Here is a 112,394-nt window from a genome sequence, read left to right as displayed (position 1 = left end):
GCTGGCCCCGTCCGCGCCGGGCGCGTCGTGCGCGGTGGGGGGCGGTGGGGCGGTCAGGTGGTGGAGGTCGCCGGGCAGCCGTCCGCCGCCGGCGTACCGGGCGGCCTGGTCGTGGACCAGGGCCTCCAGTACGGCGCGGGGCACGGCGGGCCGCGGCCGCATCCGGATCCAGTCGATGCCCACCGTCGGCTCCTTGGGCGCCCGTTCCCCGACAACGCGAGTGGCCAGCGTAGCCGGAGCGGGTCCGGGGCGCGGCTCACCATTCCGACAGGACGAGCGCCTGGACGGCGAGCGCGGTGAGCGCCTGCGCGGCGAGCCAGGTCCGGGCGGGCGGGCGGTGGGGGGCGGCGGCCACGACGATCCACATCGCGTACGGGATCCAGATCCGTTCGACCTCGCCGCGTGTCACCCCTGAGGCGTCCAGGACGAGCGTGCCCAGCAGCGCCGCCGCGGCGAGCAGCGTCCCGGCGGGGATCGCGGACGGTGCGCGGGCGCCGCGCCGCAGGGTGCGCAGCAGGTCGGGCAGCGCGTGGGCGACCGCGGGCCCGGTGAGCAGCCCCAGCACGGCCAGGTCGCCGAACAGGAAGTAGGCGTAGGACCGCTGCGCCGAGCCGCGGCTGACCAGGTAGGTGTCGAGCGTGGCGCGCACACCGTCCGGCCACCAGAACCCGGTGAGGGTGAACGCCGCCGGGACGACGGCCAGCCCGCACGCCAGCAGCGCCAGCGTCCGCCATCGGGGCCGTGCCATCAGCAGCACCGCCAGGGGAACGGCCCCGAACGGCAGCATCCCGTAGTTGAGGTAGGGCAGCGCCCCGAGCAGCAGCCCGCCCCCGAGGGCCGCGCCCCCGGCCGCGACCGCGGGAAGCCGACCGGAGGCGGGACCGGCCGCGGCGAAGGACCTGTCGGCGCGGCGTCGGGGGCGGGCGGTGAGGGCGAGGAGGGCGGTGCCCAGGCGGCGACGCCGAGGAAGAACGCGTCCATCGTGGTCGCGATCCACAGGGCGGCCGGGGCCAGCACCAGGTACGGGAGGGCGCGGCGGGCGGTGTCCTCGCCGGCGAGGCGCCGCAGGGTGATCGTGATCGCGGCGACCGACGAGGTCCCGGCGGCGATCACGAACGCGGCGGCCCAGCCGGTGCCGCCGAACCCGGCGGCTTCCAGCGCCCACACGACCAGAGTGGGGAGCGGGGGGTGGCCGCGCACGTGGGTGGGGTAGCCGCCGAGGCGTTCGGTGAACGTGCGGAGCCATTCGGCGGGGTCGGGCCGTACGGCGGGCAGGCCGGCGGCGTACTCGGTGGGGGCGTCGAACGGACGGGCGAGGGCGCCGAGCCCGTCGGCGGCGGCCAGCGCGACCGCCCACGCGGCCGAGCACGCCCATCCGGCGGCCGGGAGGAGCCTCCAGGGCAGCCGTGCCGCCAGCGGGGGCAGCGCGGCCACGGCGAGGGCGGCGGTGCAGGCGGCGGGCAGGATCCGCCAGGTGGGTGCGCGGAGTTCGGCGTGCAGGGGCGGGAGCCGGTCCTCGGTGGCGATTCCTGCGCGGCGCAGCCACCAGCCGACCGCGAACACCGCGGCGATCCCCGCGGCCCACACCGCGACGGCGATCCATCCGCCGCGCCCGCGCGTCCCGGTACGGCCGCGGTCTGGTGCGCGGCGCCCGTCGGAGCGTCCGCCCTCCCGGTCCCGGCGGTCTCGGGGCCGGGGCCCCGTTCGGCTCGCCGGGGTGGGTTTCGGGCGCGGGTTCGGGCGGAGGTTCGGGTGCGGGTTCGCGCAGGGCGTGGTCGGGGTCGTTGGGGTCGGGGTGGGGGGCCGTCATCGCCGGGTGCCTCCCTTCGCCGTCGCGCGGCGGGCGGCGCGGCGGTGGGTGCGGCGGCGGGTGGTGTGGTGGCGGGCGAGGGCGTGGGCGGCGGCGGTCAGCGCGGCGATGGTGGTGACGGCGGCGAGGATGATCAGCAGGTTGCGGCCGTACGGGAGGGGGAGGCGGGAGGGGGTGTCGGCGCGGCGTCCGTATCCGAGGACGAGCGGGAGGGAGACCAGGGTGAGGGTTCCGCCGGTCAGGAGGGCGGCCTGGACGATCCGCCGGTACGGGGGGCGCAGGCGGGTGGTGGCGAGTCCGGCGGCGAGGACGGCCGGGGCCAGGACGCCGTCGTGGGCGATGGCGGCGCCGGCGAACCAGACGGCCCATCCGGGCAGGTCCAGGTGCGTGGCGAGGCCGTGCGCGCCGAAGCCCATCAGGGCGAGGCCGGCGAGGGCGACGGTCAGGCGGCCTTTCGCGGCGGCGGCCCTCTCCCCCGCGGCGCGGACGCGCCCCGCCGCGCGGCCCGCGCCGTGCCGCCCGCCGCGGGTGCGGGTGGTGGGGCGGGTCATGGCAGGACCACCAGGCGGTGCACCCATTTGGTCTGCATGACGCCGGGGCGGTTGGGGGCGATGAGGCGGCAGGGGTGGCCGTGGTCGGGGTGGAGCGGCGCGCCGTTCACCCCGTAGGCGAGCAGGGTCAGCGGGTCGTGCCAGTGGGGCGGCGCGACGAGGGAGGTGCGGTACGGGCCGGCGGGTTCCAGGGACTCGACCCGTACGCGGGCGTCGTCGGGGGTCCCGGCGAGCCGCAGGACGTCGCGGAGCCGTACGCCGTGCCAGGTCGCCTCGGCGCTCCAGCCTTCGACGCAGGCGATCGGGAGCCGGGCCCGGTGGGCGGGCATGGCGTGCAGGTCCGCGAGGGTGAGGGCCACCTCGTGGTCGACGTCGCCGGTGACGGTGAGGCGCCAGCGGGGGTCGCGGGCGGCGGCGGTGACGCCGGCGGCGACGGCGGACTTGTTGACGGGCAGCCGCTGCGGTCCGTTGCCGGGGCGGCGGGGCGCGAGGACCGCGAGCCGCGCCAGGGGGGTGAACGTCTCGCCGGCGGTGGTGAGGGTGACGGCGCCGGCGGCCGCGGTGACCGTCGCGAGGAACGCCCGCCGGGCGGTGGTGTCGGCGGGGGGTTCGGCGGGGACGGCGTCGCGGGGGCGGGTCATCACGGTGCGGCGCGCTTTCGGCCATTGGTGGGCGAGGTGGACGAGCATCGCGCCGGCCAGCACGTAGGAGGTCCAGTAGTGCGCGGTGGGGAAGAAGAACGGGAACGGGTACCAGTAGGCGATGTTCAGCACGCCGGTGAGGACCTGGAACAGCGCGCCGGCGACCAGCGCGAACGTCAGCGCGCGGGTGAGGGCGTGCCCGGCGGACCGTACGGGGGGCCAGCGCAGCAGCTCGGGGTAGACGGTCCAGAGTTTGGCGAGCAGCGGCGGCACGGCCGCCAGCCCGCCGATCACGTGCAGGCCCTGCGTGACCCGGTACAGGCCGGCCGGCCGCGGCGGCCAGTCCGCCCAGCCGGGCGGATGCTGCATGAAGTGGCTGATCAGGCCGGTGACGAACGCGGTGGTGAACGCGGCGCCGAGCCAGATCCCGAGCCAGGACGCCGTGCGTTCGCCGTGCAGGGGGCTGGTGAACCGGCGCTGGAGCGCCGCGGGACCGGGCGGCCGGGCGGGGCCGTTCAGAAGCGCAGGTCGGCGAACCATCGGCCGGCCTCCCCCCACAGGTCGGCGGTGGTGGCCGCGGTCGCGGCGGCGATGGCGGGGACGGCGTCGGCCGACACCCGCGCCCACGCGAACCAGGCGCCGACCGCGCCGGGCGCGCGCAGCCGCAGCGGCCCGGTGCCGGTCGCGGCGCCGGGCGGTTCGACCTCGACCAGGGCGCGTCCGCCGGGCGCGGTGAGTGCGCGGACGCGGCGCAGCAGCGCGGCGGGGTCGCCGCCGATGCCGATGTTGCCGTCGGCGAGCAGGACGGTGCGCCAGCGGCCCGCGCCCGGCACGCGGCCGAACACGTCGCGGACCAGCGCCGGGCCGCCCGCCGCGCGGGTGAGTGCGACGGCGTAGGGGGCGATGTCGATGCCGAGGACGGGGACGCCGCGTCCGGCGAGCGCGACCGTCAGCCGCCCGGGGCCGGACCCGACGTCCAGGGTGGGGCCGTCGCACCGGTCGAGCAGGCCGGTGTCGCCGGGGCGGAGCGCCAGCCAGTCCCCCACGGGCAGGGGGCGGCGGTGTCCCTGCGCGTCCTCGATCTCGACGGCGGAACGGCCTTGCAGCGCCTCCTCGTACAGTTCGCCGATCACGCGGTCGCCTCCCGCAGCGCGCCGCCCCGCCCGCCGGGAGGCGCGACCGCGGCCACGGCGCGCCGGGAGGCGCGGGGCGTGGTGTGCAGGGCGCGCAGGGCGAAGGCGAAGCGGCCGTCGGGGCGGACGCGGCGACGGCGGCGGCGTCCTCGGCGGTGTCGACGTCGGTGAGCTCGGGCAGGATCGCGACGGTCAGCCCGGCGGCGCGCAGGCGGCCGAGCTGGAGGTGCCCGGTGTCGGGCCGCGACATCGGCACCCCGCGCAGCAGCGCGGCGTCGGGCCGCCGCAGGCCGAGCAGCCAGAACCCGCCGTCGGAGGCGGGCCCGATCACCGCGTCGCTTCCGGTCAGGGCGCGGGCGGCGCCGTCCAGGAGGGCGGGGGTGAGCTGCGGGGTGTCCATGCCGATGAGGACGAGGGGGCGGGGGCCGGCGGCATGCTCGGCGGCGCGGTGGGCGTCGTCGAACGCGGCGGCGATCCGTTCGTCCAGGCCGTCGCCGCGCTGGGGGACGACGGCGAACCCCGGCGGCAGCCACGGCCCGGGGCGTCCGGCCAGGGCGAGCGTGCGCCGCCGGACGGTGCGCGCCGCGACCGCCGTGTCGAGGGTGTCGGTGAGCGCGGCCTCGGCGAGCAGCGCGGCCTGCTCGGGGGTGTAGGGCGGGGTGAGGCGGGTCTTGACCCGTCCGGGCACCGGCTCCTTGGCGATCACGATCAGGTCGCACAGGTCCCCGCCGCCCCCGCCGCGCCCCGCGCCCGTACCGGCCGGGGTGTCCGGGGTGTTCGCGGGGGTCATGGGGCGACCCGGGCGAGGACGCGGCGCATGTCGCGGACGGCGCGGACGGTGCCGCCGACGGTGCCGGTGACCTTGGACGCGCCGGTGCGCGGCCGGTACGCCACGTCGAGCTCGGTGACGCGCCAGCCCGCGAGGGCGGCGCGCAGCACCATCTCCAGCGGGTAGCCGAAGCGGCGGTCGGCCAGGTCCAGGTCCAGCAGGTCGGCGCGGCGCGCGGCGCGCATCGGGCCGAGGTCGCGCAGGCGGGTTCCGGCGCGGCGGTTGAGGGACCGGGCCAGGACGGCGTTGCCGAGGCGGGCGTGCGGCGGCCACGCGCCGCGCCCGACGGGGCGGCGCCGTCCGAGCACCAGCCCCGGAACCGTCCCGCGCCCCGCGCCGAAGGCCGTCCCGTCGGAGGGTGCGACCGCCGGTCCGAGCACCGGTCCGAGCGCCGTGCCGGGGAACGGATCGGAGACCGTGCCGAGCGCCGGATCGGAGGCCGGGGTGGGCACAGCGCCGGGGGCCGGTCCGGCGGCGGGGGTGGGGAGGGCGGCGACCAGGCGGGGGAGGTCGGCGGGGTCGAGGGAGGCGTCGGCGTCCATCACGCACACGACCTCGGTGCGGGCGGCGAGCAGGCCCGCGTGGCAGGCGGCGCCGAAGCCGCGCTGGGTGGCGGGGACGACCCGGGCGCCGTGTTTGGCGGCGACCCGCGCGGAGTCGTCGGTGGAGGCGTTGTCGACCACGAGGGGCCGGTAGCCGGCGGGCATGCGGGACAGGACCCAGGGCAGCGCCTCGGCCTCGTCGAGGCAGGGAAGGACTACGTCGATCACGGTGCTGACGCTACTTTCGGTGACGGTCGGACGACCCTTACGAACCGGTGACGGGCGCCGCGGCGAACTCGGCCATCCCGTCGGCGAACGCGACGGAGGCGCAGAAGCCCAGTTCGCGGCGGGCCCGGTCGGGGCGGCGACGATGTGCCGCACGTCGCCGAGCCGGTAGCCGCCGGTGACGCGGGGTTCGGGTCCGCCGTGGGCGAGGGCGAGGGCGGCGGCGAGGTCCCCGATCGTGCGGGGCTCGCCCGAGGCGATGTTGTACGCCCGCGGGCCGCCGCGGCCGGGGCCGTCGTGGGCGTGTTCGAGGGCGAGGACGTTGGCGCGGGCGACGTCGCGGACGTGCACGAAGTCGCGGCGCTGCCGGCCGTCCTCGAACACCAGCGGGGCCTCGCCGCGCGCCAGCCGCGACCGGAACAGCGCGGCGACTCCGGCGTACGGGGTGTCGCGCGGCATCCGCGGCCCGTAGACGTTGTGGTAGCGCAGGGCGGTGACCGTCGCGCCGGTCGTCCTCGCCCAGGACGCGGCGAGGTGTTCCTGGGCGAGTTTGGTGTCGGCGTAGGCGTTGCGGGGGTCGGGGGCGGCGTCCTCGGCGACGGCGCCCGGGGCGAGGGGCCGCCCGCAGGTGGGGCAGCCGGGTTCGTACCGTCCGGCCCGCAGGGCGTCCTCGGGGCGGGGCCCGGGGCGTACGGGGCCGTGCTCGGGGCAGGTGTAGGCGCCCTCCCCGTACACGACCATGGAGGACGCCAGGACGAGCGCGCCGACGCCGGCGCGGGCCATCTCCGCCAGCAGGACGGCGGTTCCGTGCACGTTGACCGAGGCGTAGTCGGGCAGGTCGTGCACGTCGACGCCGAGGCCGACCATGGCGGCCTGGTGGCAGACGGCGTCGATGCCGCACAGCAGGTCGGCGACGCGTCCGGCGTCGCGGACGTCGGAGCGGTCGGGGGCGGCGAGGTCCAGTTCCCTGACCTGGTGCCCGGCGGCGGTCAGGGCCTCGGCGATGTGCGACCCGATGAATCCGGCGGAGCCGGTGAGCAGTACTCGCATGCGACCGAACGTAGGCCGCGGGACGCCCCCCGAACGGCCGCGACGCCTCCCGGGGCCCGTCTCGTACGGGACTCGTAAGATTTGCCCCCGCCGGCCCGCCCCCGGCGGGGGCCGGGGCGTTCAGCGCAGGGTGGACAGGCCGCCGTCGACGTGCAGGACCTGCCCGGTGATGTACCCGGCGCGGGACGACAGCAGGAACACCGCGGCGTCGGCGACCTCCCACGCGGTGCCCTGCCGGTGCATGGGGATGAGGCGGGCGACGCGGTCGCGGTCGGCGTTCCCGGCGGACGCGGCGCGGCCCATGACGGTGTCGATGAGGCCCGGCGCGACGACGTTGGCGCGGACGCCGCGCGCGGCGCCCTCGGCGGCGATGTGGCGGACCAGCCCGGTCAGGCCCGCCTTGGACGCGTCGTACGACGGCGAGCGGCTGCCGGGCTTGGTCCCGGCCAGGGACCCGATGAACACCAGCGCGGCGCCGTCGTCCAGCAGCGGCAGCGCCGCCTTGCCGACCATGAACGGGCCGCGCAGGTTGAGGCGCAGGACGCGGTCCCAGTCCTCGACGCCCGTTCCCTCCAGCCCGTAGCCGGAGCCGATCCCGGCGTTGAACACCACGCCGTCCAGCCCGCCGAGGGCCTCGGCGGCGGACGCGACCATCCGTTCGACCGCGCCGGGGTCGGCGGCGTCGGCGGTGAGGGCGTGCGCGGCGCCGCCCTCGCGCGCGATCCAGTCGGCGGTGGCGGACGCGGCGGAGGCGTCGAGGTCGGCGCAGGCGACCCCGGCGCCCTCGCGGGCGGCGGCGACCGCGATGGCGCGGCCGTTGCCGACGGGCGGGTCGGGGTCGTCGCTGGGGGCGGTCCCGGCGCCCACGACCAGGATCCGGCGTCCGCTCAGCAGTCCGTGCTCGGCCATGCCCGGCACCGTAGCGGCAACGCCCCCGCCGCCCAGACCCAAGATCGCGCCGCGCCCCTCGCGGACGGCGGGCCGGGCGCGGGCGCGGTGAGAAGTCCGGACCGGGCGGGGTCCGGGGTGGTTAGGGTCGGGGGATGCGAGTTCTTCCGGGCGCCGAGGAGCCGGCGGTGGTGGTGGAGCGTGCCGAGGGGCACGGCGGGGAGCTGGCGCTGCGGCGCGCCGGCGCCGACTTCGAGATCATCAGCAACGGGGTGTTCCTGATGGACACCCGCAACGGCGAATCCGAGCGGCTGCTGGTCCGTACGGCCGTCCAGTGGCTCACCTCCCCCGCCGCTCGGGGACCGGGCGGCGCGAGCGCCGGGGCCGGCGCGGGTCCGGGCGGGCTTCGGGTGCTGGTCGGGGGGCTCGGGGTCGGGTTCTCGCTGGCCGAGGCGGTGCGGCTGCCGGAGGTCGCGGCGGTGACGGTGGTCGAACGGGAACCGGCGGTGATCGCCTGGCACGACACGTTCCTGCGCCCGTACTCCGAAGGGGCGCTGGAGGACCCCCGCGTGTCGGTGGTGTGCGCCGACCTGGTGGCCTGGCTGGAACGCGCCCCCGAGCCGGACGGCGCGGACCCGGCGCCCCCGGGCGCGGGCGGGGCGTTCGACGTGGTGTGCCTCGACATCGACAACGGGCCGGAGTGGACGGTCACGCCCGGGAACGCGCGCCTGTACGGGGAGTCGGGGCTGGCGCTGGTGGGGCGGCGGCTCGCGTCGGGCGGCGTGCTGGCGGTGTGGAGCGCGGGGGCCGCGCCGGTGTTCGAGGAACTGCTCCGCGGCCGCTTCGGGCGGGTCGGGGCCGTACCGGTGGAGGTCCCCCGCGGGGAGCCGGACGTGGTCTACCTCGCCTCCCTCCCCCGCCCCTGAACGGACGTCCCCGAGCGGCTCCCGGACGGCTCCCCGGACGGAGCGGCGGGCGTCCGGCGGTGGTCGGCGGGGCCGAAGCCCGTGGCGGCTCGGAGCGGTGGGTGGGCTTGGGGCGACCGCGCGATCCGTGCGTCTGGAGCGATTCGCTAGGTTTCTGGGCTAGAGAGGATCTTTAGGAGGATTCGTGGCTACTGCTCATGCTGCCCGGCGGCGTTCGGCCGTTCTGGGCGATCTGCTCCCCGGGTCGCTGGCCCGCGACGCGGCGCTGGTCGTCGGCGCGGCCGTGTTCGTCGGGGTCGCCGCGCAGGTCTCGGTGCCGCTGCCGGGCACGCCGGTGCCGGTGTCGGGCCAGCCGTTCGCGGTGCTGCTGGCCGGCGCGGCGCTCGGCGGGGGCCGCGCGGCGCTCGGAATGGTGATCTACCTGCTGGCGGGCATGGCGGGGATGCCGTGGTTCGTGGACGGCGCGTCGGGCACGGGCGCGCCGTCGCTGGGGTACGTGGCCGGGTTCGTGGTGGCGGCCGCGGTGGTCGGGCGGCTGGCCGAGCGGGGCGGCGACCGGACCCCGGCGCGGACGGTCGGGACGATGCTGGTCGGGACGGCGCTGATGTACGCGGCGGGCGTCCCGTACCTGATGGCGTCGCTGCACGTCGGCTTCGGCCGGGCGCTGGAACTGGGCGTGACGCCGTTCCTCGCGGGCGACGGCCTGAAGGTGCTGCTGGCGGCGGGCCTGCTGCCGGCGGCGTGGAAGCTGGTCGGCTCGGAACGCGGCCGTTCGGCCTGACCGGCCCCGGCGGCCCGTGCGCGCGGCCCGCGACGGAACGCTCCGTCGCGGGCCGCGCTCCGTTGCCCCGGCGCCCGGTCCGCGGGTCCGCGCCCGTACGTTCGGATGCGTCCGGACATCGCCTGCGGCCGGACGTTGAGGCGCGCCGGGACGGGGAACGGTAGGCCGGACGGGGCGCCCGGGCGGCCGGCCCGTCCGGGGGCCCGGGTGTGGCGGACGCCTCATCGGGAGCCGGGACCCCGACTGTTTGAACAGGTTCAATTCTCCCGTACAGTGGCTCACGTGAAGCTGGCCGTGACCGCACCCGACCGCCTGGTCGTGCGAACCGTGCGGGTCGCCGACCCCGGCGACCTGATCTCCCGTCTCCCCCACCCGTCCGCGCTGGCCTGGGTCCGGCACGGCGAGGGCCTGGTCGGCTGGGGCGAGGCCGCCCGGCTGCACGTGCCCGGCGGCGCCGGACGGTTCGCCGCCGCCGACCGGTGGCTGCGCGAGCTGTTCGGCTCGGCGCGGATCGACGACCCGGTGGGCGTCCCCGGCTCGGGCCCGGTCGCGTTCGGCGGATTCGGATTCGACCCGAAATCACCGGACTCGGTGCTGATCGTCCCGCGCCGGATCCTCGGCCGCCGGGACGGGCAGGCGTGGCTGACGACCGTCGGCGAACCCGACGAGCCCCTGTCGATCGTCCGCGACCCCCGCGCCCCGAACGGCTGAGCTGGAGCGACGGCGCCCTCACCGCCCCGGCTGGCAGAACGCCGTCGGCGCGGCGGTCGAACGGATCCGCGGGGGACGGCTCGGCAAGGTCGTCCTGGCCCGCGACCTGTACGCGCACGCCGCCGAGCCCATCGACGCGCGGGTGCTGCTGCGCCGCCTCGCCGACCGCTACCCCGGCTGCTACACCTTCGCCCACGCGGGCCTGGTCGGCGCGACCCCCGAACTGCTGATCCGCCGCACGGGCGGGCGGATCGGCTCCCTGGTCCTCGCGGGCACCACCGCCCGCGGCACCGACGACGCCGACGACCGCGACCGCGCCGCCCGGCTGTTCGCCTCCGCCAAGGACCGCCAGGAGCACGCCTACGCCGCCGAGATGGTCCGCGACGCCCTCGCCCCGCTGTGCGCGGAACTGGAGGTGCCCGCCGAGCCCGAACTGCTGCGCCTGGCCAACCTGATGCACCTGGCCTCCCCCGTGCGGGGACGGCTGCTGGAGGAGCGCTCGGTCCTGGACGTGGTCGCGGCGCTGCACCCCACGCCCGCGGTCGGCGGCACGCCCACCGACGTGGCGATGGACCTGATCCGCGAACTGGAGGGCATGGACCGCGGACGCTACGCCGGCCCGGTCGGCTGGATCGACGCCCGCGGCGACGGCGAGTGGGGCATCGCGCTGCGCTGCGCCGAGCTCGACGGGACGCGCGCGCGGCTGTTCGCCGGATGCGGGATCGTCGCCGACTCCGACCCGGCCGCCGAACTCGTGGAGGCCCAGACCAAGTTCCGCGCCATGCGCCACGCCCTCGAAGGCTGAGCCCAGCCCGGACCGCGCCCGAGCGCGGGCCGTGCCCCAGCCGGACCCGAGCCGAACCCAAATCGTGATCTTGGTCGCGGGCGGCGGCCCCACCCCCTTCCCCAAGGGCACGGACGGGCTCCAGAGGCGCGTACGGGACCCGACGCGCATGCCGTGACCTGGACCGGAACGCCCGGAACGGTCAGGTCCGCGGTCAATGCCCGACACGCCCCACCGGCCTCGCGGAGCACCGCCCAGGGGTGCAATGATCGGATCCGTGTCTCAAGACGATCCGAGGACCCCGCCCGGCATGGACGTCATCTGGCCCTCGCCGGCACGCACCTACGACTACCTCCTGGGCGGCCGCGACAACTACGCCGTCGACCGGCAGGCCGCGGAGAGCCTCCTGCGGATGGCCCCGAGGTCCGCGACCTCGCCGTGCAGAACAGGGCGTTCCTGCGCCGCGCCGTCCGGTTCCTCGCCGAGGACGCCGGGATCGAACGGTTCCTCGACATCGGGTCCGGCCTGCCGACCGCCGACAACGTCCACGAGATCGCCCAGCGCAGCGCCCCCGGGGCCCGCGTCGTCTACGTCGACTCCGACCCGGTCGTCCAATCGAGGCCATGTTCGACGGCCTGGACACCGTCGAACCGGGAATCGTGGACGTCCAGGACTGGCGCCCCTCCGAACGCGTCCCCGTCGCCCCCTGGCGCGCCCTCGCCGGAGTCGCCCGCGTCCCCTGACCCCACTCCCGCCCCCCCCGACACACCCGTCCGCACCCGTACGCACTGCGCGCACTCTGCGCGCGTCCTGAACACATCCTGCACGCGCCCTGCACGCCGCCCGCGCCCCCGCCGCACACGCGCCGCACACCCGCCGCGAACCCGCTGGACGCCCGCTGCGCGCCGCGTTCGAGAACACCGCTCCCATCTGCGATCATGTCCGCCCGGACGCCCCACCCGCACGTCCGAACGGCGGGACGGCCGAGCGTCACGCGCCAACACCCGAAGACCCGAAGACCCGAAGAAACCCAACGACCCGGAGGACGAACGACCGTGGACGTCGAGCGGACCGCGCTGCCCGGCATCGGCCTACAGCACGTGCTGACCACCGGCCGAGGCCGCCAGATCGGGGTCATCTCCCACCGCAACGGCCGCCGCGACCTGGTCGTCTACGACAAGGAAGACCCCGACACCTGCGTGGTCACCGTCGCCCTGTCGGCCGAGGAGGCCAACGCCATCGCCGAGTTCCTCGGCACCGCCCGCATCGTCGAGCACCTCGCCGAACTCCAGCGCCAGGTCGAAGGGCTCGTCACCGAACAGCTCGCCATCGCCCCCGGCTCCCCCTACGACGGACGCCCCCTCGGCGACACCCAGGCCCGCACCCGCAGCGGCGCCTCCATCGTCGCCGTCGTCCGCTCCGGCCAGGTCCACGCCAGCCCCCGCCCCGACTTCGTCTTCGCCGCCGGCGACACCGTCGTCGTCGTCGGAACCGGCGAGGGAACCGCCGCCGTCGCGCAGATCCTCGCCGACGGCTGATCGCGTATGCACACTGCGGTCCAACTGATCGAACTCGGCTCCATCATCCTCGGCCTCGGCCTGCTCGGCGCCGTGTCCGTCCGCTTCTCCATCTCCCCATCCCCCTCTACCTCGTCGCCGGCCTCGCCTTCGGCGCCGGCGGCATCCTGCCCCTCGGCGCCAGCGAGGACTTCGTCGCCATCGGCGCCGAGGTCGGCGTCATCCTCCTGCTGTTCACCCTCGGCCTGGAGTACACCGCCGACGAACTCGTCGGCACCCTGCGCACCTCCGCGCCCGTCGGCGTCCTCGACATGCTCCTGAACGCCTCGCCCGGCGTCCTCGCCGCACTCCTGCTCGGCTGGGGACCCGTCGCCGCCGTCGCCATGGGCGGCATCACCTACGTCACCTCCTCCGGCATCACCGCCAAGGTCATCGGCGACCTCGGCTGGCTCGGCAACCGCGAGACCCCCGCACTGCTGTCGGTGCTGGTCTTCGAGGACCTCGCCATGGCCGCCTACCTGCCCATCCTCACCGCGCTCCTCGCCGGCGCCGGCCTGCTCGGCGGCGCCGCCGCCCTCGCCATCGCCGCCGTCACCATCGCCGTCATCCTCTACGTCGCCCTGCGCCACGGCGCCCTCGTCGAACGGTTCGTCGCCAGCCCCAGCGAGGAGGTCCTCCTCCTCAAGGTCCTCGGCCTCACCCTCCTCGTCGCCGGCATCGCCCAGCAGCTCCAGGTCTCCGCCGCCGTCGGCGCGTTCCTCGTCGGCATCGCCCTGTCCGGCCCCTCGCCCACACCGCCCAGAAACTCCTCACCCCGCTGCGCGACCTGTTCGCCGCCGTCTTCTTCGTCTTCTTCGGCCTGCACACCGACCCCGCCGACCTCCCGCCCGTCCTCGGCATCGCCGCGCTCCTGGCCCTCGCCGGCATCGCCACCAAACTCGGCACCGGCTGGATCGCCGCACGCCGCGCCGGCGTCGCCGTGACCGGACGGCTCCGCGCCGGAGCCGCCCTCATCCCCCGCGGCGAGTTCAACATCGTCATCGCCGGACTCGCCGTCACCGCGGGCACCAACCAGCGCCTCGGCCCCCTCGCCGCCGCCTACGTCCTCATCCTCGCGATCGCCGGGCCCCTCATCGCCCGCGTCACCGAACCGTTCGCCCAGACCGTCCGCGCCCGCCGCACCCGCCCCGCTACCACACCCGGCACGCCGACCACACCCGCCACGCCCACCACGTCCGGCACGGAACGGCGCGGACCCGGCCGCAGCGCCAACGGCGACAGCGCCCCGGCCCCCAAAGAACCCCAAGAACCCAACGAACCCGTTGAACCGTCCGACTCGCCGACCAGCGCCGGCTGACCACCCCGCCCCGCGCCCGCGCCCGCACCTGCGGCACGGACCCGTACCACCGCCTCGTCCGCCTCACCCCTGAGAGTGACCCCGCCCGACCCCACCCGGGACCCGCCGACCCGAACAGCGCCCCCGGAACGTCAGCGCCCCCGGGAACGTCAGCGGGCGCGCGACGACGCGGGCGCCGGCGGCTGGCAGCGCGGGCACCAGAACAGGTTCCGCCCCGCCAGCACCTCCGTGCGCACCTCCGTCCCGCACACCAGGCACGGCAACCCCGCCCGCCGGTACACGTACACCTCACCACCGTGATCGTCCACACGCGGCGGACGGCCCATCGCCGCCGGCGTGTGCTCCGGACGCACCGTGTCGATCCGCCCCGTCCGCACACCCTCCGCCATCAGCACCACCAGATCCGCCCAGACCGCGTCCCACCGCTCCCGCGGCAGCGCACGCCCCTGCAACCGCGGATCCACCCCCTGCCGGAACAGCACCTCGGCCCGGTAGATGTTCCCCGGCCCCGCCACCACCGCCTGATCCATCAGCAGCGCCGCCACACTCGTACGGCTCCGCGAGATCCGCCTCCACGCCGCGTCCGGATCGGCGTCCGCCCGCAACGGGTCCGGCCCCAGCCGGTCCCGCAGCACCTTCACCTCACCCGGCTCCAGCAGCTCGCACGCGTTCGGCCCGCGCAGATCCGCGTACCCCGCGGCGTCCCCCGCCGCCTCCGGGCCCGTCTCCAACCGCAACCGCACCGCACCCGTCGGCGCCGGAGCCGCCCCCGCCCCGAACCCGAACTTCCCGTAGATCCCCAGATGAACGTGCAACAGCCGCTCATCGTCGAACCGCAGCAGCAGATGCTTCCCGTGCGCCGACGCCTCCAGCAGCGTCCGCCCGTCCAGCCGCGCCGCCCCCTCCGCGAACCGCCCCTGCGGACTCGACGCGCGAACGCGACGGCCGCCGAACAACGCGTCGTGTTCGGCGGCCAGACGGTGGATCGTGTGTCCCTCAGGCATGATCGGCCAAGCATAAACCTCAGCCGCGCAACGGCTCGCCCACCTCGCGCATGTGCGCCAGCGCCTGCCGGTACGACTCCACCATCCCCGTCTCGGCGTACGGCAGCCCCACCCGGGCGCAGTGCTCGCGCACCATCGGCTGCACCTTCCGCAGGCTCGGCCGCGGCAGGCTCGGGAACAGGTGGTGCTCGATCTGGTAGTTCAGCCCCCGGTGAACCAGTCGGTGAACAGCCCGCCCCGCACGTTCCGCGACGTCAGCACCTGCCGCCGCAGATGGCACCACTTCTCCCCCGGAGCCGGCATCATCATCCCCTTGTGGTTCGGCGCGAACACCGACCCGAGATGCACCCCGAACAGCCCCTGGTGCAGCAGGATCAGCACGACCGCCTTCCCCGGCGACAGCACCGAGAACGCCAGCGCCAGATACCCCACCGCGTGCACCGCGAACAGCGTCCCCTCAAGCAGCACCTCGCGCCGCGCCCGCCCCCGCAGGTACAGCACGCTGTTGACCTGGAGGTTCAGCCCCTCCAGCAGCAGCAGCGGGAAGAACAGCCGCGCCTGGTGCCGCCCGATCCACGCGAAGACCCCCCGGCCCGCGCCTTCTCCGCCTGCTCCCGCGTCCACACCAGGACGCCCTCGCCGACGTCCGGGTCCTTGCCGACGTGGTTCGGGTTCGCGTGGTGCCGGTTGTGCTTGTCGTTCCACCACCCGTACCCCATGCCCAGCATCAGGTTGCCCAGCAGCAGCCCGAGCCGCCGGTTGGCCTTCGCCGAGGACGCGATCTGCCGGTGCCCCGCGTCGTGCCCGAGGAACGCCGTCCGCCCCGACAGCAGCGCCAGCGGCACGCCCAGCAGCACCGCCCACCAGCTCCCCCCGAACCACGCCACCGCCGCCCACACCGCGGCCGTGGCGCCCAGGTTCAGCCCGATCGCCCGGACGTAGTAGCCGATCCGCCGGTCCAGCAGCCCGCTCTCGCGGACCTGCCGGGCCAGCGGCGTGAAGTCACTGGCGGTACGGGCGGGCGCGGCGGTCCGTCCGGGCGGCGCGTCGAGGATCGCGGGCATGAAATCTCCGTTCGTGAGTGTTCTGTGGCTGAACGCTACGGAGCCGGGGCTCGCCCGGTCTCCACGCTGCGGAGCCAACCCCCGAGTGGCTCGCAGGTCTCATCCGCGGGCCCCGGCGGTCGTCCCTCCGGTGGACGCGTCCAACACTGCCCGTGTGCAGGGCCCCGCACATGGGCCCCAACCCCCCACTCGTGGTGGAGCTACCTCCCCTTTCGCGCCGCCCGGCCCCGCAGACCCGACCCTGCGCCACAGAAAGGGCACGGGGGGCATATAGGCTCATAAGTCATGAGCGAGAGCAGCCGGTGGATCATGTTGGACGGTGCGGTCAATGTCCGGGACCTCGGCGGGCTCCCCACCGCCGACGGCCGCGCCACCCGCCGCGGGCGCGTCCTGCGCTCCGACAACCTCCAGGACCTCACCGTCTCCGACATCCGCCTCCTGCTGGACGGCTACGAACTCAAGAACGTCATCGACCTGCGCAGCGACGCCGAGGTCCGCCTCGAAGGACCCGGCCCCCTCACCCGCATCCCGACCGTCACCCTGCACCACCTGTCGCTGTTCTCCGAAGGCGGCCGGCACACCGACGTCGCCGCCGACACCCCCGACCGGCCCACCCCTCCCGCCGGCGGACCCGCCACGCCCGACGCCGCGTCCGAGGACGCGTCCGGGCGGATCGACATCGACAAGGTCCTGCCCTGGCAGGGCCGCGCCGCCGACCAGCCCGAGCACGAACGCTCCATCGGTCACTACCTCGGCTACGTCCGCGACCGCGCCGACTCGATCGTGGCCGCCCTGCGCGTCATGACCCGCACCGACGGCGCCGCCCTCGTGCACTGCGCCGCGGGCAAGGACCGCACCGGAGTCGTCTGCGCCCTCGCCCTGGAGGCCGTCGGCGTCACCCGCGAGGCCGTCGTCGCCGACTACGCCGCGACCGGCGAACGCCTCGAAGCGGTCCTCGCCCGCCTGCGCGGCAGCGACACCTACGCCGCCGACCTCGACTCGCGCCCCGCCGACAGCCACCGGCCCCAGGCATCGATCATGGACAAGTTCCTCACCCGCATGGACGAGGAGCACGACGGCGCCCTCGCCTGGCTCACCGCCAACGGCTGGACCGACGAGGACACCGCCGCCCTCCACGACCGCCTCATCGGCTGACCCCCACCCCAACGGAGACCCGCGTCAGCTCGCTCTGCGCCTGGATTGTGGGTGCGGTTTTTTGCTTTTGACTGTGCAATCGGGCGGATGCTCTACAGCCCGTGCCTTTACGTTGTAAGTTGAAGGTTGAACGGCTTCGGGGCAGGGCAGGGCGGGGCGGGTGCTAGCCTCTGTGATCATGTCTGCGCCCGAGTCGTCAAGAGGCTGACCACCGGTCCTCCGGTGGTCGATCGCCCGCCGCCCCTGCGCCCCTCTCCCCCGTCGAGAGCGCCGTAGGGACGTACCGGCATGGCCGCCGGATGGAGCCGCATCGCGGGGCGCACGCCAGGGGGTCTCCCCCGTGGCCGCCCCAATGCCCTGTCTCCATCGCATCGGGAAGCCGCAGACATGCCTCTGCTCGTCTACATCCTCGGCCTGGCCGTCTTCGCCCAGGGCACCTCGGAGTTCATGCTCTCCGGGCTGCTGCCCGAGATCGCCGCCGACCTGCACGTGTCCGTCCCCCGGGCCGGGCTGCTGACCTCCATGTTCGCCATCGGGATGGCGGCGGGGGCGCCGGTCCTCGCCGTCCTCGCCAGGCGGTGGCCGCACCGGCGGTCGCTCGTCGCGTTCCTCGCGGCGTTCGCCGCCTGCCACGTCGCCGGAGCCCTCACCGGCTCGTACGCCGTGCTGCTCGCCACCCGCGTCATCGCGGCCCTCGCCAACGCCGGGTTCTGGGCCGTGGCGTCCGCCGCCGCCATCGGCGCCGTCGCCCCGCACCTCAAGGCCCGCGCCATGTCCGTCGTCGTGGGCGGCGTCACCCTCGCCTGCGTCGCGGGCGTCCCCGGCGGGGCGCTCCTCGGGCAGCAGTGGGGCTGGCGGTCGGCGTTCTGGGCCGTCGCCGCGCTGTCCGCGGCGGCCATCGCCGCCGTCCTGGCCACCATGCCCGCCCCGCGCCCCGAGAGCGCCGCGAACGGGCCGGACGGGGCCGAGCGCGTCCCGGAGCGCAGCGGGAGCGTCCGGGACGAGTTGCGGACGCTGACGCGCGCTCCGCTGCTCGCCGCGTACGGGATGAACGCCCTCGTGCAGGGCGCCACGTTCTGCACCTTCACCTACCTGGCGCTGCTCGTCACCGACGTCGCCGGGCTCGGCGACCGGTGGGTGCCCGCCGCGCTCGTGCTGTTCGGCACGGGCGCGCTCGCCGGGATCACCGCGGGTGGGCGGATCGCCGACGCCCGTCCGCTGCCGCTGCTGGCGGGCGGGATGACCGCCCTCGCGGCCGGATGGGCGGTGCTGGCGCTCACGGCCGCGCACCCCGCCGCGCTGCTCGCGCTGGTGCCCGCCCAGGGCATGATCGCGTTCGGGATCGCGCCCGCGCTGACCTCCCGGGCGTTCTACCTCGCCCCGGACGCGCCGACGCTCGCCGGCGGGTTCAGCACCGCCGCGTTCAACGTCGGCAACACCGCCGGGCCCTGGCTCGGCGGCCTCGCGATCGGCGCCGGGCTCGGCTACCGCTCCCCCGCGTGGGTCAGCGCGCTGATGATGGCCGCCGCGCTCGGCGTCCTCGCCTGCGCCGCCGCCCTCCGCGCCGGAGACGGGAAGGAGGACGCGACCGAACCCGAGACCGCCGCCACCTACTGACCCGCCCGCGCGGCACCGGATCCCGGCCCTCACCCGGCCGGGGTCCGGTCAGTGCGCGGACAGCAGCTCGCGGACCGCCCGGTGCGCCGCCTTGCGCATCTCGGCGTGCAGCACCGCGTTGGCGTCGCGGTCGGTGCGCGCCTCCACGATCCGCAGCCCCTCCCCCGCGATCACCTTCGGCAGGTCCGCCGCCGCGTCCAGCCGCCGGTACGGGATCCGGTGCGCCGCCGCCACCGCCTCCAGATCGACCTGCTGCGGCGTCCCGAACACCCGCTCGAACGGCCCCGGCAGCGCCGCCTGCGGCAGCAGCGAGAAGATCCCGCCGCCCTGGTTGTTCACCACCACGATCGCCAGGTCCGGGCGCCGGTCCTCCGGCCCCAGGATCAGCCCGTTCTGGTCGTGCAGGAACGCCAGATCGCCCAGCAGCGCGTACGACCGGCCGCTGTGCGCCAGCGCCGCGCCCATCGCCGACGACACCAGCCCGTCGATCCCGCTCGCGCCCCGGTTGGCCATGATCCGGATGCCGCGCCGGGGCCGCATCACCTGGTCCAGGTCGCGGATCGGCATGCTCGCCGCCGTGAACAGCAGCGACCCGCCCGGCAGCGCCGACACCAGGTCGCGCGCCAGCCTCGGCTCCGACACCTCCGGCACCGCGTCCAGCACCGCGTCCACCGCCGCCGTGGCCGCCTGGTCCGCCGCGCGCCACGACTTCAGCCACGCGTCGTCGCCCGACACCACCGGGATCTCCACGTCCTGCGCCACCTGCGTCGCCGAACGCACCGGATCGGGCCAGTGCGCCAGGTCCGGCGCCAGCACGATGTGCTCCTCGGCGCGCCGCAGCAGCGACAGCAGCGGACGCGACAGCCCCGGCTTCCCGAGCGTCACCACCACCTCCGGCCGGTGCGGCTCCACGAACTCCGGCAGCCCCAGCAGGAAATGGTGCGAGGACAGCGCGTGGTCGCCGTAGCGGGCGTTGCCGTTCGGCTCCGCCAGCACCGGCCAGCCCGCCATCGACGCCGCCGCCACGTACCGCTTGACGTTCACCGCCCCGTCGCCCACCACCAGGACCCCGCGCCGCGTCGGCGGGACGTGCAGCACCGAGCCCGGCGTCGCCGCCCGCACCTTCGTCCACGCCCCCGTCGCGTCGCCGTCCAGCGGCTCGCACCACGTCTCGTCGCCGTCGGGATCAGCGGCTCGCGGAACGCCGCGTTCAGGTGCACCGGACCCGGCACCGGCGCCTGCGCCAGCCCCCACGCCCGCGACACCAGCGACCGCCAGTACGCCACCATCCCCGGCCGGTTCTCCGGGACGCCGATCTCGGTGCTCCACCGCGCCGCCGTCCCGTACAGCTTCACCTGGTCGATCGTCTGGTTGGCGCCCGTCTGCCGCAGCTCCGGCGGCCGGTCGGCGGTCAGCACGATCAGCGGGACGCCCGACTCGTGCGCCTCGATCACCGCCGGATGGAAGTTCGCCGACGCCGTGCCCGACGTGCACACCAGCGCCACCGGACGCCCCGAGCGCTTCGCCAGCCCGAGCCCGAGGAACGACGCCGAACGCTCGTCGATCCGCACGTGCAGCCGCACCCGGCCCGCCTGGTCGGCCGCGTGCAGCGCCAGCGCCAGCGGCGCCGACCGCGACCCCGGCGCCAGCACCGCGTCGGTCATCCCGCAGCGCAGCAGCTCGTCGACCAGAACGGTCGCCAGCGCGGTCGCGGGATTCATGAGCGCGGAGCCCCGATCACCGGCGGCGCGTCCATCCGGGCCTGAGCCAGCTCGACCCGCCTCCGCCACCACGCCGCCCCGCCGGGCCCGTCGCCGCCGGCGGCCGGTCCGTCCCCCGGCCCGTCGTCCGGGAGGAGCTCGTAGCGCCGCAGCGCGTCCTCGTCCACCTCGGGCCGCCGGACCGCGATCTCCCCGTCCACCGGGGCCAGCGGGTCGCCGACGACGTCGCCCTCCAGCAGCGACAGCGTGCCGAGACCGCACGCGTACGGCAGCTCGGGCAGCGCCGCGGCCAGCGCCACGCCCGCCGCGAGCCCCACCGACGTCTCCACCGCGCTCGACACCACCACCGGCAGCCCGCACGCCTCGGCCACCTTCAGCGCCTCGCGGACCCCGCCGAGCGGCTGCGCCTTCAGCACCGCCACGTCCGCCGCGCCCGCGGCCCGCACCCGCAGCGGGTCCTCGGCGCGCCGGATCGACTCGTCCGCCGCGATCGGCACGTCCACCCGCCGCCGCACCAGCGCCAGCTCCTCCAGCGTCGCGCACGGCTGCTCGGCGTACTCCAGCCCGAACCGGTCGAGCGAACGGATCATCCGCGCCGCGTGGTCGACGTCCCAGCCGCCGTTGACGTCCACCCGCACCCGGCCGTCCGGCCCGATCGCGTCGCGCACCGCCTCGACCCGCGCCATGTCGTCGGCGTCGCCCTGGCCCCGCTCGGCCACCTTCACCTTCGCCGTGCGGCACCCCGACGCCAGCGTCATCGCGTGCGCCCGCTCGGGACCGACCGCCGGGATCGTCACGTTCACCGGGACCCGGTCGCGGACCGCGTCGGGCCACCCGTCGTAGGCGGCCTCCCGCGCCGCCGCGAGCCAGCGCGCGCACTCGGCCGGACCGTACTCGGCGAACGGCGAGAACTCGCCCCAGCCGGCCGGCCCCCGCACGAGCACACCCTCCCGCTGCGTGATACCGCGGAACCGCGCCCGCATCGGGATGGAGTAGACCCGCACCCGCTGACCCCCTGCCCTGCTCTCGAACCGCTGCCCTGAATCGAACCGCTCAGCACGTCCGAACACTCAGTAATACCACGGGAAACGCGACCAATCGGGGTCACGCTTCTCCAGGAACGCGTCACGGCCCTCGGCCGCCTCGTCCGTCCCGTACGCCAGCCTGGTCGCCTCGCCCGCGAACACCTGCTGCCCCACCATGCCGTCGTCCACCAGGTTGAACGCGAACTTCAGCATCCGCTGCGCCGTCGGGCTCTTGCCGTTGATCTTGCGGGCCCACTCCAGCGCCGTCGCCTCCAGCTCGGCGTGCGGGACGACCGCGTTGACCATGCCCATCCGGTGCGCGGCCTCGGCGTCGTAGGTGTCGCCCAGGAAGAAGATCTCCCGCGCGAACTTCTGCCCCACCTGCCGCGCCAGGTACGCCGACCCGAACCCGCCGTCGAAGCTCGCCACGTCCGCGTCGGTCTGCTTGAACCGCGCGTGCTCGCGGCTCGCCAGCGTCAGGTCGCACACCACGTGCAGGCTGTGCCCGCCGCCCGCCGCCCAGCCCGGCACCACGCAGACCACCGGCTTGCCCATGAACCGGATCAGCCGCTGCACCTCCAGGATGTGCAGCCGCCCCGCCCGCGCCGGGTCGATCGTGTCGGACGTCTCGCCCTCGGCGTACCGGTAGCCGTCGCGGCCCCGGATCCGCTGGTCGCCGCCCGAGCAGAACGCCCAGCCGCCGTCCTTGGGGACGGGCCGTTCCCCGTCAGCAGCACGCACCCGATGTCGGACGACATCCGCGCGTGGTCCATCGCCCGGTACAGCTCGTCCACCGTGTGCGGACGGAACGCGTTGCGGACCTCCGGGCGGTCGAACGCGATCCGGACCGTCCCGTGGTCGACGGCCCGGTGGTAGGTGATGTCGGTGAACCCGAACCCCTCCACCTCTTTCCACGCGTCCGCGTCGAACAGCTCCGAGACCATGTGTTCCTCTCCTGCCGCGGGGGTACGGGCCGATCGCCGCCGGGCGGGCCCGGCGGTGTCGCCCCCCATTCAACCGCCCCACCGGTTTGAACGCGTTCAGCGGGGTCGGATACGATTTAAACATGTTCAAGGGGGCCGCCCGCGCCGACCGGGTCACCGATCAACCCGATCAACCCGATCAACCCGAGTGGGCCGCCGACCGGCCGGAGCGGGCCGCCGTCCGGGCCCCGGTCGGCGACCGGCGCGTGCACGCGCTGGTCCTGCCGCCCGGCCCGCGCCTGTACGACGCCCTCGCCGCCGCCCTCGACGGCGGCGGCCCCGCCGTCTGCCCCATCTCCCCGACCTGCCCGCACCGGCCCGCGACGCCCTCCTCGACGCGCTCGCCCCGCACGCGGTCGAGACCGAGGACGGCGTCGAGCCGCGCCGCCCGCGCAGCGCCTGCGCCCCCATCGCGGGCATCCCCGCCGACCCCGGCACCGCCGTCATGATCGGCACCTCCGGCTCCACCGGCAGCCCCAAGATCGTCGAACTGTCCGCCGCCGCGCTGCGCCACTCCGCCGCCGCGACCCTCGACCGGATCGGCGCCGGGCCCGGCGACCGCTGGCTGTGCTGCGTGCCCACCAGCCACATCGCCGGCGTCCAGGTCCTGGTCCGCTCCCTCGTCGCCGGCACCGCCCCGATCATCCACCCCCGCTTCGACGCCCGAGCGGCCGCCGCCGCCGACGCCGACCACGTCTCCGTCGTCCCCACCCAGCTCCGCAGGCTCCTCGACGCGGGCGCCGACCTGTCCCGCTACCGCTCGATCCTGCTCGGCGGCGCCGCCGCTCCCCCGGACCTGCTGGACGAGGCCCGCGCCCGCGGCGGCCGGGTCTTCACCACCTACGGCATGAGCGAGACCTGCGGCGGCTGCGCCTACGACGGGATCCCCCTCGACGGCGTCCGCGCGGACGTCGACGCCGCGGGCCGGGTCCGCCTCGCCGGGCCGGTCCTGTTCACCGGCTACCGGCTGCGCCCCGCCGCGACCGCCGCCGTCCGCGACGGCGACTGGTACCTCACCCAGGACCTCGGCGCCGTCGAGGACGGCCGGCTCCGGATCCGCGGCCGGATCGACGACGTGATCAACACCGGCGGGGAGAAGGTCGTGGCGGGCGAGGTCGCCGCCGCGCTGTCCCGCCACCCCAAGATCCGCGACGTGGTCGTCGTCGGCCGCGCCGACCCCGACTGGGGCGAACGGGTCTCCGCCGTCGTCGTCCCCGCGTCCGCCGCCGAGCCGCCCGCCCTGCGCGAATTGCGCGCGTTCGTCCGCGCGACCATGCCCGCCCACGCCGCGCCGCACGAGCTCGACCTGGTCGAGGCCATCCCGCTGCTGCCCTCCGGCAAGCCCGACCGCACCCTGCTCCGCCAGGGCTGACCCGCCGCACCGCCCGCCCGCGCCGGGGCCGGGGCGCCCGGCGGTACGCCGTCGCCCGCATGACAGGGTGGTCGCCCGGGGAGGACGACGATCATGGGCGACGAGCAGCACGGAGACCGGGGGAACGGCCCGGACGGCGGCGGGGACAGCGTGCAGGAGCAGGAGGGCACGCTGACGGTCGTGCTGGCGTTCCTCGCCAACCTCGGGATCGCCGTCGCGAAGATCGTCGCGGCCGTCCTCACCGGGTCGGCGTCGATGGCCGCCGAGGCCGCGCACTCGGTCGCCGACACCTTCAACGAGGTCCTGCTCATGGTCGGGCTGCGCCGCAGCGGCCGGCCCGCCGACCGCCGCCACCCCCTCGGCTACGGCATGGAGCGCTACATCTGGACGCTCCTCGTCGCCGTCGCGATCTTCGGGATGGGCGCGCTGTTCGCCTTCTACCAGGGCGTCGAGACGCTCGTCGGGCATCCCGCCGAGGAGACCGACCCGCTGATCGGCTACCTGGTGCTCGCGGTCTCGTTCGTCCTGGAGGCGGTCTCCTGGCAGCAGGCCGCCCGGCAGGTCCGCGACGCCGCCCGCGAGGAGGACCTCCCGCTGCTCGCCTACATCCGCCGCACCGACGAGCCCACCTCGATCAGCGTCCTGCTGGAGGACTCGGCCGCGCTGATCGGGCTGCTGCTGGCGTTCGCCGGCATGGGCCTGCACCAGCTCACCGGGTCGCCGCTGTGGGACGGGGTCGGCTCGATGCTGATCGGCGTGCTGCTCACCACCGTCGCGCTGATGCTCGGCCGGATCAACCTCAACCTGCTGATCGGCCACCAGGCCGACCCGCGGATGGTCGCCGACCTGCGCGAACGGCTCGGCGCCGCCCCCGAGGTCGAGTGGGTCGTCGACATCGTCACCATGACCGTCGGCACCGACCGCGTCCTCGTGTGCGCCCGCCTGGACTTCCGCGACGCCCTCACCTCCGGCGACGTCGAGCGCGCCTGCGTCCGCATGTCCCAGGAGCTGAGGGACGCCCACGAGGAGGTCGACGAGGTGTTCCTGGAGCCGGTCCCCCGCGACGATCCGGAACTGCGGCGGCGCGTGATCGCCCGGTATGGGCGTACGCTTCGTCCGGATCAGAGGTAGAACAGGGCTGGTGGTGAAGGCACCGGCCCAGCGCCTTTACACAGTAAGGTAGAATCGGGTCCGGGAACGCTCCGCCCTTGCCCCGCAAGGGATCGCGGGACCCGGGAGGCGGCGGCGGAGGGCGCGGCGAGGCGTCCGATCCCGCCCGCCGGGAACAACGGGGGCGTTCTGCGACGTTCCGTCTATTGCGCGCGTCACCAGCGAACCCGCCTCCGCGCCGCACACCCACACGGAAGGGAGAGGGGTGTCCGCATGCCACGAACCGTCATTGAGACCCCGCTCACGGAGTCGACGAGCCCCGCTCTCGGCGACCTCCTAGAGCGTGGCCGTGCCCAGGGACACCTCTCGCTCGACGAGGTGCGCAGGGCCTTCGACGCGGCCGGGATCAGCCCCGCCCAGGGCCGCTCCATCCTGCGCGAGCTCTCCGAGGCCGGGATCAGCCTCGCCAGCGAGGACGACGCCAAGAGCAAGAAGAAGACCACCGCCAAGAGCGCCCGCGGCAAGGCGACCGCCGACGCCGAGGCCCCCGCCAAGAAGCGCGGCGCCAAGAAGACCGCGGTCAAGGCCGCCCCCGACCAGGACGCCTCCCCCGACGGCTCCCCCGCCGCGGACGGCGACGCGCAGGACGGCCCCGAGGACGGCGCGTTCGAGGTCGCCGAGGTCGAGACCGAGACCGCCGCCGACCTGGACGACCAGTCCACGACCATGGGCGACTCGGTCCACACCTACCTCAAGGCGATCGGGCGGCGCCAGCTGCTCACCGCCGAGCAGGAGGTCGACCTCGCCAAGCGCATCGAGGCCGGGCTGTACGCCGAGTACAAGCTGGAGAACGAGAAGCTCACGCCGCGCCGGCGCGCCGACCTGGAGTGGGTCGCCGCCGACGGCCGCCGCGCCAAGGCCCACATGCTGGAGGCCAACCTCCGGCTCGTGGTGTCGGTCGCCAAGAAGTACTCCGACCGCGGGCTGTCGCTGCTGGACGTCGTCCAGGAGGGCAACCTCGGGCTGATCCGCGCGGTGGAGAAGTTCGACTACGCCAAGGGCTACAAGTTCTCCACGTACGCGATGTGGTGGATCCGCCAGGCCATCCAGCGCGGCTTCGCCGACTCGGCGCGCACCATCCGGCTGCCCGTCCACGTGCTGGAGATGCTGAGCAAGCTCAGCCGCGTCGAGCGCGACATGCACCAGCGGCTCGGCCGCGAGCCGACCCCCGAGGAGCTCGCGGTGGAGCTCGACAAGAGCCCCGAGCAGGTCCGCGAGCTGCTGCGCACCAGCCGCCAGCCGATCAGCCTGGACTCCACGATCGGCGAGGACGGCGAGACCCGCATCGGCGACCTGATCGAGGACACCGACAGCCCCGAGGCGTCCGAGCTCGTCGACCGGCAGCTCATGGCCGACCAGCTCCGCCGCACGCTGGACATCCTGTCCCCCCGCGAGGCCAAGATCATGGCCATGCGGTTCGGGCTGTACGACGGGACGCCGCGCACGCTGGACGAGATCGGCAAGGCCCTCGGCCTGACGCGCGAGCGGATCCGCCAGCTGGAGAAGGAGTCGCTGTCCAAGCTGCGGCACCCGAGCAACGCCCGCCCGCTGCTCGACTTCGCGGTCTAGCGCGACGCCCCGCCGCCGCGGCGCACGCGGGAGACGAACATCACACGCAGAGGCCCGTCCGGGACGTCCCGGACGGGCCTCTGCGTTGTCGCCACCGGCCGACCAGGCGACCGGGCAACAGGACCACGCCACCACAGAGAGTGCCGATCGCATCGCATGCAGTGATATTCATGGTCTCCGGCAGCCCATCCAGGAACGGAGACGCTCATGCGACGCACCACGACCACCCTGGCCGCCCTGGCCACCAGCGCGGCCCTGACCCTGACCACCACCACGCCGGCGCTGGCGGCCCGGGGCGTCCTGACCGTCAGCGGCAAGAGGTACACCGACCCCGCCAGGGGCTGCTACACCGGCAACTTCTGGCCGCTGTCCGTCGGCAACCGCACCGACACCCCCGTCATCGTCTTCCAACGCGACAACTGCCAGGGCGACACCCTCGGCCAGGTCCCTTCCGGCCAGTCCCGCGTCTTCGAGTTCGGCGGCAGCGTCCAGGTCCCCCGGTGACCCCCGCATCGGGCCGTCCCATACGGCCGCGCGCCTACGCCACCGCCCTCACCACCGTTGGCGTCGCATTCGCCGTTCTGGCGGTCGTTCCTGCGGCGGCGGTCGTTCCTGCGGCGGCGAGCGCGACGGCGCGGACGGCCCGCGCGGCCACCATCACCATCAACAGCGCCCGCGCCGAGGGCAAGACCAAAAGCGCCCTGGTGAACGTCACCTACCGATGCAGCGGCTTCACCGGCGGCAACCTCGACGCCGACCTGAAGTTCGGCTGGGGCGAGGCGAACGGCGCCGCCGCCAACGCCACCTGCGACGGCGCGAACCACACCGTCGACATCAAGGCCGGCAGCAAACCACACCATCATCAAACGCGGCGACAAGGCCACCGCCACCGTGAGCCTGCACAACCACGACGGCGACGGAGAAGGCGACATCGAGGCCACGGCCTCCAAGAAGGTCACGCTGGGTTGAGCGGCCCCGGCCCGCCAGCCCCGGCCCGCCGGAGCCGGGCCGGGACGCCGATCCGGCCCATGGCCGACCCGTCATCGAGAACGTCCGAACGGACCCGATGAGTTCGTGGCACGCGGCCGGTCCAAGCTCACGGCACCCGAGGAAGGACACCGTCATGTCAGAGCTTCTCGTCGACTTCATCACCTCTCTCGACGGCCACGCGTCGGGAGAGGGCTGGCCCGGGTTCTGGGGCCTTGAGGGTCCGGAGTACCTCGCTTGGCTCGGTGAGCAGCCCGAGGTCACCTATCTCATGGGAGCGAACACCTACCGCCTGATGTCGGGCTTCGCCGCCGGCGAGGCCCCGGACGGCCAGGACGAGTTCAGGGCCGAGGAGGAGGCGTCCGTCGACGAGCTCACGCGAGCGTCCAAGGTGGTGTTCTCCTCCTCGCTCGAAGAGCCGCTGACGTGGGCCAACTCCACGCTCGTCCGCGACGGCGCCGTCGAGGCCGTCCGCGCCATGAAGGAGAGCGGCACGGGGCTCCTCAGCACGATCGGCAGCCTCAGCCTGTGCCGGTCCCTGCTCCGGGCCGGGCTCGTCGACCGCTTCCGGGTCGGGATCTTCCCGGTGATCACCGGGGCCACGGGCGCGGAACGCATCTACGACGGCTACCCGGACGTCGCCCTGGAGATGATCGAGCACCGGACCTTCGACGGCCGCATCCAGCTGGTCGAGTACAAGCCGCGCGTGCTCGAGCACCCGCCGCTCGGCGCCCCCGCGTAACGTTCCGGAGCGGCCCTGCGCGTCCTCGGCCCGGGGACGTGCGGGCGGCGGTGCCGTTCAGCGACGGGACGGCACCGGCGGGCGTCCGCGCGCCGCCGCTCCCCGCACCGGGGGCCGGGCTCCTACACGCGGGCGCGGGACCGGCCTAGGTTCGGATGCCGGTTCTGTTGTCGTCCGGTAGGGGACGGTCGGGATGAAGCCCAGAAGATGGCGTTCGTTGGCAGTGGCGACCGGAGCGGCGGTGGCGGTGGCCCTCGGGCTGTCGGCCCCGGCGGGAGGCGCGGTCGCCGTACGGCAGGCGGAGGGGCGGGCGGCACCCGCGTGCGCCGAAGGGACCGAGGTGCGGACGGACCGGGGCCCGGTCTGCGGTACGGCGGGCGGCGGCGTCCGGTCCTGGCTCGGCGTCCCGTACGCGGCCCCGCCCCTGGGAGCGCTGCGCTGGGCGCCGCCCCGACCGCACGACCCGTGGACCGAGCCCCTCCAGGCCACCGAGCGCGGCGCCCCCTGCCCGCAGCCGCCGGGACTCGGCCCCGGCTCGACCAACGAGGACTGCCTGCGCCTCAGCGTCGTGGCCCCGAATCGGCGGCCGGATCGGGCGGGAAGGGGCTGCCGGTGATGGTCGAGCTGCACGGCGGCGGGTTCCGCCTCGGCGCGCCGTCCGACGGTACGCACCTGGTCAAGAACGGCGGCGTGGTGCACGTCGGCGTCCAGTACCGGCTCGGGATCTTCGGGTTCCTCGCCCACCGCGGCTTCGGCGCGCACCCCGGCAACTACGCGCTGCGCGACCAGCAGGCGGCCCTGCGGTGGGTCCGGCGCAACATCGCGGCCTTCGGCGGCGACCCCGGCAACGTGACGATCTACGGCGCGTCCGCGGGCGGGTCGAGCGTGTGCGCCAACAGCGTCTCCCCCACCGCCAAGGGCCTGTTCCGCAAGGGCATCGCGCAGAGCGGCGAGTACAACTCGCTGCGCGGCGCGGACACCCAGTGGCAGCCGCAGGACTGCAAGGCCGACCTGCCCGAGGCGGTCGAGGCCGAGGCGGCCGGCGCGCGCTTCGCGGCCGCCGTCGGCTGCGGCGACGCCCCCGACGCGGCGGCCTGCCTGCGCGCGGTGCCGGCGCAGCGGCTCCTGGAGCAGGCCGGGAACGGGATCGGCGCCGACCGGGCACCCAGGCCCCGATCGTGGACGGCGAGGTGCTGACCCTCGCGCCCGGCGAGGCGTTCGTGAAGGGGAAGGTCAACAAGGTCACCCTCATGCACGGCGTCGACCGCGACGAGGTGCAGCTCAGGCCCGCGAACACGGTCGCGGAGTACCAGGCGCTGGTGCGCGAGCAGTACGGGCCGCTCGCGGCCGAGGTGTTCGCCCGCTACCCGCTCGCCCGGTTCCCCGACCCGTCGCCGTTCATCGCCTACCGGACGATCGTGGCCGACTCCAACTCGGTCTGCCCGGCGCTGCTGAACGACCAGCGGCTCGCGGCGCGCGGCGTTCCGCTGTTCGCCTACCAGACCGACAACGCCGACGCCCCGCCGATGTTCTTCCTCGACCCGACGAAGCCGAACGGCTCGTACCACGTCAGCGAGAGCCCGTTCCTGTCGCCGTTCCCGGGCGGGCCCGAGCTGACGCCCAACCAGAGGTCGTTCGGGGTCCAGCTCACCGCCCAGTGGACGGGGTTCGCCCGCACCGGCGACCCGACCGTGGACGGCACGCCGTACTGGCCGCGGTTCACCCGTTCGGCCCCGGACGTGATGTCGCTCGTCCCCGCCGGTGACAGCCAGCTCACCCGGGAGATCTCGCGCCAGCACCACTGCGGGTTCTGGAACGAGCACGCCCCGTTCACCCGGTGACCGCCGCCGATCGCCGGCGCCGGCCGCGACCCGCCGGCGCCGGCGGTCGGTTGGCCTCGGCTGCCGGGCGGCTGGCCGAGCCTGCCAGATGTCCCAATGGTCCCTTGAAGGCCCTGTGCCCCCCGGTTTCCATGAGGCCATGCAATCCATCGTGGTCGCGTTCGTCCGCGTCGAGCCGCGCCGCCACGACCCGTACGAGGTGCTTCCGGCGCGGGTCGGCGGCGTCACCCGGTTCGTCCGGCGCGACGAGGTCCGCTACGCCGAGGCGCACGGCGACTACGCGCGGCTCCACACGCCGTCGGGCAGCCACCTCGTGCGGATCTCGCTCGCGGCGCTGGAGGAGGCGTGGCGGGACGCGGGGTTCGTGCGGATCCACCGGTCGCACCTGGTCGCGCTCGCGCACGTCGAGGAACTGGCCGTCGAGGCGGGCCGCTGCACGCTGCGGGTCGGCGGCGCGCGGCTGACGGTCAGCAGGCGCAACACCGGCGCGCTGCGCGACCGGCTGCTCCGCGCCCGGACGGCCCGCGCCGCCCGGCCGGACGGCCGGCAGGACGGCCGCCGAGACAACCGGCGAGGCTAAGGAGAACGACGATGCTCCCGATCAGACGAGCCCGCCCGCTGCGGACGGGCGCGGTCCTGGCCGCCGCGGTCCTGGCCGTCGCGTCCCCCGCGCTGGCCACCACGGGCGCGCCCGCGCAACGGACCGCCGCGCACGGTGACGCCGGGCCTGGCGCGGCCGGGCGGAACGGCGACTGGCCGTCCTGGCAGAAGGATCCGCTCGGATCCCGGCACAACGGCGCGGAGCGGGACATCACCCCCGCGAACGTGGGCGGCCTCAAGCTGAAGTGGGCGTTCGGCTACCCGAGGAACGCCGGGACGCCGCGCAGCCAGCCCGCGGTCATCGGCGACACCGTCTACTTCGGCGCGCCGGACGGGCTGTTCCACGCCCGCGACGCGCGCACCGGCGCGGCCAAGTGGTCGTTCGACCTGTCCACCGTCGGCACGGGCCGCGCGCAGGTGCAGGACGGCCCGGCGGTGGCGGGCGGCAAGGTGTACTTCGGCGACTCGCGCGGCTACCTGTTCGCGGTCGACCAGCGGACCGGGGCGCTCGCGTGGTCGCAGCGGCTCGACACGACCGTCAGCGCGATCGTCACCAGCTCCCCCACCGTGTACCGCGGGCGGGTGTACGTCGGGGTGTCCAGCGGCGAGAACCTGCTCGGCAAGGACCACGCGTGCTGCACGTTCCGCGGCCACGTCGACGCGCTCGACGCCGCCACCGGCAAGCCGGTCTGGCGGTTCCACACCGTTCCCGAGCCGCGCCAGGACGGCACCTGGCCGAACGGCGTGCCGCGCTACGTCCCGTCCGGCGCGGGGTGTGGAGCACCCCGGCGATCGACCCGGCGAGCGGGACCCTGTACGTCGGCACCGGGCAGAACTACAGCGGCAGCGGCGGCCACTTCGACTCGGTGCTGGCGCTGGACGCCCGCTCGGGCCGTCCGCGCTGGACGCGCCGGATGACCGACGTCGACACCTGGCGCAGCGAGTGCAGCAGCCCGTCGCCCGAGGACCAGAAGTACTGCCCGAACCTGCCCGAGGGCACCGCGCTGGACTTCGACCTCGGCGCGGCGCCCGCGCTGTTCTCGGCGGGCGGGCGGCGGCTGGTCGGGATCGGGCAGAAGGTCGGGGTGTACCACGTGCTGGACGCCCGCACCGGCAAGATCGTCTGGCAGCGGCAGCTCTCGGACCCGATGCCGGGCGGCGGGCTCAGCGGCATCCAGTGGGGCGCGAGCTACGACGGGCACCGCCTGTACGTGGCGACCTACATGGCGAACCCCGGGACGCTGTTCGCGCTCGACCCCGCGAACGGGCACGTCATCTGGAAGACGCCGAACCCCGCCGACGGCTGCACCACCGGCGGGGCGGCCCAGTACCCGCGGCTGTGCCGCCTCGGCCACCCGCCGGCGGTGACCACGACGCCGGGCCTGGTGTGGGAGGGCAGCATGGACGGCAAGGTCCGCGCCTACTCCGCCCGCGACGGGCGGGTGCTGTGGACCTACGACACGATCACCGACGTGCCGACCGTCAACGGCGGCACCGGGCGCGGCGGCGCCACGTCCGGCGGGGGCGGCGCGGTCGTCGCGCACGGGATGGTCTACGTGCAGACGGGCAACTTCTTCACGCCCTACCCGAACGACAAGGGATCGGTCCTGATGGCCTTCGGCCGCTGACGTCCCGGACCCCGAGTCCGCGCCGCCCCTTACGCGGCGTGGGCTCAGCAGCCCCTGGCGGCGAACGCGAGGAACTGCGTGGCCTCGCCCGCGTCGAAGTTGTCGTCCGACCCGATCACCAGGGTGCACTCGCCCGACCTCAGGCGCGGCCCGAACGCCAGGCTCTCCAGGTTCTGCGCGGGCGGGGCGCCGTAGTGGCCGAGGTCGGCGACCAGGCGCTTGGCGGCCGGACGGTACGGGGCGCCGCCCGCCAGGCGGTCGCGGCGCAGCACGTCGGTGGCGCCGCGCACGTCGAACTCGTACAGCCCGGTGCGGTAGCCCACGCCCTCCAGCCACGAGCGCTCCAGCGCCAGGAACCGGTGGTCGTCCAGGGCGAGGATCTCCGAGACGCCGCTGTCGGTCGCGCCGGACGGCGGGACGGGCTCGGCCGGGAGCCGCCCGACCGGGTAGGCGTACTGGGCGCGGACGCGTCCGGCCCGGTCCCACAGGGTGAGGCGGGCGGGCGCGCCCCGTTCGGCGGTCGGCGGCGCGCCGTCCTCGTAGCGGGGGCCCTCGACCATCGCGGCGATGCGGTGCGGGGTGAACGCCAGGCCCTCGAAGCCGAAGTTGCGGCGCGGGCCGCGTTCGGCGCCGGTGAGCCGCAGGTTGCGCGGGATCCGGAGGCCGCCCCGGTACGCGCCGTCGCGCGCCGTCCAGCGCAGGAAGATCGGCGACGGCGGGACGTCCGGGTGGGCGGCGTCGGGGCGGTCGCCCTCGCTGCCCCACAGCAGCCGTCCGCTCCGCGGGTCGCGGCGGATCGTCTCCGGGTCGGCGTCGCCGGGCTTGCCGAACCCGGGGTACGGCCTGCCGTCCGGCGTCAGGAACGTGGTGACCCCGGTGATCCTGGCGTCGCGGAACGCGCCGGTCGCGGGGTCGATGTCGAGGCGCCCGGTGTAGAAGCGGGCGGGGCCGTAGCGGGCGCGGTCGTCGGAGACCAGGTACCAGTCGCCGGTGCGCGGATCGCGGTCGATTCCCGACAGTCCGCCGACCGTCGTGCCCTTGTACGCCATCTTGTGCGGGAGCCGCCGTTCCCCGAGGAACCGCGTGATCCTGGTCCCGGCCGGCGCGGCGGCCGGGGCCGTGCCGGGAGCCGCCTGCCCGGCGGCGGCCGCGGAGGCCCGTGTGGAGGCCCGTGTGGAGGCCGATGCCCCTGGCGTGCGGCCGTCCGCGAGTCCCATGGCGGCCACCGCCGCGAGGCCCGCGGTGACCGCCGCCGTCCTGCGCCCTATGCCCCTGTGCGCTGTCACGTGTCCGTTCCCACCTTTTTGACCGAGTTATGACTCGCCCTTTCCGGGCCCGGTCAGTATCCGGCAGGCGCGCGCGGCGCGGGGCCGTTCGGGGTCAGTCGGCCCGGCGGAACTCCAGGATCGCCACGCCCATCAGCCCGACGCCCATGGCGAACACGATGACGACCTCCAGCCATACCGGGACGATCCAGTCGCCCCAGGAGACGCCGGGGTTGAACGTGCGCTCCAGCGCGGGCGACACGTCCAGGTGGGAGAACACCGCCTGCCGCAGCGGGTCGACCGCGTAGGTCAGCGGGTTGAACCGGGTCAGCACCGTCAGCCACGTCGGCAGCCCGTTCAGCGGGTACAGCGCGCCCGACAGGAACATCATCGGCATCATGGCCATCTGCATCAGGCCGAAGAACGACTGCATGCTCTTGATCCGCGCGGCCATCATCACGCCGAACCCGGTCAGCGCGAACGCCCCGACGAACATCAGCCCGAGCAGCTCCAGCAGCAGCACCGGGTCGTACGGCACGCCGGCGAGCCCGGCCAGCAGCACGATCACCGCGCCCTGGAGGGTCGCGACGAGCGCGCCGCCGAAGCACTTGCCGACGACGATCGCGCTGCGGCTGACCGGCGCGACGAGCATCTCGCGCAGGAACCCGAACTCGCGGTCCCACACGATCGACCCGGCGGAGAACATCGCGGTGAACATCACCGACATCGCGCACACGCCCGGGAAGATGAACGTCTTCAGGTCCACCTCGCCGCCGGGGCCGCTGCCGCCGCCGCTGGTCATCAGGTTGGACAGGCCCGTCCCCATGACCAGCAGCCACAGCACCGGCTGGATCAGGCCCGACACCATCCGCAGCTTGTCGCGCCAGAACCGGATCAGCTCCCGGTGCAGGACGATCTTCACCGCGCGCAGGTCGTGCCGGACGCTGCGCTCGGGCACCGAGACCCGCACCACCTTGAGCGGCGGGCGCGGCGCGCCCGCCTCGGTCCCCTCGGAGACCGCCGTGGAGTCGGTCATCGCCCGCCCCTCCCCCGCATCGCCATGCGCATCCAGTCGCTCGCCGACGCCTCGGCGTCGCGGATCGTCGAGCCGGTGAACGACATGAACACATCGTCCAGCGAAGGCCGCGACACGCTCACCGACACGATCGGCACGCCGAGCTCGGCGAACAGCCTCGGCACGAACGCCTCGCCGGACGCCACCGAGAACGTCACCGCCCCCTCGGCGACCGTCGCCTCCAGCCCGAAGCCGTCCTTCAGCGCGACGATCGCGGCCTCGTCGTCGGCCGTGCGGATCTGCACCCGGTCCTTGCCGACGCCCGCCTTCAGCGCCTCGGGGGTGTCCAGCGCCACGATCCCCCCGGAGTCCATGATCGCGATCCGGTCGCAGTACTCCGCCTCGTCCATGTAGTGCGTGGTCATGAAGATCGTGATCTCCTCGGCCTCCTTGAGCTGCCGGATGTAGTCCCAGATGGACGCGCGGGTCTGCGGGTCCAGGCCGACCGTCGGCTCGTCCAGGAACAGCACCCGCGGCGAGTGCAGCAGGCCCCGGGCGATCTCCAGGCGGCGCTTCATCCCGCCCGAGTACGTCTGCACGCGGTCGCGGCGCCGGTCCCACAGCCCGACCATCTCCAGCACCTGGGCGATGCGGTCGGCGGTCACCGAGCGCGGCACCCCGTACAGCTCGGCGTGGAAGCGCAGGTTCTGCTCGCCGGACAGGTAGCCGTCCAGCGTGGGGTCCTGGAACACCAGGCCGATGCGGCGGCGCACGTCGTCGCGTTCGGAGACCACGTCGTGCCCCGCCACGCGCGCCCTGCCCGACGTGGGCCGCAGCAGTGTGCAGAGCATGTTGATCGTGGTCGACTTCCCCGCCCCGTTCGGGCCGAGGAAGCCGAAGATCTCCCCGGCCGCCACCGAGAACTCGATCCCCCGCACGGCCTCCACGTCCCCGAATCTCTTGACCAGGCCGTCGACCTCGACGGCGGGCCCCCCGTCCGGCATGGGGCCTCCCCTCCACGTGCTTCCCGTCGGCGCGAGCCGCTGATTGGACGTGCCAACGGTAGGATTGCCCTATCTTTCACGTCAAGAGATATTGGCCTGTCCAAGGAAGGCTCCATGGAGGACCAGGACCGCCCCCTGCCGCGGGACCCGCTGTTCGAGATGCCGACGTACCTGCTGTTCGAGCTCGGCAGGCTGGTCCGGCGCACCGCGCACGAGGTGTTCTCCGGCGAACCGCTGCGGATGGCCCACGCGCTCGTCCTCGCGTGCGTGGCCGCCGACGGCCCCCTGTCGCAGCGCGAGGTCAGCGAGCGCCTGCGGCTGGACCCCGGCGACGTGGTCGGCCTGGTCGACGCCCTGGAGGAGGCCGGCTACGTCGAGCGCCGCCGCGACCCGGGCGACCGCCGCCGCTACCGCCTGGACGTCACCGAGGCGGGCCGCCTGTTCCTCGCCCGCACCCGCGAGAACCGAGCCCGGCTCAACGAGACCCAGTTCGCCCCCTGAGCCCCGCCGAACTGGAAACGCTCCGCGGACTGATCCTGCGCATCCTGGCCCACAACGACGCCCGCTTCGCCCAGGCCGCCACTCCCCAGGCCGCCCACGCCACGACGACCCCATCACCCGAGACCAGGCACACCCCCGCCGCCGGCGACGCCGCGGCCGAGATCCCCGACCTCCCCAGCCACGCCGAACGGGCCGGCGCCGAACGGGCCGGCGGGTCAGCACGGACCCGCCGCCGCCCCGACTGACCGGGACCGGTGGCCAGCGGGGAGCGGGGAGCGGGGAGCGGGGAGCGGCCGACCGGGCGCGGCTACGTCGCCCGGCCCGGACTCATCACCAGTTCGTCACGGTGATCGTGCGCTGGAACTCGTGGATGATCCCGCCCTGCTGATCGAACAGGGCGGCTTCCGCCACGGCCGGGCCCGTCGTCCACCGCTCGTCGGCGAAGCGGTAGGTCAGCAGCGACTGCTCGTTCACCCGCACACAGCTCAAAGGACGGCTCTCCGAGACGTCGATGCCGTTGACCTGTTGCTTCACCCGCACCACGATCCGCATGTCGATGAGGGCCCGGCACATCACCGTCAGGTCGAAGCCCATGCTCTTCCGGCCGTCGTCCACGCGGATGTAGCCCTGCCCCAAGAGGACGTCGACGATGAACGCAGGCAGCGGATCAGCGGCACGCACCGCCGGGCCCGGCCGCGTCTGCGAAGAACCGCCGCGCACCGCCGTACCGGCGGAAGCGTCGGCGCCCACCGCCGGCACCAGAACGACACCCGCGGTCGCAGCCGCGCACACGAACCTGCCCCAGCGCATGACAGCCTCCCGCTCATCGGCACCCGCGACCACGCGATCTTCAGCGCGAGAGGCGACACCTGACAAGACGGTGACCGGAACCGGTCCAGCCTCCGGCATCCCCGCCGGACTCCGCGATCCCCCACCCCTGAGGCAGGGCGGCGGTGCGGGTCTCGTCGTAGCGGTGCAGGACCAGGCGCGCCACGGCGTCGTGCGCGCCGAGCGGTGCGGCGACGGCGTCGGCGCCGCACGTCAGCATCCGCCGGTGGAACAGGCCGGGCGCGAGGAGGTAGGACGCCACGACGACGCGCCCCGTACCGCGGCGGCAGGCCGCGACCACGTCGGCGAGCGCGGGTCCGTGCGCGGCGACGAAGCCGTACGGCACCGGACGTCGCAGGCGACGCGACAGCAGCCGGGCGGCGGTCCGTACGTCGGCGGTTCCCGCCGGGTCGGACGTTCCGGCCGCGCCGAGGACCACCGCGTCCCCGTCACGCAGCAGCGGCGCGAGGCGATCGGCGGCGGCCTCGGCCAGGCCGGCGTGCGGGCCGAGCGGACGGGCGAACGCGACGTCCGGAAGGACGCCCGCGGCGCGGGACGGGAAGTCGGCCAGCGCGTGGTGGCCCCGCGCGAGCAGCAGCGGCACCACGACGGCCGGGCCCGGCAGTCCCGCCGCGGCCTCCTCCAGGGACGGCGACGCCAGCTCCCCGTACGCCTCGGCCACCCGCACCGACGGGCGCAGCGCCCGGACGCGGTCCAGCAGCGCCCGCACGGTCGCGGGCCCGGCCGGGTCGCGGGTGCCGTGCGCGACCGCCAGCAGCGCCGGCGCGCCCCCGTCAGCCACCGACGCCGGCCCGGACCTGGTCGCTGAGGCGCGGGTCGCACGCCAGCCGGTACCCGCGCTTGACGACGGTCTCCACGATGCCGTTGCGGCCGAGGCCGCGCCGCAGCCGGGCGACGGCCATCTCCACCGCGTGCTCGTCCGCCTGCGGGCGCGCGTCCCGCGACCACGGCGACGCGCCCACGACCAGCCGGCTCGGCAGCACGCCGCACAGCTCCGCCCGGGACACCACATGCCCCGGACGGCGGGCCAGCGCCCGCAGGATCGCCATCGGCGCGGGCGCGATCGGACGCAACTGCCCGTCCAGGACGACCGCGTGCCCGCGCAGTTCCAGCGAGGACCCGCGCACCACGACCCGGCGCGCGCGGCGCAGCGGCAGGTCGGACACCAGGGCGCGGACGAGCGCGCCGATCCTGGCCCGTTCCGGCTGGACGGTCGGCACGCCCCGCTCGGTCAGGGCCCGCGCGGTGACCGGCCCGACGCACGCCGCCACCACATGGGTGCGCATCGCGTCCAGCAGCGGCTCCTCCAGCCCGTCCTCGGCCGCCACCGCGAGGGTCGCGGCGACCGCCGGGGCGCTGGTGAACGCGATCGCGTCCACCGTCCCGGCGACGGCCTGGCCGACCAGGCGGCGCAGCGGCGTGGTGTCCTCGGTCCGCGACCACCGGTACACCGGGATCTCGACCACCTCGGCGCCCGCGTCGCGCAGCGCGCCGGTCAGCTCCGGATGCCGCTCCCCGTAGAGCTGGACCGCGACGCGGGCGCCGTCCAGGTCCTTCTCCAGCAGGTGCTCGATCACCTCCGCGCAGCTCTCCGACTCCGGCGACCAGCGCTCCTGGAGCCCCGCCGAACGGATCGCGCCGCGCGCCTTCGGGCCCCGCGCGACCAGGTCCGTCCCCCCGAGCGCGGCGATCAGCGGGTCGCGCAGCCCCCACCCGTCCGCCGTCTCCAGCCACGCGCGGAACCCGATCCCCGTCGTCACCACGACGTGGTCGAGCGGCAGGTCGAGGCACGCGCGGGTCGCGGCCAGCAGCTCGGCGTCGTCGGCGAGCGGCACCAGCCGGATCGCGGGGGCGTGCACGACCCGCGCGCCGCGCCGCTCCAGCAGCGCGGCGAGCTCCTCGTGGCGGCGGGCCGCCGTCAGGCCGACGGCGAAGCCGGCCAGCGGATCACTGTCGCTGTTCATGGGCGAGGGCCACCTCCACGCGGTCCCCGCCCGCGCCGCGGCGGACGGGGAAGGTCGGCAGCGCCACCCGCGGATCGTCCAGGCACACGCCGGTGCGCAGGTCGAAGACCTGCTTGTACATCGGGGAGGCGACGGTCGGGGCGCCGTCGCGGGTGCCGAGGATGCCCCGCGACAGCACCTGCGCGCCGCTGAACGGGTCGAGGTTGGCGACCGCGTGCAGCGCGCCGTCGTGGGTGCGGAACAGCGCCACCTGCGTGCCCTCGACGAACGCGCACGCGCCGCGTTCGGGGGTCAGGTCGGCGTAGGCGCACACGTCGTGCCACCGCGCGGCGGACGGGGTCCGGGTGATCGTGGCGTCGGGCGACAGGGTCATCGGGCTGCGACCTCCAGGCGGGAACCGGCGATGAGCACCGGTTTGATCTGGTCTCGTTCGGGCTCGAAGGCGATGCTCGGGTCCGGGGTGCCGGGAGCGTTGACGAAGGAGACGAACCGGGCGAGCTTGCCGGGGTCGTCGAGGGTGTCGCGCCACTCGTCGGAGTACGCGGCGACGTGCCGTTCCATCGCCGCGTCCAGCTCGGCGCAGATCCCGAGGCGGTCGTCCACGACGACCTCGCGCAGGTACTCCAGGCCGCCGTCCAGGCCCTCCAGCCAGCCCGCGGTGCGCTGGAGCCGGTCGGCGGTGCGGATGTAGAACATCAGGAACCGGTCGATGGTACGGACCAGGGCCTCGTCGTCGAGGTCGGTGGCGAACAGGTCGGCGTGCCTCGGCCGCATCCCGCCGTTGCCGCCGACGTAGAGGTTCCAGCCCTTCTCGGTGGCGATGACGCCGAAGTCCTTGCTCTGCGCCTCGGCGCACTCGCGGGCGCAGCCCGACACCGCCGACTTCAGCTTGTGCGGGGCGCGCAGCCCCCGGTAGCGCAGCTCCAGCCGGATCGCCATCGCGACCGAGTCCTGCACCCCGTACCGGCACCAGGTGGACCCGACGCACGACTTCACCGTGCGCAGCGCCTTGCCGTACGCGTGGCCCGACTCGAACCCGGCGTCGACCAGCCGCTTCCAGATCAGCGGGAGCTGCTCGACGCGGGCGCCGAACAGGTCGATCCGCTGCGCCCCGGTGACCTTGGTGTAGAGGCCGAACTCGCGGGCCACCTCCCCGATCACGATGAGCCGCTCGGGCGTGATCTCCCCGCCGGGGACGCGCGGCACCACCGAGTACGTGCCGTTCTTCTGGAGGTTGGCGAGGAAGTGGTCGTTGGTGTCCTGGAGCGCGGCCTGCTCGCCCTCCAGGATGTGGCCGTGGCCGAGGCTCGCCAGGATCGAGGCGACGACCGGCTTGCAGATGTCGCAGCCGCGCCCGCGCCCGTGCTCCTCGATGAGCCGGGTGAACGTGGTGATCCCGCGCACCCGCACGATGTCGAACAGCTCGGCGCGGCTGTGGTCGAAGTGCTCGCACAGCGCCCTGCTGACCTCGATCCCGGCCGCGGTCAGCTCGGCGTCGAGGATCTTCTTGACCAGCGGCGCGCAGCTCCCGCACGTCGTCCCGGCCCTGGTGCAGCCCTTGACCTCGCCGAGGTCGGTGAGGCCCTCGTCGCGGATCGCGCAGCGGATCGTGTCGGCGCTGACGTTGTTGCAGCTGCAGATGACCGTCGCCCCCGGCAGGTCGCCCCCGGCGGCCTCGGTGCCGCCGAACAGCGCCTGCTCGGGCGAGCCCGGCAGCTCGGCGCCGACGTAGGCCCGCAGCGTCGGGTACGCGGCGGCGTCGCCGACGAGGACCCCGCCGATCAGCGTGCGGGCGTCGTCGCTGACGACCAGCTTCTTGTAGATCCCGGCGACGGGGTCGGTGTAGGTGACGTCCAGCGCGCCGTCCCCGGCTCCGGCGAACGGGTCGCCGAAGCTCGCGACGTCCACGCCCATCAGCTTGAGCTTCGTCGACAGGTCGGCCCCGGCGAACACCGCCCCCGAGCCCGCGTCCACGTCCGCGTTCTCGTCCACGTCCTCGGCCGGAGCGCTCGTGCCCGACGCCCAGCCGCCCGAGGCGCGGGCGAGGAGCCGGTCGGCGACGACCTCGGCCATGCTGAAGCACGGCGCGACGAGCCCGTAGACCTGGCCGCCCACCAGGGCGCACTCCCCCACCGCGTAGATCGCGGGGTCCTCGGTACGGCACGTGCCGTCCACCACGATCCCGCCGCGCTCGCCGACCGGGAGCCCGCAGCCGCGGGCCAGCTCGTCGCGGGGGCGGATGCCCGCGGAGAACACCACCACGCCCGCGTCGAGCGACGTGCCGTCGGCGAGCGCCACGCGGGCGACCCGGCCGTCCTCCCCCGCCTCCAGCGCCTTCATGGGCGTCCCGGCGAGGACGTTCAGCCCGAGGCCCTCGATGTGGCGGCGCAGCATCGCGCCGCCCCCCTCGTCGAGCTGGCGCGGCATCAGCCAGGGCGCCACCTCGACCACGTGCGCGGCCACTCCGAGCCCCTGGAGGGCGCGAGCGGCTTCGAGGCCGAGCAGGCCCCCACCGATCACGGCCCCGCGAATCGCCTCAGCCTCGCGCCTTGACATAGTAAGGTCGGCGCAGTGCGCGCGGATCGCCTCCAGGTCGTCGATCGTCCGGTAGGCGAACACGCCGGGCAGGTCGCGGCCCTCCACCGGCGGCACGAACGGCGCCGAACCGGTGGCCAGCACCAGCGCGTCGTACCCGAACTCCCGCCCCGACCGCGTGCGGACGGTCCGCGCGGCGCGGTCGACGGAGACGGCCGGGTCGCCGGTGACCAGGTCCACCTCCTCGCCGTGCGCCGGGTACGCCAGGTCGGCGCCCTCGGTCAGGTGCGAGGTCAGCGCCACGCGGTCATAGGCGGGCCGGGACTCCTCGCCGACCACCGTGACCCGCCAGGCGCCCGCGGCGTCGCGGTCCCGCAGCGCGGTCACGAGGCGGTGCCCGGTGGGCCCGTGCCCGATGACGACCAGTCTCATCCGTGCGTCCCCTCCGAGGTGCGTTCCGGCGTTCATGGGCCGATCCTCAGCAGCAGCGGTTTCGCGGTTGCGTCCCCTTTGTCACCGGCGTGTTAAAAGACGCTCACCTTGAAACCGAATCGTGGCCGACCCGCAATCGGCGCCGAAAGAATTCCCGGTCTTCTTTCGGAATCGACAAAAACCCGCCGTGCCGTACGGCCAGGTCACGGCCAACGACACGGCGGGCTCCCCCGGCTCGGACCGGGCCCAGGAAACGGACGCTAGGACGGCACCGCCTGCTCCCCCAGCCACTCGACGATGCCGCAGACGGTGTCGCGGCAGCCGCCGCAGCCCGTTCCCGCGCGCGTCGCGTCGGCGATCTCGTCCACGCTCCGCGCGCCTTTCTCCCAGCACGCCCGGATCTGCCCCTTGGAGACGTTGTTGCAATGGCAGACCGTCGCGAGGTCGGGCATCCGCACCGGGGAATCGGCGGCCTGCGCGCCGCCGACCCCGGCGAACAGCATCCCGAGCCGTTCGGCGGGAGGCGGCGCGGCACGGTCGTACAGGCGGGTGAGCGTCCCGGCGGTGCTGGTCTCGCCGAGCAGGATCGCGCCGACCACGCGGTCGCCGCGCACCACCACCTTCTTGTACGTGCCGCGGCTCGCGTCGGCGAACCGCATCACCTCCACACCGGGGTCGTCGTCGCCGTGGTGCGTCTCCCCCATCGCGACCAGGTCCACGCCCGCGGCCTTCAGCCGCGTGATCTGCCGCGCCCCGGTGAACCGCGCGCCCGCGTCCGCGCCGGTCAGCAGGTCGGCCAGCACCGCCGCCTGCTCCCACGCCGGCGCGACCAGCCCGTACACGGTGCCGTCGTGCTGGCAGCACTCGCCGATCGCGCGGACCGCCGGGTCGGTCACCGAGCGCAGCGCCCCGTCCACGACGATGCCGCGGTCGACGGCGAGGCCCGCGGCGCGGGCGAGGCCCGTCTCCGGCCGCACCCCGCACGCCAGCACCACCAGGTCGGCGGGGACGTCCCCGTCAGGCGGGGCCAGCCCGACCCCGGTCACCCTCCGCGCGCCGGCGTCGTCGCGGGTGCGCAGGGAGGTGACATGGGCCTCCAGGCGGGCGCGGATCCCGAGGCGGCGGAGGGTCCGCGCCAGCACCTCCCGGCCCCGGGGTCGAGCTGGCGTTCCATGAGGTGCCCGGCGAGGTGCGCGACCGTGACGTCCAGGCCGCGCCCGGCCAGGCCGCGCGCCGCCTCGATGCCGAGCAGGCCCCCGCCGATCACCACGGCCCGGCGGGCGCCCTCCGCGGCGCCGATGATGGCGCGGCAGTCGTCCAGCGTCCGGAACGCGAGCGCGCCCTCGGGCAGCCCGTCCTCGGTGCCGGGGATCGGCGGGACGATCGACCGCGACCCCGTCGCGATCACCAGCGTCCCGTACGGCGTGGCGGTGCCGTCGGAGGCGTGCACCACGCGTGCGGCGCGGTCGATGGCGGTGACCTCGACGCCGTGCCGCGCGTCCACGCCGTTGCGCCCGTACCAGGCGCGGTCCACCAGGCCGATCTGCTCGGGCCCGGCCGCGCCCGCGAGCACGTTCGACAGCAGGATCCGGTTGTAGGGCTGCTCGGGCTCGGCGCCGAACACCGTCAGCGGCACCTCCCGGTCGCGCTCCCTGATCTCGGTGACCAGGCGCGACCCGGCCATCCCGTTACCGATCACGACGATGCTCATCGCGCAGTCCCGCTCCGTTCCTCGGTCCCGTCCCCCTCGGGCACGGGCTCGCCCTCGGCCGCGGCCGGCTCCAGCCGGACGGCGCACACCTTGAACTCCGGCATCCGCGACACCGGGTCCAGGGCCGGGTTGGTGAGCGAGTTCGCCCGCCCCTCCCCCGGCCAGTGGAACGGCATGAACGCCGTGTCGTCGCGGACCGCGTCGGTCACCCTGGCCCGCGCGGTCGCCGCGCCCCGGCGGCTGGTGACCCGCACGTCCGCGCCGTCCGCGATGCCGAGCCGCTCGGCGAGGTCGGGGTGCAGCTCGACGAACGGGCCGGGCTCCGCCTCCGCCAGCGCCCGCACCCGGCGGGTCTGCGCGCCGCTCTGGTACTGGGCGAGGACGCGGCCGGTCGTCAGGTACACGGGGTAGCCGCCGTCCACGTCCTCGGCGGGGCCGCCGTGCTCGGCGGGCACGAACCGCGCCCGGCCGTCCGGCGTCGCGAAGCCGTCCAGGAACGGCCGCGGCGTGCCAGGGTGGTCCTCCGACGGGCACGGCCAGAACACCCCGCCCTCCGCCTCGATCCGCTCGTAGGTGATGCCCGCGTAGTCGGCGAGGCCGCCCGCGCTCGCGGCGCGCAGCTCCTCGAACACCTCGGCGGGGTCGTCGCTCCACTTGCCCGGCGCGCCGAGCCGCCCCGCGAGGTCCGCGAGGACGGCGAGGTCGGTGCGCACGCCGTCCGGCGGGGCGACGGCCCGGCGGCGGCGCAGCACCCGCCCTTCGAGGTTCGTCATCGTCCCGGACTCCTCGGCCCACTGCGCCGTCGGCAGGACGACGTCGGCGAGCAGCGCGGTCTCCGACGGGACGAAGTCCGCGACGACCAGCAGGTCCAGCGCGGCGAGCCGCTCCTCCACCGCCGCCGCGCGGGGCGCCGACACCACCGGGTTCGACCCGAACAGCAGCAGCGCCTTCGGGCCGCCGTCCGTGCCGAGCGCCGTCAGCAGCTCGTACGCCGACCGGCCCGGCCCGGGCAGGCTGCCGGGATCGACGCCCCAGACCCGGGCGACGTGCTCGCGGGCGCGGGGGTCGCTGATGCTCCGGTAGCCGGGGAGCTGGTCGGCCTTCTGGCCGTGCTCGCGGCCGCCCTGCCCGTTGCCCTGCCCGGTCAGGCACCCGTACCCCGATCCGGGCCGGCCCGGCAGCCCGAGCGCGAGCGCGAGGTTGATGAACGCGCCGACCATGTCGGTGCCGCGCGCGTGCTGCTCGGCGCCGCGCGCCGTCAGCACGTACGACCGCTCCCCGCGCGCGAGCAGCCGTACGGCCTCGCGCAGGTGCGGGACGGGAACGCCGGTGATCCGCTCGACGCGTTCGGGCCAGTAGGCGTTGGCGACCGTCCGGACGGCCTCGAACCCGCTGGTGCGGGCCGCCACGTACGGCTCGTCCACCAGGCCCTCGGCGAGCGCGATGTGCAGCAGCCCGTTCGCCAGCGCCAGGTCCGTGCCCGGCACCGGCCGCAGGTGCAGGTCCGCCTGGCGGGCGGTGGCGGTGCGGCGCGGGTCCACGACGACCAGCGCCCCGCCCCGCTCCCGGACGTCGGCCAGGTGCCGCATGAACGGCGGCATCGTCTCCGCCGGGTTCCCGCCGACGAGCATCACCGCGTCGGCCCGCGCGAGGTCGGTGACCGGGCCGGGCAGCCCCCGGTCCATCCCGAACGCCCGGTTGCCCGCGGCGGCGGCCGACGACATGCAGAACCGGCCGTTGTAGTCGATCTGCGAGGTGCGCAGCGCCACCCGCGCGAACTTCCCGAGCTGGTACGCCTTCTCGTTCGTCAGCCCGCCGCCGCCGAACACCGCGACCGCGTCGGGCCCGTGCGCGCCGCGGAGCCGCAAGGCGGCCTCCGCGATCCGGTCGAGCGCCTCGTCCCACGTGCACGGCCGCAGCGGCGCGCCCTTCGCCTCGCGCGCCAGCGGCGCCGTCAGCCGGTCGGGGACGGTCAGCGCCTCCGCCGACGTCCAGCCCTTCTGGCACAGCCCGCCCCGGTTGGCCGGCACGTCGTCGCGCGGGACCACCGCCAGGGGCGCGCCCGGCCCGGCGTCGGTCAGCGTCATGCCGCACTGCAACGCGCAGTACGGACAGTGAGTGGGGGTCCCGGTCATGCGACGAGACTGGTCGGGCCCCGTTTCGCCCCGGGGTCCCGAATGTGACCCGCCGGTAAAAAGCCACTCACCTGCCCCCGTTCGCCAAGGTCAGATGGCACTCGTCCGCCTTCGCCCGCACCCGGCGCCGCGGCGGCGGCGATTCTTGACGATCACGTGTCAAGCGTTGTCGACCATTGTCATGGCCCTTTCGGCACTCCACAGGCGGTTACCGAACGGATCGGCGGCGGCCCGGCGATCCCGCGCAGGGATGCGGGAGCGCCCCGGCCGGGGCCCGCCCCGCGGCGCGCCCGCCGCGCCTAATCTCGGAGCATGCCCGACCTTGCCTACTACGCGTCCCTGCCGCGCACGCGCGGCGCCGCGGCCGCCCTGCTCCTCGACGACCTCGGGCGGGTCCTGCTGGTCAAGCCCACCTACAAGGAGGGCTGGTTCCTGCCCGGCGGCGTCATCGAGGCCGACGAGTCGCCCCTGGCCGCGTGCGTGCGCGAATGCCAGGAGGAGCTCGGCCTCGTCCCCCGCCTGGACGGCCTGGTCTGCGTCGACTGGGGCGCGCCCCGCGACGGCGTCGACTCGGTCAACGTGTTCGTGTTCGGCGGCGCCATCACGGGCCGCGAGCTCGGCGCGATCGAGCTGCCGGCCGACGAGCTGTCCGACCACGTCCTCGTCGCCCCCGAGAAGGTGCCCGAGCTGGCCCCGCCGCACATCGCGCGGCGCATGGAGCCGAGCCTGCGCGCCCTGGCCGAGGGCCGCGCGATCTACCTGGAGGACGGCCGCGAGCAGGACTTCGCCCCGCCGTCCCCCTCCCCGCGCCCTAGGGCGCGGAGGGTCCACCGGCCCGGGGCGGGGGCGCGAGCCGGGGTACAAGCGCGCCCCGCTGGGTAGATCGCGTACGGAGGCGACGGACGGAACAACGGGGGGACCGTCACATGGCAGCCTGCGAGGTCTGCGGCAACGACTACGCGATGAGCTTCGAGGTGCACGCCCAGGGCGCCGTGCACACCTTCGACTCGTTCGAGTGCGCGATCACCAGGATGGCGCCGATCTGCGAGCACTGCGAATGCCGGATCGTCGGCCACGGCGTCGAGATCGACCGGCACTGGTACTGCTCGGCCCACTGCGCCCGCACCGCCGACCCGCGCGCCAACGCGCTCGTCACCGACCACGCCTGACCGGAGCGAACGGCTCGCGGGACGGGCACGGAACAGGCAAGGGACGGGCAAGACCGGGATCGGCGCGGGACGGCCGACAGCGCGGCGTCAGGCGCGGGTCACGCGTTCGACGGCGATCCGGCGCACCTCGCCCTTGGCGATCTTGTCGCCGGACGAGCGGGGCAGCTCCGGCAGCACCACCAGGTGCTCGGGCAGCAGCTCCCTCGACAGCCCGGCCGCGTCCAGCAGGTGCGCCGTCAGGGCGTCCAGCGTGAGCTCCCGGCCCGGCAGGGTCGACACCACGGCGCACACCCGCTCGCCGTAGAGGTCGTCGGGGACGGGCACGACCGCGCACAGCTCCACCGCCGGGTGCGACGCGACGGCCTGCTCGACCTGCTGGACGCTGATGTTCTTGCCGCCGCGGATGATGATGTCGGACTTGCGGCCCGCCACCCGCACGTACCCGTCCTCGCCGATCGTGACGAGGTCGCCCATGAGCAGGTAGCCGTCCTCGGTGAACAGCTCGGCGTTCGCCGCGTCGTCGGCGTAGTAGCCCGGCGACAGCAGCGGCCCCTTGCCGCCGGGCTGGCCCGGCCCGCCGGTCGCGGTCACGTCGGCGCCCGCCTCGTCGAACAGCCGCACGTCCATCTCCGGCAGCACCCGCCCGCCGGTCGTCAGCCGCGCCTCGCGCGGGTCGTCCGCCGTCGTGCAGCTGAACGCGCCGCTCTCGTTGGAGCCGAAGAAGTTCAGCACGACCGCGCCGGTGCGCTCCTCGAACTCCGCGGCGTCCTCGTACGGGATCGCCTCGCCGCCCGTGAACACCACCCGCACCGACGCCAGGTCGGCGCCGCCCGCGCGGGCCGACCGCATCAGCATCCGGAACTGGGTGCTCACCGCGCACAGCACCGTCGGGCGCTCCCGCTCGATCATCTCGATCATCGTCGTGGTCTCGAAGCGCGGCAGGACGACGGCGGGGACGCCGAGCACCGCCGGCGTCACGTGCGCGCTCCACAGCCCGAACCCGAACGGCGCGGGCACCGCGCCGAGCAGCACGTCCCGCCCGTCCAGCCGTCCGGCGCGGGCGGCGAGGCGGGCGAAGCAGATCCAGCGGTTCTGGTGCTGCGTCACGCACTTGGGGAGGCCGGTCGTCCCCGAGGTCGAGTTGATCATCCACAGGTCGTTCGGGCCGATCCCGCGCTCCGCGCCGGACGGCGCGGGAGCCGGGGGCGGACCGCCGGGGCCGTTCACCGCCGCCTCGCCGTCGTCCGCCAGGACCAGGTGCAGCGGGATCTGGGCGCCGAGGCCGGCGAGCGCCACCGGCAGCGCCGACATGTCGCGGCCCCGGTGCTCGGCGGTCGTGACGATCGCGGCGGCCCCGGTGTGCCGGGCCAGGTGCGCGATCTCCGCGTCGCCCGCCCGCGCGCCGATCCCGACCGCGACCGCGCCCGCGCGCTCCGCGCCGAGGGCGGCGACGTGGAAGTCCGCGCCGTCCGGCAGCAGCAGCGCCACCCGCGCGCCCGGCGGCACGCCCGCGCCCACGAGCGCGGTGGCGACCGCGTCGGCCCGCCGGTCGTACTCGCCCCAGCTCACCGTCCGCGCCGGCTCGATGTAGGCGGGCAGGTCCGGCCGCCGGTCCGCGTGCTCGCGCACGAGGTCGCCGATCGACCGGTCCTGCCACCATCCGGCGTCGGTGTAGCGCTCCGCCAGCTCCGGGTCAACGATCATTCGAGGCACGGTAGCCCCGCCGCCGCCGGAGCGGAAGCGGTTGTCATACTCCGGCCTCGGCGAGGCTGCGGCCCGGCTCGCCCTCCGCCGCCCGCGCCCGGCGCAGGTAGCAGAACCACGTGAGCGCCACGCACACCCCGTAGAACGCCGCGAGCACGAGCAGCGCCGGGCCGATCCCGCCGCTCTCCTCGATGGAGATCCGGAACGCCTGCTGGATCAGCACGCCCCCGGCCGCGCCGACCGCGGAGATCAGTCCGATCGCCGCCGCCGCCCGCCGCCGCGCCCGCTCCGTCGCGGCCCTGACCGCCGCCGCGTCCGAGGCGTCCACGCCCGCCAGCTCCCGCGTCCGGAAGATCGCGGGGATCATCTTGTACGTCGAGCCGTTCCCGATGCCGGTCGTGACGAACACGAACAGGAACGCGGCGAGGAAGCCGCCCCAGCTCCCCGCCTGCACCGCCCACGCCACGGCCGCGACGCCGAGCCCCATCAGGAAGAAGTCGGCCATCGTGACCCGCGCGCCGCCGTACCGGTCGGCGAGCCACCCGCCGAGCGGCCGGGCGAGCGATCCCGCGAGCGCGCCGAGCCAGATGTAGTCGGACCCGTCCACGCCCGGGAACTCGTTCCTGATCAGCACCCCGAACGAGAACGAGTAGCCGATGAACGACCCGAACGTCCCGACGTACAGCACCGACATGATGACCGTCTGCCGGTCGCGGCCTCCCGCCGCCATCTCCCGCAGCGTGTACGCCGACGACGCCTTGGTCAGGTTGTTCATGAACAGGTGCGCGCACACCGCCGCGGCCAGGATGAACGGCATCCACACCCATCCGACCGCGACCAGCCCGAACGCCACGATCAGCGGCGGCATCGCGAGCTGGGTGACGCTCGTGCCGAGGTTGCCGCCCGCCGCGTTCAGCCCGAGCGGCAGCCCCTGCCGCGACGCCGGGTAGAAGTGCGTGATGTTGGCCATGGACGAGGCGAAGTTGCCGCCGCCGAGGCCGGTGGTCGCCGCGATCAGCAGCAGCGCCCAGAACGGGATCCCCGGGTTCTCGATCGCGACCACGAACAGCCCGCACGGCACGAGCAGCAGCAGCGCGCTCACCACGGTGAAGTTGCGGCCCCCGAACCGCGCCGGGGCGAAGGTGTAGGGGATCCGCATCGCCGCGCCGACCAGGTTCGGCGTCGTGGTCAGCCACAGCGTCTGCCCCACCGACAGGTGCACCCCGGCGGCCGGCAGGTTCAGCACCGCGATGCTCCACAGCAGCCACACCGAGAACCCGAGGTGCTCGGTCAGGATCGAGAAGGCCAGGTTCCGTGCCGCGACCCGGCGCCCGGTCGCCGCCCAGAACCGCTCGTCGTCGGGTTCCCAGCGGTCGATCCACCGGCCACCCCGCCGCGCCTCTCGGGGCGGGACGGACTCGTCGGTCAGCGCCGTCATGGCGTCTCCTTCGGATGTCGGACGTCCGCCCGGCCGGGACCGGGCGCTCGGACACCGCGAAGTTAGGAACGCCGGGTTACGCGCGGCGGCGCGCGGTGTGCACGCGGCGCTACATCCTGCGCACACCGGAAACACAGGCCGGTGAGAGCCCTACACGGCGGACGCGCCGCCGGAGGCGTCCCCGCGAACGGATCCCTCGTCGCGAGCCCCCGCGCCGAGCCCTCGTCGCGGGAGCCGCGGACCGCTCGCCCACCGTCCGCGCCTGACGCCCCCGGCCTGCCCGGGGCGCGTGCGCCGTCCGCGCCTGACACCGCCCGCGCCGAGCCCGCCCCGCCCGAACGGGCCTCCTCGACGACGACCTCGCGGGCCCCGTCCCTGCCGGGAACGTTCCCACGGGAAACGGCCCCGGCCGCGACGGCATCGCCGCCCACGTCGGCCACGCCCTTGGCCCGAGTGGCGGAGCCCTTGCCGGAGCCGCCCCGCGCTCCCGATCCGCCCTTGGCGCCCGTCGCTTTGCCGGGGCCGCCCTTCGCGGACCAGTCCGGCGAACGGCCCGACGCCTTGAGCACCGCGTCCCACGGGTCGCCGGACGCCAGCGGCAGGTGCGGCACGCCCCAGTGCCACGCCGACACCAGCAGCCGCGGGTCGCGGGGCCGGTAGTCCTCGCCGACGGCGCGCGCCAGGTCCCAGGCGTGCAGGTGCCACTCCACGCAGGCCGCGCCCGCGTGGTCGCCGACCGTGTACTTCGTCCCCCGGTAGATCAGGTGCGTGCGGTCCCACATGTCGGGCATCAGGTCCGCGTACGCGCCCGCCGACACCGTGAACGCGGTGATCCGGTCGGGGCCGGGCTCCGGCGGCAGCACCGCGAGCTCGGTGGCGTTCTGCCTGGCCTGCTGCCGGATCAGCAGCGCGGCCGGCGCGTCCTGCGCGAACAGCTTGGCGAGCCGGCTGTCGGGCGCGTCCTGGAGGTACTCCAGGAAGCTCTCCGCGACGCAGCGCAGGTGCCCGGCGAGGTCGATCGCCTGCCACTCCGCGCAGGGCGTCGGTACGGCCCAGTCGTCGACACGGGCCGCCAGTTCCCGGATCGCGCGCACCCCGTCGTCGTAGGACTCCAGTACGCGTTGCCGGTCCGGCGGCGTGCGCTCCACGTGTTCATTCCCCCGCGTCCCGAGCACCGTGCCATGCACAGCCCCCTCTCGCCGGGACGCGCGACACGGCGCGCGGCCCCCGGCGTTCCCCCGAGAGGGCAGAATCCCAGAATCGGCCGGCCGGTGCCACCGCGGCACCGGCGCCGCGGTCAGACGGCGACCGCCGGGCGGGTGCGGAAGCTCAGCTTGTGCGCCTCGCGGGCCGTGCGCAGCCGGTCGACCTCGGCGGTCCACGGCCGCACGGCGGGCCGCGCCTTCGCCTTGCGCCGCGCGATCTCGGCGGCGCGCCGCGCCTTGGCGTCCTGCGCGTCGGTCGCGTACACCTTGGGACCCATCGCGATCCGCTCGGACGCCTCGGCGGCCTCGATCGCCGCCACGAGCGCCCGGTCGAACGCCGCCGACAGCGACCTCAGCTCCGCCGGGTCGCGGTTCTCGTCGCGGTTCTCGGCCTGCGCGGCCCGCAGCGCCCGCTCGGCGTCCCTGGCCGCGGCGAGGCGGTCGCGGTACTCCCCGGCCAGCGCACGGTCGGCCTCGTACGGCCCGGCGACGTCCTTGCTCACCCGGTGGCCCAGCGGCATGGCGGTGCTCCTCAATCCGATCATCCGACACTCGCAGGCAAGCGTACGCGCGGTGTCCCGCCGATGTGACGCCGGACACCGAACTCCGCCGCCCCGGCGTGTTGTGGCATGGATCACCCGGTCCGGACCCTTTACGCAGTAAGGTCGTCCCATGGTGCGACAGCCGAGCGTCAACGCCAGGGACCGCGCGCCGCTCTCCACCGAGCGGATCATCGAGGCGGCGCTTCAGATCATCGACGGGCAGGGGCTCGGGCGGCTCACGATGCGCAGGCTCGGCGACGCCCTGGAGGTCGAGGCGATGGCGATCTACCACCACCTGCCGCGCGGCAAGGAGCAGCTCCTGGACGGGCTCGTCGCGCACGTGGCCGCGGCGCCCGCCGACACGCGCGGCGCCGCCGGCTGGCGCGCCTCGCTGCGGACCTGGGCGCGGGACTACCGCGAGCGCCTGCTCGAACACGCCGGAGTCCTCCCGCTGGTCGTGACGCGCCGCAATCCGGCCGCGCTGACCGAGACGAGCCGTTCGCTCCGGGAACTGCTGCGCCAGGGCGGCGTCCCGGAGGAGCGGGCGGAGGTCGCGGCGCACACGCTGCTCGGCTACGTGATCGGCCACGCCGCGCTGGAGGCCCGCGCCGGGGACGACTCCGGCGTCGACTGGGAAGCCCGTTTCGCCGCCGGCCTGGACCTCGTCCTCGCCGGCGTCCTCTGACCCGCGTTCACCCGGAGCCCGCGGGCCCCTAGTCCTCCACGACCAGGACTTCGAGGGCGCGGGGGCCGTGCACGCCCCGCACGCGGACCATCTCGATCGCCGTCGTCGCCGGCGGCCCGCTGATCCAGGTCAGCGGGCGGGACGGGTCGAGGCGGGCGAGCGCCTCGGGCACCGTTCCGACGATCTGGTCGGCGTGCACGACGCACAGGTGGTAGCCGGGGACCAGGGTGAGCGCGCGGCGCCCCTGCGCCCGGCCGCAGTCGAGCACGACCGTGCCCGTGCGGGCGATCGCCACCGCGCAGCCGGTGACGACGCCGTCGACCTCGCGCAGCAGCTCCAGGTCGGTGCCGGGCGTGTCGGCGAGCGCGCGGACGCCGTCCAGCTCGGCGAGCCAGCCGAACGGCAGGTCGGACGGGACGATGATCTGCTTGGCCTCCCGGCCCCACAGCGCGGCGGCGACGGAGGTCGCCAGCTCGTCCGCGCCGACGTGCCGGACCGTCGCGCGGTGGTCGGCGACCCGTTCGGTGAACAGCGCGACGACGTCGGCGCGGCCCTCCGCCTCGTCGGGCGGCAGGCGGCGCCGGTAGCCGCGCGGGACGTCCGGCGCGCCGCCGCGCGCCTCGCCGAGCGCGTCGCGGACGCGGCGCAGCACCCTGTCGCGGGAGCTCACGGGCGCCTCCCCCACCAGTGCCGGAAGCTCCGCGCGGGCGGCGCGGGCAGGTCGCGGGCGTCGGTCCACTTGCCGAGCAGGCCCGGCAGCCGCCGGATCCGGCCGCCGCGCGACAGCAGCCGCGCCCAGCGGGTGCCGCGCCGCAGCGCGGCGTCGTAGCGGGCGGGGTCGGTCATCGTCCACGCGATGCCGCGCATCATCAGCAGCTCGGGCGCCGGGACGGGCCGGTGGCGGCGCGACTCCACCACCCGGCCGCGCAGGTGGACGAGGATCTCCGGGATGTCGATCTTCACCGGGCACACGTCCGCGCAGGCGCCGCACAGCGTCGAGGCGAACGGCAGCGAGGCGTGGTGGGCGCTGCCCACGCCCCGCAGCTGCGGGGTGAGGATCGCGCCGATCGGGCCGGGCGTCGCGCCGTACGGGCGCCCTCCGGTCCGCTCGTAGACCGGGCACACGTTGAGGCAGGCCGAGCAGCGGACGCAGCGCAGCGCGGCGCGCCCGACCTCGTCGGCGAGCGCCCTGGTGCGGCCGTCGTCGAGCAGGACGAGGTGGAACGCGCGGGGGCCGTCGCCCGGCGTCACGCCCGTCCAGGTGGACGCGCACGGCGTCATCCGGTCGCCGGTGGACGAGCGCGGCAGGAGCTGGAGGAAGACCTCCAGGTCCCGCCAGGTCGGCACGGCCTGCTCAAGGCCCGCCACCGTGATCAGCGTCTCGGGGAGGGTGAGGCACATCCGGCCGTTGCCCTCGGACTCCAGCAGCACCATCGTGCCGGTCTCGGCCACCATGAAGTCGACGCCGGAGACCGCCACCCGCGCGGACGCGAACCGTTCGCCCAGGTGGGCGCGCGCCGCCTCGGCGAGCCCGGCCGGGTCGTCGCCGAGGTCGCGCGGGACGCCCGGCATCTCGCGCAGGAACAGGTCGCGGACCTGCGCCCGGTCGCGGTGCGCGGCGGGCGCGAGGACGTGCGAGCCGCGGTCGCCGTCCATCTGGACGATCATCTCCGCGAGGTCGGTCTCGCGCACGGCGACGCCGGCCGCCGCGAGCGCCCCGTTCAGCCCGATCTCCTGCGTCGCCGCCGAACGGACCTTGACGACCTCGGCCGCGCCCGCCTCGCGCACCAGCCCTGTCACGATCGCGCGGGCCTCGGCCGCGTCCGCCGCCCAGTGGACCGTGCCGCCCGCCTCGGTGACGGCGCGTTCCAGCTCCTCCAGCAGGGAGTCGAGGTTCAGCAGCGCGGCGTCCTTGATGGCGCGCCCGGCCTCGCGCAGCTCCTCCCAGTCGTCCAGCTCGGCGGCCGCCTCCGCTTCGCGGGCCCGGATCGCGCCGGTCGCGTTGCGCAGGGTGCGGCGCAGCCGCGTGTCGCCCAGGGCGTCGCGCGCCGCCGCCGAGAACTTCGGCATCGGCAACGGCACGGGCCCGGCGGTCGCGATCCGGTCCGGCGCGGGCTCCGGCACGGGAGCGGGCGCCGACCCGGGGACGCCCCCGGACGCGGCCCCCGCGGAGGAGGTCATCTGCCCTCCGTCTCGGCGAGGATCTCGGCCAGGTGCAGCACCCGCACCCCGGACCGCAGCCGCGACAGGGCCCCGCCGATGTGGGTCAGGCACGCGTTGTCGACCGAGCAGACCACGTCGGCGGACGTGCCGCGGACGTGCCGGACCTTGTCGGCGACCATCGCGACCGACACGTCGGCGTTCTTGACCGCGAACGCCCCCCGAACCCGCAGCACTCCTCGGCGGCGGGCAGCTCGACCAGCTCCAGGCCCTTCACGGCCCGCAGCAGCCGCAGCGGGCGGTCGCCGGCCCGCAGCATCCGCAGCGAGTGGCACGTCGGGTGGTAGGTGACCCGGTGCGGGAAGTACGCGCCGACGTCGGTGACGCCGAGGACGTCGACGAGGAACTCCGACAGCTCGTAGACCTCGACGGCCTCGGCGGCGCGCGCGAGCGCGGGGTCGCCGGCGGCCCGCGCGATCCGCGGATAGGCGTCGCGGACGGTCGCCGCGCACGAGGCGGACGGCGTCACCACCACATCCGCCCGAGAGCCCCGGAGACCCCATCGGCCCCGTCTCCCCGCCGAACGCGGCCGTGAACGCGCGGGCGATGTCGGCCGCCTCGCGGTGGTAGCCGGTCGTCCAGTGCATCTGGCCACAACAGGTCTGCCCCGGCGGGAACACCACCTCGTGCCCGAGCCGCTCCAGCAGTTCCGTCGTCGCCCGGCCCGTGCCCGGGAACAGCGCGTCGTTGAAACACGCGACGAAAAGGGCCACCCGCACGCGGCCTCACCTCCCCCTCGCCGCTCCCCCGGGGCCATCGTAGGGGGACGCGGCGGGGCCGTTCGGGGAAACGATCGCACTGCCGTGGCCGGAGAGGGTCGCGTGACCCCCGGGAACGAAGGCGCCCCGAGGTTTACCGACCAGACGGCGTGTCGTTCTTTGCCCGTTATCCGGCTCGGGGCACGCTATGCCTGAGACCCCGGGGTGAGACGGATCACGGCCCACCGGTACTCCGGTACCACGGGACAACCGTCCCAACGGGCTATGGCCGCGATGAAGCGAACCGTTCCACACTGGGGGGCGTCATATTGGAAGAACCACCCACCACGAGTTCACTTTGAGACCGGAGGCACGCCGATGTGCCCGCACCAGCCGCCCTGTCCCCCGTCCGACGGACCCGACCGCGACGCCGCGCGGACGCTGGCCAGCCACCCCGAGCAGGGGTGGAGCCTGCTGTGCAACGGTGTCGTGCTCTTCGAGGACACCGGTGAGCTGCTGCCCAACGGGGGATCATCGCACCGCACCGGCCGACGGATCTGACCGCTCCGTCCGCCGCCTGAACCGTCTCCACGGGGACTAGTTCGTACGGGTGATCAACCTCGGGGCAACGCCACCCGCCCGAACCTCCGGGCCCGGCTCAGGGCCCGGGGGTACCGACCACCGACCGGCGACCGGCCGAGCCCGGCGCCGGACCGGCCGAGTCCGGCCACGGCGGGCCCTGAAGCGGCCCGCCTCGCCCGGCCGCGGGGGTCGGCGCCTTCACCGCTCGGGGGCGAGTGGAGGCGCCGACCAGCGGCGCAGCCACGGTTCCGCCGCCTCGCCCACCGCCGCCGGGTCCTTGGCCAACTCGTGACGCTCGCCCGGCAGCACCCGCACCTCGTCGGCGTCCGCCGCGTCCGGCACGCCGAACGGGTCCCGGTCGCCGTTGACCACGAGCACCTCCGCGCCCGCGGCGCCCGCCGCGCGCAGCTCGTCCACCCGGGTCCGGTCCGGCCTGCCGGGCGGCCGCAGCGGGAACGCCAGCGCGATCACGCCCACCGCGCCCGCCTCCCCCGCCGTCCGGCACGCGACCCTCGCCCCGTTGCTGCGGCCCCCCTGCACGAGGACGGCCCCGGGGTACTCCTTGCGGAGGAGGCCGACGATCTCCAGCCACGCCTCGTCCTGCTTGACCGCCGACCCCGGCGCGCGCCGGCCGGCCTTGCGGAACGGCTGGAGGACCCGCGCGACCGCGCCGCCGAGGCCGAGCGCCGCCGAGCGCACCGCGAGCAGGTCGGCGGCGTCCACTCCCCCGTTCGACCCGTGCGTCAGGACCAGCAGGAACGCCGGGTCGTCCCGGGCGTCCAGGGCGACCTCCGCCGGGCCGTGCGCCGTCACGATCTCCATGCGCCCACGGTATCCGGACGCGCGCGCCGGTGATCACGTAGGGCAGACTGAGGGTATGAAGGAGATGACCGACAGTGAGTGGCGCGCGTTCGCCCTGGAGGGGACCCGCACGGGTAAGGCCGCGGTCACCCGCAAGGACGGCTCGCCGCACGTCACGGCGATCTGGTTCACGCTGAACGGCGACGAGCTGCTGTTCACCACCGAGGCGACCAGCGTGAAGCGCCGGGTGCTGCGCCGCGACCCGCGCGTGTCGATCTGCGTGGACGACCAGACGCCGCCGTACTCGTACGTGGTGATCGAGGGCGAGGCGGTCCTCTCGGACGACATGGACGAGCTGCGCCGGTGGGCGACCGTGATCGGCGGCCGCTACATGGGCGAGGACCGCGCCGAGGAGTTCGGGGCGCGCAACGGCGTGGAGGGCGAGTACCTGGTCCGGGTCCGGATCACCAAGGTCATCGCCCGCCGCGACATATCCGACTGACGGCACGGCCCGGCATGATCCGGCCGCCGTACGCCGATCCGCCTCGGCGCCGCCTCGATCGGCCCGACCGGGCCCGGCCGCCCGTCAGCCCGTCAGGCGTCGGGCCAGCCGGGCGGCAGGGACCGGGCGGGGGCGCCCATCGCGAGGCGGAGGCGTTCGGCGAAGCTCTCGTGCAGCAGCGGGCCCCACGCGTAGTCGCTCGGGACGCGGACGGCGCGGCCGAGCAGCTCGTGGGCCTCCCCCTCGCCGCCCTCGGCGTACTTGACGGCGAGCAGGGCGTACATGTGGTCCAGGGCCCCGAACGCCTCGCCCGCCAGGGCGGGCAGGCTGCCGTCCGCCACCGACTTCTCGACGACCGGCTCCCACCACAGGTCGGCCGGGTCGCCCTCGTCGTCGTCCCCGCCGAAGTCGCGGCGCAGCCGGGCGCGGACCTGCGCGGCCACCCCCGGGTCGGACAGGCCCCGGCGCCAGGCGTCCCGGGCCTCCGGGCCGCGGCCCCGCAGCGGCAGCGTCCGCGCGAGCAGCTCGGTCGCGAGCGGGCCCACCTCCGGGTCGGCGGGCGCGCCGTCCTCGCCGAGCGCCGCGCCGAACGCGCCGATCGCCTGGTCGAGGCAGGCGATGCCGAGCGCGACCGCGAGCCGCGCGTACGCGTACGGGGCGGTGGCGCGGTCGACGAGCTTCAGCCCGGCGGTGAGGACGCGCTGGGCGCGGGCGGCCTCGCCGCGCTCCAGCAGGCGCTGCGCGAGGTCGTGGGCGGCGAGCGAGCCGTACTCGGCGTCGCCGGTGCCGATCGCGTCCTCCCAGTGCTCCCTGGCGTCGTCGAACCGGCCCGCGTCGTCGGCGAGCCGGGCGAGCGCCAGGTGGGCGGGCGGCAGGTAGGCCGGGTTGCCGAAGCCGACCACGGTGCGCCAGGCGGGCCCGGCCTGGTCGTGCTCCCCGGCGCGCTCGTGCGTGAGGGCCAGGTGGTACGCGGCGCGCGGGCCGTACTCGGGTCGCGGGTGGCGATCGCGGCGCGGTCGGCCTCGCGGGCCCCGGCGACGTCGCCGGAGTCGTCGAGGACGACGGCGAGCCCGAGGGCGGCCCGCGCCCGGTGCTCGCCGTCGCCGAGGTCGAGCACCCGCTGGAACAGCAGGGCGGCCTCGCGGGCCTCGCCGTCCTCGGCCAGCCGCCGCGCCTCCTCGCACAGCCGCGCCGGGTCGTCGGTTCCGGGCGCCGGGTCCGGTGACTTGGTCATCGCTCTACTGCCCTCTGGGGGTCGTCGGGTCTGCGCAGAGCCTAGCGATCCGGCCCGTCCGCGTCTCGCGGCGACACTCGCGGAGCCGCCCGGCAAGATCACGATTCGGCACGGTTCCGCGCCCGGCCGCGGCGGCCGGGCGCGGGACCCGCGGGTCAGTCCTCGAACGCCTCGGGCGGCGGGCAGGAGCAGACCAGGTTGCGGTCGCCGTACGCCTGGTCGATCCGGCGGACGGGCGGCCAGTACTTGTTCTCGCGCAGCGCGGGGAGCGGGTAGGCGGCCTCCTCGCGGCCGTACGGGTGCTTCCAGTCCTCGGCGAGCAGGGCGGCCGCCGTGTGCGGGGCGTTCTTCAGCGGGTTGTCCTCGGCGTCGTAGCCGCCGTCGGCGACCCGCTGGATCTCCCGCCGGATCTCGATCATCGCGTCGCAGAACCGGTCGAGCTCGGCGAGGTCCTCGCTCTCGGTCGGCTCGATCATCAGCGTGCCGGCGACCGGGAACGACAGGGTCGGCGCGTGGAAGCCGTAGTCGATCAGCCGCTTGGCGACGTCCTCGGCGGTGATCCCGGTCTCCTTGGTGATCTTGCGGAGGTCGGCGATGCACTCGTGCGCGACCAGGCCGTTGCGGCCCGTGTAGAGGATCGGGTAGTGCGGGCCGAGCCGGGCGGCGAGGTAGTTGGCGCCGATGATCGCGCCCTCGGTCGCGGCGCGCAGCCCGTCCGGGCCCATCATCGCGATGTACGCCCAGGAGATCGGCAGGATGCCCGCCGACCCCCACGGCGCCGCGGAGATCGGGCCGACGCCGGTCTCGCGGGGCCCGGCCTCCTCGCGCAGCGGGTGGTTCGGCAGGAACGGCGCGAGGTGCTCGCGGACGCCGATCGGGCCGACGCCGGGCCCGCCGCCGCCGTGCGGGATGCAGAACGTCTTGTGCAGGTTCAGGTGCGAGACGTCCGAGCCGAACTCGCCGGGCCGGGCGAGGCCGACCAGCGCGTTCAGGTTGGCGCCGTCCACGTAGACCTGGCCGCCCGCCTCGTGCACGGCCGAGCACACCTCGGTGATGCTCTCCTCGAACACGCCGTGCGTGGACGGGTACGTCACCATGATCGCCGCGAGGTCCGCGCCGTGCCGGGCGATCTTGCCGTGCAGGTCGTCCAGGTCGATGTTGCCGCCGTCGTCGCACTTGACCACGACGACCTTCATCCCGGCCATGACGGCGCTCGCGGCGTTCGTGCCGTGCGCCGAGGAGGGGATGAGGCAGACCGTGCGGTGCGCCTCGCCGCGCGAGGCGTGGTAGCCGCGGATGGCGAGCAGCCCGGCCAGCTCGCCCTGGGACCCCGCGTTGGGCTGCACCGACACCTTCGCGTACCCGGTGATCTCGGCGAGCCGGTCCTCCAGCTCCCCGATCAGCTCCAGGTAGCCGCCGACCTGCTCGACCGGCGCGAACGGGTGGACGTTCGCGAACTCGGGCCAGGTGATCGGCTCCATCTCGGCCGTCGCGTTCAGCTTCATCGTGCAGGAGCCGAGCGGGATCATCGAGCGGTCGAGCGCGATGTCCTTGTCCTGGAGCCGGCGCAGGTAGCGCAGCATCGCGGTCTCGGAGCGGTGCTCGTGGAACACCGGGTGCGTGAGGTAGGGGCTCTGGCGCCGCAGCGCGTCCGGGATCGCCTCGCCGAAGACCGCCGGGTCCTGCGCGCCGTCCGCGCCGTCCGCCCCGTCCGCGCCGTCCGCCGGGACGCCGAACGCCGCGAGGACGGCGGCGACGTGCTCGGGCAGCGTCGTCTCGTCGCAGGCGACGGCGACGCGGTCGGCGTCGACGAGGCGCAGGTTGACGCCGCGCTCGCGGGCCGCGGCGACGACGTCGGCGGCGCGGCCCGGGACGCGCGCGGTCACGGTGTCGAAGAACGCCTCGTGGACGACCTCGACGCCGCCGCGGCGCAGCCCGCCGGCGACCTCGGCGGCGCGGCGGTGCGTGCGCTGCGCGATCGCGGCCAGCCCCTCGGGGCCGTGGTAGACGGCGTACATGCTCGCCATGACGGCGAGCAGCACCTGGGCGGTGCAGATGTTGCTGGTGGCCTTCTCGCGGCGGATGTGCTGCTCGCGGGTCTGGAGCGCCAGCCGGTAGGCGGTGGCGCCGTCGGCGTCGACCGAGACGCCGACGAGGCGGCCGGGGAGCTGCCGCTGGATGCCCTCGCGGACGGCCATGTAGCCGGCGTGCGGCCCGCCGAACCCGTACGGCACGCCGAACCGCTGCGCCGAGCCGACGACGATGTCGGCGCCGGACTCGCCGGGGGCCGCAGCAGCGTCAGGGCCAGCAGGTCGGCGGCGACGACCACCTGCGCGCCGCGCTCGTGCGCCTGCGCGGCGACCGGCTCCAGGTCGCGGACGGCGCCCGACGCGCCCGGGTACTGGAGCAGCACGCCGAAGAAGTCACCGTCCGGCAGCCCGCCGGACAGGTCGGCGGTGACGACGTCGAGGCCGAGCGGCACCGCCCGGGTCCGCACGACCTCGATCGTCTGGGGCAGCGCGTCGGCGTCCACCAGGAACGTTCCGCCGCCCTTGCGCTTGGACGCCCGGTGCGCCAGCGCCATCGCCTCGGCGGCGGCGGTGCCCTCGTCCAGCATCGAGGCGTTGGCGACCGGCAGCCCCGTCAGGTCGCTCACCGCGGTCTGGAAGTTGAGCAGCGCCTCCAGGCGGCCCTGCGAGATCTCGGGCTGGTACGGGGTGTAGGCGGTGTACCAGCCGGGGTTCTCCAGGACGTTGCGCAGGATCACGCCCGGGGTGATCGTCCCGCTGTAGCCGAGGCCGATCATGGAGGTGAGCACGGTGTTGCGGTCCGCCAGCTCGCGCAGCCGCGCGAGGGCCCCGGTCTCGCTGAGCGCGGGCGGCAGGTCCAGCGGGGCGGCGGTGCGGATCCCGGCGGGCACCGCGTCGTCGATCAGCGCGTCGGCGTCCGGGTAGCCGATCGCGGCCAGCATCCGGCCCCGCTCGTCGGCGGACGGCCCGATGTGCCGGTCGGCGAACGTGGTCCGGGGGTCCTGCGGCGACGCCACCGGTGCGTAGTACTGGGCGGTCATGGGGAGCCTCCTGGGCTGCTGCGGTCGCTCAGGGCCACGGGCCCGGCGGGCCGGCGGCTGGTCTCCCCCTCTGTCATGGCACCTGAGAGCTTCACCCGCTCCCTCGCGGGGTTTCCCCTTCGGTGAGCCGCCGTTCCCGTCGCGGAGAAGGGGACGCCGCCTGCTTTCCAGAGGTGCCTCGCCCGAGCGGTCCTTTTGCCTGAGAGGTTCCGGGGAGGTTGCCCCTTCGGCGCCCCACGCTGGCGGCGTGGGGTCTCTCCCGCACAGGGTCGACGGCATGTCTGGGTGGAACCCTACCCAACCGGGCGCCGGAACGATCGTCGCGGCCCGGCCCTCCGCGCGTCGCGGACGCCTGACAAGTACGATATCCACAGCTCACGGAGAAGGGGACGGTCCGGGAGCGGGGGGCGGAGAAGGGTACGAGGCTCGCGTGAGACCGCACGCTACCGGGATCGGCGTCCCGGTTCGACGGCACGCCGCCGGTTCTGGGACGCTGATCGCAGTGACAGGCCCGACGGCGGTGCGGCGTGACCCAGACCCACGACGAGACGGTGCGGACCAGGCCGGACACGGCCACCGCCGTGCCCGTGGACGAGCCCGCGCAGCCCGACCGGATCCGGCGGCCCGCCGACGCGATCCGCTTCGCGGCGTCCCTGCTCGGCCTCGCCGCGGTGCTGCTGCTGGTGTCGATCGCGCAGCAGACCACGCACGGCCTCCAGTCCGACATCGCCGAGGGCACCGCGCACGCCCCGCGCTTCCTGCTGTCGCTGGCGACGATGGCCTCCAGCTTCGGCGTGCTGGCGGTGCCCGTCGCGTTCTCGATCGAGCGGCTCTTCCACAAGGACGGCACGCGCGTCGCGATCGCGCTGCTGGCCGCGGTGATCGCGTTCGGGCTGACCTACGTGCTGGACGGCTGGGTGATCTCGGCCGCGCCGGGCGGGGTGCTCGACTCGCTGATCTGGGGCGGCACCGACACCGCGCTCGTGCACACCGACATCACGCCGGTGATCGCGTTCGTCAGCGCGGTCGGGATGGCGGGCCGGGTCCGCTGGCAGGCCGCCACCTGGACGATGATCGGCCTGGCCGCGCTGACCGGCCTGACCGCCGCGTACGCCTCGGTCGCCGCGCTCGTCGCCACCTACTTCCTCGGCCGCGCGATCGGGCACGGCACCCTGTACGCGGTCGGCACGCCCAACCCGCGCCCGGCCGCCTCCGCCGTCGTCGCGGCCCTCGAACGGATCGGGCTGCGCCCCGCCTCCGCGCGCCGGCTCCCGGGCGGCGCGCACGGCGACGCCGACGACCCGCGCCGCTACGGCGTGACGGTCCGGCACGACCCGGACGCGCCCGCCGAGGACGGCACCGGCAAGGAGCTCCCCCGCGCGGAATGGCAGCTGGAGGTCCGCGTCCTGGACCGCGACCAGCAGCCCGCCGGGCTGCTCTACCGGGTCTGGCGGCTGCTGCGGCTGCGCGGCGCGGCCCCCGGCCGGGCGCTGCGGTCGCTGCGCCGGTCGCTGGAGCAGGAGTCGCTGATGGCGTACGCGGTGGCGGCCTGCGGCGCGCGCACGCCCCGCCTCGTCGGCACCTCCGAGGTCGGCGTCGACGCGGCCCTGCTCGCGTACGCCTACGTGCCCGGCCGCAGGCTCAACGCGGTCGACGACGGCGAGCTCACCGACGGGCTGCTGCGGGACGTGTGGCGGCAGTTCCAGCGGCTCCAGGAGGCGCGGCTGGCGCACCGCCGCCTCCAGGGCGACGCGGTCCTCGTCGGCGACGACGGCCTCGCCTACATCACCGACCTGCGGGCCGGGGAGATCGCGGCGGGCGACCTCGTGCTCCGCCTCGACCTCGCGCAGCTCCTCACCACCCTCGCGCTGCGCGCCGGGCCCGAACGCGCCGTCGCGACCGCCGCCGCCGTGCTCGGCGAGGACGCCCTCGCCGCCGCCGTCCCGCTGCTCCAGCGGGTCGCGCTGTCACGCGCCACCCGCGCCGCGCTGCGGCACGACAAGGAGCTGCTGACCCGCATCCGCGAGCAGATCGTCGCGCTGGAGCCGGAGACCGAGGTCGCGCCGGTACGGGTCGAGCGCTTCAAGCCCCGCACGATCGTCAGCATCGTCGCCCTGACGGTCGCCGCGTACATCGTGTTCCCGCAGGTCAGCAGCGTCGACTTCCAGCAACTGGTGTCCAGCGCGTCCTGGTGGTGGGTGCTGGTCGCCCTGTTCGCGGCCGGTGTGACGTACCTGGCGGCGGCGTGGATGCTGATGGGCTTCGTCCCGGAACGCCTCTCGCTCGGCCGGACGGTGCTCGTCCAGGTGGCCGCGTCCTTCGTGAAGCTGGTCGCGCCAGCCGCGGTCGGCGGCGTCGCCATGAACACCCGCTACCTCCAGCGCTCGGGCGTACGGCCCGGCCCCGCCGTCGCGAGCGTCGGCGCGTCCCAGCTCATGGGGATGATCACGCACATCCTGCTGCTGATCGTGTTCGGGTTCATCACGGGCTCGACCACGACCGCCACGCAGGACCTCGCGCCGTCCCGCACGATGGTGGTCGTCCTGCTGGCCCTCGGCCTCGTGGCGGCCGTCGCGCTGACGATCCCGCGCGTGCGCCGGGCGGTCGCGGCGCGGATGAAGAGCATGTTCTCCGGCGTGGTGCCGCGCCTGGTGGACGTCCTCCAGTCGCCGAAGAAGCTCGCCACGGGCATGGGCGGCACCCTCCTGCTGACCGTGGCGTTCGTGGTCTGCCTGGACTCGTGTGTCAGGGCGTTCGGCGGGTCGCTGCACTGGACGGCCGTCGTCGTGGTGTTCCTGACCGCCAACGCCCTCGGCTCCGCCGCGCCGACGCCCGGCGGGCTCGGCGCGGTCGAGGGCGCCCTTACGCTGGCGCTCACGATCTCGGGCCTCACCGCCGAGACCGCCGCGTCAGCGGTCCTGCTGTACCGCCTGCTGACCCTCTGGCTCCCCGTCCTGCCCGGCTGGGCCGCCTTCGCCTACCTCCAACGCAAGGAAGCCATCTAGTTTGAAGCCCCGGCCCACGCCACTCGCCTAGGGCCTGTTTTGCGGATCTGGATCTTTGGGCTGTGGCTTGATGGTGGCCATGGTGCGTCGACACGAGTTGACCGACGCGGCCTGGGCGCGGATCGAGCCGTTGCTGCCGGTCGCGTCCGGGCCTGGCGGGCGGTGGCGTGATCACCGGCAAGTGATCAATGGGATCTTGTGGAAGATCCGCACCGGTGCCGACTGGCGGGACGTCCCGGACCGGTACGGGCCCTGGCAGACCCTCTACCAGCGGTTCCGCCGCTGGAGCGCCGACGGGACCTGGGAGCGGCTGCTGGCCCACGTCCAGGTCCACGACGATGCGGTCGGTGCGGTGGACTGGTCGGCGGTATGCGTGGACTCCACCATCGTGCGGGCCCACCAGCACGCCGCCGGCGCCCGCAAAAAGGGGAACACCCGGGGACGAAACCGGCATCGCTCGCAGCAGAGCAGGCACTGGGGCGATCCCGCGGCGGGCTGACCACCAAAGTCCACCTGGCCTGCGATGGGCGCGGCCTGCCTCTGGCATTCACCCTCACCGCCGGCAACATCAACGACTGCACCCGGCTCATCGAGGTCGTCGAAGCCATCGAGGTCCGACGCGCCGGCCCGGGCCGTCCACGGGTGCGGCCCGGGCACCTGATCGCCGACAAGGGCTACTCCACTGGCATCATCCGCGGCTATCTGCGGCGACGGCGCATCCCGCACACCATCCCTGAGCGCAGCGATCAGCTGGCCGCCCGCGCTCGCCGCGGGCATCGCCGCTGCGGCTTCGACTCCGACCGCTACCGGCGCCGCAACGTCGTCGAACGCTGCTTCAACCAGCTCAAACGCTTCCGCGGTCTGGCCACCCGCTACGAGAAGCTCGCCGCGCACTACCGCGCCGTCGTCACCATCGCCAGCCTCGTCCTGTGGCTCAACCACGATCCACAAAACACGGCCTAGCGGCTGTGTTGATTTAAGCCCCGGCCCACCCCGCTCGCCTAGCGGCTCGCGGCGTGACCGTTGCTTTGCGAGTGCTGCATCGCTTCGCGATCTGCCCGGGAAGGCTCGCCTTCGGCCTCGCCTCCCCGGCCAGTTAACGCACTCGCGCGGGGGTCGAGGTCGCGGGGTTAGGACGGCCGCGGTCCGTACGGGCCTGTCTGTGTGGTGCAGCAGCCGCCTCGTGCCCACCCTGCGGCGTTTGTCATGCCGCTGGTCGCCGTGAGGCTTTGGGGTGGACCTTTTGTGGGAGGACGGCGTTCGGGGCGTACTGGGGCGGTCTGAGGGGCTCCCGAAAGGGTGCTGTGGGGGGCCGCTGTCCGCGGGGCCCGGCGGGGGCCGGAAGGCGGAAGCGGTGGCGCGGGGTCGGGGTGGAGGGTGCGGGGTGGTGAGGCTTGGGGCCGGGCCGGGCCGGGCCGGGTTACGGGGGTGCGGGGGTCAGCCGGTGCGGCGGGCGCGGCGGCGGTGGGCCAGCTCGTCGTGGGGGTGGGGGCCGTGGCCGCCGTCGGCGGGGGCGGCTCGTTCGGCGGGGAGTTCGGCGAGGCTGCCCTCGACCTCCTGCCAGACGCGGCCGAGCGCGATCCCGAAGACGCCCTGGCCGCCCTGGAGCAGATCGACGACCTCGTCGGGCGAGGTGCACTCGTAGACGCTCACGCCGTCGCTCATCAGCGTGATCTGCGCGAGGTCGCGCACGCCGCGGTCGCGCAGGTGCGTCACGGCGGTGCGGATCTGCTGGAGCGAGACGCCGGTGTCGAGCAGCCGTTTGACGACCTTCAGCACCAGCACGTCGCGGAAGCTGTAGAGCCGCTGGCTGCCCGAGCCCTGGGCGGGGCGCACGCTCGGCTCGACCAGCTTCGTGCGCGCCCAGTAGTCGAGCTGCCGGTAGGTGATGCCCGCCGCCGCGCAGGCCGTGGGGCCGCGGTAGCCGACGTCCTCGGGCGGCGACGACACCTCGGTCTCGAAGAGCAGGCCCTGCTCTCCGGCGCGCTGGGACGCAATGTGCCTGTCGGGGGTCGCCTTGCCCTCGCCGCTGCTCACCGCCACGCGGACCTCCGGCTTCTATCAGCCCGCGGCGCTCCGTCAAGGGGGTTTGACGAATTACACCACGGGTGTTCCACCAGCACGGTAGGTGCCGGTCAGAGTGTGGTCAACGTTCGCCGTCGGCGCGTCGCATGCCCGGATGAACCGGCTTCACGTGGGCAAACTGCGCACCTTGGGTCCCTACGCTCTCCTACCCCGGTCGTCACCGTGCGGAAACGGCCGGGCCGCGCCGAATGCAAGACCACGCGCAGGGCGGTATGGACTTGCGGCCCGGCGGGTCCGGCCGGCCTCGGCCGGGCCCGCTCGCCGCGCGGTCAGCCCGCGCGGCCGAAGTCCTCGGGGGAGATCGTGTCGAGGAACTCGCGGAACTTCTCGACCTCGTCCTCCTGCTCGTCGGGGATCGCGACCCCGGCCTCCTCCAGCACGTCCTCGCTCGCGAAGATCGTGGCGCCGGTGCGCAGCGCCAGCGCGATCGAGTCGGACGGCCGGGCGCTCACCTCCACGCCGTTGGAGAACACCAGGTCGGCGAAGAAGATCCCCTCGCGCAGGGCGGTGATGTTGACGGTGCGCAACTGGACGCTGAGGGCGTCGAGGACGTCGCGGAACAGGTCGTGGGTGAGCGGGCGCGCGGGCAGCACGCCCTGCTGGGCGAAGGCGATCGCGGTCGCTTCGACCGCCCCGATCCAGATGGGCAGGTAACGCTCGCCGCCGGTCTCCTTCAACAGGACGATCGGCTGGTTGGAGGGCATCTCGACCCGGACGCCGACGACCTCCATCTGCTTCACCGCAACTCCCTGCTGGTCCTCGCTGCCTCGATCACCACGTGCGCGGATCGGCTCCTGACCGTACCCAATAGCCAACGTACACCCCGGGTCGGACGGCGCGGCTCGGCACCGCCGCGGCAAAAACCTCCGCACCGCGCATGATCAGGGGTCCAGGCTTTCGCGCAGACCCGTCGAGACCAGGGCCGCGTGCAGCCTGACCGAGAGCGCGGCGATCTCGCGCGCGGCCTCGGCGGCGCGCTCGTGCGCGCCGGCGCCGCGCCGGTGGAGCTGGGGCGCGACCATCTGCGCGGCGAGGGCGACCTGCCGGTCGGCGGCGGCCTTGATCGCGCGCAGGTGCCGGACCTCGAAGCCGAACTCGCCGAGCGCGCCGGCGGCGCGGGCGACCGCGAGGGCCTCGCCCTCGTAGTGCGTGCCGGAGCGGCGGATCAGGCCGTACTCCTCCAGCCGTTCGAGCAGCTCACCGTCGATGCCGGCGCCGTCGAGGAGCTGGCGGCGGGTGAGCCGCACGGCGGGCGTGTCGGCGGTGGTGTCGGCCGCGACGAGGGTGCGGGGCGGCGCCCCGCGTCGTCGCGGGGGCGGCGGGAGGCGGGACGGCCTCGCCGCGGTCGAGGGCCTCCAGGTGCTGCCGGATCACCCGCAGGGGGAGATATTGGTCACGTTGGGCCCTGAGGATGTAGCGGAGCCGCTCGACGTCGGCGTCGCAGAACTTGCGGTAGCCGGACGGGCTGCGCTGCGGCTCGACCAGACCCTCCGCCTCCAGGAACCGGATCTTGGAGATGGTGATGTCCGGGAAATCCGGCCGCAGCAGCCCCAGGACGTCCCCGATCGTCATCAGGGCCCGGGCTGGCTGCGCGTTCATGGCCCCTCCCATCGTCGCCGCGACCCCGTACTCCCCCGGATCCGTGCGTCCCGCTCAGCCGTGCTGCGGGTTGGTCAGGAACACCAGCCGGAACTTGCCGATCTGGACCTCGTCACCGCCCGACAGCCCCGCCTGGTCGATCCGCTGCCGGTTGACGTAGGTGCCGTTGAGGGCGCCCACGTCGCGGACCGAGAACTGGCCGCCCTGCCGGGAGAACTCGGCGTGGCGGCGGGACACGGTCACGTCGTCCAGGAAGATGTCGCTCTCGGGGTGGCGTCCCGCCGAGGTGCGGTCCTTGTCGAGCAGGAAGCGGCTGCCCGCGTTGGGTCCCCGCTTGACCACGAGCAGCGCCGTCCCCGGCGGCAGCGCCTCGACCGCGATCTGGTCGGCGCCGGCCGGCTCCTCCGGCCCCTGGTCGGCGTCGAGGGCCTCGAAGCCGCCGATGGAGATGGTGGAGGTGGACTCACCGGGCGACTCCCGGGGAGGCGGTGAGGGGGACGGGCCACTCCGGGACAGCGGAGTGCCGCAGTTCGAGCAGAAGCGGGCATCATCCGGGTTGGCGTGACCGCACTGCGTGCAGTAGACGCTCGGCATCGATCGGCTCGGCCTCCTACCATCGGCGTGCCGCCCGCGGACACCCCGCCTCGGCGGGAGCCGCCTGCGCCACGCGCATCCATCAACCAACCCACGCCGGGGAACCGCCCCCGACCACGGTCCGACCCGCCGCCTGCTTTCACGACGGTCGCCGCAACTTACGCGGGTACTGCCCGAGGGGTCAACTGGGACGGCGAGCCGGCTGCTCTCCAAGCTACCTTCGACATGATCGCAGGTCCACGCCGCCGCGCGGGCGGCGAACGATCGCGATCCGGCGCCGCGCGGTCACCGACCGCGACGCGCCACACCCCGTTCCCCGTTGGACGCCGGACGCCCCTTGCTCACCCCTCACCCAGACCGTACCGCGCTGACGGCCATCCGTGTGCGCGGGGTGATCGAGACGGAGGCCCCGGCGGTCTGGAGCGTCTTGACGACGCCGCCGGGGATGTTGAGGGCCGTGGTCATGGTGTGCGGGTCGCCGATCGCGAGGAAGCGGTACGGAGCCGCGAGCCGCCGCCCGTCGGCCTCGACGCCGCCGGACACGTCGAGGAAGTACGTCCCGGCGGCGGTCCGCACGTCGTTGACCTGCACGACCTCGGCGCCCGCGTCGCGCAGCTCCTGGAGCGCGTCCAGCAGGTTGGCGGCGCGGACGCCGGAGCGCGGGTCGGCGATCAGCATCTCGATGCCGGGCCCCTCGGCCGGGAGCGTCCCCGCGAGCAGCCCGTAGGTGGTGGCCCGCCGGTGCGCCTCCTCCAGGGCCGCGTCGCCCTGGACGTCGCGTTCGAGGTCGGCCTTGGTCCCTTCGAGGTCGCGCAGGTCGCCGCGCAGGCGCTCGGACCGCTGGCCCAGGTCGGACAGGATGCCGACCAGCTCGTCCTGGCGGGCGGTGGCGAACGTGGTGTCGCGCTTGTTCGACTGCACCTGCGCGACGACGGCGAAGCCGACGACGAGGCACAGCAGGCCGCCGACGAGCTGGCCCCAGGTCGTCCGGGGGCGCAGGAGATCCATGACCCCGGCCGCGCCCTTCGGCGTGTCGGGCGCCTGCGCGTCCCGGGCCTCCGTCGGGGTCTCCGGCGGCGGGTCCGGGGTGTCCTGGGCGGGGTTCCCGGGGTTCTGGGGTGCCTCTTCGGGGCGCTGAGCCCTCCGCTCGTCCGTCGCGGGGGCGCGGGTCGGCTCCTGGGGGTCCTGCGGCCGTCCGGACGGCTCGTGCCGTTTCTCGTTCACGCGCCGAACAGCTTCCGTCTGATCGCGGCCGCGTTCGAGAAGATCCGGATGCCGAGGACGACCACGACGCCGGTGGAGAGCTGGGAGCCGACGCCGAGCTGGTCGCCGAGGAACACGATGAGCGCGGCGATGATGGTGTTGCTGACGAACGAGACGACGAAGACCTTCTCGTCGAAGACGCCCTCCAGCCTGGCGCGGACGCCGCCGAACATGGCGTCCAGCGCGGCCACGATCGCGATCGGCAGGTACGGCTGGAGCCACAGCGGCACGGTCGGCTCCAGCACGAACCCCAGCGTCACCCCGATCACGAGGCCGATCAGCGCGATCACGCCCGGCCCTCCTTCTCCCCGGTCAATCCTCGTCCCCCGTCCGTCACTCGTGTCCCCCTCGGCCGTTCCCCCTGGAGCCCGCGCCCTGCCCGCCCTGCCCGCCGTCGCGGTGGCCGCCGCCCGTCGCGCCCGGCTCCTCTCCCTGGGGATGGGCGTAGCGCAGTTGCAGCGCCGCGGCGGCGGGCAGGCTGACCCGGTCGTCGCGGCGGGTGTCGTAGCGGATGCGGTAGCGCTCCTTGAGCAGCCGCAGCCGCCGGTCGGCCGCCGAGTCGCGGTAGGCGTCGCGGACGCGGTCCGGGTCGCCGGCGGCGGTGACCTCGTACGGGCCGCCGAGCGGCCGGTAGTCGACCAGGATCGCCTCTCCGGCGGTACGGATCGCCGTGGTGGCGGTGAGCCGCTGGCCGTTGACGGCGATCGCCGTCGCGCCGGCCGCCCAGAGCCCGTTCACCAGGATCTGGAGGTCCTGATCATAGATCCGGCCGTCGGCGGGGTCCTGGTCGTGCCGGTCGTCCCCGTCGGCGCCGGAGGCGTCGTCGAGGGTGACGACGAAGCCGGCGCCCGAGACGGGGGCGGCGGCCGCGGCGGCGCTCGCCTCGGCGAGGCTCTCGCGGGCGTGCCGGCCGTCGGCGCTGCGGGCGAGCGCGGCGGCGCGCTCGCGCTCGGTCTCGGCGCGCAGCCGGTCCAGGCGACGCTGGAGGTCGTCGGTCTCGCCGGTGCGGGCGTGGATCTCGTCGACGAGGCGGGAGCGCTGCGCGGCGGCGACGGGCTCGCTGCGGCGCACCTCGGCGCCCGCGACGAAGACCAGGACGCCGACGAGGACGAGGACGAGCAGCACGCCGCCGCCCCCGAACCTGCTCCGGCGGGGCGCGGAGTCGCCCGCGGCGGCGCGGCGGGCGGCGGCCTCGGCGTAGCCGGGGTCCAGGAGCCTGCCCGCGAACAGGTCCGACAGGAGCGACATGGAGGCGTCGGGCCGCCGCCAGCTTCGCCCGCCGCCTGCCTCCTCCGCCTCGCGGTCCCGTTCGATCACCGCCCCATCATGGCAAGGCCCGCCAAATCGCGGCACGCCGCCGGGCGCGGGCGGGCGCAGGTCAGCGCGGACGCGGGGCGTGGCGGCCGGAGGGCGTTCGGGGGCGGCCGGGGGACGGCCGGCGGGGGGCCGGGGGCGCGGCGGGGCTCAGGCGGTGGCGGCGCGGGAGCGGTCCAGGCCGAGGTGGACGGCGATGGCGGCCAGCGCCGAGCCCATCACGTAGCGCTGGACGCGCTGCCAGAGCGGGCGGCGGGCCAGGAACGCGGCGATGGTGCCGGCGACGACGGCGATCAGGCCGTTCACGGTGATCGCGACGCTGACCTGGACGAGGCCGAGCAGCAGGCTCTGGAGGGCGACGTGGCCGCGTTCGGGCTCGACGAACTGCGGCAGCAGCGACACGTACACGATCGCGATCTTGGGGTTGAGCAGGTTGGTGACCAGGCCCATGGTGAACAGGCGGCGCGGCGGGTCGTGCGGCAGCTCCTTCGGGGCGAACACCGCGGTCCCGCCGGGCCGCACCGCCTGCCAGGCCAGCCAGAGCAGGTACGCGGCACCGGTGATCTTGATGGCGGCGTAGAGCGGGGGGACGAGCGCGAACACGGCGGTCAGCCCGGCGGTGGCGGCGGCGACGTAGAGGAAGAACCCGGCCGCGACGCCGGCGAGCGAGATCAGGCCGGCGCGGCGGCCCTGCGTGATCGACCGGGAGACGAGGTAGATCATGTTGGGCCCCGGGATCAGCACCATGGCGAGGGCCACGGCGGCGATCCCGGCCGCGGCGGAGAGGGAGATCATGCTCCGATGCTAAAGCTCCGCCCTGTTCGCGTGCAATGTAGTTATTGCACTCGGTACAATTCGGGGCAATTGCCTCGAAGACGTACCAGAGGCGTACCAGAACTGCGCGGGCGGGGAGGCGGCGGTGGAGGACTACCGGCGGATCGCGGACGAGGTCGCGGACGACATCGCGTCCGGCGCACTGCGTCCGGGCGACCGGCTGCCACCGCAGCGCGCGTTCGCCCGCGAGCGGGGCATCGCGGCCTCGACCGCGAGCCGCGTCTACGGCGAGCTCGTCCGGCGCGGGCTGGCGGTCGGCGAGGTCGGGCGCGGGACGTTCGTGCGGGCGGCCGGCCCGCGGCCCTCGTCCGCGCTCACCGAGCCGTCGGCGGGCGCCCGGACCGACCTGGAGCTCAACTACCCGATCGTGGCCGGGCAGGCGGCCCTGCTCGCGGGCGGGCTCGGCCGGATGCTCCGCCCGGACGTGCTCGGCGCGGCCCTCGCCCCGCTCGGGGTCGCCGGGACGCCCGCCGCGCGGGAGGCGGTCGCGGGGCTGCTCGCGGTCGCCGATCCCGGCCGGGTGCTGTTCGCGGGGAACGGCAGGCAGGCCATCGCCGGGGCGGTCGCGGCGCTCGCCCGTCCCGGCGAACGGCTCGCGGCCGAGGCGCTCACGTACCCGGTGGTCAAGGCCATCGCGGCACGGCTCGGCGTCACGCTCGTCCCGGTCGAGGTGGACGCGGACGGCATGGTGCCCGGCGCGCTCGCCGAGGCGGCGCGGCGGCACGGCCCGCTGCGCGGGGCGTACCTCCAGCCGACGCTGCACAACCCGTACGGGACGACGATGTCCGCGGAACGGCGCGCGGAGCTCGCCGCCATGCTCGACCGGCTCGGCCTGGACGCGATCGAGGACCGCGTGTGGGCGTTCCTGAACCCGGACGCGCCGCCGCCCCTCGCCGCGTTCGCGCCGGACCGCACGATCCTCGTCGACAGCCTCTCCAAGCGGCTCGCGCCGGGGCTGACCGTCGGGTTCGCCGCCGCTCCCCCGCCGCTCGCGGTACGGGTCGCGGCGGCGCTGCGCTCGGGCGGGTGGGCGCCCGCCGGGTTCGCGCTCGACGCCGCGACGGGATGGATCGCGGACGGGACGGTGGACGCGATCGTCGGCGCGAAGCGGGACGACGCGGCGGCGCGGCAGCGGATCGCCGCCGAGCTGCTGCCGGAGGCGGGCGTGCGCACCGATCCGCACGCGTACTTCTGCTGGTGGGACCTGCCCGCGCCGTGGCGGGCCGAGACGTTCGTCGCGGCGGCGGGACGGCGCGGCATCGCGGTCACGCCGGGCGCCGCGTTCGCCGTCGGCTCCGGTTCCTCTCCGCGTGCGGTGCGGATCGGGCTGGCCTCGCCGCCGCCGGAGGCGCTCGGCCGCGCCCTCGGCGTGCTGGCCGAGATCGCGCGCGGCACGCCGGACGACTCCGCGCCCGACTGAGCCGCCCGTCTTCACGGGCCCGTCTTTACGCCGCGTGGCCGGTCGTTCATCGTTCAAGGGGTGATCGAGGTCATCGGGGTCGGGCAGCGGACGGGCGGCGGGCGGCGCACGCTGCGGGACGTGTCGTTCAGCGTCGGGGCGGGCCAGCTCGTGGCGATCATCGGCGGGAGCGGGTCGGGGAAGACCACGCTGCTGGAGGCGCTCGCGGGGGTGCGGCCTCCGGCCGAGGGCGAGGTCCGCTACACGACGCCGTGCGGGCCGCCCGGTTACGTGCCGCAGGACGACATCGTCCACATGGGGCTGCCGCTGCGCCGGACGCTCCGCTACGCCGCCGGGCTGCGCCTGCCCGCCGGGACGCCCGCGGAGCGGATCGACCGGGCGGTGGACGCCGCGCTGGACGCGCTCGCGCTCACCGGACGGGCGGGGCAGCGGGTGGGGTCGCTGAGCGGCGGCGAGCGCAAGCGGGCCAGCATCGCGGTGGAGCTGCTCACGCGGCCGGGCGTGTTCTTCCTGGACGAGCCGACCTCCGGGCTCGACCCGGTGACGGCGGCGGACCTGATGCGGCTGCTGCGCGGCCTCGCGCGGGCGGGCACGACGATCGTGATGACCACGCACCACCCGCCGGACGTGCACGGCTGCGACCGCGTCGCGGTGCTGTCCGAGGACGGCGGCCTGGCGTTCCACGGGACGCCGGACGCCGCGCTGGAACGCTTCGGCGCGCGGACCGTCGAGGACATCTACCTCCGCCTCGCCGAGACGACGCCCGCCGACGGGAACGGGACCGGGGGCGGGGACGGGGACGGCCCGGCGGCGGAGGCCGACTGGGAGCGGCGCTTCGCCGAGTCGGCGCCCGACGCGCCGGACGGGAACGCGCCAACCGGGGACGCGCCGCGCGCGGGCGCGCGGGCCGGGGGCGCGCGGCGGATCGGCGCGGTGCGGGAGTGGGCGCTGCTCGCCCGCCGCGACCTGGACCTGCTGACGCGCGACAGGCTGACGCTGGCGATCCTGGCGGGCTCGCCGCTGATGGTGCTCGCGATGTTCGCCGTGCTGTTCCGGCCGGGCGCGTTCTCCCCCGCGTCGCCGAGCCCGTCCGCCACCGTGATGATCCTGTTCTGGATCGCGTTCGGCGGGTTCTTCTTCGGGCTGACCTACGGGCTGCTCCAGATCTGCACCGAGCTGCCGGTGCTGCGGCGCGAACGGCTCGCGGGCCTGCGCGCGGGACCGTACGTGCTCGCGAAGGCGGCCGTGCTCGTTCCGCTGCTCGCCGCCGTGGACGCCCTCATGCTCGCCGTGCTGCGCGCGCTGGACCGCCTGCCCGGGGCGGGGTGGGGCACGTACGGCCCGGTGTTCGGGACGCTGCTGCTGTGCTCGGCGGCGGCGCTCGCGCTCGGGCTGCTGGTGTCGGCCGCCGTGACCGACCCGTCGCAGGCGACGATGGCGCTGCCGATGCTGTGCTTCCCGCAGGTGCTGTTCGTGGGCGCGATCCTGCCCGTGCCGCTGATGGCTGCGCCCGGCCGGTGGCTGAGCGCGGCGATGTCGAACCGCTGGGCGTTCGAGGCGCTCGGCCGCAGCCTCGGCGTCGAGCGGCTCTGGGCGTCGGGCGCGTCGCCGCTCGGGCCGCCGCTGCTCGCGTCGTACGGCGGGACGTTCTCCCGGCCGGTCGCGGCCGACTGGGCGCTGCTCGGCGGGTTCACGGCGCTGTTCCTGGCCGGAACGGTGCTCGTGGTGGCGCGCCGCACGTGACCCGGAACTTCCTCCCCGCGGCAACCTGAAAGGCCGATATAGGCCACATGGTGCCTTGTTCGCCGTTTTCGGGGATTCCTAATCACCCTGAGAGTGACGGCCGCGTTCCACGCTCGGGGGTGCACCATGAGTACTTCATCCGATTTCTCCCTCGGGGCGACGCCCGCCGGGGACCCCGCGTACGCGGCGACCCGGCGGCTGGACGAGCTGCGCGCCGCCGAGTACGCCTACCTCGACGAGCGCGGGCACGCCTACCTCGACTACACCGGGTCCGGCCTGCCCGCCGACGCGCAGCTCCGCGCGCACCGCGAGCGGCTCGGGGCCGGTGCTTCGGCAACCCCCACTCGGAGAACCCGACGTCCTCGGCGTCCACGGCCCTGGTCGAACGGGCCCGCGCCGCGGTCCTCGCCCACTTCAACGCCTCGCCCGACGAGTACGCCGTCGTGTTCACCCCGAACGCCACGGGGGCGTGCAGGCTCGTCGGCGAGGCGTACCCGTTCCGGCGCGGCTCGCGGCTGGTCCTCACGGCCGACAACCACAACTCGGTGAACGGGATCCGCGAGTACGCGCGGGCGCGCGGGGCGCGCGTCGCGTACCTGCCCGTCCGCCCGCCGGAGCTGCGCGTCGGCGACGACGACATGCGCGCCGCGCTGTCGCGGGGCCGCGGCCTGCTGGCCTACCCGGCGCAGAGCAACTTCACCGGCGTCCAGCATCCGCTGGGCTGGATCGGCCTCGCGCACGAGCGCGGGTACGACGTGCTGCTGGACGCCGCCGCGTTCGCGCCCGCCAACCGCCTCGACCTGTCCGCCGTGCGGCCCGACTTCGTCCCGGTGAGCTGGTACAAGGTCTTCGGCTACCCGACGGGCGTCGGCTGCCTGCTCGCGCGCCGCTCCGCGCTGCGGCGGCTGCGGCGGCCCTGGTTCGCGGGCGGAACGATCCAGGCCGTCAGCGCGCTCGGCGGCTGGCACGTCCTCGCCTCGGACGAGACCGCGTTCGAGGACGGCACGCTCAACTTCCTGGCGATCCCGGACGTGACGTTCGGCGTGGAGTGGGTGGACGGCATCGGCCTCGACCTGATCCACCGCCGCGTGTCCCGCCTCACCGCCTGGACCCTGGAGCGCCTGCGCTCGCTGCGCCACGGCGACGGGACGCCGATGATCCGCGTCTACGGCCCGTCCACCGCCGAGGGGCGGGGCGGCACGATCGCGTTCAACGTCCTGGACCCCCGGGGCGAGGTGGTGGACGAACGCGTCGTCGCCCGCGACACGTCCGCCGCCGGGATCTCGATCCGCACGGGCTGCTTCTGCAACCCGGGCGCCGGGGAGGGCGCGTTCCGCATCGAGCGCCGCACGCTGCGCTCCCGCGCGCTGCGCCGCCCGATGCGCGACCTCGACGCCTACCTGGGCGTGCTCGGCCTGCCGAGCGGCGGCGCCGTCCGCGCCTCGTTCGGGCTGGTGTCGAACGAGGCCGACGTGGACCGCCTGATCGCCTTACTCGCCGACACCTACCGGGACCGGACCCCGCGGGAGCAGGCCCTGCACCCCCGCGAACGCTGCTGACCCGTCCCCCGCCCGGCGCGGCGGTCAGGAGTCGACCCGCTCCACGACCGACGCCCACTCCTCCAGCAGGGTCTGGGCGCCGTCGGCGTCGGGGCCCTCGGCCCACAGGTGCGTGACCGCCTCGGCCGGGTCGGGGAGCACGAGCACCCAGCGGCCGTCGTCCTCGACGACGCGGACGCCGTCGGTGGTGTCGATCGTCCGGTCGCCCGCCGCCTCCACCACGTGCCGCATGACGCTGCCCTTGGCCGCCCACGGCGTCGGCACCGAGCGGCGCAGCAGGTGCGCCTCGGGGATGCGCCGGTCGATCTGCGACAGCGTCAGCCGTGTCCGCGCGACGAGCCCGACCAGCCGGACGAACGCGGCGATCCCGTCGACCGTCGTGCTGAACTCCGGCATCAGGAAGCCGCCCCGGCCGTCCCCCGCGAAGATCACGTCGGGGCGGGCGACGGCCTTGGTGAGCACGTCCTGCGAGGTGGAGGTCCACTCGACCCGCACGCCGTGGAAGCGGCACACCTGCTCGGCGACCCGGGTCGTGGTGACGGGCAGGGCGACCCGGCCGCCGCGCCGTTCGGCGGCGACGAGGTCGAGCATCACCAGCAGCGCCCGGTCGTCGCCGATCAGCTCGCCGTTCTCGTCCACCAGGGAGATCCGGTCGCCGACCGGGTCGAACCGCACGCCGAACGCGGCGCGCGAGGACGACACCAGCTCGCCGAGGCGCTGGAGGTCGCGCATCCGCTCGGCCAGCGTCTCGGTCGGGTTGGCCTCGTCGAGGCCGTTGTTGCGGGTGAGGACCTCGACGCCGACCTGGCCGAGCAGCATCGGCAGCACCAGCGAGGCGGTGCCGCCCGCGCTGTCCAGGACGATCTTGAGCCCGGCCTCGCGGACGCCGCCGATGTCGACGCGGCGCAGCAGGTCGCGGGTGTAGGTCTCGACGATCCGGGGCGGGTAGTTCAGCTCGGCGATCTCGCCGGGGAACGCCCGCCGGTACTCCTGCCGCCCGTACACCCGCTCCAGCTTGCGCTGCGCGGCGAGCGACAGGTCGGCGCCCGAGGCGTCCAGGAACATCACGTCGACGCCCTGCGGGTCGCCGAGCGTCGTGCGGATGTAGATGCCGCCCGCGCAGTCCTCGCGGGACGTCTCGAACCGCGCCACCGGCAGCGGGCACGCCTCCAGGTCCTGCACGTTGATCGCGCTGGCGGTCAGCGCGCTGATCACCGCGCGCTTGAGGGTGCGGGCGCCGCGCGACACGTCGCGGCCGGTCACGACCGTGGTGCCCTTGCGCAGCGTGGTGGCGTAGGCGCTGGCGAGCCGGACCGCGAGCTCCGGCGTGATCTCGACGTTGATCAGGCCGGACACCCCGCGCGGCCCGAACAGGGTGCGCTGCCCCGCGACTCCCAGATCACGCTGGTGTTGACGACGGCGCCGGCCTCGATGGTCTTGAACGGGTAGACCTTGACCCCGCTGGAGACGTACGCCTCGGCCTCGATCACGCACTCGTCGCCGACGACCGCGCCCTCCTCGACGCGGGCGCCCGCCATGATGTCGGTGTTCTTGCCGATCACGCAGCCGCGCAGGTTGGTGGACGGCGCGACGAAGACGTTGTCGTGCACGACCGCGCGGTGCAGGAACGCGCCCTCCTTCACCACCACGTTGCTGCCGAGGACGGTGAACTCGCGCAGCTCGACGCCCGCCTCGACCTTGGCGTAGTCGCCGATGTAGAGCGGGCCCTTCAGGACGGCCTCGGAGTCGACCTCGGCGCCCTCGGCGACCCACACGCCCGGCGACACCTCGAACGCGTCGATCCCGACGTCCACCAGGCCCGACAGCATGTCGGCCTGCGCCTTGAGGTAGCTCTCGTGGGTGCCGACGTCCTCCCAGTAGCAGTCGGCGACGTACCCGTACAGCGGGGCGCCCTCGGCGAGCAGCCTGGGGAACACGTCGCCGGACCAGTCGACCGACTCGCCGGGCGCGACCCGTTCGAGGACCTCGGGCTCCATGACGTAGATGCCGGTGTTGACGGTGTCGGAGAACACCTGCCCCCACGTCGGCTTCTCCAGGAACCGCTGGACGCGCCCCTCGTCGTCGATGATGATGATCCCGAACTCCAGGGGGTTCGGGACGCGCTTCAGGCCGATCGTGACGAGCGCGCCGTTGCGCTCGTGGAAGCGGACCATGTCGGTCAGGTCGATGTCGGTGAGGGCGTCGCCCGAGATCACCAGGAACCGGTCGTCGCGCAGCGCCTCCTCGGCGTTCTTGACGCTGCCCGCGGTGCCGAGGGGGATCTCCTCGGTCGCGTAGCTCAGCGACATGCCGAGCTCCTCGCCGTCGCCGAAGTAGTTGCGGATCAGCGCCGCGAGGAACTGCACGGTGACGACGGTCTCGCTGAACCCGTGCCGCTTGAGCAGGCGCAGCACGTGTTCCATGATCGGCCGGTTGACGAGCGGGAGCAGGGGCTTCGGCTGGTTGGCGGTCATCGGACGCAGCCGCGTCCCCTCGCCTCCCGCCATCACGACGGCCTTCATCGGGGGGTTTCCGCTCCCTTCTGATCCCCGGCCTCGCGGCCGGGTCCGGGCCCAGGGTCCGGGCGGGGCCCGGTCCGGGGTCGGGGTCGGGGTCGGGCGGCTCCTCGTGCCCGGCGCGCTCGCCGGAGCGCGCCGCGGCGCGGTCGGCGAGCACCAGCCGCCGCGTCTGCTCCCAGTACAGGAGCGCCGCCCACCAGTACAGGGCCGTCCCCCAGATGGCGAACGACCACCCGGCGACCTTGGCCGCGTCGGGGAACCACCCGTCGTGGTCGCCGACGAGCAGCAGCGGGAACGCGTAGAGCAGGCACATCGTGCCCGCCTTGCCGATGAAGTGCACCGGCAGCGTCCCTGCGTACCCCATCCGCCGCATCACCGGCACGATGGGGGTGATCGCGGCCTCCCGGGCGACGAGCAGGACCACCAGCCACAGCGGGACCACGTCGCGGACGGTCAGGCCGACGAGGGTCGCGAGGATGTAGAGGCGGTCGGCCGCCGGGTCGAGGACCGTGCCGAGCTTGCTGGTCTGGTCGAGGGCCCGCGCGAGCTTGCCGTCGAGCCAGTCGGACAGGCCGGCGAACACCAGCACGCCGAGCGCCCACCAGTCGTGCCCGGCGAGGACCAGCCACAGGAACAGCGGGACCCCGGCCAGCCGGGCGAAGCTGAGCAGGTTGGGCACCGTCCAGACCCGGCCGGACACCTCGGCCGGCGCGCCGTCCGGCGTCCTGTCGACCTCAGCACTCACTGACGAGCCCGCCTTCCTGTCCCCCAATGATCCTGACCCTATCGGTAAGGAACCGAAAGCCCCCGATAGCGTCCAGGCATGCGATGGACGCTGCACGGCGAGAGGTCCGTTTACGAGAGCCCCTGGATGAACGTACGGCTGGCCGACGTCGAGCTGCCCGACGGGCGGCGGTTCGACCACCATCTGCTGCGGGTCCGGCCCGCCGCCGGGGTGGCGGCGATCGACGCGGAGGACAGGGCGCTGCTGATCTGGCGGCACCGGTTCATCACCGACCGGTGGGGGTGGGAGATCCCCGGCGGGCGGGTCGAGGAGGGCGAGGACCCGGCGGAGGCGGCGGCGCGCGAGCTGGTCGAGGAGACCGGGTTCCGCGCCGGGCCCGTCAGCCACGTGCTGGACGTGCGGCCGTCCCCCGGCCTGCACGATGGCGTCCATCACATCTTCCGCGCCGAGGGCGCCGAGCGGATCGGCGAGCCGACCGACGTGGAGGCCGAACGGATCGAGTGGGTGCCGCTGGCGGACGTCCCGGAGCTGGCGGCGCGCGGCGAGATCGGGTCGGGCGCGAGCCTGTCGGGGCTGCTGTTCCTGGCCTCTCGGCTCAGCCCGTGCGCGGCGCCGGCACCGGCGCGCCCGTGAGCGGCAGGGCCGCCGAGACGCGGAAGCCGCCGCCGGGCGCGGGCCCGGCGCGCAGCGTCCCGCCGACGCTGCGGGCGCGCTCGCTCATGCCGAGGATGCCGTAGCCGTGCGGGCCGTCGCCCGCGGCGCCGCGGCCGTCATCGGCCACGGTGACCGTGAGGTGGCCGTCCGCGCGGACGAGCCGGATGTCGACGGCGCCCGCCCGCGCGTGCTTGACGACGTTGGTCAGGGCCTCCTGGACGATCCGGTACGCGGCGACGCCGACCTCGGGCACGGGGCTGCCGTCGCCCTCCTCGATCAGGGTCACGTCGAGCCCGGCGGCGCGGGCGGCGTCGGCGAGGTCGCCGACGCGGCCGGGCCGGGGCAGCGGGCCGGGGGCGTCGTCGTCGGCGCGCAGCACCTGGAGGGTCGCGCGCAGCTCGGTGCGGGCGTCGCGGCAGGTGGCGGCGATGCCGCCGAGGGCCTCGGCGAGCTCGGCGCGGTCCACGGGCCGGTCGCCCGCGACCAGGTGCGCGGCGGCGCCGGCCTGGACGCCGATCACGGTGATGCTGTGCGCGAGCAGGTCGTGCAGGTCGCGGGCGATGCGCAGCCGCTCCTCGGCGACGCGGCGGCGGGCCTCCTGCTCGCGGTCGCGCTCGGCCCGTTCGGCGCGCTCGACGACGGCCGCGAGGCGGGCGCGGTGCGAGCGCCACACCTGGAACCCGATCACGGCGGCGACGACCGCCTCGATCACGGCGACCTGCTCGCGGACGCTCCCGCCGCCCTCGCGCATCGCGAAGCCCGCCGCGCAGAGGAACAGCAGGAGCGCCGCCGCGGTGAGGACGGTGCGGACGCGGCGGCCGAGCACCGCGTACGCGAACAGCGCGATCACCTCGGCGGGCACGGCCGCGTGGTGCTGGTACTGGAGCAGGTGGTACGGGACGGCCAGCACCACCAGCGCCGCCAGCGACGGCGCCGGCCACCGCCGCATCGGCACCAGCGGCGCGTGCAGGGCGACGAGCAGCGCGGCGCCCGTCGGGTCCAGGGGCCGGACGCCCGGCCACGCCAGCGCCGCCGCGACCGCGCAGCCCGCCAGGACCGCGGCGAGCGCGGCGTGCGCCGCCGTGCCGTTCACCCGAAGCTCTCTCACCACGGGCCCATCTTCCCCGATGGGGGTGAGTGTCCGCACACCCCCCTGCCGGACGGCGTCCGGCAGGGGTGCGCGGGCGGCGCGGGCGCGGCCGTCAGGGGCCTTCGGGATCGACGGCGCCCCGGTCCACCCAGAACGGTTCGAGCAGCGTGCGCAGGCGTTCGGCGCCGACCCGCTCGACGAGGTCGAGGGCGCCGGCGTTGTCGACGAACTGGTCGAGGCGGCTCGCGCCGAACAGCACGCTGCTCGTGGCCGGGTGGGTGAGCGCGAACGCGACGCAGAGCCGGGCGGGGGTGACGTCGAGGTCGGCGGCGGCCTCGGCGATGCCCTCGGCGGCCTCGCGGATCCGTTCGCGGACGCCGCCCGGGTCCTTGCCGATGCCCCGGGACGGCGCGGCGTTGCCCGCGAGGATGCCGCCCTCCAGCACGTCGGACGCCTGCATCGTCACGCCCGCCGCGAAGACCTCGGCGAACGGGGCGCCGTCGGGGATGGCGCGGCGGCACGGGCTGTACTTGAGCTGCGCGAGCACCGGCCCCGGCGACCCGGCGGCGATCGCGTGGTCCCGGATCGTCATGATCGCCGTCGCGGACCAGTTGTTGACGCCCCAGCAGCCGATGAGGCCCTTGGCCTCCAGCTCGGCGAGGTCCTCGGCGAGGCGGCGCAGGTCCAGGCCGCCGCCGCGGATGTCGCCGAGGACGGCCACGTCGGCGTGGTCGGCGCCGACCCGGAACAGCGCGCGGCCGAGCTGCTCGCGCAGCGACCGGTTCGGGTAGTCCTCCAGCCACAGCTTGGTCGACAGCAGGTACTGGTCGCGGCGGATCCCGGCGGCGCGCACGATCGCGGAGAACAGCACGTCGGTGAACACGGGCGGCCCGCCGGGCAGCCCGTACACCGCGACGTCGAACAGGTTGACGCCGAGGTCGACGGCGTGCCGGACCAGGGCGACGGCGTCGCCGAAGTCCATCCGGTCGTAGGTGTGCCACGACCCGAGGGACAGGACGGACGCCTCGGGCCCGGCGGGGCCGAGGCGGCGGCGCGGAACGATGGTGGTCTCGGTGGTCATGATGTCCTCGTTCAGGGTCGGATGACGGCCTTGACTTGTTCGAGCCGCGACATCGACTCCAGCGCGGCCGACGCCCCGTCCAGCCCGGCGGGCTCGCCGAACAGCTCGTCCCAGGGGAAGCGGTTCCGGAACGCCAGGAGGAACCCGATGGCGCGGTGGTAGTCGCCGATGTCGCCGTTCAGCGAGCCGAGCACGGTCAGCTCCTTGCCCATGAGCGTGCCCAGCGGGAGGGGTTCGAGGCCGGGGCCGGTCGTCCCGACGACGACGAACCGGGCGCCGAACGCGGCCATGCCGACGGCCTCGGCGCCGACGCCGGGCGCGCCCGCGACGTCCAGGACGAGGTCGGCGCCGTGGCCGCGGGTGGCGTCCAGCACGGCGGCGCGCCGGTCCTCGGCGCCGCCGTCCAGGCCGACGACGGTGTCGGCGCCGAACGTCCGCGCGAGGTCCAGGCGGGCGTCCGGGGCGCCGATCGTCACGACGGGGCCGGCGCCGGAGGCGCGGGCGACGGCGGTGGCGATGATCCCGAGCGCGCCGGCGCCCTGCACGACGACGCTCGACCCGGGCCGTACGCCGCCCGCGCGGTCGTAGGCGTGCAGGACGGTCTTGACGGCGCAGCCCGCGGCGGCGGCCCAGGTGTCCTTGACCTCGTCGGTGAGCACGAGCTTCTGCGCGCCGGGGGTGACGTAGACGTGCTCGGCGAGGCCGCCGGTGGCGTGCGGCCACCGGTCGGACCGCTGGAGGAAGCCGTAGCCGCGCTCGGAGCAGGCGACGGGGTTGCGCAGGACGGTGCAGCCGTGGCAGTGCCCGCACGTGGACTCCGACCAGCCGATGCGGTCGCCGGCCTTGACGGTGCGGCCGAGGGCGTCGCGGGTGCCGGGCCCGGCGGCGAGGACGGTCCCGGTCATCTCGTGGCCGAGGACGATCGGCAGCATGTCGGGGAACGACATCGCGCCGCTCCACAGGTGCACGTCGGTCGCGCAGAGCGTCGCGCAGTCCACGCGGACGAGCGCCGCGCCGGGCTCGCACTCGGCGGGCAGCGGCAGCTCCTCGATCGCGAGCGGCGCGCCGTGCTCGCGGAGCACGGCGGCGCGGGTGGACGTCGGTCCGGTCATGGCACCTCTCATCGGCTGTGGGCGGTGTCCCAGACCTCGCCGCGGCTGCGCCACCACAGCAGGACCAGGATCACCAGGAACGGGACGACGCCCTGGTACTTCTGGATGGACTCGACCGCGGAGGAGGCGCCCTCCAGGCAGCCGAGGACGAGCCCGCCGGCCAGCGTCAGCGGCAGGCTCCGGAACGCGCCGACCATCGCGACCGCGAGGGCCGTGCTGATCAGGCCGGACAGGGTGGAGAAGTCGCCGCCGAGCCGGGGCGCGACCAGCACGATCACCAGCATCGTGACCGCGCCGACGCCGGCCCACACGCCGACGGCGAGGCGCGGCGCGGGGATCCCGACGACCTCGGCGGTCGCGGGCCGCTCCGACAGCGCCTGGAGCCGCAGCCCGAGCCCGGTGCGGGTGAGCAGCAGCCCGACGCCGAGCGTGATCAGCGCCGCGAACGCCAGCGACACCAGCACCGAGCGCGGGACGACGACGCCGCCGACGGTGAACACCGGCGCGCCGAACGGGTCGGGGAAGCGGTGCGCGCCGGTGGTGGTGCCGCCGAACAGCCGCAGCCCGACCGCGGTCAGCGCGACGTACAGCGCGACGGTCACCGCGGCCTTGGTGCGCTCGCGGTGCCCGGCGAACCAGCGGACGAGGGCCGCGCCGAGCGCCGCCGACAGCAGCGCGGCGGACGCCGCGCCGAGGACGAGCGAGGACCACACGTCCAGGCCCGCGTCGGTCAGCGAGACCATGACGAACGCGCCGAACGCGCCGACGGCGGTCATCGCGAAGTTGACCACCGCGACCAGGCGGTAGGTGAGCACGACGCACAGCCCGAGCAGCGCGTACCCTCCCCCGCTGGTCAGCCCGGCGATCACGGAGTTCACCATGCGGAAGCCTCCAAGGGGTCGGGGCGGTCAGGAGACCTTGCCGGGGACGGTGAAGCCGCCGGGCAGCACCTTCCAGCCGCCGTTCTCGGCCTTGACGAAGCGGCTGCCCTTGATCGGGCTGTGCTCCTTGCCGGGCCCGAACACCCACGGGGTGCCGACCATCGGGTACTGGATCGGCTTCATCTTCTTGAACGCGTCGGTGACGGTCTTGCGGGTGATGTCGCCCTTGATGGTCTTCAGGACCTGCACGAACACGTCGGCGGCCATCACCGCGCCCTGGCTGAACGCGGTCTTCTGGATGCCGTGCGCCTCGACGAGCTTGGCCCACCGGCCGTTGCCGGGCAGGGTCGTGTCGGTGTAGGGCTGCCACTCCGTCCCGGCGTAGGCGCTCATGTCGGGCGGGATCACCTTGGCGTTGGCGTCGGTGTAGCTGTTGGCGGCGAGGAGGAAGTCGACCTTCTGCATGCCCTGCGTGCGGGCCTGCGCGAACCACGGCCCGACGACGGCGTTGTAGACGACGGCCTGGCAGCCGGCGTTCTTGTCGGCGACGAGGTAGCGGGTCGGGTCGCCGTTGCCGACGGCGAGGTTCTTCAGCGCGAGGGTCTTGCCGGTGAGGTTCGTCCACTCCTTGATGGCGGCCTCGATGCCGCCGCCGCTGCCGGGCAGGACGGTGTAGTTGAGGCAGACCTTGTCGCGCTTCAGCGTCTCGGACGCGTAGTAGAGCATCGCGGTCGTCAGCCCGTACGGGCCGGGGTTGACGGGCGCGATGTTGGGGCTGGTGAAGCAGGCGGGGTCGACGCCGACCGCCGGGATCGAGACGATCTTCTCCTTGCTGTACGTGGCGCGGTTGAGGCCGCAGTCCACGGCGCTGGAGGAGCCGGCGAACGCGACGACCTTGCTGGACTGGATCAGCTCGCGGGCGGCCTGGCCGGACCGCTGCGGGTCCATCGCGTCGTCCTTGCTGACCAGCTCCAGCTTGCGCCCGCCGATCCCGCCGGCCGCGTTGACCTCGTCGAACACGGCCTTGACGGTCTTGGGCACCTCGGGCGTCTGGAACAGCCCGGTGATGCCGTTGATGGCGCCGACCTTGATCGGGCCGTCGGTGGAGCCGCCGGAGTCGGAGCAGGCGGTGAGCCCGAGCGGGACGGTGAGGGAGAGGACGGCCGCGGCCGCCGCGCGGTGGTGTGTGCGTTTCATGGGGCGCCCTTGCTGTGCGGTGGGGGTGGGGTGTGCGGAAGGGGCGGTGTGCGGGGCGTTCGGGACGGGTGGGCCGAGTCGTGCGGGTCAGGAGGCGGGGACGTCGGCGGCGCCGAGGTAGGCGGCGCGGACGGCGGGGTCGTCCATGACGTCGCGGGTGGGCCGGACGCGATGACGTGCCCGAAGTCCAGGACGGTGACCAGCTCGCAGGTGGCCTGGACGAGCTCCATGTCGTGCTCGACGAGCAGGATCGAGACGCCGAACCGTTCGGGGACCTCGGTGAGGCGCGCGCCGAACCGCAGCGACTCGGCGGCGGACTGGCCCGCGGCGGGCTCGTCGAGCAGGGCCGCGCGGGGCCGGGCGGCGATGGCGGCGGCGACGTCGAGGAGCCGGCGCGTCCCGGCGTCCACGATCGACACCGGCGCCTCGCCGGGCGGGCAGCCGAAGAACTCCAGCAGCTCGTCGGCCTCCGCGCGCGGCAGCCGCCGGCCCGCGCCCATCGTCAGGTACTCGTACTGGGTGAGCTCGGGCGCGATCGCGGTCGTCTGGAACGTGCGGCGCAGGCCGCGCCCGGCGCGGGGCGCCGGGCCGAGCCGGTCGAGGGGCCGCCCGTCCAGCTCGACGGTGCCCCCGTACCCGGCGACGAACCCGGTGACGGCCGCGATGAACGTGGACTTGCCCGCGCCGTTCGGGCCGATCAGCCCGACGACCGCGCCCTCGGGGACGGCCAGGTCGACGTTGTCGAGCGCGACGACCTCGCCGAACCGGACGGTCAGCCCCCGCACGTCGAGGCAGGGCCTCCGCTCCCCAGCGGGCTCCGGAGCCGCCGCGGGGACGGCGCGCACGGGGGCGCGGGGGGCGCGGGAAGCGCGTCGTCCGGGCCGGCCGCGTCCTCCAGCAGCTTGCGGGCGGCGCGTTCGCGCTTGCGGGTGCGGGTCAGGTCGGTCTGGCTCATGCCGCCGCGCAGCGCGAGGAGCGCGCCCGCGCCGAACAGCACCCCGCCGAAGTCCTGCGGCAGGTGCGCCTTCTCCATGATCGTGGCCATGACCGCGCCGAACACGCCGCCGAGCACCGCGCCCTCCGGATGGTGCGGCCCGATCATGATCGCGACGGCGAACAGCGCGAGCGACTGCCCCATGGCGAAGTTGCTCGGCACGACCAGGCTGAGCTGCCCGGCGAGCAGCCCGCCCCCGACGCCGGCGATGAACGCGCTGATCGCGAACGCGGCGAGCTTGCTGCGCGCGACGGAGACGCCGTGCGCGGCGGCGGCCCGCTCGGAGTGCCGCAGCTCGTACCAGGACAGGCCGAGCCGGGTCCGGGCGAGCGCGGCGAGCGCGACGGCGATCACCGTGAAGACGATGACGGTGAAGACGAAGTACCCGGCGTCGCCGGTGAACGGCTCGGGCCGTTCCAGCATCGTCAGGTCCTCGGCCCCCGGGAACTGGTCGGCGTTCAGCACGATGTCGGTCGAGACGGCGAACCCGAACGTCACGACGGCGAGGTTCACGCCGCGGATGCGCAGCGCGGGCAGCCCGATCGCGACCCCGACGGGGACGGCCGCGAGCCCGCCGAGGACGAGCCAGACGAGGAGCCCGCCGGGCGCGCCCGCCACGTTCAGCCGCAGCACGACCCACGCGCCGATCGCGGCGAACGACATCTGGCACAGCGACATGACCCCGGCCCTGCCGACGATCACGCCGAAGCTCTGCATGACGACCGCGCCGACCATCGCGCTGATCGCCAGGTAGATCCAGTACGCGGACAGGACGTTCGGCAGCACGGCGCAGGCGAGCACGGCGGCGCCGAGCCCGAGGCCGAGGGACCGCTTGTCGAGGAGGTTCATGGGGTGCGGCTCCCTGCCTCGGGGGGTTCGGCGGAGGCCCCGCGGGACGCCTCCCGGCCGGGCGCCTCCCGCGCGAGCCGCGCGGCGGCGTCCGCGAGGCGCCCGCCGAAGTACAGCTCGTGCAGGCGGTCCTCGGCCCCGCGCAGCTCGGCGCAGGGCCCGGAGTGCACGACGCGGCCCTTGCGCAGCACGTACGCGCGCGAGCCGATCTCCAGGGCGAGGTTGGCGAACTGCTCGATCAGCAGCACGGCGATCCCCATCGCGGCCAGCTCCGCGACCGTGCCCATCAGCCGGTGCACGACCTTCGGGGCGAGGCCGAGCGACATCTCGTCGATCAGGACGACCTTGGGGTCGGAGACCAGCGCGCGGCCGAGCACGGCCATCTGCTGCTCGCCGCCCGACAGGTGCCCGGCGTGCAGGTGCCGCCGCCGCTCCAGCTCGGGGAACAGCCGGTAGACGGTCCCGAGGTCGCCGGACCCCGACCGGGCGACCAGCAGGTTCTGCTCGACGGTCAGGGTCCGGAACGCGGTGCGGGCCTGCTCGACGTACCCGAGCCCGGCGCGGGCCCGCTTGAACGGCGGGAGCCTCTCGATCGGGGCGCCGTCCAGCCGGATCGACCCGGTGGTGGGGCGCGCGAGGCCCGCGATGCCGTCCATGAGCGTCGTCTTGCCCGCGCCGTTCGCGCCGAGGACGACGGTGACCGCGCCGGGCGCGACGTCGAGCGTGACGTCGCGGACGACGGGGACGTCGGCCCGGTCGACGCCGACGCCCGCGAGCGCCAGCGCGGGGGCGGCCGCCATCACGCGCCGCCGAACGCCGAGCGCAGCGCGGCGGCGGCGCGGGCGTGCGCGTCCTTCGCGGCGGTCAGCTCGGCGGCGAGCAGGCCGAAGAAGCCGTGGATGAGCCCGTCGTAGCGGACGACCTCGACGGGCACCCCGGCGTTCTCCAGAGCCTTGGCGTAGTCCTCGCCCTCGTCGCGCAGCACGTCGTACTCGGCGCCGAGGACGAGCGCCGGGGGCAGGCCCGCCAGGTCGGCGGCGCGCAGCGGCAGCAGGTACGGGTCGTCGAGGTCGGCGGCGCCGCGCGGGTACTGGGTGAAGAACCAGTCCATGCTCGCCTTGGTCAGGAAGTAGCCGTCGGCGAACTCCCGGTAGGAGCCGCGCCCGTCGTCGCTGTGGCCGAGGACGGGCGAGACGAGGACCTGGAGGGCGAGCGCCGGGCCGCCCGCGTCGCGGGCCCGCAGCGCGGTGACGGCGGCGAGGTTGCCGCCCGCGCTCTCCCCGCCGACGGCGATCCTGGCCGGGTCCAGGCCGAGGTCCGCGCCGTGCTCGCCGATCCAGCGGACGACCGCGTGGGCGTCGTCGGCGGCGGCCGGGTACGGGTTCTCGGGGGCGAGCCGGTAGTCGACGGAGACGACGGCGGCGCCGGACGCCGCGCACACCGCCCGGCAGGCGAACTCGTTCTCGTCGAGCGAGCCGATCGTCCAGCCGCCGCCGTGGAACCAGACGAACGCGGGGTGGGGGCCCGCGCCCTCGGGCGTGTAGACGCGGACGGGGATGTCGCCGCCGGGGCCCGGCAGCGCGGTGTCGGCGACGGCCGCGACGGCCGGGAGGCCGTCCGGCATCGTCCACATGCGGCCGAACTCCTCGCGCATGGTCGCGGCGTCCGGGGGCGGGGCGGGTGCGGCCGGGTCCTCGGCCGGGACGCGGTCGATGATCCGCTGTGCCTCGGGATCCAGGGGCATCGTCGTTTACCTCCGAAGGCCCGGCGTGCCCGTATCCACCGGATCGGGCACTCCAAAATCGTATCTGATTCCGTGTACGTTAAGCGCGTCCCGATGACGGTGTCCAGAGCGGAGCGTGAGATGGGCCACGATTCCCGAGCCGGCCTCCCCGCCGGTTCCCCCGCCGGTTCCCCGGCCGCCGACGTGGTGCTGACGGGCGGGCGCGTGCACACGGTGGACGCCCGCGACCGCGTCGCGGAGGCGGTCGCGGTGTGCGGCGGCCGGATCGCGCGCGTCGGCACGTCCGCCGAGGTCGGCGCGCTGGCGGGGCCGCGCACGCGGGTGGTGCGGCTGGAGGGCCGCTCGGTGCTGCCCGGCATCAACGACTCGCACCTGCACGGCGTGTGGCTCGGCGCGATGTGGCCGCGCCTGCTGATGGACGGCCTCACCGGCGGCGGCCCGCCGCAACCGGACGCACCGCCAGAGCCGCCTCCGGCCGTACGTCTGGAGACGGCCGAGGACAGGCGGCGGGCGATCCTGCGCACGGGGAAGCTGCTGTCGGAGCTCGGGATCACCAGCTACACCGAGCCCGGCCTCGGGCCCGGCGAGGACGGCGGCGCGACGGGCTGCTTCGGGTCGGCGGCGCTGCGCGACTACGCCGACCTCGCCGCCAAGGGCGAGCTGAACGCCCGGGTCACCGCGCTGATGCTGTTCGGGGAGCTGGACGGCGCGAGCTCGGAGGCCGCGTTCCTGAAGGGGCTGCGCTCGTTCGTCCCGCCGCGCGACGTCCCGGGCCGGTTCCGGGTCGCGGGCGTGAAGATCTTCGCGGACGGCATCCCGCCGATGCGCACCGCCTGGACCGACCGCCCGTACACCGGCGGCGGGGGCCACGGGTCGCTCCTGGTGGACGGGGCGTCCGACGGCGAGCGCGAGGCGGCGCTGCGCGCGATGATCGGCGCGGCGCACGCGGCCGGGCACCAGGTCGCCGTGCACGCGACCGGCGACCGTACGACCCGGGTCACCGTGGACGCGTTCGCCGACGCGCGCGGGCGCGACGGCCGCGACGGGCGCCACTACCTGATCCACGGCGACCTGCTCTCCCCCGCCACGCTCGCGGCGATGGCCGCGTCCGGAACCGGCCTCAACACCCAGGCCGGGATCGCGGTCGCGACCGCGCCGATGCTCGCGGGCGCGCTCGGCGAGGCCGCGCTCGCCGACGCCTGGCCGACCCGCGACGCGCTCGCCGCCGGCGTCCGGCTGTGCCTCAGCTCGGACGCCCCGGTGCTGACCCCGGACTGGCGGGCCGGGGTCGCGGCGGCGGTGACGCGGCGCGGCCTGGACGGCTCGGTCCGCGGCGCCGCGCAGACGCTCTCGCTCGTCCAGGCCCTGCGCGCCTACACGATCGACCCGGCGCGGCAGGACGGCGCCGAGTCCTGGAAGGGCTCGCTCGAACCCGGCAAGGCCGCCGACCTGTGCGTCCTGGACGGCGACCTGCTCGACGTCGCGCCCGACGACCTGCCCTCCGTGCCGGTCGTCCTGACGATGGTCGGCGGACGGGTCGTCCACGAGCGCTCGGCCGGGTCCGTCCGCGAGCACTAGGTGCGCGGCGTAGAGGGCGCGTCCGTCCCCCAGGACGCGCCCGGGTCGACGACGCCGCGGTCCAGCCACAGCCGGGAGACGGCGTCGCGCAGCTCGCCGCCGTGCCGTTCGAGGAGGGCGAGCGCGCCGAGGTTCTCCTCGAACTGCCTCAGGCCGCTGACGCCGACGAGCACGTTCGCCGCCGCGGGATGGGTGAGGCAGTACGCGATCGCGAGCTGGGCCGGGGTGGCCTCGAAGCGGGCGGCGGCCCGTTCGACCTCGGGGTAGGCGGCGCGGATCCGGTCGCGGATGCCGCCCGGGTCGGCGCCGATCCTGCGCCGCGGCTCCAGCCGCCCGGCGAGGATGCCGCCCTCCAGCACGTCGGACGCCTGGAGGGCGAGCCCCTCCCGGGCGCACAGCGCGGCGAACGGCGCGCCCTCGGGCACCGACCGGCGCGCGAGGCTGTACTTGAGCTGCGCGAACGTCGGCGGGACGAGGCCCTCGTCCGCCGCGAAGCGGCACGCGAACCCGATGTCGTCCGCCGACCAGTTGTTGACGCCCCACGCGGTGAAGCGCCCGGCGCGGACGAGTTCGGCGATGTCGGTGACCACGGCCCGCAGGTCGGTCTCGCCGAGGAAGTCGCCCGCCACGACGTAGTCGGCGCGGGCGGTGCCGATCCGGCCGAGCGCGACCTTGAGCTGCTCGGCGAACGACGCCGCCGGGTAGTCCCAGAGCCAGAGCTTCCCGCACAGCAGGTAGCGGTCCCGCTCGATCCCGGCGGCGCGGACGGCCTCGCCGAACAGCACGTCGGTCACCGCGCCCTCGGCGTGCGGCCCGCTGTCGTAGTGCGCGACGTCGAACAGTCGCGCGCCGCGCCCGACGGCCGTGCGGACGAGGTCGGCCGCCTCGTCCCGGTCCATGCGGTCCCAGGTGTGCCAGGACCCGAGCGCGAGGGCCGGGACCCACGGCCCGTCCGCGCCGAGCCGGCGTTCGGGTACCTGTCCAGAGAACTCCATGGCGACCTCCCGTTGACAGTGCCACCTTGGACGGTGATCGTATAGCATCCTGCATATTCTGACGTGGAGGAGGACATCCATGCCGCTGCCTTCGCACGACTCCCCCGACTCCCCCGGTTCCCCCGACCCGGCCGATCCGGCCGCGATCGTCGACATAGCCACCGGGTACATGGCGGCCAAGCAGCTCTTCGCCGCGAGCGAGGCCGGGATCTTCGCGGCCCTGTCGCGCGGCCCGGCCACGGCCGCCGAGCTGGCCCGACGCGCCGGCCTCCCCGAACGCACCGCCCGCATCCTCGCCGACACCCTGTCCGGCCTCGGCCTGCTCACCCGCGCGGACGGCGCGTACGCCAACGCCCCGGCCGCCGCCCGCTACCTCGCCGGGGACGGCGACCTGGACCTGCGGCCGTTCCTGACGTTCCTCGACCGGATCAGCTACGGGCACTGGCTCGGCTTCGCCGAGACGACCCGTACGGCCGGGCCCGCGCCGCTCGACCTCGCCGACGGCCGCATGGACACGTTCCTGACGGGCGTCATGACCTACAACGCCCTGCACGCGCGGATGCTCGCGACGCACTTCGACTTCTCCCCGTACGCCCGGATCCTCGACTTCGGGGGCCTATCGGGCGCGTTCCTGAGCGAGGCCCTGCGCGCCGCGCCGTCCGCGCGCGGCACGTTCCTGTCGGGCGGCGACCTCGCCGGGCACGCCCGCAAGACGCTGTCGGACGCCGGGGTCGGCGACCGCGCCGACGTCGTCGAGGCCGACCCGCTGACCGGGGACGTCCCGGAGCCCCACGACCTGGTGCTGCTGGAGCACGTCGTGCACCGCTTCGGCGTGGACGTCAACCGCGAGATCGTCCGCAGGGCCCGCCGCGCCGCCGAGCCCGGCGCGACGCTCCTGCTCCTGGACTTCTTCCTGGACGACGCCCCCGAGCAGCGCGTCATCGACGCCCTGCACGCCGGCGAGTACCTCGTCATCGACGGAACGGTCGTCTACCCGGAGGCCGAGGTGCGCGCGTGGCTGCGCGAGGCGGGCTGGGAGCCGGTCGAGACGCGGGCGCTGCCCGGCAGCCCGCGCGTCATCGTCGCGGAGGCCCGGTGAGCGCCGGGCGCGGCGTCCTCGTCACGGGCGGCGCGAGCGGCATCGGCCGCGCGGTCGCGGCGGCGTTCCGCGCGGCCGGGGACCGCGTCGCGATCGCCGACGTGAACGGGGAGGCGGCGGCGAGCGCGGCCAAGGAGCTGGACGCGTTCGCGGTCGCCGCCGACGTCGCCGACGCGGCCTCGGTCGCGGCGGGCGTCGGGCGGGCGGCGGACGAGCTGGGCGGCATCGACGTGCTGGTCAACAACGCGGGCATCGTCGCGGGCGGCGGCCCGCTCGTGGACCTGCCCCTCCAGGTCTTCGACGCCGTGGTGGCCGTCAACCTGCGCGGGACGTTCACCGTCACGCAGGCGGTCGCCGCGCGGATGATCGCGGCGGGGCGCGGCGGCCGGATCGTCAACATCAGCTCGATCGGCGCGCGCCAGCCGACCGCCGGGCTCGGCCACTACGAGGCGACCAAGGCCGCCGTGGACGCGCTGACCCGCACCGCCGCGCTCGAACTGGCCGCGCACGGCATCCGCGTCAACGGGGTCGCGCCCGGCCCCGTCCGCACGCCGATGACGGCCGGGCTCATCTCGGACCCGGCGGCGCGCGCGGCGTGGGAGTCGCGCATCCCGGACGGCAGGATCGCGACGCCGGACGACATCACGCCGCTGGTGGTCTTCCTGGCGTCCGACCAGGCGGCCCACATCACCGGCGCGGTGGTCCAGGTGGACGGCGGCCAGCTCCTCACCTGAGCGGCCCGCCCGCGCCGTCCGGGCCCGGCGCGCCGCCGCGAGCGGCGCGCCGGGCCGGTTCAGCGCCGCGGGACGGCGCTGTGGAGCGCCTCGGCGGTCGCGTTCTTGTGGGCGCACGCGATGCGCTCGATCTCGGCCGGGTCGGCGCCCGCCGAGATGAGCGCGAGCATCTGCTCGTGCTCGACGACCGAGCGCCGGGCGCGGCCCGGCACGTAGCTGAACGTCGAGCGGCGCATGTGGTCGAGCCGGGTCCACTCCGCCTCCAGCAGGGAGCGCAGGTGGTCGTCCGGGCAGTGCTCGTAGATGGAGAAGTGGAACTCGCGGTTGAGCGCGGTGAAGGCGGTCGGGTCGAACTCCTGGAGCGCCTCCACCATCCGGTCGTTGATCTTGCGGGAGGCGGCGAGGTGGGCCTCGGTCATGTGCGGGGCGGAGATCGCGGTCGCGTAGCCCTCCAGCCGCGCGAGGATCTGGAGCGTGTGCTCGACCTGCGCCGCGTCGAACACCGCGACGCGCGCGCCGACGTTGCGGACGACCTCGACCAGGCCGTCGGACTGGAGGCGGCGCAGCGCCTCGCGCAGCGGGATCGTGCTGACCCCGGTCTCCTGGGCGAGCTGGTTGATGACCAGGCGGTACCCGGGGACGTAGGTGCCGTCGAGGATGCGGGAGCGCAGCAGCTCGTAGCAGTACTCGGCCTTGGACTCCTTGCCCCGCTCCTGCGCCTGGGCCGGCTTGTTCGCTGGACTCACCCGGTTCTCCTCATCGTCACCCGACATCCCCCGGCCCCGTTCGCCGGACGCCCGTTCACCGTGCCAGCGCCTTCAGGACCGTGCCGCGGAAGCCGGGCCCGGCCAGGACCTCGTGGTGGGCGCCGGGCACCACGACCAGTCTCGCGCCGCCGACCCGTTCGGCCAAACCCGTGACCCCGCGCGCCATGCCGTCGTCCTCGCCGAGCACGAACACCGGCGGCTCCTGCCCGGCCACTCCCCGGCTCGAACGGAATGGCGCGCAGCCCTTCCACGCAGGCGGCGAGCGCGCCCGCCCGTGTCCCGCGCGCCTTGACCATGCCCGCGATCGCGGAGGTCAGCGGGTCGGCGGGCTCGGCCCCGTCCCGTACGGCCGCGTACAGCGCCGCGACGTCCACCGCGGCGAACGGCTCGCCGGGGCTGAGGCCGCCGAGCACGGCCCGCCGGACGCGTCCGGGCGCGCTGACCGCGATCTCCCAGGCCAGCCGCGCCCCGAGCGAGTACCCGACCACGTCGAACCCGCCGCTCCCATCGCCATCTCCGGCGGCGGCGTCCAGGGACGCGAGCAGGGCGGCGGCCTGGGCGGGGCACCGGCCTCCTCCGGGGTCGCGGGGTCGGGGCTGCGGCCGTGGCCGGGCAGGTCGGGGACGACGACCGTACGGCCCGTCTCCGCGAGCGCGGCGGCGAGGCCGGTCGCGACCCAGTCCCCCTCGCCGTCGGACGCGAAGCCGTGCACGAGCAGCACGGGCGGCCCGGACGGCGGCGCCGGGGCCCCGCCGGGGCCGGTGGATCGGAACGTGCGCGCGGCAAGGCCGCCTGGATCGGGCATGGGCTCGGCTCCTCCGCGACGATTTCGCATACGATTTTGGATCATACTGTACCGGCCGGTCGCCCCTCGTTCACCACTGGTGACCTGGCGCATCACGCGTACAACCTCTGCCCTCCTCCCGGTGAGGGAGCCCCGCCTCTCGCCATCATGCACGATGCCGTATACGATTTGCGTTCAGCCGTCACCGAGGAGAGCACCCGTGCCCCATCCCCTGGGAAGCACCCCGCCCGCGAAGGTCATCGCGGTCCACCTGAACTTCCGCAGCCGGGCCAAGGAGCGCGGCCGGACCCGGCCGCGCCCTCCTACTTCCTGATGCCCCCGTCGTCCCTCTCCGGGTCCGGCGATCCGATCGTCCGGCCCGAGGGCTGCGAGCTGATGGGCTTCGAGGGCGAGATCGCGCTGGTCGTCGGCCGCCGCGCGCACCGCGTGCCGCCCGAGAGCGCGTGGAAGCACGTCGGGTGGGTCACCGCCGCGAACGACGCGGGCGTCTACGACCTGCGGTACGCCGACCGGGGCTCCAACCTGAGGTCCAAGGGCGCGGACGGGTTCACGCCGATCGGGCCGCGGCTGCTGGACGCCGCCGCGCTCGACCCGTTCGCGCTGCGCGTCCGCACGTGGGTGAACGGCGAGGCCGTGCAGGACGACACGTCCGACACGCTGCTGTTCCCGTTCGCCGCGCTCGTCGCGGACCTGTCGCGGCTGACGACCCTGGAGCCCGGCGACGTGATCCTCACCGGCACCCCGGCGGGCGCGTCCGTCGTGACGCCCGGCGACACCGTCGAGGTCGAGGTGTCCTCCGCGGACGGACGGCACTCCACCGGGCGGCTCCGCAACACGATCGCCGAGGCCGGGCACCCCCTGGAGCAGTGGGGCGCGATGCCGAGCGCCGACGCGGCGCTGCGCGCGGACGCCTGGGGCACCGCCGGGCCGCCCGCCCTGGACGAGGCGACCGCCGGGGCGCTGCGCTCGCTGTCGACCGCGACGCTCAGCTCCCAGCTCCGCAAGCGCGGCCTCCAGCACATGACGATCGACGGCGTCCACCCGGCCGCGCCGGGCGCGAAGCTGGTCGGCACCGCGCACACCCTGCGCTACCTGCCGCTCCGCGAGGACCAGTTCGAACGCCGCGGCGGCGGCATGAACGCCCAGAAGCGCGCCGTCGAGGAGCTGCGCCCCGGCCAGGTCCTCGTCATGGACGCCCGCCGCGACCCGTCGTCCGGGACGATCGGCGACATCCTCGCGCTGCGCGCGAAGATGCGCGGCGCGGCGGGCATCGTCACCGACGGCGGGCTGCGCGACAGCGCCGCCGTCGCCACGCTCGGCCTGCCCGTGTTCCACGCGGCGGCGCACCCGGCGGTGCTCGGCCGCCGGCACGTCCCCTGGGAGACCGGCGTCCCGGTCGCGTGCGGCGGCGCGCTCGTCCAGCCCGGCGACATCCTCGTCGGCGACGACGACGGCGTGGTGGTCGTCCCGCCGGACCTCGCCGAGGGGCTGATCGAGGACGCCCGGGAGCAGGAGGCGCAGGAGCGCTTCATCGCCGAACGGGTCGCGGCGGGCGACCCGATCGACGGCCTCTACCCGCTCGGACCCGCCTGGCGCGCCCCCTACCAGCACTGGCGCGCCGCCCACCCGGACCACTGAACCCACGCCCCCGCCCGCGCCCGCGCGCGACCGCGCCGACCCGCCCGACTCCGAGGAGCCGCCGCATGAAGTACCGCACCGACCCGTCCGCCGTCCGGGGCTCGATCGCCCCGGTCGTCACCCCGTTCACCGCCGAGGGCGCCGTCGACCACGACGGGCTGCGCGCCCTGGTCCGCTGGCAGCTCGACTCCGGCTCGCACGGCGTGTCGCTCGGCGGCTCGACCGGCGAGCCGAGCGCGCAGACCGCCGCCGAACGGATCGCGGCGATGCGCACGGCCGCGGACGAGATCGCCGACCGGGTCCCGTTCCTGCCGGGCACCGGCTCGGCGAAGCTGGAGGAGACGCTGGAGCTGACCGCCGCCGCCCGCGACCTCGGCGCCGACGCGGCCCTGGTCATCACCCCGTACTACGCCCGCCCCACCCAGGAGGGCCTGTACGAGTGGTACGCGACGGTGGCCCGCGAGTTCCCCGACCTGCCGATCGTGATCTACAACGTGCCGTCCCGCACCGCCGTGGACATCGCCCCCGAGACCGTCCGGCGGCTGTTCACCGGCTTCGACAACGTCGTCGGGATCAAGGAGACCACGAGGGACTTCGAGCACTTCTCCCGCGTCCTGCGGGCCTGCGGGCCGGAGCTGATGGTGTGGTCGGGCATCGAGCTGCTGTGCCTGCCGCTGCTCGCGCTCGGCGGCGCCGGGTTCGTCAGCGCCGTCGCGAACCTCGCGCCCCGCGCCGTCGCCCGCATGTACGAGCTGTGGACGGCCGGCGACCACGAGGCCGCCCGCGACCTGCACTACCGGCTGCACCCGCTGGTGGACGCGCTGTTCGTCGAGACCAACCCGGCGCCCGCGAAGTGGGTGCTGGAACGGCAGGGCCGGATCGCCTCCGGGCACGTCCGCCCGCCGCTGTCCGCGCCGACCGAGGAGGGCCGCGCCCGGATCCGCGCGCTGCTCGCCGAGGGCGGCGACCTCACCGCCCGGATCTAGTCCCCGCCCCGCCACCGAACCGGAAGAGAGCCTCCATGCCCCTCCACCCTGTCCCCGCGCGTCCCGACGGGCTGCCCGACCGCATCCGGCACTGGATCGGCGGCGCGTTCCGCGACAGCGCGGACGGCGCGGTCTTCGACGTCGCCGACCCGGTCTCCAACTCCCCGTACGCGTCCGCCGCCGCCGGAGGCGCCGCCGACGTGGACCTGGCCGTCGCCGCCGCCCGCGACGCGTTCCCCGCGTGGGCCGCGATGGGCGACCGGGAACGTGCCAATCTCCTCTACCGGGTCGCCGACGCGGTGGAGGAGCGCGAGGACCGCCTCGCCGGGTTCGAGTCGTTCGACTCGGGCTGCCCATCGCGCAGGCGCGCGGGCAGGCCCGCCGCGCCGCGGAGAACTTCCGCTACTTCGCCGACGTGATCGTGGCGCTCGGCGAGGAGGCGTACCGGGTCGGGGACCGGCAGCTCAACTACGTCGTGCGGTCCCCGACCGGCGTCGCCGGGCTGATCACGCCCTGGAACACGCCGTTCATGCTGGAGAGCTGGAAGCTCGCGCCCGCGCTCGCCGCCGGATGCCCGGTCGTCCTGAAGCCCGCGGAGTGGACGCCGCTGTCGGCGAACCTGTGGCCGGAGATCCTGTCGGCCGCCGGGGTCCCGGACGGCGTGGTCAACATCGTGCACGGCATCGGCGCGGAGGCGGGCCAGGCGCTCGTGGACCACCCGGACGTGCCGCTCATCTCGTTCACCGGCTCGACCACCACCGGGCGGCACATCGTGCGCAGCTCCGCCGAGCACCTGAAGACGCTGTCGATGGAGCTGGGCGGCAAGTCGCCGGTCGTCGTGTTCGCCGACGCCGACCTCGACGCCGCGCTCGACTCCGTGCTGTTCGGCGTGTTCTCGCTCAACGGCGAGCGCTGCACCGCCGGGTCGCGCGTCCTGGTCGAACGGTCCGTCTACGACGACTTCACCCGCCGCCTCGCCGAACGGGCCGAACGCGTCCGCGTCGGGGCGCCCGGCGACCCGTCCACGGAGGTCGGCGCGCTCGTGCACCCCGAGCACTACGCGCGCGTCATGGACTACGTGGAGACCGGGCGGGGCGAGGCGAAGCTCGTGGCGGGCGGCGGGCGCCCGTCCCACCTGCCGGAGGGCAACTACCTCCAGCCGACCGTGTTCGCCGACGTCCCCCGCGACGCCCGCATCTTCCAGGAGGAGATCTTCGGGCCGGTCGTCGCCGTCGCCCCGTTCGACGACGAGGCCGAGGCGGTCGAGCTGGCCAACTCCACCCGCTACGGCCTGGCCGCCTACGTCTGGACCGGCGACCTGCGCCGCGGCCACCGCGTCGCGCACGCCGTCGAGTCGGGCATGGTCTGGGTCAACTCGCACAACGTCCGCGACCTGCGCACCCCGTTCGGCGGCGTCAAGGACTCCGGCCTCGGCCGCGAGGGCGGCGCCCACAGCATCGACTTCTTCACCGAGTCGAAGATCGTCCATGTCATGCTCAGCGAGGTGGACACCCCCCGTTTCGGCGTGTCCTGAAGACCGAGGAGCACCCGTGCAGCACACTCCCCCCGACGTGATCCGCTCCGCCTACGCCCAGCTCGCCGTCACCGACCTCGCCGCCGCCCGGTGGTTCTGGGTCGAGATGCTCGGCCTGCACGTCCAGCACGAGGACGGCGCGGCCCTGTACCTGCGCGGCACCGACGAGCTGACCCACCACTCGCTCGTCCTGCGCGAGGGGCCCGTCGCCGCGCTCGACCACCTCGCCTACCGCGTCCGGACGCCCGAGGACGTGGAGCGGGCGGCCGGGTTCTTCACCGCCCTCGGCCGCCCGGTCCGCCGCGTCCCCGCCGGGTCCGGCGCGGCCGGCGTCGGCGACGCGGTCCGCGTGGTGGACCCGCTCGGCTTCACCGTCGAGTTCTTCCACGGCATCGCCCGGGGCGAGCGCCTCATCCAGCGGTACGACCTGCACCGCGGCGCCCGCATCGCCCGCCTCGACCACTTCAACATCTGCACCCCCGACATCCCCGCCGCCTACGAGCACTACCGCTCCCTCGGCTTCGGCTGCTCGGAGACCATCGAGGGCGACGAGCACGAGCTGTACGCGGCGTGGATGTACCGCAAGCAGACCGTGCACGACGTGGCGTTCACCGGCGGGGCCGGGCCGCGCCTGCACCACATCGGCATGGCCACCCACGAGTCGCACCAGGTGCTGCACATCGCCGACGTGTTCGGCTCGCTCCGCAAGGAGCACCACATCGAGCGCGGGCCGGGCCGCCACGGCGTGTCCAACGCGTTCTACGTCTACCTGCGCGACCCCGACGGCCACCGCGTGGAGATCTACACCTCCGACTACTACACCGGCGACCCCGACCACGAGACGTACCGGTGGAACGTCCACGACGACCGCCGCCGCGACTTCTGGGGCAACGCCGTCATCGAGTCCTGGTACAAGGAGGCCGCCCCGGTCCTCGACCTGGACGGCGAGCCGCAGCCGGTCGCGGAGGCCAAGATCGACGAGTCCGCCGCGCAGGTCGGCGCGGACGGCCTCGGCTGACCGCGCGCCCGGCCGGCGCGGGACGGGCCCCGCGCCGGCCGGACACGGCTTGACTTCAAGCACGCTTGAAGCCCCAGGATCTCCGGCATGAACGAGACCCGGACGGCGGCAGGCCGTACCAGCGAACAAACCGACGCGCTCATCGCCCTGCTCGACATCGGCGACGCCATGCCCGGCGCGGTCGAACTCCGTGAGCGCTCCTACGAACTGCTCGGCCTCGCGCCGGACGCGGCGGTGGCCGACGTCGGATGCGGAGCGGGCCGCGCGGCGGCGGAGATGGCCGGACGAGGCGCACGCGCGACCGGCGTCGACCCCGACGAACGGATGATCGCCATCGCCGGCGAGCGCTGGCCCGCCGCCGACTTCCGCCTGGCGGACGCCTACGGACTGCCGTTCGCGGACGGCGCGCTGAACGGCTACCGGGCCGAGAAGGTGTTCCACGTCCTGGACGACCCGGCCCGCGCGGTCGGTGAGGCGCGGCGCGTGCTCGCCCCCGGCGGGCGCGTCGTGCTGATCGGGCAGGACTGGGACACCTTCGTCATCGACTCCGACGACCCCGCGCTCACCCGCGCCATCGTGCACGCCCGCGCCGACCTGGTCGCCACTCCCCGCGTCGTCCGCAGCTCCCGCAACCTCCTCCTCGACGCGGGCTTCACCGACGTCACCGTCGAGGTCCACACCTGGGTCCTCACCGGCGCGACGACGGTCCCCGTGCTGGCCGACCTCGCCGGCAAAGCGCGCACGAACGGGGCGATCACCGACGCGCAGGCCGAAACCTGGATCTCCGAGCAGCGGGAACGAGCCGAACGCGACCGCCTGTTCCTCGCCCTCCCGATGTTCGTGACCGCGGCCACGCGCCCGTGACCGCCGGGCGTACGGCACGCCTCCAACGCGCGTCAACCACAGGTTGACGACTCCCAATCGTCAAGCTACGGTTGACGCATGAGCCCACTCAACGTCGGCCTCGCGGACCTGATCGCCCGTCTGGACGAGGAACTCCCCGACGCCGACCCCCTCGCCCGCATCACCGAGGCGCAACTGCGCGCCCACACCCTGGCCGACCTCGGCGACCAGCTCGTCGGCCACTACGTCGGCAAGGCCAAGCAGGCCGGCAAGTCGTGGAGCGAGATCGGCGAGGCCATCGGGGTGTCCAAGCAGGCCGCCCAGCAGCGCCACGCGTCCAACCCGTTCGAGCGCTACACCGACCGCAACCGGCACAGCATCGTGCTCGCCCAGGAGGCCGCCCGAACCCACAAGCACGACTCCATCGGCACCGAGCACATCCTGCTCGGCCTGCTCGGCGAACCGCAGGGCCTGGCGTACGAGGTGCTGATCGCCAAGTCCGGGTCCGAGCAGCGCGTCCGCGACGCGATCGAGGAGGCGATGCCGCCGTCCGGGCCTAAGGCGCTGCGCGGCCACATCGCGTTCCGGCCGGAGGGCAAGGAGGCCATCGAGCAGGCGATCCGCGCGGCGGCCGACCTCGGCCACGACTGGGTCGGCACCGAGCACACCCTCCTCGGCCTGATCCGCGTCGAGCAGAGCACGGCCGCGCAGATCCTGCGCGACCTCGGCTTCACCTCGGACGAGCTGCACGAGTCGGTCAAGGCCGAGGTCGCCAAGCGGTCCGCCGCCCCCGACGAGGATTAACGGACCGTCCGGCGGAACCGGACCACGCTCAACGCTCGAACTCGGCCCACACGGTCGTGCGCGGACCCGCCTCGTCGTACCCCCAGCGTTCCGCCAGCGCGTCGATCAGCATGAGGCCCCGCCCGTGCTCGCTGAACCCGTTCCCGGGCCGCGTGCACGGGCGGCGGCCGTCCGCCCCGTCGTCGGTCACCTCCGTCCGCACGACCCCGCGCCCCGTCCGCACCGTGACCGTCACCCAGCCGCCCTTTCCCGACGCCGTGTGCAGCGTCGCGTTCGTGAACTTCTCCGTGAGGCAGAGCCCGATGTCGTCCAGCCGGGGATGGTCGGCGCCCAGGATGTCCCGCGCGAACACGCGCAGATACCCTGCTGACTTCCCCATCCCCGGAAGCGTGATCGTGCCGAGCACGCTGAATTCGTTCGCCATGAGGTGAGCCGTTCCGCGTCCGTTTTCGATGTCGGAACACACGTTCGTCGCCGGATGCGGTCCCCGATGCCCCTTCGGGCGTTCCCGCAAGGATCGCGCGCGCGAACCGTCACCATCCTGAAGCTTCAGATCCGTGGCAGCCCGATCACGAAGCGTGAAAACGTGGGGTCATGGCCCACTCCCCCGGCCCTCCGTCCGCTTCCGCCGCATCGGCGGCGCGCTCCGCCAAGCCCGCGAGGAGCGGCGGCTGACCCTGGAGACCGCCGCCCGCCGCTTCGGCCGCTCCCAGGGCTGGCTCAGCACCGTCGAGAACGGCCTCCAGATCATCCGCGTGGACGACCTCACCGACCTTCTCGACTTCTACGGCATCCCCGAGGGCGTCCTCCGCTCCTCCCTCCTCCACCTCGCCGCCCAAGGCCGCCGCAAGAACTGGACCCACGCCTTCGAGGGCCGCATCTCCGCCGCCGCTCTGGACCTCGCCAGCCTGGAGGGAGACTCGGCTTCGATCCGCACTTACCAGCCCAACCTCGTCCCGGGACTTCTCCAGACCGAGGACTACACAAGAGCACTTGTGGCGGGAGGACTGCCTGGCAGCCAGACAAACGCCGACGAGTTGGTGGCTTTCCGGATGGCCCGTCAAGAGACTCTGGCGAAGAAGGTGGCACCCCAGTACCACGCGGTGATAGGCCAGGCCGCGCTTCACAATGAGGTGGGTGGTCCGAGAGTGATGCGTGCACAACTCCAGCAGGTCAGCGAGATGGCCCAGGCGCGGAGCATCGCGCTCCATGTCCTGCCGTTCGAGGCTAGCGCCCGGTTGTGGCTCGCCGGTCCGTTCGACGTGTTCACGCTCCGCCCGCCTGGCCAATTGACCATCACAGTGCTGGACCACTTCAGCCAGATTTCATTTGTCGAAGACGAAGAAGCAGTTGCCACCCACGAACAGATATTCGCACACATGCTGTCTGGAGCCTTGGACGAACCTTGGTCGCTTAAGGTCATCCGACGGCTAGTCTCGGAGTCATGAGCATCCCAGAATTGCCAGACGCCATCTGGCGCAAGAGCAGCCGTAGCGGCGGCAATGAAGGCAGTTGCGTCGAAGTCGCGGAGATCTGGCAGAAGAGCAGCTACAGCGGCGGGGACGAGGGAAGTTGCGTCGAGGTCGCGGAAGCTTGGCAGAAGAGCAGTCACAGCGGGGCCAGTGAGGGTAGCTGTGTGGAGTTGGCGGGGCGGGGCGGATGGTGGCGGCTCGGGACTCCAAGGATCCGGGCGGGCCGGTGCTGTGCTTCGGGGTGGAGGCGTGGCGGTCGTTCGCCGGTGAGGTGAAGGGCGGCGCGTACGACCTCGTGCGGGTCTGACCGGCGCGGCGGAGGGGCTCCGGGACGGCTGCCGGATGCGGGCACCACGCCCGGCGGGTTCTGGCTTGACCGCAATCGTTGCAGTACGCAATAGATTGATCGGGACGAGCGGGCGCGCCGTCGCGGGCGGCGGCGCGCGTCCGAGCAGCCGGACCCGACCACAACGGAGCTCATTGTGCCGACCAGGAAGCCGCCGGGGCCGACGTACGGCTACCGCCGTGTCTACGACTCCCGGGGGGACTACGTGACACAGCTTCCGGCCGAGCCCCAGGCGAGCGTGGCCCGCGAGATCATCAGCCGGGTCGCGCAGGGGCAGCCCGTCGCGCGGATCCGCCGCGAGCTGGAGGGCCGTGAGGTGCCCGCGCCGCGGGGCGGGGCGCGCTGGTCGTCCTCGGTCATCCAGGACATCGCGCGCAACCCCGCGTACGTGGGGAGGGACGGCGACCCGGACGACATCGACTGGTCGGTGAAGCCGCGGTGGACGCCGCTCGTGCCCGACGACCTGTTCCTGACCGCGCAGCGGGCGCTGGCGGGACCGAACGGCTCGGCGTCCAGGCATCACGCCATCGGGCTGCTGCCGTACGCGCTGCTGTGCTGCCGCGACGGCCTCGACGGCTGCATCAAGGTGATCCACGACCTGGTCGTGACCAGGTGAGGGGCCGGTGCGCGGCCTTCGCGCGGACGCGGCGGGGCCGGGCGGGGGTGCGCCAGAACGGGCTTGCCGTCCGGTGACGGTTTCGGCTCTCGAACCCTGGTGTAATCGCTCGTGGTCATGTGACTACTCTCTGCTGTCACCGACCTGACAGAAAGAGAGTAAGACATGCGTATCCGCATCCCGCTCGCGATCGTCGCGGCCGGCGCCGGGCTGGTGCTCGCCCCGGCCGCCGAGGCCGCGCCCGCCCCCTCCAAGCCCGACAACGGCACGTCCATCGTCAGCTCCGCCCCGGCAAGGGCACGAAGAGGGGCGAGCTCGGCGGGCAGGTCAAGTCGGGCTCCGCCCACGGCGACACCAAGGCGACCAAGGGCAAGGCGTCGCCGCATCCGAGGCGGGTCCGCTGCTGGAACGGCCGGACGTCGGGCCGGTCGTTCTACGAGACCTGCTCGGGCCGCCGCTACCGGCCGTACGTGGACTGCTCCAACCACTACCGCTACTACAGCCGGATCGTGTTCTCCGGCACCTGGAACCACAAGCTGACCTGCCCGCCCCGGACGAGGGCGATCTGGGGCGGCGCCCGCGGCTGACCCCCTCCCCCGCGATCCGGGTCCGGGCCCACGCCCCCGGGCCCGGATCGTTCCGTTTCCGGGGCCGGGGCGCGCGGGCGGCGCGGGTCAGAAGTCGGGGACGCCGCGCCGGACGGGCTTGACGTCGAGGATCGGCGTGCCGTCCACGGCCTCCAGGTTGCGGACCCGCACGCGCAGGCCGCGGACCTCCGCGATCTCGACCAGGTGCAGGCCGACCGGGTTGGGCCGGTCGGGCGAACGGGTCGCGAACACGCCGCGCTTCGGGCTGGCGACGTCGCCGCGCGGGTGCACGCGCAGCACGTCGCGGGCCGCCAGGTGCAGCCAGGTGAGCAGGACGACCGGCTCGCCCGCGCGGAGCCCGTCGAGCGCCGAGGAGACCGCGGGGTCGAACTCCAGCCACGCCTCCGGCGCCTCCGGCAGGCTCTGTCTCGGCGCGCGCGCCCGGTCGGTCAGCGGCGACCGCACGCGGCCGACGGGCGTCACGTTGAACTCGTCCTCCTGGGCCTCCAGCATGCCGCCGATCGTCTCACGCCGGACGCCCCGCGCCCCCGCGTTCTACCGGACTCCCCCCGGTTGCGGCAACGGGGGTGGCACGGGTTAACGTCGTTGGCGACAGATCGCGGGGGCCCGGCGAACCGGGCTGAGATAGCGGCTGGGACGGCCGCTGACCGCTGGAACCTGACCGGGTAATGCCGGCGTAGGGAGAGATCGTCGTGACCGAGAACAAGGTTGCACCCGCCCGCAAGACCTACCTCGAAGGCTCGCGCCCCGATCTGCGCGTGCCGATGCGGGAGGTGCCGCTGACCAGCGGCGAGGCCGTCGTCCTGTACGACACCTCGGGGCCGTACACCGATCCGGGCCACGCGGCCGACGTGCGGCGGGGGCTGCCCCGCTGCGGGACGCGTGGATCGAGGAGAGAGGGGACACCGAACGGTACGAGGGCCGCTCCGCGCGGCCGGAGGACGACGGCCGCAGATCGGGCGACCCGCTGCGGGAGCGGGCCGCGTTCCCGCCGCGCCCGCCGCGCCGGGCGTCGGGCGGCGCGGTGACGCAGCGGGCGTACGCGCGGCGCGGCGAGATCACGCCGGAGATGGAGTTCGTGGCGCTGCGCGAGGGCGTCGCTCCGGAGTTCGTCCGCGACGAGCTCGCGGCGGGGCGGGCGGTGCTGCCCGCCAACGTCAACCACCCCGAGATCGAGCCGATGATCATCGGGCGGAACTTCCTGGTGAAGGTGAACGCCAACATCGGCAACTCGGCGGTGGCGTCCTCGATCGAGGACGAGGTGGAGAAGATGACGTGGGCGACCCGCTGGGGCGCCGACACGATCATGGACCTGTCGACGGGCCGCGACATCCACACCACCCGCGAGTGGATCCTGCGCAACTCGCCCGTCCCGGTCGGGACGGTGCCGCTGTACCAGGCGGTGGAGAAGGTCGGCGGCGACCCGAAGGAGCTGACCTTCGAGGTGTTCCGCGACACCGTCGTGGAGCAGGCCGAGCAGGGCGTGGACTACATGACGATCCACGCGGGCGTGCTGCTGTCGTACGTGCCGCTGACGGCGCGGCGCAAGACCGGGATCGTGTCGCGCGGCGGGTCGATCATGGCGGCGTGGTGCCTGGCGCACCACGAGGAGAACTTCCTCTACACCCGGTTCCGGGAGCTGTGCGAGATCTTCGCCGCGTACGACATCACCTGGTCGCTCGGCGACGGGCTGCGTCCGGGCTGCATCGCCGACGCCAACGACGAGGCGCAGTTCGCCGAGCTGCGCACGCAGGGCGAGCTGACCCGGATCGCGGCCGAGTACGACAACCAGGTGATGAACGAGGGCCCCGGGCACATCCCGATGAACAAGATCAAGGAGAACATCGACCTCCAGCAGGAGTGGTGCGACGGCGCGCCGTTCTACACGCTCGGGCCGCTGACGACCGACATCGCGCCGGGGTACGACCACATCACCTCGGCGATCGGCGCGGCGATGATCGGCTGGCACGGCACCGCGATGCTCTGCTACGTCACGCCGAAGGAGCACCTCGGGCTGCCCGACCGGGACGACGTGAAGGCGGGCGTGATCGCCTACAAGATCGCCGCGCACGCCGCCGACCTCGCCAAGGGCCATCCGGGCGCGCAGGCGTGGGACGACGCGCTGTCGGACGCGCGGTTCGAGTTCCGCTGGGAGGACCAGTTCAACCTGGCGCTCGACCCGGAGACGGCGCGTTCGTTCCATGACGAGACGCTCCCGGCCGCCCCGGCGAAGACCGCGCACTTCTGCTCGATGTGCGGCCCGCACTTCTGCTCGATGAAGATCACGCAGGACGTGCGGCGCTACGCCGACGAGCACGGCATGGACGCCGAGAGCGCCCTGTCGGCGGGCATGCGCGAGAAGGCGGAGCAGTTCGCCGCCTCCGGCGGCCGCGTCTACCTCCCGGTGACCCCCACCGACGCCTGACCCCCGCCCCGCGAACCCCAGCGCGCCCCCGCCCGGTCATGAACGGGCGGGGGCGCGTGGGGGTGGTGGTGCCTCCTAGTGGAGGCGGGGGGTGTTCGCCTTGGTCGAGGGGCCGTGGTACATGGCGTTGAACAGCATGGTGATCGTGGCGCGGGACCAGGTGCGGTAGGTGACCTGGGTGCCGGCGATCACGGCCGTGCCCTTGCCGACGTCGAACGACGCCACGTCGGTGAGGCCGTGCAGCTTCCCGGCGCCCGCGCCGTACCCGCTGCGCACGAGGTCGCCGGAGGACGGGTACTTCGACGCCACCCTCGCCTTGGACGGGTCGAGCACGTTGAACGCGGCGTCGCTGGTGTTGAACCAGACCGGCCAGCGTTCCGGCATCCCCCACGCCACGGGGTCCTCGCTGTCGAAGTCCTGGTCGACGAGGGCGCCGGGGACGAAGAAGTCGTCGCCCGGGTCGGGCAGGGTGTCCTTGACGGGCAGGTCGAGGAGCTGCCGCGCGGTCTCCGAGGCGCTGCCGAGGGCGACGAGCGTGCCGCCGTCCTCGACGAAGTCGCGCAGTTTCTCGAAGCCGTCCTCGCCGACCCCGGCCGCCCAGTGGAACCGCTCGGGTAGTCGGCCTTCTTGAGCCCGTTGACGACGGTGTTCTTGGAGATGCCCTGGGGCAGCACGATCGTGTCGTACCGGTCGTTGAGGTCGCCGGTGAAGTCGCCGGCGCCCATGTTGCGGAAGTTCACGCCGTACTGCTCGAACATCCACCAGAGCCAGCCGCCCGGCATGTTGTTTGCGCCGCGGAACAGCCCGATCCTGGTGCCGTCCTTGAGCTGGAACCCCTTGACGTCCGGCGCCCGGTCGGCGGCGTGAACTTGGATGCCGGTCTGCTGCGACACGCTTGCGAGGGCTCGCCGGGCCTGGTCCGTCGGCGGGACGACCAGCGTGCCGGGCGCGAAGCCCGTCCCGCCGGAGGTGAACCGCTTCGCCGCGCGGAAGGTCGGCACCCCGGCCTTCTGGAGCGCGGCGAGGAAGCGGCCGACGCCGTACGAGGTCGGCTGGACGAGGTACGCGCCGCGCGGCGCGGGCGGCATGGGCGCGGCGGCGGGCCGCACCTGGTCGACCCGCTGGAGCGAGGCGCTGAACGGCTTGGCGACCTTGTCGACGCTCGCCCCGAACAGCATCCAGAGCGTGTGCCCGGTGACGTCGTACGGCCGGACGACCGGGCAGGTGTCGCACGCCCTGATCTCCGGGTACTCCCAGATCTTCAGCAGGCTGTCGGCCCACCGGGAGTACGGCTGCCGCATCCGGACGACGTGGCTGCCCGCCGGGTACCGCTTGCCGTTCGCGGTGAACGGCGCGGACGCCCGCTCGATCTCGATCTGCCCGGTCTTGAGGATGTTGAGCAGCTCGTACGCGGCGTACGGGTCGCGCTGCCCGGCCGGCACCACGTAGGCGTAGGGCTCCGCGCTCCAGTTCAGGTTGTCTCGGCTGACCTGGTACATGTTGTACAGCAGGTCCTCGCCCTTCTTGCCGACGTTGTCGATGTTGGCGTACGTCGCGGTCTTGGCGTACGCGACGATCTGCTCCAGCGTCCAGGTCGCCGAGTCGTAGGGCGCCACGAAGTTGGTCCGCTGGTCCTGCGAGCCGAGCGGCTTGCCGTCCGCCGAGGTGTACGGGTAGGCGAGGTCGCGGGCGGCGGCGATCTCGGTGAGCACGTTCGGGATGCCGTGGTACGGCTCGTAGAACACCGACGGCAGCCACCAGTCGTACGTCGAGCTCCAGCTCACGCCCTTCTTGCCCTCGCGCGAGACCGCGCCGCCCATGCCGAGGCCGAGCTCGCTGGTGGTCTGCACGACGCGCGGGTCGATGCTCGGGTCGAACGGGTCCTTGTAGGGCGGCACGAACAGCCGGTCGCCGGTCGGCCCCATCTGGTGCAGGATGTGCACGGCCGACGGCCGGTAGCGGGCGATCAGGCCGATGTAGTAGCGGGGCTCCACCTGCGTGAACATGAACCAGTCGCGGTTGTCGTCGTGCCCGGTGTACTTGTGGTAGAGGTCCGGGTAGACGCGCTTGTACGAGGTGCCGGCGGTCTCGTTGAAGTAGTCGTTGACGAGCTTGGTGCCGTCGGGGTTCTGCGACGGCACGACGATGAGGACCGCGTTGTCGAGCACCCGCTTGGTGTAGTCGGACTCCTCGGTGGCCAGCCGGTGCACCACGTCCATGAGGGCCTGGGTGTTGCCGACCTCGGTGGAGTGGATCGCCGCCTGGATCATCAGGAACGGCTTGCCCTGCCTGGCCAGGCTCCGCGCCTCGCCTTCCGACAGGCCGCGCGGGTCCGACAGCCTGCGGTTGATGGCCGCGAGCCGTTCGATGTTGCGCAGGTTGCGCGGCGAGCTGATGGTCAGGTACGCGTAGTCGTTGCCCATCGTGGTCTTCCCGGCCACGTGGTAGTCGACGCGGTTGGACCGGTCGGAGGCGAGCCTGAGGTAGCTCAGCATCCGGTCGTTGGTGGCGAGCTTTCCGGTGGTCCCCATCGCGAAGCCGAAGTAGCTCTTCGGGGTGGGGATCGATCTCGCCGACGAGGACAGGGCCGTGTCCTCGGCGGGCGCCGAGGCGGTGACGGCGGGCGCGGTGAGCCCGACGGCGAGGAGCACGGCGGCGAGGGCGGAGAGGATGAGTGGACGCCGGGGGGACACGCGCATCGTTCCTCCTGAGCGGAGTTCCTCCACAGAACGGATCATCGTTGACCGGCGGAGCGCGTGGACGCAGGGGCAGCCCCCCTCCCGGTTCGCAGGAGACAGTGACCCCGAGGCCGGCCCCGAGGTGATCGGCACCGGCCAGATGATCGTCCGCAGGACAGGCGCGTGTGTCAAGAGGCTGCTGACATCACGGGTGCGCCCTCCGGCGCCCGGGCCGGAGGACGCGCACGGTGCACACGTGACGGACGCGCCGCGACACGGGGGGTGGCGGAGTGGGGCGCGGCGCGGCACGGGTGGCGGAGTGCGGCGCGGCATGGCACGGGGTGGCGGAGTGCGGCGCGGCACGACACGCGGCTCCATGCGGCGCGGCGGGCGTCGCCGACCGGCTCGGCGGGGGGCGTTGGGCACGGGCCGTCAGGGGTGGGCGGCTCGGGTCCAGGCGTCCAGGAGGCGGGCGGCGGATCCGCCGACCGGGCCGACGGCGTCCGCCAGCGTCGCGGCGTCGGGGAGACGCGCGCCGGTCACGGCGGGCACGGCCTCGTCCGCCGAACGGATCGTCGAGGAGCACACCGACGTGAGGTAGCCGGGGACGTTCAGCCTCGGGTCGGTGCAGCCGACCACGGGCGTGCCGACGGCGGCGACCAGCGGGAAGATCGTTCCCGGGATGCCGATCGCGGCCTCGGCGCGCGCCGACGCCTGGAGCGTCGGGACGGAGCTGATCTCGTACCTCTCCCAGAGCCGCCGGTCCTCGCGGGGGTGCAGCCCGACGAGCACGCGCCGTCCGGAGGCTTCGATCCGTTCGGCCGCGGCGAGGAGCAGTTCGGTGCCGGGCGCGGCGCCGCCGGTCCCGTCCGGGTGCGTGACGCTCGTGACGACCAGCACCAGGCCCTTCTCCGGGGACCGCGCGGGCAGGGCGTCCGTCTGCGGCGAGCCCACCACGCGGATCCGCCGCCGGACGCCCAGGTAGCTCCCGAACGCCCGCGCCTCCGCCGCCGACGACGACGTGACCGCGCGGACGCGGTGCCGGAGCCGCCGCGCGCCGGGGGCGCGGTCGGGGCCGAGGTAGGCGAGCGAGCTGGCGGCGAGGGGCAACCGCCGGAACCGTTCGGCGACCTCCAGCGGCCAGTCGCCCGCGCCGGTGACGGCGAGCAGGTCGGCCCTCGGTGCGTCGTCCGGCGTTGCGACCCGCACCGGGTCGCCGGGCTTGACCTGCGACCGGTCCGGGACGATCTGCGTGAGGTGCGCGCCGCGCCGCGCGGCCTCGGCGAGCAGCGGCGCGACGTGGTACGTCCCCCAGGGCTCGTTGGTCGCGACCAGCACGCGGAGCCGCCGCGGACGGTGCGGACGGTGCGGCTCATGCGGGTGGTGCGGGCGGGGGGAGCCTGCGGCCTCCGCCGGGGCGCCGCCCAGCACGACCAGCCCGGCGGCGCCCGCCGCGCCGCCGAGGAGGACGCGCCGCGACGGGGCGTTCGTCTCGTTCTCTCTCATCCGCACCACCGTAAACGGTCCGTTGGTCCGGAGGGTTAAGGACGGAAGAAATCCGGTTCACCAGCGCATCCGGACCTCCTCGGCCCAGCCGAGGAGGTCCGTCACCTCCACGTCCTCCCCCGCCTCGGTGCGGATCCGCCCCGAGTAGCGGCCGAAGCACTGGTGCGTGCGGTTGG

Annotated in this window: 101 protein-coding genes, 16 pseudogenes and 2 riboswitches (2 of these 119 only partly in view); of the genes and pseudogenes, 50 read left to right on the top strand and 67 right to left on the bottom strand. The window is 74.7% G+C overall.

All coding sequences use genetic code 11. The annotated features are described in order from the left end of the window. The 10 genes and pseudogenes from GEV43_RS40980 to GEV43_RS40935 all read right to left on the bottom strand — a co-directional run. Positions 1-183 carry the start of a hypothetical protein gene (locus tag GEV43_RS40980; RefSeq protein WP_160825951.1) on the bottom strand. The gene continues 684 nt to the left of window position 1, outside the view, so the window shows 183 of its 867 coding nt (coding positions 1-183); it begins with the start codon at positions 181-183; its stop codon lies beyond the left edge, outside the window. Between the two features lie 73 nt (positions 184-256). Next, complete coding sequence (locus GEV43_RS40975) at positions 257-787, bottom strand: hypothetical protein (protein ID WP_160825950.1); 531 nt, start codon at positions 785-787, stop codon at positions 257-259. Continuing rightward, entirely contained in the window at positions 748-1,587 is an 840-nt protein-coding gene (locus GEV43_RS40970) for a hypothetical protein (RefSeq protein WP_160825949.1), read from the bottom strand. Before GEV43_RS40970 ends, GEV43_RS40975 begins: the two co-directional genes overlap by 40 nt. A gap of 219 nt (positions 1,588-1,806) precedes the next feature. Further along, a complete protein-coding gene (locus GEV43_RS40965; protein WP_160825948.1) occupies positions 1,807-2,361 on the bottom strand; it encodes a hypothetical protein in 555 nt (184 codons plus the stop codon). Continuing rightward, positions 2,358-3,542: a molybdopterin-dependent oxidoreductase gene (locus GEV43_RS40960; protein ID WP_160826153.1), complete on the bottom strand. Its 1,185-nt coding sequence runs from the start codon at positions 3,540-3,542 to the stop codon at positions 2,358-2,360. The genes GEV43_RS40965 and GEV43_RS40960 overlap by 4 nt, the downstream gene beginning before the upstream one ends. Continuing rightward, on the bottom strand, positions 3,518-4,135 hold the full coding sequence (locus tag GEV43_RS40955) for a methyltransferase domain-containing protein (protein WP_160826152.1): 618 nt from the start codon (positions 4,133-4,135) through the stop codon (positions 3,518-3,520). Before GEV43_RS40955 ends, GEV43_RS40960 begins: the two co-directional genes overlap by 25 nt. A gap of 205 nt (positions 4,136-4,340) precedes the next feature. Further along, a pseudogene (locus GEV43_RS40950) lies at positions 4,341-4,925 on the bottom strand (DUF2064 domain-containing protein); the annotation flags it as partial. Next, on the bottom strand, positions 4,922-5,734 hold the full coding sequence (locus tag GEV43_RS56730) for a glycosyltransferase family 2 protein (protein WP_160825947.1): 813 nt from the start codon (positions 5,732-5,734) through the stop codon (positions 4,922-4,924). The gene GEV43_RS56730 and the pseudogene GEV43_RS40950, both read right to left, overlap by 4 nt. Positions 5,735-6,010: 276 nt before the next feature. After that, a pseudogene (locus GEV43_RS56725) lies at positions 6,011-6,781 on the bottom strand (NAD-dependent epimerase/dehydratase family protein); the annotation flags it as partial. A 120-nt stretch (positions 6,782-6,901) separates the two neighbouring features. Further along, the gene (locus GEV43_RS40935; RefSeq protein WP_160825946.1) at positions 6,902-7,690 is read right to left on the bottom strand and encodes an SDR family NAD(P)-dependent oxidoreductase; all 789 of its coding nucleotides are present in this window, start codon (positions 7,688-7,690) and stop codon (positions 6,902-6,904) included. Positions 7,691-7,824: 134 nt separating this feature from the next. Between GEV43_RS40935 and GEV43_RS40930 the strand changes: the two genes are divergently transcribed. The 9 genes and pseudogenes from GEV43_RS40930 to GEV43_RS55590 all read left to right on the top strand — a co-directional run bounded on the left by GEV43_RS40930 (position 7,825) and on the right by GEV43_RS55590 (position 13,745). Beyond that, positions 7,825-8,595 carry a spermidine synthase gene (locus tag GEV43_RS40930; RefSeq protein ID WP_160825945.1) on the top strand — a complete coding sequence of 257 codons (771 nt, stop codon included), beginning with the start codon at positions 7,825-7,827 and terminating at the stop codon, positions 8,593-8,595. Between the two features lie 184 nt (positions 8,596-8,779). Further along, a complete protein-coding gene (locus GEV43_RS40925; RefSeq protein WP_160825944.1) occupies positions 8,780-9,376 on the top strand; it encodes a biotin transporter BioY in 597 nt (198 codons plus the stop codon). Positions 9,377-9,658: 282 nt separating this feature from the next. Then, the gene (locus GEV43_RS55605; RefSeq protein ID WP_241684232.1) at positions 9,659-10,087 is read left to right on the top strand and encodes a hypothetical protein; all 429 of its coding nucleotides are present in this window, start codon (positions 9,659-9,661) and stop codon (positions 10,085-10,087) included. A gap of 1 nt (position 10,088) precedes the next feature. Beyond that, entirely contained in the window at positions 10,089-10,892 is an 804-nt protein-coding gene (locus GEV43_RS40920) for an isochorismate synthase (protein ID WP_241684437.1), read from the top strand. Between the two features lie 196 nt (positions 10,893-11,088). Further along, positions 11,089-11,426 (top strand): annotated as a pseudogene (locus GEV43_RS55600) (SAM-dependent methyltransferase); the annotation flags it as partial. Between the two features lie 68 nt (positions 11,427-11,494). After that, on the top strand, positions 11,495-11,614 hold the full coding sequence (locus GEV43_RS47510; RefSeq protein ID WP_175250960.1) for an SAM-dependent methyltransferase: 120 nt from the start codon (positions 11,495-11,497) through the stop codon (positions 11,612-11,614). Positions 11,615-11,926: 312 nt separating this feature from the next. After that, positions 11,927-12,409 carry a cation:proton antiporter regulatory subunit gene (locus tag GEV43_RS40910; protein WP_309240216.1) on the top strand — a complete coding sequence of 161 codons (483 nt, stop codon included), beginning with the start codon at positions 11,927-11,929 and terminating at the stop codon, positions 12,407-12,409. Next, positions 12,406-13,113 (top strand): annotated as a pseudogene (locus GEV43_RS55595) (cation:proton antiporter); the annotation flags it as partial. The gene GEV43_RS40910 and the pseudogene GEV43_RS55595, both read left to right, overlap by 4 nt. A 92-nt stretch (positions 13,114-13,205) precedes the next feature. After that, the gene (locus GEV43_RS55590) at positions 13,206-13,745 is read left to right on the top strand and encodes a cation:proton antiporter (RefSeq protein ID WP_309240254.1); all 540 of its coding nucleotides are present in this window, start codon (positions 13,206-13,208) and stop codon (positions 13,743-13,745) included. Positions 13,746-13,894: 149 nt separating this feature from the next. Here the strand turns inward: GEV43_RS55590 and GEV43_RS40900 are convergent, their stop codons facing one another. From GEV43_RS40900 to GEV43_RS55580, 3 genes are all read right to left on the bottom strand, one after another. Next, positions 13,895-14,749, bottom strand: a complete 855-nt coding sequence (locus GEV43_RS40900) for an Fpg/Nei family DNA glycosylase (RefSeq protein ID WP_160825942.1) — start codon at positions 14,747-14,749, stop codon at positions 13,895-13,897. Positions 14,750-14,950: 201 nt separating this feature from the next. Then, positions 14,951-15,250 (bottom strand): hypothetical protein, encoded by a 300-nt coding sequence (locus tag GEV43_RS55585; RefSeq protein ID WP_309240215.1) that lies wholly within the window; start codon positions 15,248-15,250, stop codon positions 14,951-14,953. A 17-nt stretch (positions 15,251-15,267) separates the two neighbouring features. Then, complete coding sequence (locus tag GEV43_RS55580) at positions 15,268-15,813, bottom strand: fatty acid desaturase (protein ID WP_309240214.1); 546 nt, start codon at positions 15,811-15,813, stop codon at positions 15,268-15,270. Between the two features lie 285 nt (positions 15,814-16,098). On the opposite strand from GEV43_RS55580, the gene GEV43_RS40890 reads away from it, so the two are divergent. Both GEV43_RS40890 and GEV43_RS40885 read left to right on the top strand, forming a co-directional pair. Beyond that, a complete protein-coding gene (locus GEV43_RS40890; RefSeq protein ID WP_160825941.1) occupies positions 16,099-16,968 on the top strand; it encodes a tyrosine-protein phosphatase in 870 nt (289 codons plus the stop codon). A 387-nt stretch (positions 16,969-17,355) separates the two neighbouring features. Continuing rightward, complete coding sequence (locus GEV43_RS40885) at positions 17,356-18,585, top strand: Cmx/CmrA family chloramphenicol efflux MFS transporter (RefSeq protein WP_160825940.1); 1,230 nt, start codon at positions 17,356-17,358, stop codon at positions 18,583-18,585. A 48-nt stretch (positions 18,586-18,633) separates the two neighbouring features. On the opposite strand, the pseudogene menD reads toward GEV43_RS40885, so the two are convergent. The 3 genes and pseudogenes from menD to GEV43_RS40870 form a co-directional block, all read right to left on the bottom strand. Next, a pseudogene (gene menD, locus GEV43_RS54315) lies at positions 18,634-20,306 on the bottom strand (2-succinyl-5-enolpyruvyl-6-hydroxy-3-cyclohexene-1-carboxylic-acid synthase). After that, the gene (locus GEV43_RS40875; protein ID WP_175251187.1) at positions 20,303-21,289 is read right to left on the bottom strand and encodes an o-succinylbenzoate synthase; all 987 of its coding nucleotides are present in this window, start codon (positions 21,287-21,289) and stop codon (positions 20,303-20,305) included. Before GEV43_RS40875 ends, menD begins: the two are co-directional and overlap by 4 nt. An 87-nt stretch (positions 21,290-21,376) precedes the next feature. Then, a pseudogene (locus tag GEV43_RS40870) lies at positions 21,377-22,275 on the bottom strand (1,4-dihydroxy-2-naphthoyl-CoA synthase). A 245-nt stretch (positions 22,276-22,520) separates the two neighbouring features. On the opposite strand from GEV43_RS40870, the pseudogene GEV43_RS40865 reads away from it, so the two are divergent. The 12 genes and pseudogenes from GEV43_RS40865 (at position 22,521) to GEV43_RS48685 (ending at position 32,223) form a co-directional block, all read left to right on the top strand. Beyond that, positions 22,521-23,686, top strand: a pseudogene (locus tag GEV43_RS40865) (AMP-binding protein). A gap of 93 nt (positions 23,687-23,779) precedes the next feature. After that, a complete protein-coding gene (locus GEV43_RS40860; protein ID WP_160825938.1) occupies positions 23,780-24,817 on the top strand; it encodes a cation diffusion facilitator family transporter in 1,038 nt (345 codons plus the stop codon). A gap of 252 nt (positions 24,818-25,069) precedes the next feature. Beyond that, on the top strand, positions 25,070-26,425 hold the full coding sequence (locus GEV43_RS40855; RefSeq protein ID WP_160825937.1) for an RNA polymerase sigma factor: 1,356 nt from the start codon (positions 25,070-25,072) through the stop codon (positions 26,423-26,425). Positions 26,426-26,632: 207 nt separating this feature from the next. Then, positions 26,633-26,929 (top strand): hypothetical protein, encoded by a 297-nt coding sequence (locus GEV43_RS40850; protein ID WP_160825936.1) that lies wholly within the window; start codon positions 26,633-26,635, stop codon positions 26,927-26,929. Further along, on the top strand, positions 26,926-27,495 hold the full coding sequence (locus GEV43_RS40845; protein WP_160825935.1) for a hypothetical protein: 570 nt from the start codon (positions 26,926-26,928) through the stop codon (positions 27,493-27,495). The genes GEV43_RS40850 and GEV43_RS40845 overlap by 4 nt, the downstream gene beginning before the upstream one ends. 53 nt (positions 27,496-27,548) lie before the next feature. Continuing rightward, positions 27,549-28,154 carry a dihydrofolate reductase family protein gene (locus GEV43_RS40840; RefSeq protein WP_160825934.1) on the top strand — a complete coding sequence of 202 codons (606 nt, stop codon included), beginning with the start codon at positions 27,549-27,551 and terminating at the stop codon, positions 28,152-28,154. Between the two features lie 223 nt (positions 28,155-28,377). Further along, entirely contained in the window at positions 28,378-28,770 is a 393-nt protein-coding gene (locus tag GEV43_RS53475) for a carboxylesterase family protein (protein ID WP_309240253.1), read from the top strand. Next, positions 28,770-29,351 carry a carboxylesterase family protein gene (locus GEV43_RS53470; protein ID WP_254715902.1) on the top strand — a complete coding sequence of 194 codons (582 nt, stop codon included), beginning with the start codon at positions 28,770-28,772 and terminating at the stop codon, positions 29,349-29,351. Before GEV43_RS53475 ends, GEV43_RS53470 begins: the two co-directional genes overlap by 1 nt. After that, positions 29,333-29,995 carry a carboxylesterase family protein gene (locus tag GEV43_RS53465; RefSeq protein WP_309240213.1) on the top strand — a complete coding sequence of 221 codons (663 nt, stop codon included), beginning with the start codon at positions 29,333-29,335 and terminating at the stop codon, positions 29,993-29,995. Before GEV43_RS53470 ends, GEV43_RS53465 begins: the two co-directional genes overlap by 19 nt. Before the next feature lie 139 nt (positions 29,996-30,134). Next, complete coding sequence (locus tag GEV43_RS40830) at positions 30,135-30,575, top strand: LytTR family DNA-binding domain-containing protein (protein WP_241684229.1); 441 nt, start codon at positions 30,135-30,137, stop codon at positions 30,573-30,575. Between the two features lie 11 nt (positions 30,576-30,586). Further along, the gene (locus tag GEV43_RS48690) at positions 30,587-31,513 is read left to right on the top strand and encodes a PQQ-binding-like beta-propeller repeat protein (RefSeq protein ID WP_206681611.1); all 927 of its coding nucleotides are present in this window, start codon (positions 30,587-30,589) and stop codon (positions 31,511-31,513) included. Continuing rightward, on the top strand, positions 31,510-32,223 hold the full coding sequence (locus GEV43_RS48685; RefSeq protein WP_206681610.1) for a PQQ-binding-like beta-propeller repeat protein: 714 nt from the start codon (positions 31,510-31,512) through the stop codon (positions 32,221-32,223). Before GEV43_RS48690 ends, GEV43_RS48685 begins: the two co-directional genes overlap by 4 nt. A gap of 44 nt (positions 32,224-32,267) precedes the next feature. On the opposite strand, the gene GEV43_RS40820 is transcribed toward GEV43_RS48685, so the two are convergent. The 3 genes from GEV43_RS40820 to GEV43_RS40810 form a co-directional block, all read right to left on the bottom strand. Then, entirely contained in the window at positions 32,268-33,509 is a 1,242-nt protein-coding gene (locus tag GEV43_RS40820) for an esterase-like activity of phytase family protein (RefSeq protein ID WP_309240212.1), read from the bottom strand. A 94-nt stretch (positions 33,510-33,603) separates the two neighbouring features. Then, entirely contained in the window at positions 33,604-34,524 is a 921-nt protein-coding gene (locus GEV43_RS40815; RefSeq protein WP_160825932.1) for an ABC transporter permease, read from the bottom strand. Next, the gene (locus tag GEV43_RS40810; RefSeq protein ID WP_160825931.1) at positions 34,521-35,507 is read right to left on the bottom strand and encodes an ATP-binding cassette domain-containing protein; all 987 of its coding nucleotides are present in this window, start codon (positions 35,505-35,507) and stop codon (positions 34,521-34,523) included. The genes GEV43_RS40815 and GEV43_RS40810 overlap by 4 nt, the downstream gene beginning before the upstream one ends. 114 nt (positions 35,508-35,621) lie before the next feature. On the opposite strand from GEV43_RS40810, the gene GEV43_RS40805 reads away from it, so the two are divergent. Then, positions 35,622-36,008, top strand: coding sequence for a MarR family winged helix-turn-helix transcriptional regulator (locus GEV43_RS40805; RefSeq protein ID WP_160825930.1), 387 nt, complete (start codon positions 35,622-35,624; stop codon positions 36,006-36,008). A 330-nt stretch (positions 36,009-36,338) separates the two neighbouring features. On the opposite strand, the gene GEV43_RS40800 is transcribed toward GEV43_RS40805, so the two are convergent. The 8 genes and pseudogenes from GEV43_RS40800 to GEV43_RS40770 all read right to left on the bottom strand — a co-directional run bounded on the left by GEV43_RS40800 (position 36,339) and on the right by GEV43_RS40770 (position 45,634). Beyond that, a complete protein-coding gene (locus tag GEV43_RS40800) occupies positions 36,339-36,818 on the bottom strand; it encodes a hypothetical protein (protein WP_160825929.1) in 480 nt (159 codons plus the stop codon). A gap of 40 nt (positions 36,819-36,858) precedes the next feature. Continuing rightward, complete coding sequence (locus GEV43_RS40795) at positions 36,859-37,638, bottom strand: sirohydrochlorin chelatase (RefSeq protein WP_160825928.1); 780 nt, start codon at positions 37,636-37,638, stop codon at positions 36,859-36,861. Next, positions 37,631-38,821, bottom strand: coding sequence for a uroporphyrinogen-III synthase (locus tag GEV43_RS40790; protein ID WP_160825927.1), 1,191 nt, complete (start codon positions 38,819-38,821; stop codon positions 37,631-37,633). The genes GEV43_RS40795 and GEV43_RS40790 overlap by 8 nt, the downstream gene beginning before the upstream one ends. Further along, positions 38,805-39,194, bottom strand: a complete 390-nt coding sequence (gene nirD, locus GEV43_RS40785; protein ID WP_160825926.1) for a nitrite reductase small subunit NirD — start codon at positions 39,192-39,194, stop codon at positions 38,805-38,807. The genes GEV43_RS40790 and nirD overlap by 17 nt, the downstream gene beginning before the upstream one ends. Continuing rightward, on the bottom strand, positions 39,191-41,788 hold the full coding sequence (nirB, locus tag GEV43_RS40780; protein ID WP_160825925.1) for a nitrite reductase large subunit NirB: 2,598 nt from the start codon (positions 41,786-41,788) through the stop codon (positions 39,191-39,193). The genes nirD and nirB overlap by 4 nt, the downstream gene beginning before the upstream one ends. A gap of 260 nt (positions 41,789-42,048) precedes the next feature. Further along, positions 42,049-42,240 (bottom strand): (2Fe-2S)-binding protein, encoded by a 192-nt coding sequence (locus GEV43_RS52480; protein ID WP_241684434.1) that lies wholly within the window; start codon positions 42,238-42,240, stop codon positions 42,049-42,051. 153 nt (positions 42,241-42,393) lie between these two features. Further along, positions 42,394-43,472 (bottom strand): annotated as a pseudogene (locus GEV43_RS40775) (NAD(P)/FAD-dependent oxidoreductase); the annotation flags it as partial. A gap of 23 nt (positions 43,473-43,495) precedes the next feature. Further along, on the bottom strand, positions 43,496-45,634 hold the full coding sequence (locus tag GEV43_RS40770) for a molybdopterin oxidoreductase family protein (RefSeq protein WP_160825924.1): 2,139 nt from the start codon (positions 45,632-45,634) through the stop codon (positions 43,496-43,498). Between the two features lie 312 nt (positions 45,635-45,946). Between GEV43_RS40770 and GEV43_RS40765 the strand changes: the two genes are divergently transcribed. Together GEV43_RS40765 and GEV43_RS40760 are read left to right on the top strand one after the other, a co-directional pair. Beyond that, entirely contained in the window at positions 45,947-46,516 is a 570-nt protein-coding gene (locus tag GEV43_RS40765; protein ID WP_160825923.1) for an NUDIX hydrolase, read from the top strand. Between the two features lie 44 nt (positions 46,517-46,560). After that, the gene (locus GEV43_RS40760) at positions 46,561-46,803 is read left to right on the top strand and encodes a hypothetical protein (protein ID WP_160825922.1); all 243 of its coding nucleotides are present in this window, start codon (positions 46,561-46,563) and stop codon (positions 46,801-46,803) included. Between the two features lie 87 nt (positions 46,804-46,890). On the opposite strand, the gene GEV43_RS40755 is transcribed toward GEV43_RS40760, so the two are convergent. The 4 genes from GEV43_RS40755 to GEV43_RS40740 all read right to left on the bottom strand — a co-directional run bounded on the left by GEV43_RS40755 (position 46,891) and on the right by GEV43_RS40740 (position 51,671). Beyond that, on the bottom strand, positions 46,891-48,507 hold the full coding sequence (locus GEV43_RS40755) for a class I adenylate-forming enzyme family protein (protein ID WP_160825921.1): 1,617 nt from the start codon (positions 48,505-48,507) through the stop codon (positions 46,891-46,893). A gap of 43 nt (positions 48,508-48,550) precedes the next feature. Continuing rightward, positions 48,551-49,945, bottom strand: coding sequence for an MFS transporter (locus GEV43_RS40750; RefSeq protein ID WP_160825920.1), 1,395 nt, complete (start codon positions 49,943-49,945; stop codon positions 48,551-48,553). Between the two features lie 62 nt (positions 49,946-50,007). Next, positions 50,008-51,093: a maleylpyruvate isomerase N-terminal domain-containing protein gene (locus GEV43_RS54310; RefSeq protein WP_309240211.1), complete on the bottom strand. Its 1,086-nt coding sequence runs from the start codon at positions 51,091-51,093 to the stop codon at positions 50,008-50,010. 149 nt (positions 51,094-51,242) lie between these two features. Beyond that, a complete protein-coding gene (locus GEV43_RS40740; RefSeq protein WP_160825919.1) occupies positions 51,243-51,671 on the bottom strand; it encodes a plectin in 429 nt (142 codons plus the stop codon). A 151-nt stretch (positions 51,672-51,822) separates the two neighbouring features. Between GEV43_RS40740 and GEV43_RS40735 the strand changes: the two genes are divergently transcribed. Next, positions 51,823-52,377 carry a TetR/AcrR family transcriptional regulator gene (locus tag GEV43_RS40735; RefSeq protein WP_160825918.1) on the top strand — a complete coding sequence of 185 codons (555 nt, stop codon included), beginning with the start codon at positions 51,823-51,825 and terminating at the stop codon, positions 52,375-52,377. 28 nt (positions 52,378-52,405) lie between these two features. Here the strand turns inward: GEV43_RS40735 and GEV43_RS40730 are convergent, their stop codons facing one another. The 3 genes and pseudogenes from GEV43_RS40730 to GEV43_RS40720 form a co-directional block, all read right to left on the bottom strand. Continuing rightward, positions 52,406-53,047, bottom strand: coding sequence for an LUD domain-containing protein (locus tag GEV43_RS40730; RefSeq protein WP_160825917.1), 642 nt, complete (start codon positions 53,045-53,047; stop codon positions 52,406-52,408). Beyond that, positions 53,044-54,447, bottom strand: a complete 1,404-nt coding sequence (locus tag GEV43_RS40725; protein WP_206681641.1) for a lactate utilization protein B — start codon at positions 54,445-54,447, stop codon at positions 53,044-53,046. Before GEV43_RS40725 ends, GEV43_RS40730 begins: the two co-directional genes overlap by 4 nt. Positions 54,448-54,554: 107 nt before the next feature. Next, positions 54,555-55,316: pseudogene (locus tag GEV43_RS40720) on the bottom strand ((Fe-S)-binding protein). 357 nt (positions 55,317-55,673) lie between these two features. Here GEV43_RS40720 and GEV43_RS40715 point away from each other — a divergent pair. Further along, positions 55,674-55,876 (top strand): annotated as a pseudogene (locus GEV43_RS40715) (DUF5999 family protein). A gap of 199 nt (positions 55,877-56,075) precedes the next feature. Here the strand turns inward: GEV43_RS40715 and GEV43_RS40710 are convergent. Further along, entirely contained in the window at positions 56,076-56,699 is a 624-nt protein-coding gene (locus GEV43_RS40710) for an alpha/beta family hydrolase (RefSeq protein WP_160825914.1), read from the bottom strand. 64 nt (positions 56,700-56,763) lie between these two features. Here GEV43_RS40710 and GEV43_RS40705 point away from each other — a divergent pair, with 64 nt between their 5' ends. Next, positions 56,764-57,180, top strand: a complete 417-nt coding sequence (locus GEV43_RS40705; RefSeq protein WP_309240210.1) for a PPOX class F420-dependent oxidoreductase — start codon at positions 56,764-56,766, stop codon at positions 57,178-57,180. A 92-nt stretch (positions 57,181-57,272) separates the two neighbouring features. On the opposite strand, the gene GEV43_RS40700 is transcribed toward GEV43_RS40705, so the two are convergent. After that, complete coding sequence (locus GEV43_RS40700; RefSeq protein WP_241684227.1) at positions 57,273-58,082, bottom strand: lipopolysaccharide assembly protein LapB; 810 nt, start codon at positions 58,080-58,082, stop codon at positions 57,273-57,275. A 188-nt stretch (positions 58,083-58,270) separates the two neighbouring features. Here GEV43_RS40700 and GEV43_RS54305 point away from each other — a divergent pair, with 188 nt between their 5' ends. Then, the gene (locus tag GEV43_RS54305) at positions 58,271-58,405 is read left to right on the top strand and encodes a hypothetical protein (RefSeq protein ID WP_302931359.1); all 135 of its coding nucleotides are present in this window, start codon (positions 58,271-58,273) and stop codon (positions 58,403-58,405) included. A gap of 164 nt (positions 58,406-58,569) precedes the next feature. Here GEV43_RS54305 and gcvP read toward each other — a convergent pair. Continuing rightward, positions 58,570-61,484: pseudogene (gcvP, locus tag GEV43_RS40695) on the bottom strand (aminomethyl-transferring glycine dehydrogenase). A gap of 177 nt (positions 61,485-61,661) precedes the next feature. Beyond that, positions 61,662-61,756, bottom strand: a riboswitch (glycine riboswitch). Positions 61,757-62,011: 255 nt separating this feature from the next. Here gcvP and GEV43_RS40690 point away from each other — a divergent pair. Beyond that, on the top strand, positions 62,012-64,489 hold the full coding sequence (locus tag GEV43_RS40690; RefSeq protein WP_160825912.1) for a lysylphosphatidylglycerol synthase transmembrane domain-containing protein: 2,478 nt from the start codon (positions 62,012-62,014) through the stop codon (positions 64,487-64,489). Positions 64,490-64,571: 82 nt separating this feature from the next. Further along, positions 64,572-65,452 (top strand): IS5 family transposase gene (locus tag GEV43_RS40685; RefSeq protein WP_309240252.1). Its coding sequence is split into 2 segments (ribosomal slippage): positions 64,572-64,925 and positions 64,928-65,452, totalling 879 coding nucleotides; the frame shifts between segments, so codons are not numbered across the junction. 474 nt (positions 65,453-65,926) lie between these two features. On the opposite strand, the gene GEV43_RS40680 is transcribed toward GEV43_RS40685, so the two are convergent. From GEV43_RS40680 to GEV43_RS40645, 9 genes are all read right to left on the bottom strand, one after another. Then, positions 65,927-66,532, bottom strand: a complete 606-nt coding sequence (locus tag GEV43_RS40680) for a MerR family transcriptional regulator (RefSeq protein WP_160825911.1) — start codon at positions 66,530-66,532, stop codon at positions 65,927-65,929. Positions 66,533-66,843: 311 nt separating this feature from the next. Then, positions 66,844-67,314 carry a bifunctional nuclease family protein gene (locus GEV43_RS40675; RefSeq protein ID WP_160825910.1) on the bottom strand — a complete coding sequence of 157 codons (471 nt, stop codon included), beginning with the start codon at positions 67,312-67,314 and terminating at the stop codon, positions 66,844-66,846. 141 nt (positions 67,315-67,455) lie between these two features. Further along, positions 67,456-67,821 (bottom strand): hypothetical protein, encoded by a 366-nt coding sequence (locus GEV43_RS52470; RefSeq protein WP_241684226.1) that lies wholly within the window; start codon positions 67,819-67,821, stop codon positions 67,456-67,458. Further along, on the bottom strand, positions 67,772-68,173 hold the full coding sequence (locus tag GEV43_RS52465; protein ID WP_241684225.1) for a MerR family transcriptional regulator: 402 nt from the start codon (positions 68,171-68,173) through the stop codon (positions 67,772-67,774). Before GEV43_RS52465 ends, GEV43_RS52470 begins: the two co-directional genes overlap by 50 nt. A gap of 54 nt (positions 68,174-68,227) precedes the next feature. Beyond that, on the bottom strand, positions 68,228-68,767 hold the full coding sequence (locus GEV43_RS40665; protein WP_160825909.1) for an FHA domain-containing protein: 540 nt from the start codon (positions 68,765-68,767) through the stop codon (positions 68,228-68,230). Positions 68,768-69,115: 348 nt separating this feature from the next. Beyond that, a complete protein-coding gene (locus tag GEV43_RS54300; protein ID WP_160825908.1) occupies positions 69,116-69,991 on the bottom strand; it encodes a DUF881 domain-containing protein in 876 nt (291 codons plus the stop codon). Then, positions 69,988-70,320 (bottom strand): small basic family protein, encoded by a 333-nt coding sequence (locus GEV43_RS40655; RefSeq protein WP_160825907.1) that lies wholly within the window; start codon positions 70,318-70,320, stop codon positions 69,988-69,990. The genes GEV43_RS54300 and GEV43_RS40655 overlap by 4 nt, the downstream gene beginning before the upstream one ends. Positions 70,321-70,363: 43 nt before the next feature. Beyond that, a complete protein-coding gene (locus GEV43_RS40650) occupies positions 70,364-71,347 on the bottom strand; it encodes a DUF881 domain-containing protein (RefSeq protein WP_160825906.1) in 984 nt (327 codons plus the stop codon). Between the two features lie 147 nt (positions 71,348-71,494). Further along, positions 71,495-72,139, bottom strand: coding sequence for a LysE family translocator (locus GEV43_RS40645; RefSeq protein WP_160825905.1), 645 nt, complete (start codon positions 72,137-72,139; stop codon positions 71,495-71,497). Between the two features lie 124 nt (positions 72,140-72,263). Here GEV43_RS40645 and GEV43_RS40640 point away from each other — a divergent pair, with 124 nt between their 5' ends. From GEV43_RS40640 to GEV43_RS40630, 3 genes are read left to right on the top strand one after another with little or no spacing between them, the layout of a single operon-like run. Further along, entirely contained in the window at positions 72,264-73,598 is a 1,335-nt protein-coding gene (locus GEV43_RS40640; protein ID WP_160825904.1) for a PLP-dependent aminotransferase family protein, read from the top strand. Positions 73,599-73,658: 60 nt separating this feature from the next. After that, a complete protein-coding gene (locus tag GEV43_RS40635; protein WP_206681609.1) occupies positions 73,659-75,341 on the top strand; it encodes an ATP-binding cassette domain-containing protein in 1,683 nt (560 codons plus the stop codon). 47 nt (positions 75,342-75,388) lie between these two features. Further along, positions 75,389-76,900: an aminotransferase class V-fold PLP-dependent enzyme gene (locus GEV43_RS40630; RefSeq protein WP_241684224.1), complete on the top strand. Its 1,512-nt coding sequence runs from the start codon at positions 75,389-75,391 to the stop codon at positions 76,898-76,900. A 24-nt stretch (positions 76,901-76,924) separates the two neighbouring features. On the opposite strand, the pseudogene GEV43_RS40625 reads toward GEV43_RS40630, so the two are convergent. After that, positions 76,925-79,422: pseudogene (locus tag GEV43_RS40625) on the bottom strand (sugar phosphate nucleotidyltransferase). After that, positions 79,412-80,119, bottom strand: a pseudogene (locus tag GEV43_RS48680) (CDP-alcohol phosphatidyltransferase family protein); the annotation flags it as partial. The pseudogenes GEV43_RS48680 and GEV43_RS40625, both read right to left, overlap by 11 nt. Before the next feature lie 123 nt (positions 80,120-80,242). Between GEV43_RS48680 and GEV43_RS40615 the strand changes: the two are divergent. Continuing rightward, on the top strand, positions 80,243-80,797 hold the full coding sequence (locus tag GEV43_RS40615; protein WP_160825903.1) for an NUDIX hydrolase: 555 nt from the start codon (positions 80,243-80,245) through the stop codon (positions 80,795-80,797). Here GEV43_RS40615 and GEV43_RS40610 read toward each other — a convergent pair. The 9 genes from GEV43_RS40610 to GEV43_RS40575 all read right to left on the bottom strand — a co-directional run bounded on the left by GEV43_RS40610 (position 80,760) and on the right by GEV43_RS40575 (position 89,766). Further along, positions 80,760-81,929, bottom strand: a complete 1,170-nt coding sequence (locus GEV43_RS40610; RefSeq protein ID WP_160825902.1) for a sensor histidine kinase — start codon at positions 81,927-81,929, stop codon at positions 80,760-80,762. The two genes, GEV43_RS40615 and GEV43_RS40610, sit on opposite strands and share 38 nt — an antisense overlap. Before the next feature lie 91 nt (positions 81,930-82,020). Next, a complete protein-coding gene (locus GEV43_RS40605; RefSeq protein ID WP_160825901.1) occupies positions 82,021-82,989 on the bottom strand; it encodes an aldo/keto reductase in 969 nt (322 codons plus the stop codon). Between the two features lie 11 nt (positions 82,990-83,000). Then, complete coding sequence (locus tag GEV43_RS40600; RefSeq protein WP_160825900.1) at positions 83,001-84,101, bottom strand: zinc-binding dehydrogenase; 1,101 nt, start codon at positions 84,099-84,101, stop codon at positions 83,001-83,003. Between the two features lie 8 nt (positions 84,102-84,109). Then, positions 84,110-84,982, bottom strand: a complete 873-nt coding sequence (locus GEV43_RS40595; RefSeq protein ID WP_160825899.1) for a branched-chain amino acid ABC transporter permease — start codon at positions 84,980-84,982, stop codon at positions 84,110-84,112. Positions 84,983-85,009: 27 nt separating this feature from the next. Then, positions 85,010-86,179 (bottom strand): ABC transporter substrate-binding protein, encoded by a 1,170-nt coding sequence (locus GEV43_RS40590; protein ID WP_160825898.1) that lies wholly within the window; start codon positions 86,177-86,179, stop codon positions 85,010-85,012. Then, entirely contained in the window at positions 86,176-86,964 is a 789-nt protein-coding gene (locus tag GEV43_RS48675; protein ID WP_206681608.1) for an ABC transporter ATP-binding protein, read from the bottom strand. The genes GEV43_RS40590 and GEV43_RS48675 overlap by 4 nt, the downstream gene beginning before the upstream one ends. Further along, the gene (locus tag GEV43_RS48670) at positions 86,952-88,022 is read right to left on the bottom strand and encodes a branched-chain amino acid ABC transporter permease (RefSeq protein ID WP_206681607.1); all 1,071 of its coding nucleotides are present in this window, start codon (positions 88,020-88,022) and stop codon (positions 86,952-86,954) included. The genes GEV43_RS48675 and GEV43_RS48670 overlap by 13 nt, the downstream gene beginning before the upstream one ends. Further along, complete coding sequence (locus tag GEV43_RS40580) at positions 88,019-88,822, bottom strand: ABC transporter ATP-binding protein (protein ID WP_160825897.1); 804 nt, start codon at positions 88,820-88,822, stop codon at positions 88,019-88,021. Before GEV43_RS40580 ends, GEV43_RS48670 begins: the two co-directional genes overlap by 4 nt. Continuing rightward, positions 88,822-89,766 (bottom strand): alpha/beta hydrolase, encoded by a 945-nt coding sequence (locus GEV43_RS40575; protein ID WP_160825896.1) that lies wholly within the window; start codon positions 89,764-89,766, stop codon positions 88,822-88,824. Before GEV43_RS40575 ends, GEV43_RS40580 begins: the two co-directional genes overlap by 1 nt. Positions 89,767-89,886: 120 nt before the next feature. Between GEV43_RS40575 and GEV43_RS40570 the strand changes: the two genes are divergently transcribed. After that, positions 89,887-91,344 (top strand): amidohydrolase, encoded by a 1,458-nt coding sequence (locus GEV43_RS40570; protein WP_160825895.1) that lies wholly within the window; start codon positions 89,887-89,889, stop codon positions 91,342-91,344. Here the strand turns inward: GEV43_RS40570 and GEV43_RS40565 are convergent. Beyond that, positions 91,341-92,339, bottom strand: a complete 999-nt coding sequence (locus GEV43_RS40565; protein ID WP_160825894.1) for an aldo/keto reductase — start codon at positions 92,337-92,339, stop codon at positions 91,341-91,343. The two genes, GEV43_RS40570 and GEV43_RS40565, sit on opposite strands and share 4 nt — an antisense overlap. Before the next feature lie 79 nt (positions 92,340-92,418). Here GEV43_RS40565 and GEV43_RS40560 point away from each other — a divergent pair, with 79 nt between their 5' ends. Together GEV43_RS40560 and GEV43_RS40555 are read left to right on the top strand one after the other, a co-directional pair. After that, entirely contained in the window at positions 92,419-93,438 is a 1,020-nt protein-coding gene (locus GEV43_RS40560) for a methyltransferase dimerization domain-containing protein (protein ID WP_160825893.1), read from the top strand. Continuing rightward, entirely contained in the window at positions 93,435-94,172 is a 738-nt protein-coding gene (locus GEV43_RS40555; protein ID WP_160825892.1) for an SDR family NAD(P)-dependent oxidoreductase, read from the top strand. The genes GEV43_RS40560 and GEV43_RS40555 overlap by 4 nt, the downstream gene beginning before the upstream one ends. A 59-nt stretch (positions 94,173-94,231) precedes the next feature. Here the strand turns inward: GEV43_RS40555 and GEV43_RS40550 are convergent, their stop codons facing one another. From GEV43_RS40550 to GEV43_RS48660, 3 genes are all read right to left on the bottom strand, one after another. Beyond that, positions 94,232-94,918: a GntR family transcriptional regulator gene (locus GEV43_RS40550; protein ID WP_309240209.1), complete on the bottom strand. Its 687-nt coding sequence runs from the start codon at positions 94,916-94,918 to the stop codon at positions 94,232-94,234. Between the two features lie 55 nt (positions 94,919-94,973). Beyond that, positions 94,974-95,153: a hypothetical protein gene (locus GEV43_RS48665; RefSeq protein WP_206681606.1), complete on the bottom strand. Its 180-nt coding sequence runs from the start codon at positions 95,151-95,153 to the stop codon at positions 94,974-94,976. A 99-nt stretch (positions 95,154-95,252) separates the two neighbouring features. Then, entirely contained in the window at positions 95,253-95,744 is a 492-nt protein-coding gene (locus GEV43_RS48660) for an alpha/beta fold hydrolase (protein WP_206681605.1), read from the bottom strand. A 312-nt stretch (positions 95,745-96,056) separates the two neighbouring features. Between GEV43_RS48660 and GEV43_RS40540 the strand changes: the two genes are divergently transcribed. The 6 genes and pseudogenes from GEV43_RS40540 to GEV43_RS40515 all read left to right on the top strand — a co-directional run bounded on the left by GEV43_RS40540 (position 96,057) and on the right by GEV43_RS40515 (position 102,567). After that, the gene (locus tag GEV43_RS40540) at positions 96,057-97,382 is read left to right on the top strand and encodes a fumarylacetoacetate hydrolase family protein (protein WP_241684223.1); all 1,326 of its coding nucleotides are present in this window, start codon (positions 96,057-96,059) and stop codon (positions 97,380-97,382) included. 65 nt (positions 97,383-97,447) lie between these two features. Next, positions 97,448-98,368, top strand: coding sequence for a 4-hydroxy-tetrahydrodipicolinate synthase (gene dapA, locus GEV43_RS40535; RefSeq protein WP_160825890.1), 921 nt, complete (start codon positions 97,448-97,450; stop codon positions 98,366-98,368). A 35-nt stretch (positions 98,369-98,403) separates the two neighbouring features. Further along, positions 98,404-99,902 (top strand): annotated as a pseudogene (gene hpaE / locus GEV43_RS40530) (5-carboxymethyl-2-hydroxymuconate semialdehyde dehydrogenase). Between the two features lie 16 nt (positions 99,903-99,918). After that, positions 99,919-100,920 carry a 3,4-dihydroxyphenylacetate 2,3-dioxygenase gene (gene hpaD, locus GEV43_RS40525; RefSeq protein ID WP_309240208.1) on the top strand — a complete coding sequence of 334 codons (1,002 nt, stop codon included), beginning with the start codon at positions 99,919-99,921 and terminating at the stop codon, positions 100,918-100,920. An 87-nt stretch (positions 100,921-101,007) separates the two neighbouring features. Continuing rightward, positions 101,008-101,784: a methyltransferase domain-containing protein gene (locus GEV43_RS40520; RefSeq protein WP_160825888.1), complete on the top strand. Its 777-nt coding sequence runs from the start codon at positions 101,008-101,010 to the stop codon at positions 101,782-101,784. A gap of 78 nt (positions 101,785-101,862) precedes the next feature. Beyond that, complete coding sequence (locus tag GEV43_RS40515; protein ID WP_160825887.1) at positions 101,863-102,567, top strand: Clp protease N-terminal domain-containing protein; 705 nt, start codon at positions 101,863-101,865, stop codon at positions 102,565-102,567. 28 nt (positions 102,568-102,595) lie between these two features. On the opposite strand, the gene GEV43_RS40510 is transcribed toward GEV43_RS40515, so the two are convergent. Beyond that, a complete protein-coding gene (locus tag GEV43_RS40510; RefSeq protein WP_160825886.1) occupies positions 102,596-102,991 on the bottom strand; it encodes an ATP-binding protein in 396 nt (131 codons plus the stop codon). A gap of 154 nt (positions 102,992-103,145) precedes the next feature. Between GEV43_RS40510 and GEV43_RS55575 the strand changes: the two genes are divergently transcribed. From GEV43_RS55575 to GEV43_RS40495, 4 genes and pseudogenes are all read left to right on the top strand, one after another. Beyond that, the gene (locus GEV43_RS55575) at positions 103,146-104,015 is read left to right on the top strand and encodes a helix-turn-helix transcriptional regulator (protein ID WP_160825885.1); all 870 of its coding nucleotides are present in this window, start codon (positions 103,146-103,148) and stop codon (positions 104,013-104,015) included. Beyond that, positions 104,012-104,134: pseudogene (locus tag GEV43_RS56720) on the top strand (DUF397 domain-containing protein); the annotation flags it as partial. The gene GEV43_RS55575 and the pseudogene GEV43_RS56720, both read left to right, overlap by 4 nt. Before the next feature lie 92 nt (positions 104,135-104,226). Beyond that, the gene (locus GEV43_RS55570; RefSeq protein ID WP_309240207.1) at positions 104,227-104,346 is read left to right on the top strand and encodes a DUF397 domain-containing protein; all 120 of its coding nucleotides are present in this window, start codon (positions 104,227-104,229) and stop codon (positions 104,344-104,346) included. Positions 104,347-104,590: 244 nt separating this feature from the next. Next, entirely contained in the window at positions 104,591-105,001 is a 411-nt protein-coding gene (locus tag GEV43_RS40495) for a recombinase family protein (RefSeq protein WP_160825884.1), read from the top strand. A gap of 674 nt (positions 105,002-105,675) precedes the next feature. On the opposite strand, the gene tsaA is transcribed toward GEV43_RS40495, so the two are convergent. Continuing rightward, the gene (gene tsaA, locus GEV43_RS40490; protein WP_160825883.1) at positions 105,676-106,101 is read right to left on the bottom strand and encodes a tRNA (N6-threonylcarbamoyladenosine(37)-N6)-methyltransferase TrmO; all 426 of its coding nucleotides are present in this window, start codon (positions 106,099-106,101) and stop codon (positions 105,676-105,678) included. A 96-nt stretch (positions 106,102-106,197) separates the two neighbouring features. Beyond that, a riboswitch (TPP riboswitch) is annotated at positions 106,198-106,309 on the top strand. Between tsaA and thiC the strand changes: the two are divergent. Beyond that, a pseudogene (thiC, locus tag GEV43_RS40485) lies at positions 106,296-108,034 on the top strand (phosphomethylpyrimidine synthase ThiC). Its footprint overlaps the riboswitch before it by 14 nt. A gap of 75 nt (positions 108,035-108,109) precedes the next feature. On the opposite strand, the gene GEV43_RS40480 reads toward thiC, so the two are convergent. The 4 genes from GEV43_RS40480 to GEV43_RS40465 form a co-directional block, all read right to left on the bottom strand. Then, entirely contained in the window at positions 108,110-108,259 is a 150-nt protein-coding gene (locus GEV43_RS40480) for a hypothetical protein (RefSeq protein WP_160825882.1), read from the bottom strand. Next, on the bottom strand, positions 108,223-110,733 hold the full coding sequence (locus GEV43_RS40475) for a M14 family zinc carboxypeptidase (protein WP_160825881.1): 2,511 nt from the start codon (positions 110,731-110,733) through the stop codon (positions 108,223-108,225). Before GEV43_RS40475 ends, GEV43_RS40480 begins: the two co-directional genes overlap by 37 nt. Before the next feature lie 411 nt (positions 110,734-111,144). Next, positions 111,145-112,218, bottom strand: coding sequence for a hypothetical protein (locus tag GEV43_RS40470; RefSeq protein ID WP_160825880.1), 1,074 nt, complete (start codon positions 112,216-112,218; stop codon positions 111,145-111,147). A gap of 57 nt (positions 112,219-112,275) precedes the next feature. After that, on the bottom strand, positions 112,276-112,394 hold the 3' portion of the coding sequence (locus tag GEV43_RS40465; protein ID WP_160825879.1) for a DUF2804 domain-containing protein. It continues 925 nt past the right edge of the window; 119 of the gene's 1,044 nt are visible here — the last part of the coding sequence; its start codon lies beyond the right edge, outside the window; its stop codon occupies positions 112,276-112,278.

The sequence above is a fragment of the Actinomadura sp. J1-007 genome (assembly GCF_009793335.1).
GTDB classification, from domain to species: Bacteria; Actinomycetota; Actinomycetes; order Streptosporangiales; family Streptosporangiaceae; genus Spirillospora; species Spirillospora yumaensis.
This window is presented reverse-complemented; position numbering and strand designations above follow the sequence as displayed.

Coding starts and splice junctions, on each gene's coding strand:
- GEV43_RS48670 (WP_206681607.1), bottom strand. CDS start 88,022: ATGAACCTCCTCGACAAGCGGTCCCTCGGCCTCGGGCTCGGCGCCGCC.
- GEV43_RS40580 (WP_160825897.1), bottom strand. CDS start 88,822: ATGGCGGCCGCCCCCGCGCTGGCGCTCGCGGGCGTCGGCGTCGACCGG.
- GEV43_RS52465 (WP_241684225.1), bottom strand. CDS start 68,173: ATGAACGCGCAGCCAGCCCGGGCCCTGATGACGATCGGGGACGTCCTG.
- GEV43_RS40615 (WP_160825903.1), top strand. CDS start 80,243: ATGCGATGGACGCTGCACGGCGAGAGGTCCGTTTACGAGAGCCCCTGG.
- GEV43_RS40645 (WP_160825905.1), bottom strand. CDS start 72,139: ATGATCTCCCTCTCCGCCGCGGCCGGGATCGCCGCCGTGGCCCTCGCC.
- GEV43_RS40850 (WP_160825936.1), top strand. CDS start 26,633: ATGCGACGCACCACGACCACCCTGGCCGCCCTGGCCACCAGCGCGGCC.
- GEV43_RS40975 (WP_160825950.1), bottom strand. CDS start 787: ATGCTGCCGTTCGGGGCCGTTCCCCTGGCGGTGCTGCTGATGGCACGG.
- GEV43_RS40600 (WP_160825900.1), bottom strand. CDS start 84,101: ATGACCGGACCGACGTCCACCCGCGCCGCCGTGCTCCGCGAGCACGGC.
- GEV43_RS40765 (WP_160825923.1), top strand. CDS start 45,947: ATGCCCGACCTTGCCTACTACGCGTCCCTGCCGCGCACGCGCGGCGCC.
- GEV43_RS40595 (WP_160825899.1), bottom strand. CDS start 84,982: ATGGTGAACTCCGTGATCGCCGGGCTGACCAGCGGGGGAGGGTACGCG.
- GEV43_RS40605 (WP_160825901.1), bottom strand. CDS start 82,989: ATGACCACCGAGACCACCATCGTTCCGCGCCGCCGCCTCGGCCCCGCC.
- GEV43_RS40900 (WP_160825942.1), bottom strand. CDS start 14,749: ATGCCTGAGGGACACACGATCCACCGTCTGGCCGCCGAACACGACGCG.
- GEV43_RS40770 (WP_160825924.1), bottom strand. CDS start 45,634: ATGACCGGGACCCCCACTCACTGTCCGTACTGCGCGTTGCAGTGCGGC.
- GEV43_RS40840 (WP_160825934.1), top strand. CDS start 27,549: ATGTCAGAGCTTCTCGTCGACTTCATCACCTCTCTCGACGGCCACGCG.
- GEV43_RS40965 (WP_160825948.1), bottom strand. CDS start 2,361: ATGACCCGCCCCACCACCCGCACCCGCGGCGGGCGGCACGGCGCGGGC.
- nirD (WP_160825926.1), bottom strand. CDS start 39,194: ATGACCCTGTCGCCCGACGCCACGATCACCCGGACCCCGTCCGCCGCG.
- GEV43_RS47510 (WP_175250960.1), top strand. CDS start 11,495: ATGTTCGACGGCCTGGACACCGTCGAACCGGGAATCGTGGACGTCCAG.
- GEV43_RS40510 (WP_160825886.1), bottom strand. CDS start 102,991: ATGGCGAACGAATTCAGCGTGCTCGGCACGATCACGCTTCCGGGGATG.
- dapA (WP_160825890.1), top strand. CDS start 97,448: ATGAAGTACCGCACCGACCCGTCCGCCGTCCGGGGCTCGATCGCCCCG.
- GEV43_RS40540 (WP_241684223.1), top strand. CDS start 96,057: ATGCCCCCGTCGTCCCTCTCCGGGTCCGGCGATCCGATCGTCCGGCCC.
- GEV43_RS40800 (WP_160825929.1), bottom strand. CDS start 36,818: ATGCGCTGGGGCAGGTTCGTGTGCGCGGCTGCGACCGCGGGTGTCGTT.
- GEV43_RS40470 (WP_160825880.1), bottom strand. CDS start 112,218: ATGAGAGAGAACGAGACGAACGCCCCGTCGCGGCGCGTCCTCCTCGGC.
- GEV43_RS40935 (WP_160825946.1), bottom strand. CDS start 7,690: ATGGCCGAGCACGGACTGCTGAGCGGACGCCGGATCCTGGTCGTGGGC.
- GEV43_RS40760 (WP_160825922.1), top strand. CDS start 46,561: ATGGCAGCCTGCGAGGTCTGCGGCAACGACTACGCGATGAGCTTCGAG.
- GEV43_RS40665 (WP_160825909.1), bottom strand. CDS start 68,767: ATGCCGAGCGTCTACTGCACGCAGTGCGGTCACGCCAACCCGGATGAT.
- GEV43_RS40590 (WP_160825898.1), bottom strand. CDS start 86,179: ATGAAACGCACACACCACCGCGCGGCGGCCGCGGCCGTCCTCTCCCTC.
- GEV43_RS53470 (WP_254715902.1), top strand. CDS start 28,770: ATGGTCGAGCTGCACGGCGGCGGGTTCCGCCTCGGCGCGCCGTCCGAC.
- GEV43_RS48690 (WP_206681611.1), top strand. CDS start 30,587: ATGCTCCCGATCAGACGAGCCCGCCCGCTGCGGACGGGCGCGGTCCTG.
- GEV43_RS40630 (WP_241684224.1), top strand. CDS start 75,389: ATGGTGCCTTGTTCGCCGTTTTCGGGGATTCCTAATCACCCTGAGAGT.
- GEV43_RS48685 (WP_206681610.1), top strand. CDS start 31,510: ATGACCGACGTCGACACCTGGCGCAGCGAGTGCAGCAGCCCGTCGCCC.
- GEV43_RS40930 (WP_160825945.1), top strand. CDS start 7,825: ATGCGAGTTCTTCCGGGCGCCGAGGAGCCGGCGGTGGTGGTGGAGCGT.
- GEV43_RS40710 (WP_160825914.1), bottom strand. CDS start 56,699: ATGGAGATCGTGACGGCGCACGGCCCGGCGGAGGTCGCCCTGGACGCC.
- GEV43_RS48660 (WP_206681605.1), bottom strand. CDS start 95,744: ATGCCCGATCCAGGCGGCCTTGCCGCGCGCACGTTCCGATCCACCGGC.
- GEV43_RS40570 (WP_160825895.1), top strand. CDS start 89,887: ATGGGCCACGATTCCCGAGCCGGCCTCCCCGCCGGTTCCCCCGCCGGT.
- tsaA (WP_160825883.1), bottom strand. CDS start 106,101: ATGCTGGAGGCCCAGGAGGACGAGTTCAACGTGACGCCCGTCGGCCGC.
- GEV43_RS40705 (WP_309240210.1), top strand. CDS start 56,764: ATGACCGACAGTGAGTGGCGCGCGTTCGCCCTGGAGGGGACCCGCACG.
- GEV43_RS40855 (WP_160825937.1), top strand. CDS start 25,070: ATGCCACGAACCGTCATTGAGACCCCGCTCACGGAGTCGACGAGCCCC.
- GEV43_RS52480 (WP_241684434.1), bottom strand. CDS start 42,240: ATGCCCGACCTCGCGACGGTCTGCCATTGCAACAACGTCTCCAAGGGG.
- GEV43_RS40560 (WP_160825893.1), top strand. CDS start 92,419: ATGCCGCTGCCTTCGCACGACTCCCCCGACTCCCCCGGTTCCCCCGAC.
- GEV43_RS40475 (WP_160825881.1), bottom strand. CDS start 110,733: ATGCGCGTGTCCCCCCGGCGTCCACTCATCCTCTCCGCCCTCGCCGCC.
- GEV43_RS55580 (WP_309240214.1), bottom strand. CDS start 15,813: ATGCCCGCGATCCTCGACGCGCCGCCCGGACGGACCGCCGCGCCCGCC.
- GEV43_RS40750 (WP_160825920.1), bottom strand. CDS start 49,945: ATGACGGCGCTGACCGACGAGTCCGTCCCGCCCCGAGAGGCGCGGCGG.
- GEV43_RS40830 (WP_241684229.1), top strand. CDS start 30,135: ATGCAATCCATCGTGGTCGCGTTCGTCCGCGTCGAGCCGCGCCGCCAC.
- GEV43_RS40735 (WP_160825918.1), top strand. CDS start 51,823: ATGGTGCGACAGCCGAGCGTCAACGCCAGGGACCGCGCGCCGCTCTCC.
- GEV43_RS40565 (WP_160825894.1), bottom strand. CDS start 92,339: ATGGAGTTCTCTGGACAGGTACCCGAACGCCGGCTCGGCGCGGACGGG.
- GEV43_RS40575 (WP_160825896.1), bottom strand. CDS start 89,766: ATGCCCCTGGATCCCGAGGCACAGCGGATCATCGACCGCGTCCCGGCC.
- GEV43_RS40520 (WP_160825888.1), top strand. CDS start 101,008: ATGAACGAGACCCGGACGGCGGCAGGCCGTACCAGCGAACAAACCGAC.
- GEV43_RS40885 (WP_160825940.1), top strand. CDS start 17,356: ATGCCTCTGCTCGTCTACATCCTCGGCCTGGCCGTCTTCGCCCAGGGC.
- GEV43_RS40805 (WP_160825930.1), top strand. CDS start 35,622: ATGGAGGACCAGGACCGCCCCCTGCCGCGGGACCCGCTGTTCGAGATG.
- GEV43_RS40740 (WP_160825919.1), bottom strand. CDS start 51,671: ATGCCGCTGGGCCACCGGGTGAGCAAGGACGTCGCCGGGCCGTACGAG.
- GEV43_RS40960 (WP_160826153.1), bottom strand. CDS start 3,542: ATGGTTCGCCGACCTGCGCTTCTGAACGGCCCCGCCCGGCCGCCCGGT.
- GEV43_RS40515 (WP_160825887.1), top strand. CDS start 101,863: ATGAGCCCACTCAACGTCGGCCTCGCGGACCTGATCGCCCGTCTGGAC.
- nirB (WP_160825925.1), bottom strand. CDS start 41,788: ATGAGACTGGTCGTCATCGGGCACGGGCCCACCGGGCACCGCCTCGTG.
- GEV43_RS40890 (WP_160825941.1), top strand. CDS start 16,099: ATGAGCGAGAGCAGCCGGTGGATCATGTTGGACGGTGCGGTCAATGTC.
- GEV43_RS40860 (WP_160825938.1), top strand. CDS start 23,780: ATGGGCGACGAGCAGCACGGAGACCGGGGGAACGGCCCGGACGGCGGC.
- GEV43_RS55570 (WP_309240207.1), top strand. CDS start 104,227: ATGGTGGCGGCTCGGGACTCCAAGGATCCGGGCGGGCCGGTGCTGTGC.
- GEV43_RS40790 (WP_160825927.1), bottom strand. CDS start 38,821: ATGAACAGCGACAGTGATCCGCTGGCCGGCTTCGCCGTCGGCCTGACG.
- GEV43_RS40755 (WP_160825921.1), bottom strand. CDS start 48,507: ATGATCGTTGACCCGGAGCTGGCGGAGCGCTACACCGACGCCGGATGG.
- GEV43_RS40810 (WP_160825931.1), bottom strand. CDS start 35,507: ATGCCGGACGGGGGGCCCGCCGTCGAGGTCGACGGCCTGGTCAAGAGA.
- GEV43_RS40725 (WP_206681641.1), bottom strand. CDS start 54,447: ATGCCGAAGTTCTCGGCGGCGGCGCGCGACGCCCTGGGCGACACGCGG.
- GEV43_RS40875 (WP_175251187.1), bottom strand. CDS start 21,289: ATGCGGGCGCGGTTCCGCGGTATCACGCAGCGGGAGGGTGTGCTCGTG.
- GEV43_RS40815 (WP_160825932.1), bottom strand. CDS start 34,524: ATGACCGACTCCACGGCGGTCTCCGAGGGGACCGAGGCGGGCGCGCCG.